Origin of the sequence: Microbacterium sp. 1S1 (assembly GCF_008271365.1) — a bacterium.
Lineage (GTDB): Bacteria > Actinomycetota > Actinomycetes > Actinomycetales > Microbacteriaceae > Microbacterium.
Map to the genome: position 1 here is coordinate 613,910 of NZ_CP043430.1, position 113,698 is coordinate 727,607.

Below are 113,698 nucleotides of genomic sequence, written 5' to 3' on the forward strand. Positions count from 1 at the left end.
GGGATCGTCACGGCGCTCGTCGGGTTCACGAGCTCGTTCGCCGTCGTCCTCACGGGTCTCGATGCTGTGGGGGCGTCGGCGGGGCAGGCGGCGAGCGGCCTCCTCGCCGTGAGCCTCGCGATGGGGCTGGCCTGCATCGTGCTGGCCTGGCGTTGCCGGATGCCGATCACGGCCGCGTGGTCCACTCCCGGCGCCGCTCTGCTCGTGGCGACCGGCAGCGTCGAGGGTGGCTGGCCCGCCGCGGTCGGGGCCTTCCTCGTGACCGCGGCCCTCATCCTCCTCACCGCGCTCTGGCCCGCACTGGGCGCCCTCATCGCCCGGATCCCGCCCTCGATCGCGCAGGCGATGCTGGCCGGGGTGTTGCTGCCCCTCTGCCTCGCTCCGATCACCGGGGCCGTCGCGAACCCGTGGGGCGTGCTGCCGGTCGTGCTGACCTGGCTGATCGTCGCCCGACTCGCACCCCGGTGGGCCGTGCCGTTGGCATTCGTCGCCGCGGCGGTGGTGGTCGCCGTCACCCTGGCCCCCGCGGGGACAGCCGTCGACCCGGCTGCCCTGCTGCCGCGATTCGAGCTGACGATGCCCGCCTTCACCGTCGGGGCACTGGTCGGCATCGCGCTGCCGCTGTTCATCGTGACCATGGCGTCGCAGAACGTGCCCGGCGTCGCGATCATGCGGAGCTTCGGTTACGAGGTCCCGTGGCGTCCCGCGATGCTGGTGACCGGTCTCGGCACCGCGCTCGGCGCTCCGGCGGGTGGTCACGCGATCAACCTCGCGGCGATCAGCGCAGCCCTCGCCGCCTCACCCGAGGCCGACCCCGACCCGGCACGGCGGTGGCTCGCCGGGGTCTCCACCGGCGTCTCCTACCTCGTGCTGGGCGGCTTCTCCGCCGCCTTCGCCACCCTCGTGCTGCTCGCTCCGCCCGCCGTCATCCCGGCGGTCGCGGGACTCGCGCTCTTCGCAGCCTTCGGCTCCGCCGTCCAGCAGGCGATCGACGATCCCGGGGAGCGCCTCCCGGCGGTCGTCACGTTCCTCGTCGCCGCCTCCGGAATCGCGGTGCTCGGGGTGAGCGCCGCGTTCTGGGCACTGGTGGCCGGCCTCCTCGTGCGTGTCGCGCTGCACGCCGGCCGTCCGTCGCGCGGCTGATCCGTCTCGATCCGCCGCGCGGGGGATGCCCCGCCCTGCCCCTCCTCCGTAGCGTGAGCATCATGCACACCACCTTCGGACGGAGCACGACGACATGACCACCGGACTGCTGGAACTCTCCGGCATCACCAAGAGCTACGGCAGCCGCCGGGTGCTGGACGACGTGTCCTTCACCGTCGCGCCCGGCCGCCTCACCGGCTTCGTCGGCGGCAACGGTGCCGGCAAGACCACCACCATGCGCATCATCCTCGGGTTGCTGTCCTCCGACGGCGGACGGGTCGACCTCGACGGCGCCCCGCTCACCACCGCCGACCGCCGCCGCTTCGGCTACATGCCCGAGGAACGCGGCCTGTACCCGAAGATGAAGGTACTCGAGCAGATCGTCTACCTCGCCCGCCTGCACGGGTTCAGCAAGCCGGAGGCGACGGAGCGGGCCAGCGCGCTGCTCACGGAGCTCGGACTGGGCGAGCGCCTGGACGACACGATCGAGTCGCTGTCTCTCGGCAACCAGCAGCGCGCGCAGGTCGCCGCGTCGCTCGTGCACGACCCGGAGGTGCTGATCCTCGACGAGCCCTTCTCCGGCCTGGACCCGCTCGCGGTGGACGTCGTCGCCGGAGTGCTGCAGGCCAGTGCGGCCCGCGGCGCCTCGATCCTCTTCTCCTCCCATCAGCTCGACGTGGTGGAGCGCCTCTGCGACGACCTCGTCATCCTCGCCGGTGGCACGATCCGCGCGGCGGGTTCTCGCGACGGGCTGCGCGCCGAGCACGCCCGCGACCGCTACGAACTCATCTCGACCGGCGATGCGGGGTGGCTGCGCACCGAGCCCGGCGTCACGGTCGTCGACTTCGAGGGAGGGTACGCGCTCTTCGACGCGGACGGTCCCGAGACGGCCCAGCGCGTGCTGCAGTCGGCGGTGGCGCGCGGCGACGTCGCGAGCTTCGCCCCCAAGCACCCCTCTCTCGCCCAGATCTTCAAGGAGGTCATCCAGTGAACGCCTCGACCCCTTCGACAGGCTCAGGGACCCAGCCGGCGGGGAATCCCGCGCGCAACGGGATCTGGCTCGTCGCCGAGCGGGAGATCGGCTCGAAGCTCCGCAGCAAGGCGTTCCTGATCTCCACCGGCATCCTGCTGGTCATCGCCCTCGCGGGCGTGCTGTTCGGCGGCTTCGCGAGCCAGAACAGCGATGCCATGCCGGTGGCCGTGACCTCGGAGACCGCGGGGGCTGTGTCCGCGCTTCCCGATGTCGAGGTGACCGAGGTGGCTTCCCGCACCGAGGCCGAGGAGCTGGTCCGCGACGGCGACGTCGACGCAGCCGTGCTTCCAGGAGACAACCCCGCGGGCTACACGATCGTCGCCCTGGAGGACGCCCCCGGTTCGCTCGTGTCCGCGCTGTCGCTCTCACCGGAGGTCGTGATCCTGGAGCCGGTCACCACCAACCCGCTGCTGCGCTACTTCATCGCGATCGCGTTCGGCCTCGTGTTCATGATGGCGGCGGCGACTTTCGGCGGCACGATCGCGCAGAGCGTGGTCGAGGAGAAGCAGACGAGGGTCGTCGAGGTGCTGCTGTCGGCGATCCCCGCGCGCACCCTGCTCGCCGGTAAGGTCATCGGCAACACGGTACTGGCGATGGGGCAGATCCTCGCCCTCGCCGCCGTCGCCACGATCGGCCTCATCGTGACCGGTCAGCGGGAAGTGCTGACGACCCTCGGCGCCCCCATCATCTGGTTCGCAGTGTTCTTCCTGTTCGGCTTCATCCTGCTCGCGGCGATGTTCGCGGCCGCAGCCTCCATGGTGTCGCGGCAGGAGGACATCGGCTCGACCACGACTCCGATCACGATGCTCATCATGGCGCCGTACGTGCTGGTGATCGTGTTCAACGACAACCCGCTCGTGCTGACGATCATGTCGTATGTGCCGTTCTCGGCCCCGGTCGGAATGCCGATGCGTCTCTTCGTCGGCGAGGCGCAGTGGTGGGAGCCGCTCCTGAGCCTCGCGATCCTGCTCGCGAGCTGCGTCGCCGCGATCGTGGTGGGCGCGAAGATCTACGAGAACTCCCTGCTCCGGATGGGTTCGCGCGTGAAGCTCGCCGAGGCTCTCCGCGGCTGACTCGCGACACCCCGCCTTCGCGTCGAGACCCCCGGCTGCACGCGCGTGCAGCAGGGGGTCTCGACGTGTACCAGGGGTCTCGCGTCAGAGGATGCCCTCGGAGAGGGTGGTGGGGTTGCCGAAGCGGTGGTTGGTGATCGACACGGCCTGCTCGTGCAAGAACGGGAGCATCTCCACCCGGCCTGCTCCGGTCACGGCGTGCGACCAGACCGCGACGTCAGGGCTGCCGTCGAGGGCCGTGTGCAGCGCGGCGGCATCGCCACCGACGAGCCGAACCCGCTGCCACGACCGGGCACCCTTCGCGTAGCGCTTGGTCCATGCGGCGTCGGACTCCGTCTTCACGGACACGCCCTGGGCCTTGAGCGCCTTCTCGATCCTCGACGGCAGCGACCCCGCCGACACGGTGAACGGGCTGCCGCTGCGCAGTGCCGCGGCGAGCACCCGGACTCCCTCAGCCAGCGGTGCGTCCTCGGCGATACGCACGTCGACCGCCACCGGACGGTACCGGAAGACGTTGCGCTCGACGCCGAGCCCCGACTTGTCGCTCACGGCCCCGAACTCGTCGATCCACGCGCGCTCGTCGGAGGCGGCGGCCCGGTGCAGCCACTCGATGCCTGCGGGGTCGAGCTCGGGAGCGGCCGCCTCCAGCAGCCCGGTCACCGCGGGGGTCACCGCCGCTCCCGGCGCCGCGGCGGGCAGCTCACCCGCACGCCACTCGCCGAGACCGAACAGGTAGTTGGGGCCTCCGGCCTTGGCCCCGGCACCCACGGCCGAGCGCTTCCAGCCACCGAACGGCTGACGCTGCACGATGGCGCCCGTGATCCCTCGGTTCACGTAGAGGTTGCCGGCCTCGACGCGGTCCAGCCAGGTCGCGACCTCGGCGGAGTCCAGCGAGTGCAGCCCCGCCGTGAGACCGTAGTCGACGGCGTTCTGCAGCCGGATGGCCTCGTCGAGGTCCTTCGCGTGCATGACACCGAGCACCGGGCCGAAGAACTCGGTCAGGTGGAAGTACGAGCCCTCGCGCACGCCGGTCTTCACCCCCGGCGTCCACTGCTTCCCCTCGTCATCGAGCTTCCGGGGCTCCACGAGCCAGCGCTCGCCCTTGTCGAGGGTGGTGAGCGCGGTGAGGAGCTTGCCGTTCGCGGGCTCGATGATCGGCCCCATCTGGGTGGCGGGGTCATCGGGGAGCCCGACACGCATCGAGGTGACCGCGTCGACGAGCTGACGCTCGAAGCGCTTCGAGTCGGCGACGGAACCGACGAGGATCGCGAGCGACGCGGCCGAGCACTTCTGACCGGCGTGGCCGAACGCGCTGCGGGCGACGTCGGCGGCCGCGAGGTCGAGGTCGGCCGACGGCGTCACGATGATCGCGTTCTTGCCGCTGGTCTCCGCCAGCAGCGGCAGGTCGGCCCGGAAGGAGCGGAAGAGCTGGGCGGTCTCGTAGGCCCCGGTGAGGATGACCCGGTCGACCTGGGGGCTGGCGACCAGGCGGGTGCCGAGGTCGCGGGAGGCGAGGTCGACGAGGGCGAGCAGCTCGCGGGGCACGCCCGCAGCCCACAGCGCCTCGACCATCACGGCACCGCAGCGCTGGGTGAGCTTCGCGGGCTTGATGATGACGGCGGACCCGGAGGCGAGGCCGGCGAGCACGCCGCCGGCGGGGATCGCCACGGGGAAGTTCCACGGCGGCGTGACCACGGTCACCTTCGACGGCACGAACTCGGCGCCGGGGATGGCCTCGAGGTCTTTGGCGCGCTCGGCGTAGTAGTGGGCGAAGTCGATCGCCTCGCTCACCTCGGGGTCGGCCTCGGCGATGGTCTTTCCGGCCTCGTGCGCCATGATCTCGAGCAGCTCGCCGCGGCGGGCGGCCAGCTCGTCACCCGCGCGATGCAGGACGGCGGCGCGCTCCGCGGCAGGGAGCGCCGCCCAGGCCTCGGCGGCGGCGGTGGCGGTGGCGAACACCGCGTCCAGCTCGGCGTCGGTCTCGATACGGGCGGCGGCGATCGCGTCGCGGCCGAGCGTGGAGGACACCGAGCGATGCAGGATCTCCCGGCCCCAGGCGCGGTTCGCGGCGAGCGCCGGATCGGTGTCGGGCTCGTTCGCGAAGCCGTCCGTGGCGCCGGCGGGACGGACGGCCGTGCGGTCCTGCGTGCGGTTCGGGGTCGGCACCGACGGGTCCGCGACGAGCGCGGCGAGAGAGCGCTCGAAGCGCTCGCGCTCGCGGGTCAGCAGCACGGGGTTCGAGGCCAGCTCGAACACGGCGGACATGAAGTTCTCGGGGCTCGCGTTCTCCTCGAGGCGCCGCACGAGATACGCGATCGCGACGTCGAACTCGGCCGGGTTCACGACCGGTGTGTACAGCAGAAGGCGGCCGACGTCCTTGCGCACGGCCTCGGCCTGACCGGTCGCCATGCCGAGCAGCATCTCGTACTCCACGGCGTCGGTCACGCCGCGGGCCTTCGCGAGCAGCCAGGTGTAGGCGATGTCGAAGAGGTTGTGGCCGGCGACGCCGATCCGCACGGCGTCCAGCCGCTCGGGAGTCATGGCCCAGTCGAGCACGCGCTTGTAGTTGGTGTCGGAGTCCTGCTTGGTGCCGTAGGTCGCGAGCGGCCAGCCGTGGATCTTGGCGTCGACCTCCTCCATCGCGAGGTTCGCGCCCTTGACGACGCGCACCTTGATCGGCGCCCCGCCCTTCGCGCGGCGCGCGGCTGCCCATTCCTGGAGCCGTTCCATGGCGCCGAGCGCGTCGGGCAGATAGGCCTGCAGCACGATGCCGGCCTCGAGGTCCTCCAGCCCCGGCTGGTCGAGGATGCTGGTGAAGGCCGCGATCGTCAGGTCGAGGTCGCGGTACTCCTCCATGTCGAGGTTGATGAACTTCTGGGTCCCCGAGCGGGCCCCCTTCGCCTCGGCCCTCGCCGCGAGCCGGTACAGCGGGGTCAGCTTCTCCACCACGTCGGCCACGGCCTCGTCGAACGACCACATCGAGAGCTGGCTGACCACGCTCGACACCTTGATCGAGACGTAGTCGACGTCCGGACGCGCGAGGAAGTCGTATGTGCCCTGCAGCCGGCGTCCGGCTTCACGCTCACCGAGCACGGCCTCGCCGAGCAGATTGAGGTTGAGCCGGTTGCCACTCTTGCGGAGCTTCGCGATGGCGGGGCCGAACTTGGAGGGCGTGGCATCCAGCACGAGGTGCCCCACCATGGCCCGCAGCACGCGGCGCGAGATCGGCACCACCACGTTCGGGAGCTTCGGCGCCCAGAATCCGCCGGCATTGATCGCGGCCCGCAGGTAGCCGGGCAGGAGGCCGGGCGTGATGTCGGAGAGCTCGGCGAGCTTGCGACCGGCGACCCGGAGGTCTTCTGGGCGCATGACCCCGTCGACGAAGCCGACCGTGAAGGCCAGACCGTTCGGATCCTTCAGCACCTCGGACAGGCGCTGGGCGGCGGGTTCCACCGGGTGCGTCTCGCTCTCGGCGAGCCAGCGCTGCACGAGCGCGGCGACTTCTTCGGTGCGGGGAGTGGTGTCGTCGATGACAGACATGGGCGGGGTACCTTCCTCGGCCTCGCACACCCGGGTATCGTGTGCGGCTGGATCATTGTCCAGCCGCTCGCTAGGCTCCGTCTATCAACCGATTTGAGTGGATTCTGTTCACTTGAACTGAACGATTGGAACCGCCGTGTTGGACGTGCACCGCCTCCGCCTGCTCGTGGAGCTGTCGCGCCGCGGAACGCTGTCCGCCGTGGCCGACGCACTGTCCTACAGCAAGGCCTCCGTGTCGCAACAGCTCGCCGCGCTGGAGCGTGATGTCGGGGTGCCGCTGCTGCGCCGGGTCGGCCGCGGCGTGCAGTTCACGCCGCAGGGGAACGTCCTGGTCGCGGAGGCCATCGGCATCCTCGACCAGCTCGAACACGCGCAGGTCGCCGTCGCCGAGTCGCTCACGGAGGTGACCGGCACCGTGCGCCTCGCGGTGTTCCAGTCCACCGCGCACTCGCTGCTCCCCCGCGCCCTCGCGGCCCTCGGCGAGCGCCATCCCGCCCTGCGCGTGGAGGTGACCGAGCGCGACCCGGAGTCGGGGCTCGTCGGAGTCTCCAGCCGCGATTACGACCTCATCCTCGCGGAGCAGTATCCGGGACATACGCGCCCCATCCACGCCGACCTCGATCGCGTCGTGCTCGCCCATGACGCCATCGCCCTCGCCCGCCGCCCCGGATCCCCGCGGATCCCTGACCCCGTCGCCGCGCTGTGGGCGACCCGCGCGGAGCCCTGGGTGCTGGAGCCCGCCGGTACCGCGTCGCGCGCCTGGGCCGAGCAACTGTGCCGCACGGCCGGCTTCGAGCCGGACGTGCGCTTCGAGATCGCCGACCTCACCGCCCACGTGCGGCTCATCCACGCGGGCCTCGCGGTGGGGCTGCTGCCGGAGCTCGTGTGGGCGGGCGACACCCCCACGGTCGACCTCGCGCCCCTCCCGCACGAACCGCGCCGGGAGATCTTCTCCTCCGCCAGGCGCGTGTCGGCGGATGCCCCGTCGATCCGCGCCGTCCGCGCCGCCCTCGCCGACGCGGCGTCCCGCAACCTCCTGGACTGACGCGGCTCCGATCGGCCGGGAGCCGGACCGGGAATATGCATGCACATGCATCGGTTCATCCCCCGTGTACCCGGACGACGGCGTCCGATCCCCCCCGTCTGAAAGGCACTTCCGTGAGCACTCCCGTCATCGACCGCACCGCCCCGACCGAGCACCCCGTCCTCGACGTTCTCGCCGGCCGTTGGAGCCCCCGCGCCTACGACGCGCAGCACCCGATCGACGAAGCCAAGCTCGCCACCGCCCTCGAGGCAGCCCGGTGGAGCCCGTCCGCCAACAACATCCAGCCGTGGCGCTTCATCGTCGCCCGGCGCGGCACGGCGCTGCACGCGCAGATCGTCGACGCGCTCATGGGCTTCAACCAGGCGTGGGCCGGCAACGCCGCCGTGCTCGTCGTCGCGATCGCCGAGACCGCGACCGCCGACGGCACGCCGATCACCCACGCCTTCTACGACCTCGGCCAGGCCGTGGCCCACTTCTCCGTGCAGGCGCACCACGACGGCCTCGTCGTGCACCAGATGAGCGGCTTCGACCCCGAGGTCGTCCGCGAGTTCGCCGACCTCGAGCCCCGCTTCACTCCCGCGACCGTCATCGCCGTCGGCGAGTTCGGCGACATCGAGGCGCTGCCGGAGGTGCTGCAGGAGCGCGAGGTCGCGCCGCGCGTGCGCCGTCCGATCGCGGAGACGGTCGTTCTCAGCGCCTGAGCATCGGCACGCGAAAGGCCCGGTATGCGTCACGCATACCGGGCCTTTCCGCTGTGCCCCGATCAGTCGTCGAGCAGCTCCGCCTCGATCACGTCGTCATCGACCTCCGGCTCAGGAGTGGTCGCGGTCAGCACGAGGCCGGAGCCGTCGGCGGCCACGTCCACACGCACGGTGTCGCCGTCGTGCACACCACCCGAGAGGAGGGCGGTCGCGAGCTTGTTCTGCACCTCGGTCTGGATGAGCCGACGCAGCGGGCGGGCACCGAACACCGGGTCGTAACCGCGCTCGGCCAGCCACGACCGCGCCCCGGGGGTGACCGCGAGCGTGAGCCGGCGATCGCGCAGCCGGTCGTGCAGCTGGTCCACCGACAGCTCCACGATCTGGGCGAGATCGTCCTCGGTGAGCGCCTGGAACATCACGATGTCGTCGAGACGGTTCAAGAACTCCGGCCGGAACGCCTGCCGCACCAGGGCCATCACCTGCTCCCGCTTCTCCTCCACGGACAGCACCGGATCGATGAGGATCGGCGAGCCCAGGTTCGAGGTCAGGATGAGGATCACGTTCGAGAAGTCGACCGTGCGGCCCTGCCCGTCGGTCAGTCGCCCGTCGTCGAGCACCTGCAGCAGCACGTCGAACACTTCGGGGTGCGCCTTCTCGACCTCGTCGAGGAGGATCACGCTGTAGGGGCGACGACGCACGGCCTCGGTGAGCTGGCCGCCCTGCTCATAACCGACGTAGCCGGGGGGAGCCCCCACGAGCCGGGAGACCGAGTGCTTCTCGCCGTACTCCGACATGTCGATGCGCACCATGGCGTGCTCGTCGTCGAAGAGGAACTGTGCGAGCGCTTTCGCCAGCTCGGTCTTGCCGACGCCCGTCGGGCCGAGGAAGAGGAAGGAGCCGGTGGGGCGGCCGGGGTCGCTGATGCCCGCGCGCGAACGACGGACCGCGTCGGACACCGCCTTGACGGCGTCTTTCTGACCGATGAGGCGCTTACCGAGCTCGTTCTCCAGGTGCAGCAGCTTCTCGCTCTCCCCCTGAAGCAGACGACCGACCGGAATGCCGGTCCAGGCGGCGATCACCGCCGCGATGTCCTCCTCCGTGACCTGCTCGTTGACCATGCGCGGCTCGCTGGATGCGGTGGCCTCGGCCTGCTCCGCCTCGGCGATGTCGCGCTCCAGGCGCTTGATCGTCTCGTACTCCAGCTTCGACGCCTTCGTGTAGTCGGCATTGCGCATCGCGAGATCACGCTGGGTGATCGCGTCGTCGAGCTGCTTCTTCAGCTCGCCGACGCGGTTGAGGCCCTGACGCTCCCGCGCCCAGCGGGCTTCGAGCCCCGCGAGCTCCTTCTCGAGTTCGACGAGGTGTTCACGGAGCGTACCGAGGCGCTCCTTGGACGCGGCGTCCTTCTCGCGCTTGAGGGCGAGCTCCTCCAGCTTGAGCCGGTCGACCTGGCGCTTGAGCTGGTCGATCTCGACCGGGGAGGAGTCGATCTCCATCTTGAGCCGCGACATCGACTCGTCGATCAGGTCGATCGCCTTGTCCGGGAGCTGCCGCGCCGGCAGGTACCGGTTCGAGAGGGATGCCGCCGCGACGAGAGCGCTGTCGGAGATGGTCACCCCATGGTGCGCCTCGTAGCGTCCCTTGAGCCCGCGGAGGATCGCGATCGTGTCCTCGACCGTGGGCTCGCCGACGTACACCTGCTGGAAGCGGCGTTCCAGCGCAGCGTCCTTCTCGATGAACTCGCGGTATTCGTTGAGCGTCGTGGCCCCGATGAGCCGGAGTTCACCACGGGCCAGCATCGGCTTGAGCATGTTCGAGGCCGCCACCGAGCCCTCGCCGCCGCCCGCGCCCATGAGCACGTGCAGCTCGTCGATGAACGTGATGACCCGGCCGTCCGACTCGGTGATCTCCTTGAGCACCTGCTTCAGGCGCTCCTCGAACTGCCCCCGGTACATCGCCCCGGCGACGAGGGCGGAGATGTCGAGAGAGACCAGCTCCTTGTCCTTGAGCGACTCGGCGACGTCGCCCGCGACGATACGCTGCGCGAGGCCTTCGACCACCGCGGTCTTGCCGACGCCCGGCTCACCGATCAGCACCGGGTTGTTCTTGGTGCGGCGGGTGAGCACCTGGCTGACACGCCGGATCTCACTGTCCCGTCCGATGACGGGATCGAGTTTGCCCTGGCGGGCGCGGTCGGTCAGGTTGATGCCGAACTGCTCGAGGGCGGACTGCTGTTCCTGGTTCGGGGATCCGGTCTGCGGGGTGGTCATGCGCTCCTCCTGGAGATACTCCTTCTGAAAGTTGAGTGGTGTTGACTCAAGTTTAGCATTGCTCGGTCCGTGCCTCCACTGCCGCTCACCTCGTGCGGGCGACCTCGTCCCACACCGCCGCCGCCACTTCACGCTTGCTCCCCGCCGCCGTCCGCGCCACGACACCGCCGGGGCCGAGGATGTGCACGGCATTCTCGCCGCGCTCGAAGCCCTGCTCCCAGCCGACCTCGTTCACCACGAGCACGTCGACCCCCTTGCGCTCCTGCTTGCCGCGTGCGCGGGCGAGCAGCTCGTCCTCGTCTTCCGGCGTCTCCGCCGCGAATGCGACGATGACCTGCCCGTCCTGCCGCCTCTCGACGAGCGCGGCGACGATGTCCTCGTTCTCGACGAGCTCGATCGTGCCGACTCCGCCGCGGTCCTTGGTGAGCTTGCGCGCCGACACATCGACCGGACGGTAGTCGGCGACCGCGGCCGCCATCAGCACGACATCGGCGGCGGGGGCTTCCTCCTTCATGGCCGCGGACAGCTCGGCCGCCGTGCCCACCCGGATCGTCCGCACGTGCGGGTGGCGGGCCTCCGCGAGCACGTCGCCGGAGACGTTCGCCGCGACGAGGACCACCTCCGCGCCACGAACAGCGGCCTCCGCGGCGAGCGCCACGCCCTGCCTCCCACTGCTCCGGTTCCCGAGGAACCGCACGGGGTCGATCGGCTCCCGCGTCCCGCCCGCCGAGACGACGACCCGCACGCCGACCAGGTCACCCGGCGTCAGGAGCGCCTGCGCCGCGGCGAAGACGTCCTCCGGCTCGACCATCCGGCCCGGCCCGCTGTCGCCGCCGGCGAGCTCGCCGTCGGCGGGGCCGACGACGTGCACCCCGCGGGATCGGAGTGTCGCGATGTTCGCCTGCGTGGCCGGGTTCCGCCACATCTCCGCGTGCATCGCGGGCGCGACGAGCACCGGCGCCTCCGTCGCGAGCAGGGTCGTGCCGAGCAGGTCGTCGGCCAGGCCCGCGGCCATCTTCGCGAGGGAGTTCGCCGTCGCGGGGGCGATCACGACGAGATCCGCTCCCTGCCCCAAGGCCACGTGCCGTACCCGGGCGACGTCCTCGTGCACGCTCGTCGTCACCGGATGCCTGCTCAACGCCTCCCACGTCGGCAGGCCCACGAAGCGCAGCGCATCCTCCGTGGGCACCACGGTCACGTCATGACCGGCCTTCGTGAGCAGGCGCACCAGGTGCACCGTCTTGTACGCGGCGATGCCGCCCGTGACTCCGACGACGATGTTCACGCCTCGATTCTGCCCCAGGGTCCCGACGTCCGGGTCGTCTCGCACGGATCCGCCCCGGGCCCCGACCGTCTCCGCCGACCTAGACTCGGAAGCGTGTGCACCGTGGTGATCGATGTCGAGACTGCGGGTTCCGCGCGGCTGCTGGCCGTCCGCGACGAGGACCCGGCGCGGGAATGGGACGCCCTGGGCGCGTGGTGGCCCGAGGAGTATCCGGGCGTGATCGGCATCCGCGACCGTCGTGCCGGTGGGGCCTGGCTGGCCGCGAACCCCGAGGAACGACGGCTGGCCGTGCTGCTCAACCGCGCCGATGTGCAGGACCTCCCCGCCAGTGCGGCCGTCTCCCGCGGAACCCTTCCGCTCGACTCGGTCATCGGTCGCTCCCCCCACGGTACCCCGCCGATGCACGGTTTCAACCTGCTCGAGGTCGGACCGGACGGCGCCCGCGTGCTCTCCTGGGACGGAGCCGAGCTGCGCGAGACGCCGGTCGAGCCCGGGACGCACATGATCGCCCACGACGACCTCGACGACGCGGACACTCCGCGCATCGCCGCGTGGCTCCCCGAGTTCCGCGCGCTGGGGCCGGCTGCCGCGAGTGCGGACTGGGCGGCCGACTGGACCGCACTCCTCGGGGCCTCCGCGACCCTGCCTCCGGAAGACGACCGCGCCATCATCCGCGACAACCGCCCGCACGGCTATCCCACGCAGTCGCTCCTCTACGCGGTCGCCACGGTCACGCCCACCGGGGTCGACGTCCACGACGTCACCCTCCGCTCCCCCGCCCACTGGCCCTGACCCTCCCCCTTTCTCCCCGCCCCACGCGATCCCGCCCCCGCGCGATCCCGCCCCACGCGGTCCCGCCCCGCGCGGTCCCGCCCCCGCGCGGTCCCGCCCCGCGCGATCCCGCCCCGGATCAATAACGCACCGCGCAGCCCCGTCCGCGGAGCGCTTCTGATCCCACCCGGGGCGTCGCGCCTCACGCGCGATCGAAAAGGCACCCGGCCGGCCCTCCCGCGGGGCGATTCTGATCCCGCGCCGTTGCGGCCCGGCCGGCCCGTTGGTTCGACGAGATCCGCGGCGGAGCGCACGACGCCTGCCCCGCGCAGCTCGGAGCAGAGTGGGCGGAACGATCGGGACGGAAAAGGCCCCGGATCCGGCCCCCTCCCGCGCGTTCTCGATCCCGAACGACGGAGACGGAAGCGGGACGGAAAAGGCTCCGAATGCGGTCCACTCCCGCGCGTTCTTGATCCCGCATCGCAGCAGCGGGCGGGCGGGCGCGTGGGAGCGGGACGGAAAAAGGCTCCTGATGCGGTCCGCTCACGGGCGTTATTGATCCCGCAACACGAGAGGAGGGAGCGGGACGGGAGGGGAAGGAGGGAGGGGTCAGGCGGCGGGGACGGCGTCGTCCGCGCAGGAGAAGCGGGCACGATAGGCCGTGGGGGTCACGCCGAGTACGCGCGCGAAGTTCTGTCGCAGCACGGCCGCAGAACCGAAGCCGCATTCCGTCGCGATGTGTTCCAGCGGCAGGTCGGTGCGCTCGAGGAGACGCTGCGCCTGGATGATCCGCTGCCGTCCGAGCCACGCCGCAGGCGTCGCCCCGTACTCGGCCTTGAAGCGGCGCGCGAAGGTCCGGGGTGACATGAGTGCGCGCGCCGCGAGCTGGTCGACGGTCAACTCGTCACGGAGGTTCTCCACCGCCCAGTCGGACACCGCCGCGAGGGAGTCTGTCGGCGCGACCGGAATCGGACGGTCGATGAACTGGGCCTGACCGCCGTCGCGCTGCGGCGGCACGACCATCCGACGTGCGATCCGGTTGGTGATCTCCGCACCGAGCTCCTGTCGGAGCAGATGCAGGCACGCATCGATCCCGGCGGCGGTGCCGGCACTGGTGATGATCCGCCCGTCCTGCACGAACAGCACATCCGGGTCGACGTCGATTCCCGGGTACATCTCGGCCATCGTGTGCGCGTACATCCAATGCGTCGTGGCCCGCCGCCCGTCCAGCACCCCTGCTGCGGCGAGGATGAACGACCCGCTGCACACGCTCATGACCCACGCCCCACGAGCGACCGCGTCCCGCGCCGCCTCGATCAGCAGCGGGTCGATGTCTCCCCACGTCTCGCGAGGGACCGGGCAGAAGACCACGAGGTCGGCTTCCGCCGCGAAAGAGAGGTCGTGCTCCACGTTGATGGAGAATCCGAGCTTGGAGCGGACGACACCAGGTCGCGGGGCGACGATGCGGAAGTCGAAGTTCGGCACGCCGTCGGCTGCGCGGTCCAGGCCGAACGCCTCGCACGCAACGCCGAACTCGAACGGCGCGAACCCGTCGTGCACCACACAGGCCACGGTCTTCATGAGCTCTCCCGATTTGGCAGTTTTCCTACGATCAGTGCTGCCTCTGCCACTCGTGGCAGCAAACCTGCTAAGCGTAGCTTTTCTGCCATGATACTCATCATCCTGCTCTTCGCCCTCGCCGCCTGGGCGGTCGTCGCCACGATCGTCGAACTCCGCCGGGACGGCTACCACCGCACCCCCACGGACTGGTCCCTCGTGAACGGTCGGGACGCCGTGCACCAGGCCGACCCCGGCCACGGCTACCGCTGACCCTCCCGCATGTCGCCGGGCAGGGCTACGCTCGGGTCATGAGCGACCCCCAGCAGCCCGGACCCCCCTCGCGCGACGATGCCGGCGGCCCAGCCGGCCCGACGCCTCCGCCGCTCCCGGCCGAGCCTCAGTACCCGGGCGCCCAGGGTCCCGCTCCGGGGGCACCGTACACGCCCGCCCCCGGCGGCGGTCACGTGTTCCCCACCGCTGCCCCGCAGGCCTTCCCCACGGCGGCCCCGCAGCCCTTCCCGGCCGCGTCCGGGCCCGCCCCGGCTGCCGGAGCCCCGCCCTACGGCGCACCGACTCCCCGGTCGCCCGGGAGCACGGTCGGCCGTGCCGCCTTCATCGTCGCCGCGGTCACCCTCGCGATCGATCTTCTGCTCATCCTCGCGCGGCCGTTCGTCTACATGTCCGACCGCACGTACAGCATGATCGGCCTGATCGAGGGGGCGTCCGGTGTGCTCACCTTCCTCGGCTACGCCGCCGCGCTCGTGCTCGGCCTCATCGCGGCACGGCGACCGGGGCCGCGGCTGCTCGCAGGGATCGCGATCGGCGTTTCGGGCGCCGGACTCCTGATGCTCGCGCTGAGCTGGCTCTCGTCGAACTTCTACGGATTCCTCTGAGCAGTCAGGACCGGGCGAGCACCCGTTCGTAGACGCGGATCATGGCGGCCGTCCGCGAGGACTGCCGGAACGCGTCCGCGACGGCGGGCACCGGGTGCGGCGCACTCCCGTCCACGATGTCTGCGGCAGCCTGTCGCAGCGTCGCCGCCAGGGCGTCGACCCGCTGCGCCTCGAGGTCACGGCCACGAGCGTGCGGGTCTGCCACCGGCACCGCCCACAGCCCACCCTGGAGCTCGGCGGCGATATCGGGATCGCACACCACGGAGGGCGTGCCGAGGGTCGCCGCTTCGAACGGCGTCATCCCCTGGGTCTCGAAGCCGATCGACGTCTGCACCAGGGCGTCGGCGGCAGCGATCCGCTCCAGCGTCTGCGCGTAGGAGAGACGTCCGGCGAAGCGCACGTCGTCCCGCCCGGCAACGATGCGCTCTGCGGCGGCACGCTGTCCGCCACCGCCGATGATCTCGAGCTCGGCGTCCACCCCGGAGGCGACCCAGGCCTGGAGGAACGGGAGGAGGCGCTTCTCCGGGCTCATCCGTCCGAGCCAGACGAAGCGAGGGCGGCCCGGCGCGCGCTGCGCGGGGACGGCAGCCATCGTCTCCGCGCGCACGTCGTCATCGATCCCGTTCCACACCACGTCGACCGTCCGGGCGACGCCGTTCTGCTCCAGACGCCGGGCGAAGTGCCCGGAGGGCGCCGTGACGGCGGCAGCTCCCACGGCGAGACCGCGGAGGTACGACCACCCGTCACCACCCCCGACCGGCACGCCGATGCCGCGGAGCGCGGAGCGGCGCCACAGGTTGAGCACCGCGAGCACGGGACGGTGCAGCGGGGTGACGGCGGCGAGTCCGACGTCGACCCGATTGTGCATGGTGTGCACGACGGGGATCCCGTGCCGGGCGGCGAAGCGGTGGCCGATGAACGCACCCCAGAAGTCTGCCTGTACGTGCACGAGGTCGACGGGCGGGCGGTGAGCCATCGCGCGGTCGAGCGCCCGGTCGGTCGCCCGACCCGGCCAGGTCATCGCGTACTCCCGATCGAGCGTGATCGGCAGCGACGGCAGGTCGACGTTCCCCGCAGCCGGTGCGGCATCGGCCCGGCGCCCGTGCATGCGGGGCGCGACGACGGTCACGGTGTGCCCGGCGCGCTCCAGGAACGTCCGCTGCAGCCGCATCGACACCTGGGCCCCGCCGAGGGAGTCGAGGTGCTGATCGGCGAAGAAGACGACGTGCATCCGCGTCACTCGGGCAGCGGCTCGTCGCGGTACAGCGCTTCGAACGTGTCGAGCGTCCGGTTGATGTCGTGGATGGCGACGCCGTCGAGCGACGCGTTCTGCATCCGCTCGTACTCTCCGGGGGAGGCGGTCAGCACGGCCGTGAGCTTCGCGGCGAGGTCGTCCACGTTGCCCGGTTCGAAGAGGTGCCCGTTCTCGCCGTCGTGCACGAGGTGCGGCAGGGCGACGGCGTCGGCGGCGACAATCGGCAGCGCCGAGGCCATGGCCTCCATCGTCGCGATGGACTGCAGCTCGGCGATCGAGGCGATCACGAAGAGACTCGCGCGGGACAGGAGCGCGCGCAGCTCCTCGTCGGTGGTCCGGCCGTGGAAGGTGACGCGATCCGCCAGGCCGAGCTGCGCCGTCAGGCTCTCGAGCTGCTTGCGCTGGTCCCCGCCGCCCACGATGTCGAACGTGGTGTTCAGCGCCGGGTCGAGCTTCGTCATCGCCTTGAGGATGACCTCGACCTGCTTCTCGGCGGTGAGCCGGCCCACGAAGACGATCCGGTTCTCCTCCCGGGGGGCGATCACCGGCGTGTACTGGGAACGGTCGATGCCGCAGCTCACCGGGATGACGCCGCGCACCTCGACCGTCTTCTCCAGGAAGTCGGCGGCACGACGCGTCGGCGTGGTGATCGCCCGCGTCAGGTCGAAGGTGCGCTTCGCGTCGGCCCAGGCGAGTCTGAGCACGATGTCGTCGATGAACTTCGGCATGGTGGTGTGGTCGAGGATGTTCTCGGCCATGACGTGGTTGGTCGCGATGACCGGGATCCCGCGCTGCTTCGCGATGCGCGCGAGCCCGCGTCCGATCACGATGTGCGACTGGATGTGGACGACGTCGGGCTGCACGGCGTCGAGCACCGCGCGGGCGTAGTGCTTGGAGCGCCACGGCCACACGAAGCGGAGCCAATCGTGCGGAGCCCAGCGCACGGAGGGCAGCCGGTGGAGCGTCATCGGCTCGCCCTCGATGACTTCGGTGCGCGGCGCGGTCCGGCGGTAGGCCTGGTTGGGGGCGACGACGTGCACCTCGTGGCCCCGCTGCACGAGGCCGGCGGCGAGACGCTCGGCGAACCGGGCGGCGCCGTTGATGTCGGGCGCGAACGTGTCGCACCCGAGGAGGATCTTCAGGGGACGGGGCTGTGTGGCGGTGGCGTCGCGCGACGCATCGATCGGATCGTCGGAGGAGGTCACAGACATGCCTTACGAGGGTGGCGGCCGAGGAGAAGCCCTGGTCGGGCGGTGGCAACTCTACCCGAGGCCCCTGCGCGCGACGCCGAGCCATACCGGCATCCTTCAGCCTCGGCCGATACCGTGAAGCCATGCGACTGCACGCCGACGCCGACCCCCAGCTGTGGATCCCCGTGACGGACTCGCTCGGGTGGAAGGGGCGCCGGCACCGCAAGGCCGCGATCCGGATGCTGCTCGGCCAGGTGAACGCCGCGGTCGGCGCGACGGAGCGCCCGGGTTCGCGGTTCGGGGCCTGGGCGATGAGCCAGGCCGCGCCGATGCTCATGAAGAAGGCCGATGGAAGGGTCCTCGCGTGGACCTGGAAAGCGGAACCGGACCTCGTCGTGGCGATGGCGACGGTGCAGGCGCTGACCCCGGACATCCGGATCGCCCGGGCGTCGATGCCGATGGAGTACGACGACACGACCTCGTTCCCCACGCGGCTCGGCGTCGGCGAGAAGCTCGTGGTCCCGACTCCTTCCTCTCCCTCGGCCCCTCCTTTCGCCACGTACACCTGGGACACGGGGACCCACCTCATCACCCTGACGGCGGTGTGCAGCGACCGCGAGCGGTTCGGCACGCTCAGCGGCGCGCTCGACGACCTGGCGCGCAGCCTCCGCATCGCCGACGACCTCACCGGCGGCGAGGCCCCCGACGTGCTCCGCCTTCCTCCTGCCTGACCCCCGGACTCCGGCGCGTTTCCCCGAGGTCGACACCGCTGCACGCCCGCCTGCGGGGTAAAATGTTACCTTGCGTCCGTTCTTCGATGGCGGTGCGCAGAGGCTTCCAGGGGGAAATCGTGATGAGACGCCGGGGACGAACGGCCGGGGTGAAGGCGGCCGTAGCGGGCGCCCTCATCGTGCTGGCGATGACGGTGACGGCGTGCACGCCCGTCGACGGCGGGCCGGCGTCGCCTCCGCCCTCCGACGGCGACTCCGCCGCCATTGCCGAAGACGGCCCCCAGGCTCCCGCTGACCGCGAGATCGCGCCCGCGGAGGTCCGCACGCAGGGCGGTGTGACGCGAGTGCGTTTTGACCTCGGGAACATCGACGTCGGCGATCCGCCCGAGCCGGAGACGTTCACGAGCCCTCTTCGTGGCACGCTCACGCTTCCGTCCCCATCAACCGATTCCGCGCGGCTGGTCGTGATCGGCCACCTGCGCGCGGAAACGTGCCCGGATTCGAGTTTCCGCTACCCGTGCCCTGCCGGCGACTCCATCCGCTATGACGCGGGGATGGACTATCTGGCCACGGAACTCGCGGCCCGGGGATACGCTGTCCTCGCGCCCGACCTCGCGCCGGTCTTCGTCGGGCAACTGGCGCGAGGCAGTTCGTACGATCAGACGCGCGCGTGGCGTCGCGTCGTCCTCGATCAGGTGGAGGCGCTGCGACGTGCCGCTGCCGACAGCGGGGCCAGAAGACGGCTCGTCGGATCCGATCCGGTGGCGGACGCCAAGGCCCGGAAGGTGGATGCGTCTTCGATCCTCTGGATCGCGCACTCCCGATCGGGCATGATGATCCGCGGGGCGGCTGCGGAAGCGGCCGAGGCCGGGATCACCACGCGAGGCGCTCTGTATCTCGCGACAGCCCACGACGTCGGGAACAATGCGGGAGAGTCGCTCGACGACCCTCCGCTGGACGTGCCGACCCTCGGGATCGTGGGCGGGCGAGACGGTGACGTCCCCAGCGACTCCGTCCAGTGGGCGGCTGCCCACTTCGACGCCGACCGCCGAAGCCCGCTGGCCATCGCGACCGTCGGCTCATTCGGCCACAACCAGCTCAACGCCGCATCGGAACTCCCCGAAGACCGTCTGGAATGCGTCGGTGAACCGGCCAGCGTCTCCTGCCCTTCGGGGGATGAGGCGCGCGCGATGATCGTCAGAACGGCGCTGGCGTGGGCGAAGGCCGTGGACGACGCCTCGTTCCCCGGCTTCATGACGGACGCGGCCACAGCACTGCCGACTGAATGGCTCGGGTACCGCGCAGACTGGTTCGTCCATACTCTCGGGCCCCGCCGGGTTCTCGTGAACGCCGCGCACGAAACGCCAGCCGGTGCGCTGAGGGCAGTAAAACGCGACCCTGCAGCGATGCCGTGTCGTGGACCTGATGGAGCCTGTGGAACAAGACGTTTCCCCGTGCCCCGATGACGGCGATACCGCGGCCCGCCCCGGGGGCCCCTATCTTCTCGTCGACTGGAAGGGCGGCGGCGCCCTGTCGATACCGGTCGGCCCGGCTTCGGAGGAGTCTCGCACGCTGGTTCTGCATCTCATGCCCTACCGGAAGAGCTCCCCTGAGGGGCTTCAGCTGGACATCGGCTTCGCCGGAACGATGACCTCGCTGGCCCCGAACACGCCAGGGCTTCGGGTACCGGGGGTCGGCGGCGAGGCGGCGAAGACGACGACGCTGCGGCTCCCGCTTCCTGCCGGAGCCGTGGGCACCACGGTCACCCTCGGTTCCCTGACGAGCAACAGGGCTGGCGGAGTACTGCTCACCGGCGTCGAACTTTCCTCCTGACGCCCTGCACGCCCGCCTGACGGGATGAGAAACGCGCCTCCCGCTATTGGGGGGGCGCGTTTCTCATCCGGCACGGAGCGCCGGGCGCCAGGAGGCCGGGGGCTCAGCGTGCGATGCGGAGGGTGCGGACCTCGAAGGGGCGGAGGTGGAGCCCGCACCCGAGACGGGGCGCCTCGATGTCGTCCTCGATCAGGCTCGCCTCGCGCACCTCACGGTGGTCGAAACCGACCGACAGCTCGCCGACCGCCCGGCGCCCGAGCGCCTCGTACACCCGCACGATGACGTCACCGGAGCCGTCGTCGGCAAGCTTCACCGCGGAGACGACGATCCCCTCGCCCGACACCTCCACCAGCGGCTCGACCTCGCGCGCCCCGCGGATCACCGTGGGGATGCTGTTGAGGCGGATACCCTCGGCGGTCGCGATCGCGGCGTCAGCGCCGATCACGAAGCCGACCTCGATCTCGTGCAGCCCGTGGTCCGTGTCCGGGTCGGGGAACCGCGGCGCCCGCAGCAGGGAGAGTCGCACGGTCGTGGTGACCCCGTCCTCGCCGACCTCGCGCGTCGTGTCGTATCCGTAGATCGAGTCGTTCACGAGGGCCGCGCCGAAGTCCTGCTCTCGCACCAGCACGAAGCGGTGCATCGACGTCTCGAACTTCGCCGCCTCCCAGCTCGTGTTCGTGTGGGTGACGCGCGCCTGGTAGCCGAACTGCGTCTCGGCTTCGGTGTGCGACGCCTGGATGTCGAGCGGGAAGGCGAGCTTGAGCAGCTTCTCGGTCTCGTGCCAGTCGACCTCGTTGCGGAGGTGCACGGTGCGCGAGCCCGGGGCGAGGAGGATCGTCTGCGTGATCGTCGATTCGGAGAACGGTCGCACGACGACGATCTGCGCGACACCGTTCACGACAGACGCCTCGATCGACGAGACCGCGGTGAGGTCGCTCACGCTGTTGCGGTAGTACCGGTCGATGTCCCACGCGTCCCACATGTTCGGGAAGTCCTGATGCAACTGGAACAGGTTCGCCGCCGCGCCCGGAGCGACGGCATCGCGGCCGGTGGCCTTGTCGACGGCGGAGACGATCAGCCCCTCGGCGGACACCAGCACCGAGACGAGATCGTTCTCCAGGCGCCACCCCGGCGAAATCGCCGAGCCTGCCGAAGAGTCCTCGGTGAGCGAGACCGGCTCTTCGACGGGCTCCGGGACCCACGAGGCACCGAGCGGCCGCCCCCGACCCACCGAGGTCGGCTCGAACCGCAGCTCTCGGTCGCCCTCACCGGCGAGCGACCGACGCGCGGCGTCGGCGATGTCGCGTGCATCCGACAGCACGTCGGACAGCACGGAGACGGCCTCGCGGTGCACCCACGCGATCGAGGTGCCGGGCAGGATGTCGTGGAACTCGTGCAGCAGCACGGCCTGCCAGAGTCGGTCGAGCTCGGCGTACGGGTAGGCGGCGCCGGTGCGCACGGCGTCGGTGGCCGCCCACAGCTCCGCCTCCACCAGCGCGTGCTCGGCCCAGCGGTGCAGCGCCTTCGTCGCGTGCTGACTGGTGAGCGTGCCGCGGTGCAGTTCGAGGTAGAGCTCGCCGACCCAGACCGCGGGGTTCGGCAGCTCGGCCTTGGCGGCGTCGAAGAACACGTCGGGGTGCTCCCACACGACCTGTGCGCTGCCCTCGAGGTCGCGCAGGCGCTCAGCCTTGCCCGTCATCTCGCGCGTCGTGCCGCCGCCGCCGTCACCCCAGCCGACCGGGGCGATGGACCGCGAGCTGAGGCGGTTCTCCTTGAACTGGCGCGAGGCCTTCGCGACCTCCATGCCGCTCAGCTGCGAGTTATAGGTGTCCATCGACGGGAAGTGCGTGAACACCTGCGAGCCGTCGATGCCCTCCCAGAGGAAGGAGTGGTGCGGGAACACGTTCTGCTGGTTCCAGGAGATCTTCTGCGTGAAGAACCACTCGAACCCGGCGCGGCGCATGAGCTGCGGGAGGGCCGGCGAGTAGCCGAAGCTGTCCGGCAGCCAGACGCCCTTCGACCGGATGCCGAACTCCCTCTCGAAGAACCGCTGCCCGTGCGAGAACTGCCGCACGAGCGACTCGCCCGTCGGCATCACGGTGTCGGACTCCACCCACATGCCGCCGAGAGGCAGGAAGCGCCCCGCGGCGACGGCGGCCTTGACCCGCTCCCACACCTCGGGGCGGTGCTCCTTGATCCAGGCGTACTGCTGCGCGCTCGACATGCCGTACTGGAAGTCGGGCTGCTCCTCGATGAGCGTGGTCATGGAGGAGGTCGTGCGCGCGACCTTGCGAATCGTCTCGCGCACCGGCCACAGCCAGGCCGAGTCGATGTGGGCGTGGCCCACCGCCGAGATCCGGTGCGCACTGGCCTCGGCCGGCGCCGCGAGGACATCCGCGAGCCGGGCCCGCGCGTCGCCGGCGGTCTCCACGATGTGCTGCAGGTCGAGCACGTCCAGCGCGTCGTCCAGGGCCTGCAGGATGCGCATGCGGCGTGGCGACGTCACGGGAAGTTCCGCCTGCAGTTCGAACAGCACCTCGAGGTCGAGGGACAGGTCGAACACCTCGGGTTCGAACACCGCGAGGTCGAGGCGCCGCAGCCGGTACAGCGGCTCCTTCGAGGAGGTGAGGATGTCGCCCTCCTGCGTCGGCAGGAAGGGGTGGTAGTCGAGGAGGACGGGATTGGACGCGCCCTCCAGGTACAGCTCGACGAGCTCGTCGCCCGCGGCGGTCTCGGCGATCGGCACCCACTGGTTGCGCGGGTTGATGCTCTTGATCGGCGTGCCGTCGGGGCGGTACGCGAGCGCCTCGCACTGGAACCCCGTCATGTTCACGTCGAAGCCCAGGTCGATCAGCGCCTCGACCCGGCGGCCAGCCCATTCCGCCGGCACCCGACCGGTGAGCTTGAACCATGTGGTCCCCCAGGCCGGGCCCCACAGCTCGCCGACCGCGGCCGGGGCGAAGGAGAGCGCCAGGCCCTCCGCCGGGGCGATGGGCTCTCCGGGGAGCTGGTGCGCCTCGACCGTGAGGGGCACCGCGGCCGAGTGGATCGCCGGGCGGATGCGCTCTTCGAGGACCCGCTTGACGCGGCCGACGGTGAGCGAGGTGTCGTCATGCATGGTGGGGTTCTCCGGGCTCGACGGTGAGGGACTGGGTTCGATGCGTGCGGTTACTAAAACGATCTAGCACGGGAGTCTACGGTACCGTCTCCGTTGCTTTCGAGAGGCTAAACCGATCAAGTAGGGTGATGCCTATGGCCCCGGGGAAACGCGTGACGATCGCGGACATCGCGCGCATGGCGGGCGTCTCCCCCGGCGCCGTCTCGTTCGCTCTCAACGGTCGCCCCGGCGTGAGCGAGGAGACGCGGCAGCGCATCCTGTCGATCATCGAGGAGAACCACTGGCAGCCGAGCTCTGCCGCCCGTGCCCTCGTCGGCGCCCGGGCCAACGCGGTGGGGTTCGCCCTCGCCCGCCCGGCGCGCTCCCTCGGGTCCGAGGCCTTCTTCACCGACCTCATCGCCGGCATCGAGTCCCGGCTCTCCGAGAGCAAGGTCGGGCTGCAGCTCCGCCTCGTCGCCGACATCGACGAGGAGATGGAGGTGCATCGGCAGTGGCGTTCGTCGAATCAGGTCGACGGCATCATCCTCATCGACCCGCGTGACGACGACCCGCGCGGCGAGCGCATCACCGCCCTGGACGCCCGCGCGGTGATGATCGGCTCCCGCCCGTCCCCGGAGGGGGCGGTTCCCAGCGTGTGGATCGGGGACGACACCGTCGCGGAGACCCTCTTCTCCTACCTCGCAGCCCTCGGTCACACGCGCATCGCCTACGTCGCGGGCCCGGCCGAACTGGAGCACACCCGACTGCGCGCCGAGGTGCTGGAGCGGATGGCGGCGGACGGCATCGACGGCGAGGTCATCACGACCGACTTCTCCCCCGCCCGGGCCTCCGCCGTGACGCGCGCTCAGCTCTCCGGCCGGCAGCGTCCCACCGCGATCGTCTACGACAACGACGTGATGGCGGTCGCCGGCCTTCGTGTGGCCCAGGAGATGGGCAGGGCGGTGCCGCGCGACGTCTCCCTGGCGTCGTTCGACGACTCCGTCATCGCGGGTCTCATCAACCCCTCGATCACCGCGATGACCCGCGACACGTTCGAGCTCGGCGAGCAGGCCGCCACGCTCCTTCTGCAGCAGATCGAGGCCGGCGCTACGCTGCCGAGCGTCGAGGGCCCGACCCCCGTGCTCACCGCTCGCGAGAGCACGGCGCCACCACCCCGCTGAGCCCCCGCCTCCCCGCCCACACCCCGGGCTATCGCCGCGCGCACCCCGGGGTCTCGACGACGACCCGGGGTCTCGGCGAAATCAGACGACGGTGTTGACGGAGGCGTAGCGCTCGACGCCCGAAGCCGAGAGATCGGGGTGGATGAGGCGGTGGATGCCGCGCGCCGCCAGCGCCGCGGGGTCCTGAGCCGTGCGGGAGGTCACCAGCGCGGGATCGTCGCCCGCCGCGCAGGCGTCGACCCACGCCTGGAAGACCGCTCCGCCGGGACTCAGCGCGGCACGGCTCACCGGCACCTCGCGCTCGTCGACGTCCACCACGATCGCCGTGGGACGGTCCGGAGCGGCGGTGCGGGCGCGCAGTTCGGGGATGAGTTCCGCGAACCGACGGCCGAGCGGCTTCGCCGCCCCGTCCTGGTCGATGAGCCCGAGGGAGTACTCCAGCTCCGGGAAATCGCCGAGTTCGCGGCTCACGTCGTGCGAACACCACCAGGTCACGCCCCAGAGGTTCTCGGTGCGCAGCGACGACCGCAGCGTCGCCTCGAGGAAGCCGGGCATCTCGGCCTCGTCGAGGCAGTTCGAGGGGGCGCCGACCTCCTGCAGCCAGATGGGGCGGCCGGGATCGGCCGCGAACGCGCGGGAGAGCTCGATGAGGTACTCCGCGTGCCGGTCGGAGGCGACCGAGCGCCCTCCGTAGCGCTGCGCCGTGCCGTTGAAGATCCAGGAGTGGATGGTCGTCATCGCCCCCAGCCGCGACGCGTGGGTCGGCGTGAACCCGTGGCCGTCCATGTACCAGACGGCGTCGTACTCGCTGTGCACGTGCGGCAGCCCCGGCGCGGCCTGCTCGGCGGCCGCGAGCAGCGCCTCGATCCAGGCTCCGGCCTCATCCGACGTGACGGGCCACGGCGACGGGTGCGTCTGCGCGGAGAACTGGTTCGTCTCGTTGCCGAGCGTGAGCCCGAGGAAGTTCGGGGCGTCCCGCAGCGCGCCGGCCAGCCGCTCCACGAGCTTCACCTGACCGTCCAGGGCGTTCGGGTCGGTGAACATGTTCCTGTCGTGCCACGTGGACAGCCAGGAGGGGACGAAGTCGAAGCTCGACAGGTGCCCCTGGATGACGTCGACGCTCGCGTCCATCCCGAACTCGGCGGCGAGGTCGACCATGGTGCGCACGTCGTCGATCGCCTTCGACCGGATGAGGGTGCGGTTGGGCTGCAGGACGGTCCACAGCGGGAAGACGCGCACGTGGTCGAGGCCGAGCGCGGCGAGCGCGGCGAAGTCGCGGCGCACGTCATCCGGTGTGAAGTCGAGCCAGGAGTGCATCCACTCCTTCGACGGCGTGTAGTTCGCCCCGAAACGGAGAGGGGCATCGAGAGCGCCGCGCTGCGTCATGTGTGTTCGCACCTTTCGGACCGTGCCCTCCCACGAGGACATGTCGCATCACTATAACGCTTGAGCGCCACCACCGACAGCGTGCGTCTTGACACCGGACGGATCCGATGGTTTCATCTGCTAAAGCGTTGTAGTCCCGTCGTCGGACCGCGCCGATTCGCCCGCCTCGAGGAAGAAGCACGATGAAAGTTCCCGCACGCATTGTCGCTCTGGCAACCTTCACGATCGGCGCCTTGGCGCTCGTGAGCTGCACGGGAGGCGCCGCCTCCGACGACGCCGGCCCCATCGACACGTCCGGCGAGCTCAGCGGAACCATCCAGTTCCAGACCTGGTCGCTGAAGAACGAGAAGTTCACGCCCTACTTCGAAGACCTCATCGCGGCGTTCGAGGAGGAGCACCCGGACGTCACCGTCGAGTGGCTCGACCAGCCCGGCGACGGCTACCAGGAGAAGATCCTGAGCCAGGCGAACGCCGACACCCTGCCCGACGTGCTCAATCTCCCGCCGGACATCGCGTACCCGCTCGTCGCCGCCGGGAAGCTCGTCGACCTCGACGCCGCCGACCCCGACCTGAAGTCCGCGTACAACGCCGGCGCGTGGGACGCCTACAGCCAGTATCCCGGCGTCGAGGGCACCTACGGTCTGCCCTGGTACCTGTCCAGCGACGCGTCCTGGTGGAACCTGGCCCAGCTCGCGCCCTATGGCGTCACGGAGGAGAACCTGCCGACCACGGTCGACGAATTGCTCACCCTGGCCAAGGATGTCGCCACCGAGTCCGGCGGCAAGGTCCAGCTCCTCTCCTCGATCCCGGCGCTCGACACCTTCACCGCGGCCGGCATGGAGGTCATCAACGATGAGGGCGAGTTCGACTTCAACACGGACGAGGCCGCCGCGATCATCGAGCAGTATGCGGACGCCTACGCCGCGGGCGCGATGCCGGCGGAGGCGCTGACCGGCGACTACGGCGGGAACGCGGAGGCGTACATCCAGGAGAAGGTCGCCTTCACCACCGGCGGCACCGGCTTCACGACCGACCTCCAGAAGGACGCCCCGGCACTGCTGGAGAACACCGTAGCCACCCCGCGCCTCGGTGTCGCCCCGCTCTACGTGCAGGGCCTCAACGTCTCCGCCGACTCCGACAACAAGGAAGCGGCCCTCGCTTTCGCCGAGTTCGCGACGAACGAGGAGAACCAGGTCGCGTTCTCCTCCCTCGCGGTCGGCACCGCGCCAGGCACGGCCGACGGCGGCGACCAGGTCGTCGAGAACATCGCCTCCTCGGTCACGGACGAGAAGCAGCTCGCCGCGATCGATACCGTGTTCGGCGCGATGAAGGACGCCAAGGCGCTGCCGTTCCAGTGGACCTCGGACATGGCGACGTACATGACCCAGCAGATCGCGCTGGCCGTGAACGGCGAGGCCGACGCCAAGACGCAGCTCGACAAGATCGTCGAGTACGCCAACGCGAACCGCGTGGACCAGTGAGCATGCGCGCGGACACCGGCACCCGGCAGCGGAGGTCGACGATGAGATCCCACAAGTGGTTCACCCCGTGGCTGCTCCTCGCCCCCGCCGTGATCTGGGTGCTGGTGTTCGCGCTCTGGCCGTTCCTGAACACCGTCGTCCTCAGCTTCACGGATGCCCGCCCGCTGCGGACCCCGGAGTTCGTCGGCGGCGCGAACTACGAGCGCATGTTCGGCGATGAGATGTTCTGGAACGCGCTCACCACCTGCCTCATCTACGTGGTCGTGTGCGTGCCGCTGCTCACGATCCTCCCCCTGCTCCTCGCCCTCCTCGTGCAGAAGAAGCTCCCGGGGATCGCGTTCTTCCGCACCACCTTCTACTTCCCCGTGATCGCCTCCGTGGTCGTGGTCGCCCTCATCTGGACGTGGCTGTTCGACAGTCGCGGCATCATCAACCAGACGCTCGAATTCCTCGGACTCATCGATCAGCCGATGGCCTTCCTCGTCGACCGCTGGCTGCTGCTCGGCTGCGCGATCCTGCTGACCGTGTGGAAAGGCCTCGGCTACTACATGGTCGTGTACCTCGCGGCTCTGGGGAACGTCGGCAAGGAGCTGCACGAGGCGGCCATGCTCGACGGCGCGAGCTCCTTCCGCCGCTTCCTGTCGGTGACGATCCCCTCGGTGCGTGGGGCGATGCTGCTCATCGCCGTGCTCATCGCGGTATCCGCCATGCGGGTGTTCGCCGAGCTCGACGTGCTGTCGAAGAGCACGGGCGGCCCCGGAGGCTACGACATGTCGCTCGTGATGCTGATCCGTCAGGTCGGGTCCGGGTTGAACGGCAACATCGGCTACGCGTCCGCGATCAGCGTGGCGCTGTTCCTCCTGACGCTCGTGCCGCTGGCGGCGATCGCGTTCATGAACCGCGAGAAGAAGGCGAAGGTCTCCGCATGACGACTCTGACGACGCCCCCGGTGGAGAGCACGCCGCCCACGGAGGAGACGCCGCGACACACCCGCGAGCGCATCTTCCGCCGCCGCGGCTCGGGCGACTTCAGCAAGCCGACGCTCGGCGGACTGATCGGGCGCTACGCCCTGTTGCTCTTCGTGCTCTTCCTCGTGATCGGGCCCTTCGTCTGGCAGCTCTCCACCTCGTTCAAGGGACCGCAGGAGAATATCTACTCGTTCCCGCCCGAACTCATCCCCCGCGACCCGACGTTGCAGAACTACGCCACCGTCGCCGACATCGTCCCCGTGTACCTCTACGCGTGGCACTCGCTGCTCGTCTCCCTGGGCACCGTGCTGAGCAACGTGATCCTCGCCACGTTCGCCGGTTACGCCCTGGGCTGCATGCGCTTCCGCGGCAAGTGGATCGTCATGGGCATCCTGCTGTCCACGCTGCTGTTCCCCGGTGAGGTCACCGTGACCAGCAACTTCCTCACCATCCGCGCTCTGGGCCTCGCCGACAGTCTGTGGGGCGTCTTCCTTCCCGGTGCGATCAGCGCGATGAACGTGCTGCTCGTCGCGACGGCCTGCCGGATGATCCCGAAGGACGTGCTCGACGCGGCGACCGTCGACGGCGCGACCACGTGGCAGCGTATCCGGCACATCGTGTGGCCGAATATCCGCGGCATGGTCTCCGTGGTGGCGATCTTCGCCTTCATCGGCGCGTGGGACGACTACCTCTGGCCGCTCATCGTGCTCTCGGACCCGGCGAAGTACACGCTGACCGTCGGCATGGCCTATCTCAACAGCAGCTTCTCCGTCGACCCCCGGCTCATCGCCGCCGGCACGATGATCGCGCTGGTGCCGATCGTCATCATGTTCTCGTTCACGCAACGCTTCTTCTTCAAGGGCGTGCAGGAGGGCGCCCTGAAGGGGTGAGCCGGCCGCTGCTCCGCCCGGCCGCCGGTCCCGCGGATCCCCCCTCGTCCCGCCCGCACGCCGGCGTGCTCCCGAGCCCCGTGTTCGCCTTCACGTTCGACCCGTCCCGCGGAGAGCAGCGGATCGACCTCCCCGGTCTCGACGACATCGCGCTCACCCCGGACACGGTCCTGCACTGGGCTTTCTACGCGGACGGGCCAGGGGCCACCCTCGCTCCGCATGCCGCTCTCGCGGTCACCGTGGACGTGCGCGGCGCGGACGGCAGCAGGCTGAGCGACATCGCCGCCGTCCGCGACCGTTACGACTTCCCCCTCGGGGCCGAAGAGCAGTTCGCCGCCCGGTGGAGCATGCCGGAGCAGTGGAACGCCGACACCGTCGCCCTCGCGCCCCTCGGCTCCGGCCCGGCCACGGTCGAGCTCGTCCTCGGGACGCCCGGGCTCGCGGCGGCCCCCGGCGCGCGCACCGTCGTCACCGGCTTCGTGCAGGCCCTCGTCGCGGAGCACACGGCCCCCGCTGACCTCCCGCCCGTCGAGCGCGTCGACACCCGACGCGGCTCACACTCCGGCCCCCGCTTCTCTCGCGGGAACACGATTCCCGCCGTCGCTGTGCCCCACGGGTTCACGTTCGTCACACCCGCGACCGATGCGACGGACGCGCGCTGGCCATACCGGCCGTTCGTGCACGACGACCCGCAGGGGCGGCGCCTCGAAGCCCTGCAGTTCTCGCACCAGCCCAGCCCGTGGATCGGCGATCGGTCGGTCCTGCAGCTCATGCCGTTCCTCGGGATGCCGGCGGCGGACCGGGAGACCCGGCGCCGCTGGATCCGCCCGGGAAGCGAGCGCGCACGCCCGCACGAGTACTCCGCCGACCTCGGCGACGGTCTGCGCGTCGAGATGACCGCGACCTCGCATGCCGCCGCATTCCGCGTGCGCGCCGATGACACGGCCTCGGTCGGATTCGTCATCGATCAGCTCGCCGGCGACGGCCTCCTCACCTTCACCGACTCCGGGTTCGAGGGCTGGATCCCGGAGGGACCTGAGGACTGGGGGAACGCGCCCCGTTGCTACTTCGCCGGAACGGTGCAGAGCGAGACGGAGATCTCCCGCGGCACGCTGGCCGACCACGAGCGGTCCCGGGTCGCCGGCTTCATCCTCGGTGCAGGCGCGATCGAGGTGCGGATCGGGGTCTCGTTCCTCTCCGTCGCACAGGCCCGGCACAGCCTCGGTCTCGAAGCGCCGCCCGCCGTCTCCTTCGACGAGCTCCGCGACCGCGCTGCGACGGCATGGAACCGGCTGCTCGGACGGGTGACGATCCCTCCGCTCCCCGAGGCTGAGCTCCCGTTCCGCGCCCTGGCCGACGACGAACAGCGCTCCCGGATCGCCGCGGCGCTCCACCGCATGCACCTGTACCCGAACACGGCCGCGGAGAATGCGGGCACTGCCGTGGCGCCGGAGTGGCGGTTCGCGGATGTCTTCGCCCCGCGGACGAGGTTCGGGGAGACCGCGACGGGGGCGCCGGCGGCGGACGGCGAGCTCGTCGTCAACAACGGCTACTGGGACACGTACCGGACCGAGTGGCCGGCCCTCGCGCTTCTCGACCCCGCCCTGACCGGACGTCTGCTGGACGGACAGCTCGCACAGTACCGCCGCGGGGGCTGGATGGCGCGGTGGAGCGCCCCCGGGTACGTCGACAGCATGGTCGGGACGTCGAGCGATCAGATCTTCGCCGACGCTGCCCGATGGGGTGTGGCGTTCGACCGGGAGGCGGCGTTCGAGAGCGGCTGGCGCCATGCGTGCGAACCGGGACCGGATCCGCGGCGGGGACGCAAGGGCATCGGCCGCGGGCGCTTCCTCGGGTTCATCCCGTCGGACGTGCCGGAGGGGATGAGCTGGAGCATCGAGAACGCGGTGAGCGACGCCGCCCTCGGCCGATTCGCCGCACAGCTCGCGACGACCGTGCCGGATGCCGCGGCGAGATATCGGGCGTTCGCGCGGTACTTCTCGAATCGGTCCCGGTCCGTACGAGCACTGTTCGACCCGGCGTCCGGGTTCTTCCGCGGTCGCTCGGCGGACGGCTCCCTCGCGTCGGACTTCGACCCCCGGGTCTGGGGCGGCGACAACGTGGAGACGAACGCGTGGGGGATGTCGGTCGGCACGGTCCATGACGGACCGGGACTCGCCGCACTCCACGGCGGCCGTGCAGGCCTCGGTCGGCACCTGGACGCCCTCTTCGGGGAACCCGAGACCGCCGACGAACGCTTCGGCGGAGCCTACGGCACGGTCATCCACGAGCAGCGCGAAGCCCGCGCCCAACGATCCGGCATGTGCGCACTGTCGAATCAGCCGGCGCACCACATCCCGTTCATGTACGCCTTCACCGACCGGCCGTGGCACGGCGCGGGCCTCGTACACGGTCTCGCACGCCGCCTGTTCGCGGGCGGCCACATCGGCCAGGGCTTTCCCGGCGACGAGGACAACGGCGAGATGAGCGCCTGGTGGCTCTGGGCGGCGCTCGGCCTGTATCCCCTCGAACTGGCCTCGGGGACGCTGCGGATCGGATCGCCCCTCTCGGACGACATCCGCATCGCGCGCGGCGACGGTTCCTCGCTGCGGATCCGCTCGCGACGGAGCAGCGCCGCAGCGCACGTCCTGCAGGAGGCACGGCTGGACAGACGCCCTCTCCCCACCGCCGATCTGCCCATCGACGCACTCCGCGGCGACGCCGTGCTCGACCTCGTGTTCGGCACCGACCCGGCGCGGGCACTGGAGACAGGGGAAGACGCGCTCGACGGGGAACCGTGGCACCGTGACCTCACGGGCGAAGCGGGGCGGGCTGTCGCCTCCCCCGATACCCACGAGGCATCGCGGCTGTTCGACGACGGCGCTCCGGACGGCGATGAGGGCGTCCGTCTGCTGCCGGGGGCCTGGGCGGGGTGGCGGTTCCCCGCGCCCCGCGCGGTCACCGACGTCACCCTCACGAGCCGCGAGGGCGCGGGGGCACGGGTGCTGCGCTGGGAGGCGGAGGGCCCTGAGGGGCGATGGCAGCCGCTGTCCACGACGCACCGTGAAGACCTGGTGCCCGACCGTACGACGCCGTTCACCCTGGAGACGCGGGTCGTGACCTCGGCCATCCGCGTGCGGGCGGAGGCCGAGGTCACGCTGCGTCAGATCGAGCTCTTCGATCTGAGCTGACTCAGTGCGACGCCGCCCGGTACAGGGTCGCCTCCCCCTTCAGCGCCTGGGTGATCTCGGAGAGATAGGCCGACTGATTCGTCGCGGTGAGGTTGTACGCGACGTAGACGCCGTACCCGTCCGCCACCGTGCGGCGGGCGAAGTCCGCGGCCGTCGTGGCGTTCGTGTTCGCGAGATCGATGGCCGCGGCGCCGAGGCGACCACGATCCTCCAGACCCGGCACCGTGGGCGCGTCGTAGGTCGGGTAGTACGGGTTCCACGCGTGATCGAGCACGCTGCCGGCGTCGAACAGACCGAAGTCCGTCGTCGTGTAGGACGGGCCGATCGCATACAGCGTGATGAGCTTGTCCGGCCCGAGACGATCGCGCAGCGCCGAGGCCAGCCAACCGAAGGACTGCGCGTTCGGCTGCGGCGTGCCGTTCGCCCCGTAGTTGCTCCACTCGTCGTCGAAGTCGATGCCGTCGAGGCCGTATGCGGTCACGGTGTCGGCGAGTTGCGCGGCGAAGGCGTCGGCGTCTGCGTAGGAGGTGAAGTTCGCGAAACCCGCGCCCTGATGGTTCCCCAGCACCGACAGGAGGACCTTGGTGCCCTGGGCCTGCAGCGGGCGGATCTGGTTCTCCGCATCCTGCAGCGTCTCGGTGACGCGCTCGTTGAGATGGAGGACCGCCTTCTCGCCGTCGTAGTTGATGTTGGCGGCGAAGATCATGGCCAGATCGACGGCGGGACGGCCGGACTCGGCGAGCGTGTAGTCCGCCACGTTCGCTAAATCGTTCGAGTTGACTTCCACGTAGACCGCCAGCTTCGGCTCGACGGCCTCGACGTCGGCGACGGCCGCGGCGGAGGCGGTGAGTGCGGCAGCTCCCGCCGCGGCGAGCACCGCGACGGCAGCGAGACCCCGTCGTAGGCGGGAGGATCGTGCGGGTGAGTTACTCATGTCAGGTCTACTCCTTCGGCGTCGTTGTCGAGATCGCGCCGCGGCGTCGCGGCTCGCGGCCGACTATATCGCTTAAGCAGAGAGGCGGGAAGAGCTGCTGGCGGCACGCACCGATAGCGACGATGCTGGACGCATGCGCGCCTTCCGACTCCTCTGGCGGTACCCCGTCATCACGCTGACGGTCGTCGCGTTCGTCGCGGTGGGTGTGCTGCACGCCGCCGGCGAGGAGGCGATCGGGCGGTGGGTCGCGACGGTGTACGTGGCCGCCGTTGTGGTGTGGACGCTCATCGGCATGGTGCGCGACGTGCTCCGGGGCCACGTCGGACTCGACATCCTCGCCGTCGTGGCCATGGTGGCGACGCTTGCGGTGGGCGAGTACATCGCGGCGCTCATCATCGTGCTGATGCTCTCGGGCGGAGAGGCGCTGGAGGACTTCGCCGGCCGCCGGGCGAAGCGCGACCTCTCGGCCCTCCTCGACCGCTCGCCGCGCACCGCGCACGTGCTCACCCATCCCGACGATGCGGACTCGGACGCGGCGACGGAGGTGCCCGTCGACGACGTGGAGGTCGGCGATGTCCTGCTCGTGCGCCCGGCGGAGATCGTCCCGGTGGACGGGACTCTCCTCACGGGCAGCGCGTCCTTCGACGAATCGTCGCTGACCGGAGAGAGCCTTCCCGTCGCACGCGGTTCCGGCGACGAGGTGCCGTCCGGGGCAATCAACGGCAGCCGGGCCGTGCGCCTCCGCGCGGTGCGCACGGGGGCCGACAGCCAGTACCAGCAGATCGTCGCCCTGGTCGCCGGAGCGGAGGCCTCGCACGCGCCCATCGTCCGCCTCGCCGACCGCTTCGCGATCCCGTTCACCGCCGTCGCGCTCGTGCTCGCCGGTACCGCATGGGCGCTCTCCGGCGACGCCACACGGTTCGCCGAGGTGCTCGTGCTGGCCACGCCGTGCCCGTTGCTGATCGCCGCCCCCGTCGCCTTTCTCGGCGGTCTCTCCCGGGCCGCGAAGTCCGGTGTCATCATGAAGAGCGGTGCGGTGATCGAGGAGATCGCCCGCGTGCGCTCCGCTGCGTTCGACAAGACAGGGACGCTCACCCAGGGGCGGCCGGAACTGGTCGACGTCCGCCCCGCCGACGGTTTCGACGCGGACGGTATCCTCCGGCTCGCCGCCTCGGCCGAGCAGTACTCCTCGCACGTGCTCGCCGAGGGCATCCGCCGGGCGGCCGCCGCCCGGGGCCTGACCCTCCACGCGGCGACGGAAGCGAGCGAGACCGCGACGAACGGCGTCTCCGCGACGATCGGCGGTCGCACGGTCGTGGTGGGCAAACCGGCGTACGTGGCCTCCCTCGCCCCCGACACCGCGCGGGCGGAACTCGCGCCGGGGCAGGCCGCCGCCTACGTGGCCGTGGACGGCCGGTTCGCGGGGGTCCTCGTCCTCGCCGATGCCGCCCGTCCCGAGGCGCCCGCCGTGATCTCCTGGCTGCGGCTGCACGAGGTCGACCGGCTCGCGATGCTGACCGGTGATGTGGAGACCACCGCGGCGTCGATCGGCCGCCAGGTCGGGATCGACGAGATCCACGCCGAGCTCCTGCCACCCGAGAAGGTGCGCCTGGCCGCCGAGATGCATCCGCGGCCCGTGCTCATGGTCGGCGACGGGGTGAACGACGCCCCGGTGCTCGCGGCGGCCGACATCGGCATCGCGATGGGCGCGAAGGGCGCGACGGCCGCCGGGGACGCCGCCGACATCGTCATCCTCGTCGACTCGCTCGCGAAGGTCGTGGACGCCGTCTCGATCGGACGCCACACCCTGCGCGTGGCCTTGACCGCGATCTGGATCGGGATCGGCCTGAGCGTCGGACTGATGGTCGTCGCGATGACCGGCGTCATCCCCGCGGTGGTCGGCGCACTGGTGCAGGAGCTCGTCGACCTCGCGACGATCCTCTACGCCCTCCGCGCGCTGAGCGGCCCGCCGAGCGACCTGCGCCCGTCCGGCTGAGGGCCGTTCCTGCACCGCGTGCGGTTCCGCTTCTCCCGTCCACAGGTCCCGTGTTCACGGTCCTGCCGCTGCGGAATACCGTGACAGCCTGAGACCCCGGACTCAGACTGGAGGCATGACCTTGGACGACCCGCAGGTATGGACTCTGATCGGCGTCTTCGCCGCCGTGATGCTCGGCGGCATGACGCTCATGACGTCGCAGCTCAGCCGCGTGATCCGTGCGGAGGTGGACCGCATCGACGGAACCCTCTCCGCACGGATCGACCGCATCGACAGCACCCTCTCCGCACGGATCGACGGCCTCGACGCCCGGCTGGGACGGATCGAGACGAAGGTCGACGATCTCGACAGGGAGCTCACGAACCTCGCGACGCGATTCTGGCGCTCGCCGTGAAGACCCCGCGGCGTCAGATCGCGACGTCGCCGACGAGGTTGACCTTGATACCCATCCCGTCGAACATCGCGGCCTTCGCGATCAGCGCCTTGTCCGCGGTCTCGGCGTCCGGCGCATAGACGAGCTGCGCGTGGTTCGCCTTGTGCCGTGCCATGAACTGGTCGCGGGTGATCCCGTGCAGCACCACGTGGGCGATCGGCCACTCGGGGTTCGTGGCATCCTTCCGTCGCTGCGTCTCCTCCGCCGGCAGCTCGACGACGGACGCGCGGAAGATGTCCGCCTGCAGGACGCCGTCGGCGATGAACACCCGGGAGAGCACGACCTCGCCGGGCTTCGAGACGCCGTTGATCGTGGCACCGCCCGCGGGGAAGAACACGTGCCCCTGGCGCCAGCCCTCCGCGTTCTGCCAACCACCGAGGTGCGAGGCCGGTACGGAGCCGGAGATCTCGTACACCCACACGAACTGTCCGTCGTAGTCCTCGCCCCAGCGCACGTCGTGCAGGGTGTTGTCGGGGACGAGGCCCATCGCGCGCCACACCCGGTCCGTCACGAGGGCGTCCACTGCGACGCCCTCGTCGGCCTCGTTGAAGTGGGGGAACGCACGTCCCTCGTGCAGCACGCGAGAGCCGTCACGCGAGGTGACGGGCGGGCGGTCGGTCGAGTTCAGGATCCCTTCGGCGAGGTCGGAGGCTGGCACGAGGTCCTTCAGGCCCTGCTGGTACTGGATGCCGACGGCGTCGAGGCCGAAGTCGTCGGCGATGCGCAGCGCGGCGATGTACATCTTGAGCTGCCACTGCACCTGCTCGCGGGTGAGCTCGGTCGCGGCATCCTCGCCGTAGCGGAACGTCATCCCCCGCTCGACCAGCCAGTCGTACGCGGCATCGGCCTCCGGCTCGGTCACGTTCAGCATCTCGGCATAGAGCGCCGACTGCGACAGGCGCTCCTTGTAGATACCGGTCTTGTTGAGGAGCTCGTCGTCGAAGATCGCGTTGTACATGCCCATGCAGCCCTCGTCGAAGACCCCGATGATGGCCTTCTCCGCGAGGATCTCCGCGGCGAGGGCCTCCCCGAGCTGCTTCTCCGGGCTGTCGGGCAGCGCGGGGAGGGGACGGACGTGGGAGTCGTCATGGGTGATGGCACCGGTCTCGGTCCACTCCCGGATGCCGTCGCGGAACCACTCGTCCGTGAAGTCGACGGACCAGATCGTGGCGTACGGCTTGTCCATCTTCGTCAGGCCGGCGTTGAGGCCGAGCAGCCCGACGAGGCCGGGCCAGTCGCCGGCGAAGTTCGCGACCGTGAGGATGGGGCCCTTGTGCGTGCGGAGCCCCGCGAGCACGTGGTGCGAGTACTGCCAGACGGCCTCGGCGACGATGAGCGGCGCATCGACGGGGATGTTCCGGAAGACCTCAAGGCCCATCCGCTGGCTCGAGATGAACCCGTGGCCCGTCTCCGGGTCGACCTCGTTGGCGCGGATGACCGTCCAGCCGAGGTCGTTCAGCACGCCGGTGACTCCGGCCTCGAGCTCGACCTGCGTCGGCCAGCCGGCCGTGTTCGCCGACTCACGCAGGTCTCCGGACGCGATCAGGTAGGCGGTCTTCGGCGCGGCGGCCGGACGGGATGCCGGGGTGGGGAGGGTGTAGGCGGTCATGGGTTCTCCGTGCTCGAGGTGGTCGGGGATCCGCCGCGCTGGGTGACGGCGAGTTCATGGACGACGTCCTTCGAACCCTCGTACAGCCGCACGTAGCGGTCGAACAGGGTGTCGGCGAAGGGGCGCAGCGCGTCGTCCGGACGGACTGTGTACGCGACGGGGTTCCAGTCGGTGATCGCGGGTGCGGCACCCGACTCGGCGGTGGCGGTCGCCGCGAGGAAGGCCGCCCCGTAGCTCGCGCCGATCGTCGTCTGCGGTACCTCCTGCACGAGGCCGGTGATGTCCGAGACGATCTGCAGCCACAGCCGTCCCTGCGTGCCTCCCCCGACCGCCACGATCCGGCGGATGTCGGCGCCGGCGGCCCGCATGGTTTCCACGTTGTGCCGCACGCCCAGCGCCGTGGCCTCGAGGGCCGCCCGGTAGAGATCGCCGCGCGTGTGCGCCAGCGTGAGTCCGGCGATGACGCCGCGAGCATCGGGATCCTGGATGGGCGTGCGCTCCCCGGCGAAGTACGGCAGCATCAGGAGGCCGTTCGCACCCGGCCCCGACTCCTCGGCCTCGGCCAGCAGCGCGGGATAGTCGGCGCCGGACAACTCCTTCAGCCACGCGGTGAGCGCTCCGGATGTGGACAGGCCGCCGGCGAGGTTGCGTGTCCCAGCGAAGGCGCCGGCCGTCGTCCACATGGACGGTGTGCGCAGCGTCTCGTCCCCGGTCGCGACGAGGAACATCGTCGTGCCGTACATCAGCATGAGGTCGCCGACCTCGTGGGCGCCGACACTCACCGCCTCGGTCCAGGCGTCGATCGTGCCCGCGATGACCGGGGTCCCCTCGGCAAGACCGGTCAGATCCGCCGCGGCGGCGGTCACCGCTCCCGCGACGTCCCCCGCCCAGCGCAACGGCGGCTGCTCGATCGTCGCGGCGAATCGCTGCCACCACGGCTCGTGCCACCGCTCGGCCTCGATGTCGTACAGCGGCGAGACCTGGCTGGCCGACTGGTGGTCGAGGACGTAGGCGCCGGTGAGCTTGCGGGCGAGCCAGGAGGCCGGCATGTAGAGTCGCCGCGCGCGCTGCCAGGCCTCCGGATCCTCTTCGGCGACCCAGGCGATCTTGGGCCCCCCGGCCTGCGAGGTCAGCGTCGATCCCCCCACGCGAGTGATCTCGGCGCCGCCGAGTTCCGCCGTCATGCGCTCGATCTGCACCGTGGCGCGGGTGTCGACGCCATAGAGGATCGCGGGTCGCACGGGCTCGTCGTCCTCGTCGGCGAGCAGGATGCAGGGGCCCATGCCGCTCACACCGACGCCGCTGACCTCCGCAGCCGGGACGGCCGCGAGGAGCTCCCTGGTCAGGTCGACGAACTCGTCCCACCAGAGGCGGCCGTCCATCTCGACCCACCCGGAGCGCGGGCGGGAGACATCGTGCGCGCGCGTCGCGGACGCGAGGATCGCGCCGTCGGGGTCCACGAGGACGCCCTTGCTGCTGGACGTGCCGACGTCCACCCCGAGAGTGCAGCGCATGGTCTCTCCTTCGATCCCGACGGGCCGTCCTGGCCTGGGATCAGGCTACGCGAAATCGATTTCAAGACGCAAGGCGACGGCCCCCACTGTGCGATTCCGTCCGCGCGCCGTGGTTCCGCACGGCTCACGCCCGCGAGGCTGCCCGCTGCACCTCACCGGTGAGGACGACCGTCCGCGCGGGTTGCACGTCGCCCTTGATCCGCTCCAACAGCATGCGCGCAGCCGTCACGCCCATGTGCCTCGCCGGGAGCCGAACGACGGTGACGGCGGACGGGGACAGCGTCGTGAAAGGCAGCGACCCGATCACCGCGACGCCGAGTTCGGGCGGGGTGAGGCCGCGCTCGGTGAGGACCTGGATCGCGCCGACGCCGATGAGGTTGTTGCCGGCGACCACCGCGTCCGGCGGGTCCGACAGCGCCAGCAGCTCCTCCATCGCGGCACGCCCGCCGTCGACGCGGAACGTGGCGAAGCGCTGCAGGGAGGAGAGGTCGCGAGCCGGGTCGGCCGCCGCAAGCGCTTCCCGCCAGCCCTCCGCCCGCTCGATGGCGGTGTCGATGTGCGCGGGCCCTCCGATGTACGCGATCCGCCGGTACCCGGCATCGAGCAGGCTCCGCGTCGCTGCGGCGCCGGCCTCCCGGTTCGCCATCACCACGCTGTCGATGTCGGAGGCGGTGTGCCGGTCCACCGCGACGACGGGCCGCCCGGCGGCCATGACGGCTCCGAGATCCGAATGCTCATGAGCGGTCGCGATGATGACGCCCGACATGTTCTCGGCGAGCGCGATCCGAAGATACGTCGCCTCCTTCTCGAGCTGTGCGTCGGAATTGCACAGCACGACGGAGAAGCCCGCCTCGGACGCGGCGTCCTCCACGCCGCGCGCCATCTCCGTGAAGTACGGGTTCTCGATGTCCGGGATCACGAGCGCGATCACCTCGGAGGTCTGCGTCCGCAGCGTGCGCGCGGTGCGGTTGGGGGTGAAGCGGAGCTCCTCCGCCGCCGCCCGCACGGCAGCCGCCTTCTCCTCCGACACGCTCGTTCCGTTGAAGACCCGGGAGACCGTGGCCGGTGAGACGCCCGCCCGCTGCGCGACGTCGTAGATCGTGGCCATGGGCACCCACTGTAACCGGTTTCAGCCGGGTCACACCTCCGCGAGGAATCGGTCGAGTGTGCCACCGAGGGCATCGAGCCGGGTGCGCGCCTCGTCCGACAACGGCCGGAACGGACGACGGCAGTCCCCCAGCGCGCCCGCACCCCCGGCGCTGCGACCGGAAAGGTACTTCGCCGCCGGGAAGACATCGATGGCGACGAGTTCGGCGACGACGTGGTTGATCCGGCTCTGCACGCGCTGGGCCGCGGCCAGGTCACCGGCGTCGAGAAAGTGGCGCGCCGCCCGGAAGAGTTCCACCTGCAGCCCCACGGTGGTCCCGATGGTGCCGCGGGCCCCCGCGGCGAGCGCGGGCACGAACACCTCGTCGAAGCCGTTGATGTAGGCCTTGTCGGGGAACGCCGTCTTCATCCGCTCGAGGGCGTACATGTTGTGCGCGGTCTGTTTGAGCCCGATCACGCGCGGGTCGCTCAGCAGCTCTCCCGCCGTCTCGAGCGTGAACTCCGTCCCGGTGAACTGAGGGATGTTGTAGACGACGAGGGGAATCTCCACGGCGTCGAGCACCGCCCGGTAGTGATCGAGGATGGCGTCGATACCGAACGAGTAGTAGATCGGCGGAATCATCGAGAGGGCGGACGCACCGGCCTGCTCCGCCCGCCGCGCGAGCGCGACGGCCTCCCTCGTGGACAGAGCCCCCACGTGCGCGACGACGGGGACCCGCCCCTCCGCGGCGCTCACCGCGGTCTCGACCACCGCGGTCCGCTCGTCCGCCGACAAAAGGAGCCCCTCCCCCGACGAGCCGCAGCAGTAGATCCCCTCGACTCCGCGGGAGACGTAGTCCCGGACGAGCGCCGAGAGCAGTCCGGTGTCGACCGCCCCTTCTGCGTCGTAGGGGGTGGCGATCGCGGCCATCAGCACCCCGAGGTCCGCCGCTGTGGTCACCATGCGGTCCACCCCCCGTCCACGACGAGGTTCGATCCGGTCATGTAGCGCGAGGCGTCGGAGAGCAGGAAGACGGCCGCGCCGTTGAAGTCGGTCGCCTCCGCCATGCGTCCGATCGGGATGCGGGCGGTGTAGTTCTGCTGGAAGGTCGCGTCCTGGGTGTCCCGGCCGACGCCGGACGGCGTGAGGGTGTTGACCCTGATGCCCTGTCGGCCCCAGTACGTCGCGCAGTACCGGGTGAGGTTGTACAGCCCCGACTTCGCGGCGGAGTAGGCGACGGGTTTCACGAACGGCACCCCGGTCTGCTCCTCCTTGTAGGCGTAGATGTCCTGCACCGGCGACACCATCCCGTAGATGGAGCCGACGTTGACGATCGAGCCCGGCTTGCCGGCGGCGCGCATCCGCGCCCCGGCGGCCTGCGTCACCACGAACGTGCCGACGAGGTTCACGTCGACCACCTCGCGGAAGACGTCGAGGGGGAAGTCCTCGAACGGGCCGGAGACCTCGGGGGGCGCGCTCGGCTGTGTGTCCAGCCCCGCGTTGTTGATCACTCCGTCCGGCGCCGCGCCCCACGCATCGACGATCGCGTCGAGGCCGGCCTCGACGCTGTCCTTCGAGACGATGTCCAGGGAGACGCCGAGCAGACGGGGGCTGTCGGCGAGGTCGGGGAACGCCTCCTTCAGGCGCGCGGCGTCGACCGTGCGCGATGCCACGGCGACCCGCCCACCACGCCCGTGCAACTCGCGGACGAAGGCCGATCCGATCTGGCCGAGGCCGCCGGTCACCAGGATGATCCGGTCGGTGAGGTCGAAGATGTCCGTCATGTCGTTCGCCTTTCTCAGCTCACCGCGTGCCGCGCGAGGTTCTCGCGGTCGTACTCCAGGCCGTTCCCCGGCGCTCCGGTCGGGACGAAGAACCCGTTCTGCGGCCGCTGCGGCACGATGACGCCGAGGTCGCTGAGCGTGCCCCCGTCCGTCATCTCGCCGAACAGGGCGTTGGGCACCGCGCAGAGCACGTTGGCCGTGAGCTCCATCACGAAGTGCGGCGTCATCGGGGCGTTGTACGCCCGGCCGAGGGCGGCGATGTCCATGTAGGGCGTGATCCCGCCCACGCGCCCGACGTCGGCCTGGATGAAGTCGCAGGCGTCGGCGAGGAGGTACTGATTGAACTGCTGGAGCGTGTAGACGTTCTCCCCGAGGCCGATCGGGATCGGCGACCGGGCCCGGAGGCGAGCATGGGAGGCGACGTCGTCCACGCGCAGCGGCTCCTCCACCCAGTAGAGGTTGAGGTCGCGGAAGCGCGTGACCGCCCGGACGGCCTCCCCGTAGGTCCATCCCTGGTTGGCGTCGACCATGAGCGGGTACTCCCCCACGGCTTCGCGGATCTTGGTGAGCCGGTAGACGTCCTCTTCGAGGTCCGGCTTGCCGACCTTGACCTTCCCGGCGGCGTACCCGTCGGCCTTCCACTCCTTGACCTGCTCGACGACCTCTTCCGCGGACAGGTTCAGGTTGATGCCGCTGCCGTACAGCGCGACCCGGTCACGTACCTGCCCGAGGAGCGTCGCGAGCGGCTGCCGGTAGTGCAGCCCCAGCAGATCCCACAGCGCCACGTCGATCGCGGCGAGCGCGAGCGTGGTGGTCCCGCCGGGGCCGTTGTCGCGCAGGTGCTGCCAGGAGTGCTGCCAGACCGCCCGCGGATTGACCTCGCGGCCGATGAGCGTGGGGATGAGCTCACGCAGCGCCGCCATCATCATCTGGCCGCCGACGCCGGACGTGTGGCTGAACCCGGTGCCGACCAGACCGGTGTCGGTGGTGATGTCGGCGAGGATGATCTCGATGTGGGTCACCCGATGGATCTGGTCTCCCCACGGCCCCTTGGGGAGGGGGATGCGGGAGAGCTGGAGGTCGATCGATTCGATTTTCATGCGGGGTCCTTCCGGGACGAAGAGGAGGGGTCGGAGGGGCGTCAGCCCTTGACGGCGCCGGCGGCGAGTCCGGCGACGAGGCGCTTCTGCACCAGGAGGAAGCCGACGACGACGGGGAGCACCGAGAGCACGCCGCCGGCGGTGAGCAGATCCCAGCGGATCTGGTACTCGCCGATGAACAGGTGCAGGCCGACCGGCAGGGTGCGGGTCGCCGTCTGCGAGGTGAACGTGAGGGCGTAGAGGAACTCGTTCCAGGTGAGGATGAACGCGTAGGTGCCGGCCGCGACCATCCCCGGCCGCAGCAGGGGCAGCAGGAGGATGCGGACGATCTGCGCCGACGAGGCCCCGTCGATCTGACCCGCCTCCTCGATCTCGCGGGGAATGGAGTCCGCGAATCCCTTGAGCAGCCACGTGGCGAAAGGGGTGGCGAACGCAGCGTGCACGAGCGCCAGACCGAGGGTGGTGTCCATCAGCCCCATGCCGCGCAGCTGCCCCTGGAGCGAGATCACGAGCAGCACGGCGGGGAACATCTGTGCGAGCAGCAGTCCGATCATGACGGCCCCGCGCCCGCGGAAGTCGAACCGCGACATCGCGATCGCGGCGCCCGTGGAGACGACGAGCGTGACCGGGACGGCGATCGCGGCGACGGTGAGGCTGTTCCGCAGATAGGTCAGGAACGGCGTGGTCGACAGCAGCTCGGCGTAGGACGCGGTCGTGAACTCGGAGGGGATGAGGTTCGCTCCGGCGCCGGCGAGCTCGTCCCGCGGCGTGAGCGACGTCAGCAGCATCACGATGTACGGCCCGAGCACCAGCGCGAGCACGCCGAGGAGCGCGATCGTGAAACCGGTCCGTCCCGCGAGACGGCCGAAGCGGACGGGGGCGGTGGTCGCACTCATCGCGTGGTGTCCTTCCGGGTGAGGCGCACATAGAGCGCGATGAAGACGGCGAGGAACAGGGCCTGGATGACCGCGTACGCCGCGCCGGCGCCGAAGTCGCTGGCCTTGTAGGTCGTCAGGTACGACTCCAGCGCCAGAGTCGTCGAGGAGGTGCCGGGCCCGCCGCCGGTGAGGATGAAGATGAGGTCGACGTAGTTCGAGGTCCAGATCAGGCGCAGGAGCGTCGTGATGAGGATCGTCGGGAGGATGGCGGGCACGACCACGTGACGGAACACCCCGACCGGGCCACACCCGTCGATCTGTGCGGATTCCTTCAGCTCGCCGGACACGCTCTGCAGCGCCGCGAGGATCATGATCGCGAACAGCGGGATGCCCTGCCAGACGTCGATCATCACCAGTGTCGGCAGCGCGGTGCTGTTCTGCGACAGGAACTCGATCGGCGCGTCGATGACGCCCGCGTTCAGGAGCCACTGGTTGAGGACGCCGTTGTTGGGGTCGAGGATCCACTTCCACATCAGCGCCACCAGGACGCTGGGCGTCGCCCACGGGATCATGATGAGTCCGCGGTAGACGCCGCGCAGGGGGAAGCGGTTGTTCAGCATGAGCGCGAGCGACAGCCCGCCGATCAACTGGAGGGAGACCGCGCCGAACGTCCAGAACGCTGTGCGGCCGAGCGTGGGCAGGAACTCCGCCGTGCCGATGACACTGGCGAAGTTCTGGAACCCGACGAACTCGAGCACACCGGTGAAGACGCTCACGTCGTTGAACGAGAACCAGATCGACCGGACGAGCGGGTACCCGGCGAAGACCGCGACCAGCACGATCGCCGGCGCGAGCAGGACGAGGGGGGCGACCGAGCCGCGGCGAGCGCGTCGCCGCGGCCGGGTCACCGGCCGGCGCGGGGCCGGCCGGCCGGTGACGACCGCTTCCGTGAGGGTGGAGCTTGCCATGTCGGTCCTCAGCGCAGCACGTCGGACATCTTCGTCAGCACGTCCTGGCTGCTGATCTCACCCTGGAACGCCTGCTGGATGAGCGGGTTCCACTCCTTGGCGGCGAGTTCGGCCACCCCCTCCAGCGCCGGCCAGGTCTTGGCGGTGGGGATCGCGTCGACCGCGACCGCGAGCTGCGGGTCGGACGAGTATGCCTCGGTGTCGATGACCGACTCGAGCACGGGCAGCTGGCCCTGCGGCGAGGCGGAGATCTTCTCCATCTGTGCCTCTTCGCTCAGCCAGGAGATCCACTCCCAGGCCGCGTCCTTCTTGTCGGAGCCCTCGAGGATGACGTTGCCGCTCATGCTGCCGAGCGTCGCGCCCGGCTTCCCGTCCTCCGTGGGAATCGGGACGACGCCGAGCTTGTCGCCGAAGACGCCCTGCAGCTCCTTCAGGGAACCCGGGTGGTGGATCATCATGCCGGTGAGGCCTTCGACGAAGTTCGTCTTGACATCGGCGAAGGCGGCCGTGATCGATCCGGGGGGCGCCGCCTGCAGGTCGGTGACGATGCGGAGGTAGTCGTCGTTCACCGCGACGCCCTTCGCGTCGTCCAGGACGACCTCACCGGAGTCGTCGACGACCGACGCGCCGCCGGCGTACATCCACGCGAGCCACTGGTCCTGTCCTCCCGCACCGCCGCGGACGTCGATGCCGTAGCGGCCATCGCCGGTGAGGGCGGCCGCCGCGTCGAGGAGGTCCTGCTGCGTGCGCGGCGCCTCGAGCCCGAGCTCCTCGAAGTAGTCGGTGCGGTAGTAGAGGTAGAGGGTCGTGTACTGGTGCGGCAGCATGTACACCGCGTCCTCGCCGGGCAACTGTCCCGTCGCCCAGAGGGAGTCGACCACATCGTCCGAGGCATCCCAACCGTCGACGTACGAGGTGAGGTCGGCGATGGCTCCCTGCGGCGCGAACTGCCCGAGCCACCAGTCCTTGCTGCGGGCGGCGTCCGGACCGGTGCCGTTCATCGCGGAGGACACGAGCTGGTTTTGGTACTGGTCGAGCGGGATCGTCTCCAGCACGACCTTCACGTCGTCCTGGGCGGCGTTGAATTCCTCCGCGAGCTCCGTCCAGGTGGGGTCGGTCGCGTCGTCCTGCCAGAGCCAGTAGGTGATCTCGACGGGATCGTCGCCCTCGCCCGACGGGGCGCTCCCGGCACAGCCGGCGGCGAGGGCGACGACGCCGAGGGCGGCCAGGGCGGGGAGGATTCGGGTGGATCTCATGATGCGTACTCCTTCGTCGATCAGATGAGGGTCGTGCGAAATCGATTTCAAGACGGGGGTGGCGACGCGCGTCGAAGCGGGCGCCCTCAGACCGACAGCGGGGCCGTGGCGCCGAAGTCGATGTCCGGGTAGCGGTTGCGGACACCGTAGAAGTGCGCGTCCAGCTCGTGGACGGCCCGGCGGGTGTCGCCGGCCTCGATCGCATCGATGATGCGACCGTGCATCGCGGCGATGGCCGGGTCCTCCTCGACGGGCTCCTCCCGTCGCGCCGCGGCGAAGACGACCCAGAACGACTGCAGGAACTGGTCGACGAACGCGTTGCCCATCGGCGCGAGCAACCCCCGGTGGAACTGCTGGTCGAGCTCGGCGAAGCTCTCGTTGCGCAGCGCGCGCTCCACCATCTCCTCCGAGAGCAGGCGGAGCCGGGCGAGGTCGCCGGGCTGCAGGCGCGGGATGACCAGCGGCAGCAGGGACGTCTCGAGCGCGTGCCGTACTTCCAGGAGCTCGCGGGTGGCGGCCTCCGGGTCGTCGACGAACCCGATCCAGCGGGTGGCGAGATCGGCGGCCCGGAATCCCCGCCAGACCCGGCGCGCCCCTTGTCGCGACGCGACGATGCCGAACGCCTCGAGCACGCTGAGAGCCTCGCGGATACGCTGCCGTCCCACCTCCAGCACGGCGCCGAGCTCGGCCTCGGTGGGCAGCGGATCGCCGATCTCCAACCCGGAGCGCTGCAGATGCTGGGCCAGACGTCGAGCGAGCGCGTCCGACAAGTCGGACCCGGTGACCTCAATCTTGTCTGACATGCTCCGTTCGCTCCTTCGCGATATCGGCGGAAAATCTTGTCACGAGCCTAGAGAGTCGCCCCGCTTGTCGTCAAGTATTCTCCTGGGCACACTCACTTGTCCGACAAGTAAGAGGAGCGCACGCAGAAATGCCGCGCCCCCCAGGTCGCGGCATCCCGCCCCTGGCCGTGCCCGGAGCCCGTCAACGGTGCGCGGCCACCACCTGCGCGACGGCCGCCCGCTCGTCGGCGGAGGGTTCGGCGATCGCCATGCGGCAGTGCGTGTCGACGACATCGAGCACGCGGTACGCCTCCTTCATGCGTGCCATGTCGCCGCCGATGAGCGCGACGACGTCGTCGACGGCCGTCTGCGCGGCGGCGATGGCCGCGGCATCTCCGGAACGCCCGGCGTCGGCGAGGGCCCGGAATGGCTTCGGCGTCACGGAGGAGACGCCGGACACCACGCCCTGCGCGCCGGCTTCGACGGCCGCGATGAGGTCGCGGTCGGCGCCGGTGTACAGCTCGAAGCCCGCGGGCACGGCCGCGCGATAGGCAGCGATGTCGTCGAGGGAGAGCTCGCTCACCTTGGCTCCGACGACGTTCGGAAGCGCCGCGATGCGCACCAGCAGCTCCGGTGACACCGGGTTCCCGCTGCGGGCCGGATAGATGTAGACATACAGCCGCCCGTCCCCCACCGCCTCCGAGACCGCGCGGTAGTAGTCGAGGATGGCGTCGTCGGTGGCCGGCAGGTAATAGGGGGTGAGGGCAGCGAACTCCGTGGCGCCCAGCTCCTTCGCGATGCCGACGAGTCGCACGGCCTCGAACGTGCTCGGCTGCCCGACGTGCACGATGACGCGCATCCGGTGCGCCAGTTCCTCCAGCGCCGCACCCACGAGCCCCCGGAACTCGTCCGTGTCCACGGCGGGGAACTCGCCCGTGGTGCCGAGAACGAAGGCGCCCTCGTTGCCCGAGTCGGCCACGAACCGGAAGATCGCGCGCGACCCCTCGAGGTCGAGGGTCCCGTCGCGGTGGAACGCGGTCGGGACGGCGGTCAGGATGTCGTAGCGGGTCACTTCTCGGTCTCCTCGGGGGTCGTGCTCTGGCGGTTCTTGCGGTCGGCGCGTCCCCGGCGCGCACCGGCGTCGACGTTGCGGACGGTGGAGGTGAGCAGGTCGGGCTGCGCCGCGAGCTCGTCGTGCGCCTTCTCGAGCTGCACGATGCTGTCGGTGTGGAGGATCGAGTCCTCCAGCGAGGCCCGCTCTGCCCGGGGCGTGCGGGCGGCGCGGATCGCGGGCATCACGATCGACAGCACCGCGAGCGCGAGCAGGACGAGGGCGATCGGGCTGACGACCTCGAAGAACGGCCGCGTCGGCAGGATCGCCAGCGTGCGGGCGAGGTTCTCCTCGGCGAGCGGACCGAGCAGGAGACCGAGCACCACGGGTCCTGCCGGGACCTGCATGCGCTTGAGCAGCACGCCGACCACACCGAAGACGAGCATCGTGACGACGGTCGACAGGCTGTTCGAGGTGGCGTACGTGCCGATGATGCAGAAGATGAGGATGCCGCTCCACAGATACGGCTGCGGCACGTCGAGCAGCTTGACCATGCCCTTCATCCGCACGAGGCTCAGCGCGAGCGACAGGAGGGTCGCGACGAGCATGATCCCGACGATCGAGACGACGAGGTCGGGGCGGTTGGTGAACAGCGTGGGCCCGGGGGTGATGCCCCAGATGATCATCGAGCCGATCATCACCGCCATCACGGAGTCCCCGGGGATGCCGAGTGCCATCGTGGTGGTCAGCGAGCCGCCGAGCGTGGCGCTGGAGGCGGTGTCGGACGCGGCGACGCCCTCGATCGATCCCTTGCCGAACATCTCCGGGTGCTTCGACGCCTTGCGCGCCCGCTCCCAGCCGATGAGCCCGGCGATGTCGCCGCCGGCCGCCGGGATGAGGCCGACGCCGAGGCCGACCGCGCCGCCGACCGCGGTGGCCCGTCCGCTCTGCTTCAGCTCGGCGCGGTTCGGCCACCACCGCCCGAGGCTCGAGATCGGCCGGACGTGCGACTTCCGGTGCGTGAGGAGCTGGTCGAACAGCTCGGCGATGCCGAAGAGGCCGATGATGACGGCGATGAAGTTCACGCCCTCGACGAGTTCCAGCACACCGAACGTGAAGCGCTGGTCGGCGGTGGCGGCGTACGTTCCGACACTGCCGAGCATGAGTCCGAAGAGGCCCGCGAGGATGCCCTTGAGCATCGACTTGGACGAGATGCCGATCATGATCGCGATGCCGAAGACGACGAGCGCGAACAGCTCGGGCGACTTGAAGTAGTCCCGGGCGAAGCTGGCGATCGGCACGGCGGCGACCGAGAAGAGCACGAGCGAGGCGAGGATGCCGACGGCCGACACGATCGCGGAGATCGTCAGCGCGAGACCGGCCCTGCCCTGTTTCGCCATCGGATAGCCGTCGAGGGTGGTGGCGATGGAGGCGGGAGTCCCCGGGGTGTTGATGAGGATGGACGGCACCCGGTCGCCGAAGTTCGCCGCGACGTAGATCGTCAGCAGCACCGCGAGGCCCTGCACGGGTTCGAGGGTCATGGTGAAGCCGGCCGCGAGCGCGACGGCCATGGTCGCGGTGATGCCGGGGAAGGCGCCGACCATGAAGCCGAGGACGAGACCGACCGCCATGTACAGCAGGATCGAGATGTCGAGGAGCGAGTTCAGCCCCTCCAGGAGCGCGTTCACAGGGGGATCCTCAGGAGCATGCCGAAGACGACGTAGACGAACGCCGTGACGGCGGCGGAGTAGATGACGAGGCTCAGCCAGCGGCGGTGGCCGTAGAGGAGCATCAGTGCGGCCATGAGCAGGGCGCAGGCGATCGGGAAGACCTCGATCCGGTAGCCGAAGAGGATGACCGAGCCGAGGGACCAGAGGGCGATGAAGGCACCGGCGATCGCGATCGTCGCGACCACCCGGAGGACGCCGCCCGGCTGGATGCGCTCGAGGTCCTCCCGCGTGGGTGCCGGTCGCGTGATCGCCACGGCGAGCAGGGCGATCGCGATCACGACGCCGGTCACGCCGATGACGAGCGGCCAGAAGCGCGCGTCGATCTGTCCGGGGGCGGCCTCGCGGCGCAGCGGGATCTGCGTGGCGAGGAAGAGATAGCCGGCGGTGATCGCGAGGGCGACGGCGGCGAACGCGATCTCGAGGGGTCGCGAGGCGGTCGCCCCCTCGTAGCCGCCCGGCGCGGCCGACTCGGCCGCGGTGTCGGGGCTGGTCATGGTGCTCCTTCGTCGGAGGACGCGGCGGGGCCGGCGCGTGCCGACCCCACCGGAGGTGTTCAGCCCAGGAGATCCTGGAACAGGGCGAACTGGTCGTCGACGAACCCGGTCCACTCCGCGGAGTCGCGGTAGACCACGAGGTTGCCGGCGTCGGCCTGGAACTTCTGGTAGCTCTCGGACTCCACAGCCTCCTTGACGGCGGCCTCGAGGGCGTCGTGCACGTCGTCGGGCAGGCCGTCCGGTGCGTAGATGCCGCCCCAGCCGCCGAAGACGACCTCTTCGCCAATGGCCTCCTCGACCGTCTCGACGTCCTCCGCGTCCGGGTGACGCTCGTCGTTCATGACCGCGAGGATGCGGACGGCCTCGCCCTGCGCGAGGGCCTCGCCGAGTCCGGAGACGGCGGCGACGGTCTCACCGGACGCGGCGGCCGCGACCGCCGTGGCGCCACCGTCGTAGGGGACGGGGGTGAAGTCGGCGTCCGTGGCCTGGCCGAGACCGAGGGTGGCGGCCTCCCAGATCGAACCGGCACCGGAGTTGGCGACCGTGACGGCGCCGGCCTTGGCCTGGGTCACGAGGTCGTCGAGCGTCTCGATGCCGCTGTTCGCGCCGACGGTGACCACACCGGGGGCCAGCATGATCTGGCCGAGCAGGTCGAAGTCCTCGGGGAGCACGTCGGCGCTCTGGGTGGTGTTGAGCATCGCGATCTCGACAGGGGCGAAGCCGATGACGTAGCCGTCCGGATCCTGCGAGCCGACGTACTCCATCGCGAGCGCTCCCGCGGCACCGGGCATGTTCTCCGGGATGACGCTGACGCCGAGGATCTTCTCCAGCTCGGTGGCGAGCGCGCGGGAGGAAAGGTCGGAGCCGCCGCCGGGGTTGGCCTGGATGATCAGCCGGATGTCGTCCTCGGGATAGGTCGAGGCGGCCCCCTCGCTCTCGTCGACCTTCGTGCAGGCCGACAGCACCAGAGCGGTGGCGGCGAGGGCGGCGAAGGCAGCGGCCGCCCGAGTGATGCGCATGCGGGGCATCTTTGCTCCTCTACGTGGGTCGACCGTGTTGTCGACACCGCGAGGCTATCAGTGTTGACTGTTAACAGTCAACACTGATAAGGGTTACCGCACCCGGCACCGCCGGCAGACGCGACGAGCGCCAGGCGGGCTCGGCCGCCTGGCGCTCTGCCCCTCCGGGGCTAGCCGGCCGTGGCGTTCTCGTACGCTCGCATCGCGGCCTCCTGCGCCTCCTTCAGTGCGTCCTCGGGCGACTTGTCCCCGAGCAGCGCCGCCGTGATGGCGTTGTTCAGCTCGTTCTGGATCTCCTGACCGGCCGGCGAAGAGCCGAACGACTGCCCGTAGTCGACCACGTCGTAATAGGTGGAGATGACCTGGTCGAAGCCGGCGTTGCCGCTGTCGGTGACGAAGGTCTCGCGGATCGACTGGTCGGCGGACGGCGAACCGGTGAACAGCCCGGTGTTGATCCCGCCGTCGGTCTTCAGTGTCTCGGCACGCGCCTCGCCCGCCGCGTTCCACGCGTCGTCGGAGGTGAGGTTCACCATCCACGCGCACGCCGCCGCGGGGTTCTCCGCCCCGGCCGGGATCACGAAGGCGGTCCCCGAGGCGACCGAGAACGGCTCCCCGTCGGCGTTCCGGAACGGCACGGCCTCCAGCTCGATCTGGTCCGCGTACGGGCTCAGCACGTTCGGATACCACTGCGCGTTCACCTGCGCCCCGACCTGCTGGGCGACGAACTGGTTCTGGTCGCCGAACGAGTCGAACGAGTCCGTGAAGCTCTTCACGGCCGCGAACCCGCCCTGCGCGTCGGTGATCTGCTTCAGCATCTCGACGCCGACCACGTTGCTCGGGTCGTCGAGGGTGGGCGCACCGTCCTCGTCGTTCAGTTGGCCACCCATGCCGAGGATCCACAACCCGGCCTGACCCGTCGCGACCGGGTCGAACCCGAGCCGCGTCGGCACGCCGCCGGACTCCTGATAGATCTTCTCGATCGCGCCGAGCAGGACGTCGGGCTGCGAGGTGTCGATCTCCTCCGCCGTCACCCCCGCCTCGTCGAGCACGGCCTTGTTCAGCAGGATCGCCGGCGGCTGGTAGAACTGCGGCACCGCCCAGACCGCGTCCTCGTAGGTGACGTCGTCGACCACGAAGGGGTACCAGTGGTCGCGCGGCGACACGTCCTGCGCGGCGAAGCACTCGTCGAGCGGCATGATGAGGTCCTGCGCGGCGTAGGTGGTCACATACCGGCGGTCCATCTGCACGACGTCGGGTACGTCGCCGCTCGCGATCCGGGTGGTGAACTTCTGCGCGTCGAAGGCCGTCGCGTCGAGGTCGACCTCGACGTCCTCCAGCTGCGCGGCTGCATAGTCCATGCGCGAGGTGCCCACGTCGTCGGCGTTCTCGAACCCCCACGCCTTCAGCGTGCCGCTCGGGTCGGCCCCGAAGTCGGCGTCGGCCGCCTGGTCGTCTCCCCCTCCCCCGCCGCACCCGGCGAGGACGAGGACGGATGCCGCGGCGACCGCGGTGATTCCCAGCATGCGTGTGCGCATGACTGCTCCTTTCGATCTGTGGTTCGTCATCCCTTGCGCCCCTGGGTCGCGACGCCCTCGATGAAGGCGCGCTGCCCGAACGCGAAGAGGATGAGCATGGGGAGGGTCACCAGGAGGGAGGCGACCATGACGTACTGGTAGTCGCCGTGACCGCCCGCGGTGGGGCTGTATTTGGTCATGGCGTACGCGATGCCGAGCGGCGCGGTGAACTCGTCCACCGACCCGGCGTTGAGGTAGATGAGGGCGGCCTGCAGGTTGTTCCAGCTCGCCTGGAACTCGAACAGGAACACGATGACGAACGACGGGATCGACAGGGGCATGGCGATCCGCCAGAAGAGTCCCCAGGCGCTGGCCCCGTCGAGCCGCGCCGCCTCGAACAGCTCCCGCGGGAGGCCGAGGAAGAACTGCCGCTGCAGGAAGATGTAGAACGCCGATCCGAAGAGGTTCATGCCCCACAGCGGCACCCACGTCCCGAGGAGACCGGTCTCCTTCCAGATGAGGTAGATCGGGATCATGGTGACCGCGCCCGGCAGCATCATCGTGGCGAGCACGAGGCCGAACAGCAGCCCCCGGCCGGGAAAACGGAAGTACGCGAAACCGAACGCCACGATCGAGCTAGAGATCGCGACGGCGCCGGCGGCGAGCAGCGCGATCGCGATGCTGTTGCCCATCCAGTTCAGCAGCGGGAGCTGGTTCCACACCTCGACGTAGTTCTCCGGCACGAACGTCTTCGGGATGAGCGCGTTGTCGAACACCTCGCCGCGCGGCTTCAGGCTGGCCGCGATGAGCCACGCGAACGGGTAGAGGAAGAGCAGCGCGAACAGCACGAGGATGAGGTTCAGCACGATCCGGGCGGCCAGGCTCTTCGGCTGCCGGAGGTGCCGCCGCCAGCGCGGGCGCGTTGGGGAGGGAGCCGCGACCGTCTCGGGAAGACCGTCGCCCTCCGCCTCGACGGGGATCTGGCGCAGGGTCTGGGACATCAGCGGTCTCCCTCGTAGTAGACGAAGCGGTTCCCGACCTTCACCTGGATGAGCGTGATGACCATGATGATGACGAAGAGCAGCCACGCCATCGCCGCCGCGAAGCCGAAGTTGAACTGCCGGAACGCCTGCTGGAACAGATAGATCGCGTAGAAGAGCGACGCCTCGGGGGACGAGTTGCTCTGATCGCGCCAGAACAGCAGATACGCCTGGTCGAAGATCTGGAACGCCGCGATCGACAGCACGATGACGTTGAAGAACATGGCACCGGAGATCATCGGCAGCGTGATGGAGAAGAACTTCCGGATCGGCCCCGCTCCGTCGAGCGATGCGACCTCGTACAGTTCGACGGGCACGTTCTTGAGGGCGGCGAGGAAGATCACCATCGTGCCCGCGACGGTCCACAGGGTCATGAGCACGATGCTCGGCTTGACCCAGGCCGGGTCCACGAGCCACTGCGGCCCCTGGATGCCGAACAGGCGGAGGAACTGATTGATCGCTCCGGAGTTGCCGTTCAGGAGGAGGAAGAACACGGCGGCGGTCGCGACCGCCGGGGTCATCTTCGGCAGGTAGTACAGGACGCGGAAGAGCCCGGCGCCGCGTCCCACCCGGTTCAGCAGCAGGGCGAGGACGAGGGCGAAGACGATCTCCAGCGGCACCGCCATCACCACGTAGAACAGCGTGTTCGCGAGGGAAACCCCGACGCGCGGGTCCTCGAAGAGGTTCGCGTAGTTGTCGATGCCGACCGGGCGGGCACTGTTCGTCGCCAGGTTGTAGCTGCTGAACGAGATGTACAGGCTGTAGACCATCGCGCCGGCCGTGAAGATGAGGAATCCGATGAGCCACGGCGAGATGAAGAGGTACCCGGCGAGGGCTTCACGTCGGTTGTACCGGTCCCGCTGGCGGGTCTTGAGCGGCATCCACCTGCCTCCTTCCTCGGGACGCGCAGATAGGCGCTCCAGTCCTGGCGCGATGCTAGATCCGGGGAAGCGTTTCTCCACGGGGCTTGCGCAGAACCGTTTCCTGTGGTTCACCTGAATGCCGAGATCGAGCTGGTGCCGGGCCTCACGAACCTCAATAGGATGTGGGGAATACACACGGAGGAGGGCCGGGGGAATGTTCGACGAGCGACGGCGACAGGCAGCGCTCGAGGAACTGGGGATCCTTGACACACCACCCGACGAGCGGGTGGACCGAGTGACACGGCTGGCGAAGGAGATGTTCGGCGTGCCCATGGTCAGCGTCTCGCTGATCGACCGCGATCGGCAGTGGCGCAAGTCGCAGATCGGCCTCGGGGGGAACGAGGCACCGCGACAGGACTCCTTCTGCGACTACACGGTCTCTCAGGACCGGACGGTGGTGGTGGAGGACGCGACCACGACGGACCTCTTCGCCGAGAATCCGTTCGTGACCGGCGACCCGCACCTGCGGTTCTACGCAGCCCACCCGCTGCATGCGCCGGGCGGTGAGCCGGTCGGCACGCTCTGCGTGCTCGACACCGAGCCGCACACCTTCACGGACGAGCAGCAGGACCTGCTGCGCGACCTCGCATTCTGGGTGCAGACGGAGTTGGCGCAGGACGCGGACATCGACCACGCCGCGGTGGTGCAGCGGGCGCTCCGCCCCCGGGTGCACCCCGAGATCGAGGGGTACACGATCGCGGCGGGAGCCGCGCCGCGCGGGATGCTCGCCGGCGACTACTACGACTTCTCCCGCCACGGTGACGCCCTGCGCGTGACCCTCGCCGACGCGATGGGAAAGGGCACGGGGCCGGCACTGGTCGCCGCCACCGTGCGCGCCTCGTTGCGGACCGCACCGGAGCGCTCGTTGGCCGACGCAGTGGTCGAAGTCGACCGCCTGCTCGAGGACGACCTCGCCGACACCTCGATGTTCGTCACGGCGGTCGTAGCGGAGCTGGAGCCGCAGACCGGAGAGCTTCAGGTCATCGACGCCGGCCACAGCCTCGCCTTCGTCGTCCGCGCGGACGGGACGTGGACGCCGCTCCGCTCGACGAACCTGCCACTGGGCATGGGCATGGGGCTCGCCGAGCCCCGGGTCCCCGTGACCACCCGGCTCGAGGTGGGCGATGCCTTCATCTGCTGCAGTGACGGGCTCCTCGACGTGCTGGATCCCGACGACCCGTTCGGGCACGTCGAGCGGGTCCTCTCCGAGATGGGTCCGGGTGGCGCTGTCGGCGAGGCGCTGCGGCTCGCGAACGACGAGCGCGCGACCGACGACATCACGGTCGTCGTCGTGCGGAGGGACGCATGACCGCGCGGTTCGCGACCATCCGCGTCCTGGCCCTCCTGTCGGTCCTGCTCGGCGTGAACTACGTCGCCTGGCGGTGGCTCGAGTCGGTGAACTGGTCCGCGTGGTGGATCGCGGTGCCGCTGGTCATCGCCGAGACGTACAGCCTCATCGACACCTTCCTGTTCTGCCTCACCATGTGGCGGGCGCGCGAGCGTCCGGCACCGGTGTCGCCGCCGCAGGGCACGGTCGACGTCTTCATCACGACCTACGACGAGCCGATCGAGCTCGTCATGACGACAGCCAGGGCGGCGAAGCGGATCGCCTACCCGCACTCGACCTGGATCCTCGACGACGGCTCGCGACCGGACCTCGAGGCCGAGGCCCGAGCGGCGGGGGTCGGTTACCTCACCCGCTCTGAGGACTGGTCAGGCAAGCCGCGTCACGCCAAGGCCGGCAACCTCAACAGCGCTCTGTTCCAAACCGACGGCGAGTTCCTCCTCATCCTCGACGCCGACCAGGTGCCCGACCCGCTGATCCTGCACCGCACGCTCGGATACTTCGCCGACGACCCCGAGGTCGCCCTCGTCCAGACACCGCAGTGGTTCGTGAACGTCGACGAGGCGGACCCGCTCGGCAGCCAGGCGCCCCTGTTCTACGGGCCGATCCAGCAGGGGAAGGACGGTTGGAACGCCGCCTTCTTCTGCGGCTCCAACGCCGTGCTGCGCCGGGAGGCGCTCATGCAGCTGGGCATCGTGGGCTACGTCCGGAGCGTGACCGACTCCGCCGCACGGGCACTCAAGACCTCCGAAGCCCTGATCGCCCGCGAGGCCGACGCCGCGACCGATCCAGCGCTCGTCACCGAGCTGGGCGCACTGCGCATCGCGATCTCCCGCGGCCGCAAGGAGCTCGCCGCGGGTGAGTCCGTGGCGGCGGTCGCCGCCCGGGTGGGCGACGCGGTCGACAACGCCTCGCGTATCCTCGTGGCGCACGACCTGGAAGGCATCCGCGCCGACCTCGCGGTGATCGAATCCCTCCCCGTGCAGCACGACGCCGAGCTGGGGCAGGTGGTCGTGGACGAGGCGGGGCTGGACGCCCTCGCGACCTCTGACCTCTCCCCCATCACGGCAGTGGAAGCGGTGCGCGGGCTGCTCGACGCCCTGCGCCTCGACCGCGCCGATGAGGCTCAGCCCATCCTGCCGCTCGCCACGATCTCCGTGACGGAGGACATGGCGACGGCGATGCAGCTCCATGCCCTGGGCTGGCGGAGCGTCTACCACCACGAGATCCTCGCCCACGGCCTCGCCCCGGAAGACCTCCGGACGATGCTCACGCAGCGACTGCGATGGGCTCAGGGCACGCTGCAGGTCATGCTGCGCGACAACCCGCTGGTCAAGCGCGGGCTCTCGGTGGGACAGCGGCTCATGTACTTCGCGACGATGTGGAGCTACCTCTCGGGGTTCGCCGCCATCGTCTACCTCGCGGCCCCGGTCATCTACCTCGTCTTCGGGGTGCTCCCCGTCACCGCCTGGTCGGTCGACTTCTTCGCACGGTTCCTGCCCTACTTCCTCGTCAACCAGGCGCTCTTCCTCGTGGTGGCGAAGGGGGTGAAGACCTGGCGCGGGCAGCAGTACTCGCTCGCCCTGTTCCCCGTGTGGATCCGCGCCTGTTGGACGGCGTTCGCCAATGTCGTCCTCGGCCGCCCGCTCTCCTTCGCCGTGACGCGGAAGGACGGCCGCGACCCCCGCGGCGTCCCCTGGCGGGAGATCTGGCCGCAGCTCACCGCCATGGTCGTGCTCGTGATCGCCCTCGTCATCGGGGTCGCCCGGGTCATCGTCGGCACCGGCGACGGCACCGGCACGCTCGTCAACACCGCCTGGGTCCTGTACGACCTGGTCGTCCTCAGCGTCATCATCCAGGCGGCGCGCTATCGCGGTCCCGCCGCTCAGGTCCTCGAGAAGGAGTCGAATGAACGTCAGCACTGACACCAGGGACGGCTACGCCGTCGTCACGATCACGGGGCGCCTGACGGCCTCGGGGGCGCCGTTGCTGCGCAACGCGGTGAGCGACCTGGTCGCCGCCGGGCAGCCGCGCATCGCGATCGACCTCAGCGGCACCGAGTTCGTCGACTCCTCGGGCCTCGGCGCGCTCGTCGGCGGCCTCAAGAGCGCCCGCGTGGCCGGAGGCGATCTCCGCATCGCCGCCGTTCCCGAGGCCGTGCGCACCGTGCTCCGTCTGACGAACCTGGATCGCGTGCTCCGTGACTTCCCGACGCCGGAAACGGCGTTCGATGCAGGCTGAGACGCGGGCCTTCCACGTCGACGGACCCGCCGGGTTCGCCCTCGTGGACCGCGCCCTCGACGAGCTCGACCGGCTCTGGTCCCAGGGCCCGGAGGTGCCGGCGCAGGACCAGGTGCTGTTCGCCCTCGCGCTGAGCGAAGTCACGACGAACATCGCTCAGCACAACGAGAGCGCGGACGTCGTGCTGAGCGTCGACGTCCGCGTGACCGCGGACGAGCTGCGTGCCTACGTCCGCGACACCGCCCCGCCGGCGCCGATCGACTGGGACGCCGTGACGATGCCGGGCGAGGAGGCGGAGAGCGGTCGCGGGCTCGCGCTGTCGCAGGCCGCACTCGACGTGTTCACCCACACCGTCACCGACCTCGGCAACACCTGGGTGCTCGTGCGACGCCTGGATCAGCAGCGCGAGGCGGACGACTAGCGCGGTCAGGCGAGCCAGCGCGGCGCGCGCCCCCGAAGAGCCGCGCCGTCGATGGAGTAACGCCCGGCCCCCGTGAGGGCGAGGGCGAGGGCCGCGGCACCGAGCACGGCTACGAATTCGTAGCCGCCGGCCGTCACCCAGAGCCCGGCGGGCAGGTGCACGAGCACGAGGGCGACCGCCATGTCGGCGGCGAGCAGGAGACCGACCGGGCGCGTCAGCAGACCGAGGATCAGCAGGACCCCGCCGACGAGTTCGAGGAAGGCCACCACGGGAGCGGCGATCTCGGCCAGCGGGACGCCCATCCCGGCGAAGCTGCCGATCGTGCCCGGGATCGTGAACTCGAAGATCTTCTGCGCGCCGTGGGCGGCGAAGACCGCGCCGACGACGATGCGGAGGACGAGGAGTCCGATCGACGAGGCGGAGGAGGCGGAGGCTGTGGTGTTCGTCATGAGGAGGTTCTTCCTTCGTGGCAGGACACCCGCGCGAGCGCGGACCAGGGCTCTTGCCCTGGCTCCCACGGTAGGAACCGCTCTTTTCCGTCCGCTGAACGCCTCGGCGATGCGGATCCCCGTCCCGCGCGACGCGGAACAATGGAGGAATGGGGCTGGATTCGGTGAACCGGGCACTCACCAGCATGAGGGTGGTGTCGGCAGAGCCCCTCACGCTCCCCGGCATCGGAGCCACTCTGACGGGCGACGGCGGCCCCGGCGCCGCTGGACGGCAGCTGCTCGTCATGGCCGGCGCCGCCGGGCTGCACCTGCTCCGGGACGGTCGCGCGATCGCGGTGAGGCCCCGTCAGGTCGCTGTCGTCTGTCTCTCCGCCGAGGAGAGCATCGGGCTTCTCGACGCGGAGGCCGCGGGGATCATCTCCTTCGAGAGTCGCGGCCACGTCTATGCGCTCCTCGAACGCGAGCTGCCGCGGCTCATCATCGTGGACGAGACGCCGGTGTTGTCCACGGTCACCGGGCTCCTGAAGGAACAGATCGGCAGCGAAGGGTCCCGTGCGGGGCTCTTCCCCAAACTCACGGAGGTCGCGGCGACCGCTGCCGTCCTCGCGTGGATAGCCGCCTCCCCTGCACCGCCGGGGTGGATCGGCGGGATCGCGCATCCACGCATCGGAGCGGTCCTCACGGCCCTGCACCGAGATCCCGCGCGGTCCTGGACCGTCGCGGAAATGGCGGCCCTGGCTCACCTCTCGCGATCCGCCTTCGCGAAGACCTTCCGGGACGTGGTCGGTACGACTCCCTCCGCCCACCTCGCACGCTGGCGCATGGCGCACGCGATGGAGATCCTCGACGAAGCGCCCGACACTCCGCTCAAGGAGATCGCCGAGCGCCTCGGCTACTCGGACGAGTTCGCCCTCAGCACCGCGTTCAAGCGGCGGTTCGGTGTGAGTCCGCGCCACTACGAAACGGCGTCGATCGGATCGCGCTCGGGGTGATCACAGCTCACGGCAGAAACCGCGGATGAGGCGGGCCACGGCCGCCGGTTCGGTGACGAGCGCGTCATGTCCCGCGGTCAGCCGCTGCACCTGCCACTCTCCCGGCCGCGCGCGTACGCGCTCCTTCGATGGCGCGACATCGGCGAACGACGGCTCCGTGCAATCGACGTAGAGCCGTGGGACCGAAGGCCCCGTGCCCTCGAGCGGCACCACGTCCGCCCAACTGCTCCACGGGTGCGCGGTGAGGCGACGCCGCAGCCACGCGACGTCGGGTTCACGGAAGACGCCGAACATCTCGGGATCCCGCGGTTTGGGGACGAAGAAGCCCTCTCCGGCCTGAGCGACCACGGTCGGCAGCGCGGCGCGACTCGACGTGGTGAGGACGTCGAGGACCCGCTCCCCGGGGTCGACGACGACGGCGTCCAGATACACGGCCCCGCGCAGGCGGCGGGCGATCCGCTCTGCGACCGCCGAGGCATACGCTCCGCCGATGCTGTGGCCGACGAGGACGACGTTCTCGAGCTCCTCCGCCTCGATGCTCGCCACGATGTCGTCGACTCCGTCCTGGAACGTGATGCCGCGCGCGAGGCGATGCGCGCGATCACCGACCCCGGGAAGGGTGGGGGTGAGGATGCGACCACGCCGGGCGTCGAGACGCTCCACCACACGCCGCCACGCCCAGCCGCCGTGGGACCCGCCGTGGATGAACACGAGATCGGTACGGGCTCGGGCCGCCGAAGCGGTGGGCACCTGTCCGACGCTCGCAGCGGCGACGGCAGCGGAGACACCGAGCGCGGCACCGAGCACCGTCCGTCGGCTGACCCCGCGGGGCACCGGACCGCCGACCTCAGCGACAGTCATCGCCGGAACTCCGCAGACCGGTCGACGACCGCCCCGAGCGACTGAGGCGGCACCCCCAGCACCTCCGACACCCCGGGAGACAGATAGGCGTCGCGGCCATCGCGGATGGCCGCGAACAGGTTCCCGAGCGCCTCGACCATCCGCGGCGGCAGGTAGTCCGCCACGGACGCCGCCCACTCCGCCGGCTCCACGTGGACATATCGCAGGGTCCGGTCGGTGCGCCGCGCGACGATCTCGATCGCCTCCGCGAACGTGAGCACCTCGGGGCCGGAGAGCTCGACGTGCGTCGGGCCCGTGCCGTCGAGCAACAGGCGCGCCGCCACGCGGGCGATGTCGGCCGCGTCGATGAACGGCTCGCCCCCGTCGCCCGTGGGAAGCCGCAGCTCTCCGGTGGCGTCGAGCTGGGCGGCGAACAGACCGTCGATGAAACCCTGCGAGAACCAGGAGGGACGGAGGAACGTGGAGGCGGCATCCGCCGCGGCGAAGGCCCGTTCGGCGCCTGCGGCAATCCCGTCCCCGCTCACCTCGGGGTTCCGCGCCGTCAGGACCACGACCTGCGAGACACCCGCACGGTCGAGAGTCTCGATGAACGGAGGGAGGTCCATCGGCTCCTCGGGAAGGACGACGTACACGCCCGCCGCGCCGGAGACGACCGGCCCCCAGCTTGCGGGGTCACCCCAGTCGAAGCGCCATTCCGAGCGTCGCGATGCCCGGCGCACCGCGCGCCCGGCGTCCTCGAGCAGTGCCGCCACGCGCGAACCGGTCGTACCGGTGGCACCGAGGACGACGATCGGATTCTCTTTCCTGTCCTGTCCCGTCATGTGCTCCATGCTCGCCCCGCCGGGGAGCGCGGCCCATGTCCGCATGCACACGGAACATGTGCCCGCGTCTTCGCGTCCCGTGCCTCAGCGCGAGCCGACTTCGTGGAGCATCCGCTCGCGGGCACCGTCGAGGTGCGCCGAGAGGACGGCGGCGGCCGCGTCGGGAGACCCCGTGCGCATGACATCCAGCAGCGTCACGTGGTCGTCCGCGGACTCGTGGAGGTCCTCATCGTGGTTGATCGTGACCTCGAGCAGCGCCGCGAAGGTCGGCAGGTACTGGTTCCAGGCGCCCTGGAGTCGTGGATGGTCGGCGAGCGCGTAGATCTGGGAGTGGAAGTCGAGGTCGGCGGTGACGAAGGCGGCGTGGTCCGCCGCGTCCGCGGCTTGGGCCATGCGCTGAACGGCGTCGTCCATCGGCCGCCAGCGTTCCTCGTCGTCGACCCGCATGGCTCGTGACAGCGCGAGCTGCTCCAGCGCGCCGCGGAGGCTGTAGAGCTGGTCGACGTCGTCGCTGGTGAGGCCCACGATGTAGACGCCTCTGGGGCGCTGCACCTCGACGAGCTTCTCGAAGCTGAGCTGGGTCAGGGCGTCGCGCACCGGACCACGGCTGACGGCGAACTCCTCGGCGAGGGCTTCCTCGGTGAGGCGAGCACCCGGAGCGAGCTCCCCGCGGACGATGCGCTGTCGCAGCACACGCGCGACCTGCGCTCCGAGCGACTCCCCGCGCGTGACGGTCTGCGTCATGTGACCTCCTGTTAACAGTTGACAGGATACACATACGCCAGCGATCAGGTCCCGGAACGCGGACTCCAGAGGACGAGCTCGGTCGAACGACGGATGCGCCGGCCGGACGGCATGGGCACGACGCCTGCGGAGCCGGCCGCGAACACCCGCACACCGGGGCGGTTCTCCCGCTCCGCGCGCAGGGCGCTCTCGAGCGTCAGGACGCGTTCCCGCAGTATGCGGTTCTCGTCCTCGAGATCGAGGAGGCGGGCGATGGCCGGGAGGCTGACGCCTTCAGAGGAGAGCTGGGCGACCTCGCGCAGCTGCTCGATGTTGCGGTGCGAGTATCGACGGGATCCGCCGGGCGTCCGCCCCGGCACCACGAGGCCGATGCGGTCGTACTGACGGAGGGTCTGCGGATGCAGGCCGGAGAGCTTGGCAGCTGCAGCGATCGCGAAAACCGGAGTGTCCGCGTCCATCACGCCTTCCTTCCTTCCTTCACGACAGGCATCCCCGCCGGATCAGACAGTTCCTTCCCGGAACAGCCTGATCCGACGAGAGAGCCTGTGCTCGTCAACGGCGGGCTTTCGCCATGAGCTCGGCCCGCGGGTTCTCCTGGGGCTCCAGCTCCTGGAACCTCTCGAGTGCCTCGCGCGCGGCGTCGTCGAGGTGCGTCGGCACCGCGACCTGGAGCTCGGCGAGCAGGTCGCCGGTCCCCTTCGCGGTCGCGACACCGCGACCCTTGACGCGGAGCACGCGGCCCGAAGGAGTCCCCGGGGCCACGCGGAGCTTCACCACCTCGCCACCGAGCGCCGGGACCTCGATGGTCGCGCCCAGGGTGGCCTCGGTGAAGGTCACCGGGACCACGACGCGGAGGTTGAGACCGTCGCGCGTGAAGACCGGGTGCGGGCGCACCGTGATCTGTACCACGATGTCTCCGCTCTCCCCGCCGTCGGGCGAAGGACGACCCCGACCGCGAAGCCGGATCTTCTGCCCATCGGCGACCCCCGCGGGGATCTTCACCTTGAACGGCTTGCCGTCCTCCCCCTGAAGGGTGATGGTCTCACCCTGCACGGCGGTGATGAAGTCCAGCGTGGTGCGAGCCGTGACGTCGGCTCCGCGCTGCGGACCCCCGAAGCCGCGGAAGCCGCCGCTCGGCTGCCCGAAACGGCCACCGCCGAACGAGCTGCCCTGGCCCTGGTTGAACATCGCGAAGATGTCCTCGAAGTCGGCGGTCTGGCCGCGCCCCTGCTGTCCGAACCGGCTGAAGACGTCTTCGAACCCGCCGGCACCCGAACCGCTCGCCGTGAAGCGAGCGCCCGAACCCATGGCGCGGATCTCGTCGTACTCCTTGCGCTGCTCGGCGTCGGAGAGCACCGAGTACGCCTCGCTGATCTCCTTGAACTTGGCCTCGGCCTTCGCATCGCCCTGGTTGGAGTCCGGGTGATACTTGCGCGCGAGCTTGCGGTACGTCTTCTTCAGGTCAGCGTCGCTGACGTCCTTCGAGACCCCGAGGGTCTTGTAGAAGTCCTTGTCGAACCAATCCTGGCTGGCCATCGATCACCTACTCCGCAGGGACGGCGACGACGACCTTCGCAGGACGCAGCTCGACCTCGCCGAGACGGTAGCCCACCTCGACGACCTCGAGCACCGTGGTCTTCTCGGTGCCGGGAGTCGGCTGCTGGAAGATCGCCTCGTGACGCTGGGGGTCGAACTCCTCGCCCTTCTCGCCGTAGGCGACCACACCGAGACGCTCCACGACGACCCGCACCTTCTCGGCGATCACGGCGAAGGGACTGCCCTCCACCAGATCACCGTGCTGCTCGGCGCGGGCCAGATCGTCGAGCACGGGGATGAGGCCCTTGGCGGCCTCCCCCTTCGCGCGCTCGATCTCGACCTGACGCTGCTCCTCGGTACGGCGGCGGTAGTTGGCGTACTCGGCCTGCAGGCGCTTGAGGTCGGTCAGCAGGGCGTTCTCGGCGTCGGCGATGGCGGCGTCGCCGGCGGCGGCATCAGCCGTCTGCGCGGCACCGAGGATGTCCTCGACCGTCAGCCCCTCCTCGGCCTCGGCAGCCCCGTCGACCGGAGTCTCGTCGGAGCCCTCCGCGGCCTTCGCCTCGCGGGAGTCCTGGTTCTGCGGCACGGGGCCGGATGCCTGAGCATCCGACCCCTCCGGAACCTCGTTCTCGTCGAAGTTCTTGTCCGTCATGATTACTTCTTCTCGTCCTCGTCGTCGACGACCTCGGCGTCGATGACGTCCTCGTCGGAGGAGGGGGCGTCACCGGTCGGGGCCTCGCCCTCGGACGAAGCGCCGGCGGCGTCCGCCTGCGAGGAAGCGTAGATCGCCTCGCCGAGCTTCGACTGGGACTGGTTCAGCTTCTCGAACGCGGTCTTGACGGCCTCGTCGTCCTCGCCGGCCAGAGCCGTCTTGAGCGCGTCGACGTCGGCCTTGACCTCGGTCTTCACGTCCGCGGGGAGCTTGTCCTCGTTCTCGGAGATGAGCTTCTCGATGGAGTAGGCGAGGGTCTCGGCCTGGTTGCGGGTCTCCGCGGCCTCACGACGCGCCTTGTCCTCGGCGGCGTGCTCCTCGGCCTCGCGCACCATGCGCTCGATGTCCTCCTTCGACAGCGACGAGCCGCCGGAGATGACGATCGACTTCTCGGTGCCCGTGCCCTTGTCCTTCGCGGACACGTGCACGATGCCGTTGGCGTCGATGTCGAACGTGACCTCGATCTGCGGGATGCCACGGGGAGCCGGGGCGATGCCGGTCAGCTCGAAGGTGCCGAGCGGCTTGTTGTCGCGCGTGAAGTCACGCTCGCCCTGGAAGACCTGGATCGCAACGGACGGCTGGTTGTCGTCGGCCGTGGTGAAGGTCTCGCTGCGCTTGGTCGGGATGGCGGTGTTGCGCTCGATGAGCTTGGTCATCATGCCACCCTTGGTCTCGATGCCGAGGGAGAGCGGGGTGACGTCAATGAGGAGGACGTCCTTACGCTCGCCCTTCAGCACACCGGCCTGCAGGGCGGCGCCGACGGCGACGACCTCGTCCGGGTTCACACCCTTGTTGGCTTCCTTGCCGGTCTCGCGCTTGACGAGCTCGGCGACGGCGGGCATACGGGTCGAACCACCCACGAGGACGATGTGGTCGATGTCGGACACCTTGATGCCGGCCTCGCGGATGACATCCTCGAACGGCTTCTTGGTGCGGTCGAGCAGGTCCTTCGTGAGGTCCTCGAACTTCGCACGGGTGACGGTCTCGGAGAGCGAGACGGGGCCCGAGTCGGTCAGCGACAGGTACGGCAGGTTGATGCTCGTGGACGTGGAGCTGGAGAGCTCCTTCTTCGCCTGCTCCGCGGCCTCCTTGAGGCGCTGCAGGGCGATCTTGTCGCCCGAGACGTCGACGCCCGTGGTCTCCTTGAACTGCTTGATCAGGTAGTCGACGAGGCGCTGGTCCCAGTCGTCACCACCGAGGCGGTTGTCACCGGCGGTGGCGCGCACCTGGATCGTGGAGAAGTCGTCGTCCTTGCCCACCTCGAGGAGGGAGACGTCGAAGGTTCCGCCACCGAGGTCGAAGACGAGGATGAGCTCGTCCTCCTTGCCCTTGTCGAGGCCGTAGGCGAGGGCCGCGGCGGTCGGCTCGTTGATGATGCGGAGCACGTTGAGACCCGCGATCTCTCCGGCCTCCTTGGTGGCCTGACGCTCGGCGTCGTTGAAGTACGCGGGGACGGTGATGACCGCGTCGGTCACGGTGTCGCCCAGGTAGGACTCGGCGTCGCGCTTGAGCTTCTGAAGGATGCGCGCGGAGATCTCCTGCGGCGTCCACTTCTTGCCGTCGACGTCGAAGCTCCAGTCGGTGCCCATGTGGCGCTTGACCGAGGCGATGGTCCGGTCGACATTGGTGACGGCCTGGCGCTTCGCGGTCTCACCGACGAGCACCTCCCCGTCCTTGGTGAAGGCGACGACCGAAGGGGTCGTGCGGAAGCCCTCGGCGTTGGCGATGACCTTGGGCTCGCCACCCTCGAGGACGCTGACGACGGAGTTGGTGGTTCCGAGGTCGATACCGACAGCACGTGCCATGTGTTCTCTCCTTTGTTGGGAAGTCTGTAGTGGTCTGGAAACCTGCGGCGATCAGGGAAACCTGAGTCGCGATGGCTCAAGTGTACGCCGAGGCCCGAGGGGTGTCAAATGAACTTGATATGAACGGGCTCAAGTTTTTCGGCCAGGCGGTCAGAACGGTGCGTCCGTTGATTCTTCGGCGAAGGTGACGGTGTTCGACGGCGGCGGGCGGTCGATGTAGAGCTTCCCCGCCGGGCTCGTCCATGCGTAGAGCCCGCCACCACGTGCCTCGACATGCCAGGCGGACTGATGTTTCAAGACGTGATGCCGACGGCACAGGTGGCCGAGATTCTCGGCAGTTGTCTCCCCGCCGAGCGCGGCGTCCCGGTGGTGGTCGATGTCGCATTCCGCGGGCGGATAGCCGCATCCGGGGAAGCGGCATCGCTGATCTCTGGCCCGCAGGTGTCGCCGCAGGTCGGCGTTCGGGCGATACCGGTCCACTGCGAGGACCGCGCCCGTCACGGGGTGGGTGAGGATGCGATCCCATCCGGAAGCAACTCCCGCCAGCTTCCGCGCCGTGGTCCGGTCGATCGGGGTGCACCCGTCGATCTCCGCCGGCGCCCGGCCATGGCCGAGAAGGGTCATGACAGGCACCGTGACGGCGATCGTGGCGACGATCGCGGCCAGGGTGCCGTCACGATCATCATGGCCGGCCGGCGCACCGGTGAGGAGGAGGTCGAGCGGAGGTCGGCCCGAGACTGCGCGACGGTGCGGAGGTCCGTCGGATCGTCGCCGGCATGCGCGGTCTTGGCCATGGTGGTCAGCCGATCGAACACGCCGTGCACCAGCGCCGCCGGCCCCAGGAGTCCGAGCTCAGCCATCCCGTCAGGGGCGTCCCGCACCCACACGCGCCGCCGCTCACGGGCGACCTCGTGACGGTCCGCGAAGGGACGCGGCTGAAACTCCTCCGCAACCCGGCGCGCCATTCGCGCAACACGATTCGGCGCCTCGTCCTCGGCGAAGGCGATCATTCGCGCGGAGAACGCGTCGCGGTCCGCCTCGTCTTCGAGGTGCTCCCCCGCCTCCGCGATGACGCGGGCATGCCGGGCGGTGACCTGCCCCGCGCCCCATGCACCCCACAGCCGGGGAAAGCGTTCGACGATCCAGACCGCATCGGCCATCCGCCGCTGCACCGTCCTGTCGCTCGCCCGCAACGCGGCAGCGAACTCCGCCGCGACCGTGCGCACGCTCAGATCCGCACCGTCCGGATGCGCGGCCTGCGCCGCGACCTCGACGGCGAGGCGCGATCCCAGAGCCAGGATCCCATCCCGCGCGGCCTGCAGACCACTGATCGTCCGCTCGACACCGACGAGCATCTCCGTGAGCGCTCGGAGCGCCTCCACCTGCTCGATCGTCGCGTCCGCCAGTCCTGTCATACCCCGAGTGAAGCAGGGGCCACCGACATTGAAAGCCCAGTTCAGAAGCGGTAAACGATATTCCGGAATCCTCTGCGCGTGAAGGAGGTCACGCCGAGCCCGCTCCGCCTCGATGATCGCGAGCCTCGGCTCGATGGAGCGGATCGCGGAGAGCTGGCACGCCATCCACACCGAGGTGGTCGCGCGCGGCCTCGTGCACGCCGGGCCTTGTCGGGAGCTCTACGTTCGCGCCGTCGGGGATGACCAGTCGGACTGGGTCACCGAACTCCAGCAGCCCGTCGCGCGGCGCTGACGCGGCGCACTCCCGGGAGGCAGGATGGGGGGATGATCCGCGCCGTGCTCTTCGACCTCGACGGGGTCATCCGTCACTTCGACCACGACCCCACCCTGGAGGCGCGGCACGGGATCGCGGACGGCGCGATCGCCCGCATCGCCTTCTCCTCCCCGTTGATCGACGAGGTCACCACGGGGCTCCTCAGTCGCGAGGAATGGATCATCCGCGTCGGAGAGGCCGCGCGGTCCGCCGCAGCGGCGCAGGAATGGGGGCGCACGCCGTTCGCCGCCGACCGGGACGTGCTGGCGCTCGTCGACGCGCTGCGGTCTCACGGGACCATCTGCGCCATCCTCACGAACGGCACCGACACCATCGCCGGGGAGCTTCGCGACAGCGGCATCGACGCGCACTTTGATCGGGTGTTCAACTCCGCCGACATCGGACACGCCAAGCCGGACGTCCGGGCTTTCCGCCACGTGGTCGCGGCCCTCGACCTCCCCCCGGAGGAGGTCTTCTTCCTCGACGATTCGCCGGGCAAGCTCAGCGGCGCACGAGCGCTGGGCATGACCACGCACCACTTCACCGGAGTCTCCGCGCTGCGGACTGCCCTCCACGCCGCCGGCGTCGCCGGCGCGACGGCACCGACGCCGATCCCTTAGGGCATCATGCCCTTCGGGGTCGGGGTCACTTGCCCCCGGGCGGGCCGACCAGCAGCAGGATCACGTACAGCGCGACGATGCCCACGACCAGCAGCACCGCGAGCACCCAGGGGCGACGGAGGAACCAGCGCATCAGGCGGTCGTACCAGCGACGGTCGCGCGGGTCGTCGGTCGCGTCGAGCCGCCAGTCACCCCGGAGTCGACCGGTGCGGTGCAGCCAGATCTCCATCGGGATGGTGGCGTACGGCACGACGGCGCTGAGGACCGCCAGCACACCGACGCCCGGGTGCCACCGCTGATTCAGCGCGACGAGGATCGCGGTCGCCGCATAGGCGAGGAACACGAACCCATGGATGCCGCCACCGACCGTCACCACGATTCCCGGAGCTCCGACGGCGCGGGCGATGATCGCGGCGATGAGGATGGTCCAGGTGATCGCCTCCGCGATCGCGAGGACACGGTACAGGCGGCCAGGGGTACGGAACACGGAACTCCTCGGGTGGGTACCCCTCCAGCGTATCCCGCTTCGCCTCGCGCGCTTGGCCTCGTTCCGCCGCGGGCCTGACGCACGGAGAGCGATGGGAAGGGGAATAGGGACGCGGTGGACGGCGTTGCCGAAGGCATGGTGACGGTGGATGTGGACGCGCTGTCCGCTGTGCTCGGCACGGTGGACCTGCGCGTGGGGATCGCCCGCCGGGTGCGGCTGGGCCGCGGAGGACTGCTGCCGCTGACTCCCGGCCGCATCACTCTCGTCTACATCGCGGACGGCGCTGTTCACGGCCATCCGCCACTCGGGACCGGCTGCCGTCTCGACGTGGACCGCGCGTCGCAGCAGCTCACGGTCGAGGAACCGGGACGCCGCGACCACCTGCTCACCGGCGATGCCTTCCTTCTGCTCCGCGGCGACACCTTCGCGTTGGAGGCCGACGCCGACACCGCCCTTCTCGTCGTCGATATCGAGCTCGCCGACACCGCGTCTCCCCTCCCCGCGCTCCTGCCGCCCTTCCTCACGGTGACCCGGTTCGACGCGCTGGAGCCGGCCGCCGCTGCCCTTGCCGAGAACATGGGCGTGGTCGACGCTGCCGCCTGCCCGGTGCGCCAGGGCGACCCCCTGATCTGCCGGATGATGGCGACCACCGTGCTGCTCTCTGTGATCCGCGCCTGGGCGGCCAACGGCTGTGCGCCCGCCGGATGGCCGTCGCTGTCGAACGATCCCTTCCTGGACCGCGTGGTCGAGGCCATCCACGAGCAGCCCGGACGAGACTGGACCGTCGAGCGCCTGGCCGCCGTCGGAGCCATGTCGCGCTCGGCTTTCGCGGAGCGGTTCCGCCGGTCGGTCGGGCGCTCCCCCGCGGACTACGTCACCGAGGTGCGCATCGACGCCGCGAAGCGGATGCTCCAGGCCGGTCAGTCGGTGTCGAGCGTCTCGCGGGAGCTCGGCTACGCCTCGGACGAGGGCTTCAGCCGCGCGTTCCGACGCCGTACGGGCATGACCCCCTCCTCCTGGCGCGCCACCCGGTCCCTCGTCCCCGCCTGACGCACGGCCCTCGGTCCCGCGTTCGGCGGTTCACAACTCAGGAGCTCTGCCGCGGATCCGGCTCTCCCGCGACGCCAACGCGCGTGTCAGTGGAGAACTCCTGAGTTGTGAACCGGCAGCCGAGACGAGGCGGGCGGGTCAGTGGCGCGAACTGCGGCGGTTCGAGAGTCCGAAGAGGACGGCACCGGCGAGGAGCGAGACCGCGCCGATCGCGTAGACGAGCTCGACGCTCAGAGTGTCGACGAGGAGTCCGCCGACGCCGGCCGCGAGCGTGATCGCGCCCTGGAACCCGACGACCACCAGGCTCCCCCCGGCCTCCAGTCGGTCCGGCATGCGGTGGCCCACCCACGTGTTCACGACGATCAGCCACGACGAGAAGAAGAAGCCCCAGAGGAGTACGACGGCGCCGATCCCGAAGATCGATCCCGAGAAGAGCACCATCGACACCACCGCCGCCGCGATCACCAGCGGCGCGAACACCGCGAAGAAGGCGAAGGAGCGGTCGATCACGAGGCCGATGGAGAGATTGCCGAGGAGGCCGCCGACGCCGAACAGCGCGAGCAGCACGACGATCGTCGAGGCGTCCACGTCCGGGATGCGCTCCAGCGCGAGGCGGACGTAGGTGTAGGCGAGGAAGTGCCCGAGCACGACGAGAACGTGCCCGACCATCCCGAGACCGATGCCCGGACGCCGCACCGTGTCGACGAGCAGGCGCAGACTCGACGCGCGCTCGGCCGGCACGGTCGGCAGCGCCCAGCGCAGGGCCACCGCGAGGACCACCATGAGCACTCCCGCGATCGCGAACACGGCGCGCCAGTCGACGACCTCACTCAGCATGACCCCGAGCGGGACGCCGGCGACCGTGGCGAGCGAAACCCCGGCAGAGGTGAACATCACCCCGCGACCGAGGTGCTCCGGTCCCGCGAGCCGCGCGGCGACCGTGATCGACATCGTCCAGTAGGCGCTGATCGCCGCTCCGAGCAGGAACCGCGCCAGCAGCACGAGGATGAGGTTCGGGGCGATCGCGACGACGAGGTTCGACACGGCCGCGGCGAGCGCCATCCACACCAGCAGGGAACGGCGGTCCAGGCGGGGGAACACGAGGCCCACGGTCGGGGCGACGAACAGTCCGACGAGAGCCGTGACGGTCACGGTCTGCCCGGCTTGACCGGGCGTCACGCCGAGCCCGTCCGCCATCTCGGTGAGCACCCCGTTCGGGAGGAACTCGGCGGTCACCAGCAGGAAACCCATCACCATGAGGGCGATGAGTCCGCCGTAACGGATGCGGTCGATGCGCGTGACCGGCAGGGTCGGGACGGGGGCGGTCGTGGTCATGCTTCCAGACTCGCAACGCGAGCGGGCCCGCGCCCGACCGGTCGTCCGCGGCATCCGACCGATCGTCCGGCCCTGGACAACCTCCGTTCAGCCCCCTAGGCTCGACGACGCACCGGGATGCGCCCGGGAAGCCCGAGCGAAGGAGGCGATGACATGAACACCGTCCTCGTCGAGCCCTTCGCCGACCACCTTCCCTTCGAGGCCACCCGCTCCTGATCGCCGCGTGGCCTCCCTTCCCGGAGCCACACCGTGACCGATCACTCCGCTTCCCCGGAAGCCGCGTCCGTCGACGCCACCTCCTTCGATTCTCTCGAGACCGCCCTCTCCTTCGCCGACGTCGAGCCCGGCGCCGACCAGCGCTGGACGACCTGGCCGTCGTCCACCCCCACCGAGCGGGGGCCGGAACCTCGCCCCGCCTGGGTCGTGACCTCCGCCGGCGCCCTGGACACCGAGCTCGGCATCCTCAAGACCGGCAAGGAAGCCGACGTGTTCCTGCTGGAGCGCGCCGTGCCCGATGACCCCGCGCAACGCACCCTCCTCGCCGCCAAGCGCTACCGCGGCGTCGAGAACCGGAGCTTCCAGCGCTCCGCCGTCTACACCGAGGGGCGCAGCACGCGGAACACCCGCGACACGCGCGCCCTCGCCAAGAAGACCGCCCACGGACGGGAGGTCGCCGCGGCGCAGTGGTCCCTCGCGGAGTTCGAGGCCCTGTGCCGGATGTGGGAGCGCGGCGCACCTGTGCCGTATCCCGTACAGGTCAGCGGCACCGAGGTGCTCATGGAGTTCCTCGGCGACGACCGGGGCATCGCGGCACCCCGACTCGCCCAGGTGCGCGGGTCGAGCGTCGAGATGCAGGAGTACTTCGCGCAGGTGGTCGAGCTCATGCGGGTCTTCGCCGCAGCCGGCTTCGCACACGGCGACCTCTCCGCCTACAACCTCCTCGTGCATGAGGGGCGGGTGCGGGTGATCGACCTGCCACAGATCGTCGACGTGATCGCGAACCCGCAGGGCCTCGACCTCCTGCATCGCGACTGCGTCAACGTGTGCGACTGGTTCGCGCGGCGGCGCGTGGAGCGCGACGCCGAGGCCCTGTTCGCCGACCTCCTCGGGACCCTGTTCTGATCCCGGTGTCAGGACCCGAGCCGGGCGGCCAGGAGGGTCACGAGCTCGTACACGACATGGCTCGCGGCGATCCCGGTCATCTGGGCGTGGTCGTACGCGGGCGACACCTCCACGACGTCGGCTCCGACGATGTCCCGGTCGCGCAGGGCGCGGAGGATGCGCAGCAGCTCACGGCTCGTGAGTCCTCCCGCTTCGGGGGTTCCCGTCCCGGGCGCGTGCGCGGGGTCGAGCACGTCGATATCGATCGACACGTACAGCGGCTTGTCGCCGATGCGGGTGAGGATGCGGTCGATCGCCGCCTCCACCCCGTGCTCCTCGATGTACTCGCTGGAGACGATCGAGAAGCCGAGGCGCTCGTCGTCCTCGAGGTCCTGCTTCGAGTACAGAGGTCCACGGGTGCCGACGTGGCAGCTCGCCGTGAGGTCGATCAGCCCCTCCTCGCTCGCGCGCCGGAAGGGGGTGCCGTGCGTGATCGGGGCCCCGAAGTAGGTGTCCCACGTGTCGAGGTGGGCGTCGAAATGGAGAACGGCGACGGGACCGTGCTTCGCGGCGACGGCCCGCAGCAGAGGGAGGGCCACGGTGTGGTCGCCGCCGATCGTGACGAGGCGCTGCACCCGCTCGCCGAGCGCGAGCGCCGCGCGCTCGACCTCGGTCACGGCCTCGGTGAGGTCGAACGGGTTCACGGGGATGTCGCCGGCGTCCACCACCTGGGCGAGCTGGAACGGCGACACGTCCTGCGCGGGGTTGTAGGGGCGCAGGAGACGCGAGGACTCCCGGACGTGCGACGGACCGAAACGGGTGCCGGGGCGGTAGCTCACACCCGAGTCGAACGGGATGCCCACCACAGCGATGTCGGCGCGCGGCACGTCTTCGATGCGGGGCAGGCGGGCGAAGGTGGCGATGCCGGAGTACCGCGGGTTCACGGAGGCGTCGACGGGGCCGATGTTGTCGGTCATTTCTCGTTCCTGTTCGTCGGGAGGTGAGGTCTCAGAGGGCGTGCTGCGGGATGTGCACGAGCTGCACGCCCCCGTCCGCGATGGCCGCACGGATGCTCGGGGCGATGTCGGCGCGCGACGACGCCCGTCGCCCCGTCGCCCCGAACGCGGTCGCGAGGGCGGCCCAGTCCGGTTGTACGAGGTCGACGCCGATCGGCGCCATCCCGCGGTCGAGTTCGTTCTGGCGGATCTCTGCGTACCCGCCGTTGTCGACGCACACCACGGTGACGTCGAGGTGCTGCTCGACCGCGGTGACGAGCTCGTTCACGCAGAACATCAGGGCACCGTCGCCGATGACGGTGACGACCGGGCGCTCGGTCTGCGCGACGGCCGCACCGATCGCGGCGGGGAGGCCATAGCCGAGCGTGGCGTAGGTCGGCGTGTAGAGGAGGGAGTGCGGTCGCGCCTGACGCAGCACGCTGCCGAGCGCCATGTAGACGATCTGCGAGGAGTCGCCGGCGACGATCGCGTCCCCGGGGAGGGCGTCGGCGATGATCTCGGCGAGGGCGACGACGTCCGGAGCCGTCTCCCGGGACTCGGCCTCGATCGCGGCCCGCTCGGCCGTCACGTCGCGGGGCGGGCGCGGATCGTCGGGAAGCAGCGGCAGCAGGGCGTCGGTCACGGCGGCCGCATCGCCTGTGAGACCGACGGTTGCGGCGAGGTTCTTGTCCCGCTGCGCCGGAGAGATGTCGACGCGGATCACGGCGCCGCGTGCCTCGAGCCGTGGGGCCCAGAGCTCCGCCTCGCCCAGCTTCGAGCCGACCACGAGCAGCACGTCGGCGTCTTCGGCCACGGCCCGTGCGGCGGCGAGGCGCAGGTTCGAGCCGAGCGACAGCGGGTGCCGGTCGTCGAGCACCGCCTTGCCGTTGAGAGTCGTGAGCACGGGTGCTCCGAGGCGTTCGGCGACCGCGGCGAGCTGGTGCGCGGCGTCCACCGCACCCCCGCCGGCCACGATCACCGGGCGGCGGGCGGCGGACAGCAGCCGGGCGGCCTCGGCGAGCGCGATCGGATCTCCGGAGACGCGGTCGGGCATCGGGCGCGGCTTCCGGTCCTCGGCGGGCACGGCGGCTGGCGCCTCCAGCACGTCGAGCGGGATCTCGATGTGCACGGGACGGGGACGGCCCGTGCGGAAGAGGTGGAAGGCGTCGTGCACGGCCTGCACCGCCTCCGCTGCGGTCGTCACCCGCCGCGACCACTCGGCGATCGCGCCCACCATGGCCGTCGCGTCCTTGGTCTCGTGGAGCGTGCCGACGTCGGCGAACTCCGCCCCGAGGGGGACGCCCGGCGAGAGCACGAGCAGCGGCCGTGACTCGCAGAACGCGGTGCCGATGGCACTCATCGCGTTCTGCAGCCCGGGCCCGGAGGTCGTGATCACCACGCCGGGGAGTCCGGTCTGCTGCGCCCAGCCGTCGGCGCCGTAGCCCGATCCCTGCTCGTGGCGGTTCGTCACCGCGCGGATGCCGAGGTCCGCCAGCGGACGGTACAGCTCCAGGTTGTGCGTGCCGGGGATCCCGAAGACGGCGGTCACCCCGTAGGCGCGGATGGTCTCCAGGACCGCGCGGCCCGCGGTGTCGGCGTACCGTTCGTCCCCGGTGGTGTCGGTGCTCATCGTGTCATCCTCACATCGCGTGCCGGCGGACGCCGTCGACCCAGGTCTCGCGCACCTCGATCGCCGCGATCTCCTCGGCCGGCACCGCCAGCGGGTCGTCCGAGAGCACCGCGAAGTCGGCGTACTTCCCCGGCTCGAGGGAGCCGAGGTCGTCTTCGCGGCCGATCGAGACCGCGCCCTCGATGGTGTGGGCGCGGAGCGCCGCGACGGCGGAGATGCGGAGGTCGTCCGGTCCGAGCTTGTGTCCGCGACGGGTGACGCGGGTGACGGCGGTCTGGATCGCCTCCAACGGGATGGGCTCGGCGACGGGGGCATCCGACGAGATCGTCATCGGCACGCCCGCGCGCTCGAACTCGCCGAGGGGGTTGAAACGCTCGCCCGGGGTCCCGATGGCCTCCTCCACACCCTCACCCCAGTTGAAGTAGTGCTGGGTCTGGTTGACGGGGCGGATGCCTGCGGCCGCCATCCGGGTAATCTGACCGGGCGTGGGCAGCCCGCAGTGCTCGATGCGGTGCCGCGCGTCGGCGTCCGGACGCTCGGCGAGCGCAGCTTCGATCGCCGACACGACCATCTCGATCGCGGTGGGCGACTGCGCATGCGTCGCCGTCTGGAGTCCGGCGGCGTGCGCCTTGCGGATGAGCTCGGCGTAATCGGCGGGCTCGTGGTACAGCTGGCCCGTGCGGCACGGGTCGCCGACGTAGCCGTCCGGGAAGTACGCGGTCCAGCCGCCGAGGGTGCCGTCGGCGTAGAACTTGATGCCGGCGAAGCTGAGGTGCGCGTTGCCGAACTGCCCGACCAGTCCCATCTCCAGCGCCTCGTCGAGGAGGTGCGACAGCAGGTACATCGAGACGCGCAGCTCGAGCCGGCCGGCCTCGGCCATCCGGAGGTACATGTCGAACTCGCGCCGTGTGACCTGGCAGTCGCCGATCGAGGTGACGCCGCCGGCGAGGAACCGCTGCGTCGCCGCGTCGAGCTGGCGCAGGTGCTCCTCCGGCTCGTCCGCGAGGTGGAAGTTCGGACCGTGATGGCCGATCTTCACCCCATGTACCCCGGTGAGGATGTTGCATGCCGCGTCGGAAAGCTCCCCGGTGAGCTCCCCGTCGGCATCGCGGAAGAACTCGCCGCCGTCCGGGTTCGGGGTGTCCCGGTCGACGCCGTTCAGGTCGAGCGTGTACGAGTTCACCACCCCGCCGTGGCCGGAGGCGTTCATGAGGTACACCTCCCGGTCGGCGGCCACCTCGTCGAGCTCGAACCGGGTGGGGTGGCGTTTCTCGGCGAGGTTGCGCTGCTCATAGCCATAGCCGCGCACCGGGCGTCCGGCGGGGAGCTCAGCGGCCGCGGCCTTCAGCAGGGCCACGATCTCCGGGATGCTCCCCGCCTTCTCCGGCCCGCAGTCCACCCACGTCATCATCTGCCCGAACATCAGCGGATGCGCGTGTGCGTCGACGAATCCGGGGACGACGATCGCCTCACCCAGGTCGACTCGTTCCGGGGCGAGTCCCGCCCGCGACGCCACGTCCTCGCACTCCGCCGCCGTGCCGAGGGCGACGATACGCCCCCGGTCGGTCAGCATCGCGGTCGCCGTGGTGTCGGAGGGGTCCGCCGTGTGGATCGCTCGCGCGGTGATGAGGGCGGGAGCGGCCTGGGCGGAGCGGTCGAAGGGGGTGAGCTTTCTCATGGTGCCTGTTCGCGGTGGTTTCGTGCGGGTGAGGGTGGCGCCGGTCAGGGCAGGCGGTTGGCCGTGGTGTCGGTCCGGGCGGTGAACGACGCGGTGACCGGGGCCTCGTCGGAATGCTGCGGCGCGAGACGCGTGCAGATCCCGGCGATGACGGCCATGCCGACGAACATCGCGATGACCGACCAGACGCTGCCGGTCCACGCGATGAGCTGCGTCGCGAACCAGGGCGAGAATCCGGCCCAGATGGCGGCGCCGACGCCGTAGGACAGCGCGATCGACGTGTACCGCGCCTGCGGACGGAACATCTGCGCGAGGATCGCGGCGATCGGGGCATAGGTCGCGCTCATCGCGATCCGCACGAGCGAGGCGAACAGGAAGATCAGCGGCTCGACCCGGCCCGGCATCAGCAGCAGGAAGGGGGCGAAGGTCAGCACCGAGGTGATGAGACCGATGTACATCACGTTCTTCCGCCCCCACTTGTCGCCCAGCCAGGCGACAGGCAGGGTCACGACGAACTCCACGAACGAGGCCAGCGTCATCGCGTCGAGGATGACCTGCTCGCTGATCGCGATGGGCTCACCCGTCGCGTACGCCGTGGCGAAGGTGGTGGCGAGGTAGTAGCCGCCGGTCGAGATCGGCAGGATGCCGATGCCGAGGAGGATCGGCTTCCAGTTGACGCGGAGGGCGAAGGCCAGCGGCATGGACTGCTTGCGGCCCTCGATCTTCTCCTCGAAGACCGGCGACTCCTCGACGCGGTACCGGACCCAGAGGCCGACACCGATCAGCACGATCGACAGCAGGAACGGGATGCGCCAGCCGCCGTCGATGATGAACGTGTCACCGCCGCGGGCCATGATCGCGAAGATGCCCGAGGCGAGGAGGGCGCCGGCCGGGTTGCCGAGCTGGGTGAATCCGCCGTAGAACGTCTTCGACTTCTCCGGGGCGTGCTCGACGCTCATCAGGACCGCACCGCCCCACTCACCGCCGACCGCGAGGCCCTGGACGGCACGGAGCAGGATGAGGAGGATCGGTGCGAGGATGCCGATGTTGTCGTACGTGGGCAGGCAGCCGACGAGGACGGTCGCGGCGCCCATCAGCAGCAGCGTGATGACGAGCGAGACCCGACGACCGAGCTTGTCGCCGATGTGGCCGAACACGATGCCGCCGAGGGGGCGGACGAGGAATGCGACCGCGAACGTCGCGAAGGCCGCGGCGGTCTCGGCCAGGGGATCGTCGCTCGGGAAGAACAGCGGACCGAAGACGAGCGCGGCGGCCGTGGCGTAGACGTAGAAGTCGTACCACTCGATGGTGGTGCCGACGAAGGCGGCGAAGCCGGCGCGGCGTGCGCGGCTGTGGACGCCGCTTCGGGGGGTGGGGGTAGTGGTCATGGACCCGCTCCTTCGCGGATGGTGTCGGATAGCGAAGGATGCTACGGACGCGGAGCATCATGAGCAAGGGCAGAACTCCAGCGATACACGTCATTCACTGGGTTTATGTCGGACGGACCGCGCACTCCGGGCCTTCCGCTCGGCCGGACGGGGCTCTACGCTGAGTTTCTGCGGGGACGAGCGTGCACTGCGGGGAAATCGACGGAATCGGACGGGACATGGACTTCGACGCGGAACTCATCCGGGCGCTGCAGGAGGACGGCCGTGCCAGCATCCTCTCCCTTTCGGAGCGCGTCGGTCAGTCCCGGGCCGTCGTCGCGGCTCGCCTTCGCACCCTGCTCAGCGACCGCACCGTGCGAGTGGTCGCGGCCGTCGACCCGGTGTTCCTCGGTCAGCACGTCCTCGCGCACGTATCCATCCGGACCGACGGCGCCGTCGAGGTCGTCGCCGAGCACCTGCGCGACATGTCCGAGACCGTGCTGGTGTCGGCCGTCGGCGGAGCCCACGACATCGTGACGGAGGTGCGGGTGGGGTCGATGTCGGAGTTGCACGACCTTCTCGCACGCATCCGCGGGAGCGCCGGGGTGCTCGACATCAACACGATCATCTACTCGACCGTCATCAAGGGATTCTTCGTCTCGGAGTATCACGGCGGCGTGACGCTGGACGCGATCGACGAGGCGCTCATCGAGCACCTGCAGTCGGACGGGCGGATGAGCTTCCGCGCGCTCGGTGAGGAGGTGCGCCTCTCCCCCAGTGCCGTCGCCACGCGGGTGCAACGGCTGATCGACGCCGGGGTCATCAAGATCAGCGCCGTCGAGGCGAGGGGCCTGGCGCACCGGCAGCTCTCGATGGGCGTGGGCATGACGCTCGGTGACGACGACGAGGCCGTGATCGACGAGCTGCGGCGGGGCCGAGGGGTCGACTTCGCCGCCCGCACCCTCGGGCGCTTCGACGCCGTCGCGACCCTCGTCGAGCCCTCCGCCGGAGCCCTGTACGCGAGCCTCGAGCGGCTGCGCGCGCTCCCCGGCGTGACCCGGATCGAGGCGTGGCTGCATCTCGCGGTGCTCAAGGAGGACTACGCCCGCACCCTCCGCCCCCTCCGCACGGACTGACTCCCCCGTCCCCGTCCCCGTCAAGTCCCGTCCCGCGTCCCGGGATCAATAGCGCGCACCTCCCTCCCCGCCTGCGGCCGGTTTTCGCATTCTCACCGGGAGGGGTCCGCCACCGCGGGAAGCTATCGCACGCGCCTTGCGAGTTCAGAAGCGCACCGCACTCCCGCACCTCCCGCCCGTTTTCGCCCTCTCACCGGAAGAGGTCCGCGGGACGGGACGGATATGACACCTCCGGGGCGAGGATGCAGAACGTTATCGAGCCAGCGCGCGGGGACGGGGCGGAAGGGGACGGGGCGGAAGGGAGCAGGGGCGGAAGGGAGCGGGGACGGCGGGGACGGGGGCGAGGAGGGGCGCGTCAAGGGGGTGGAACGTCGGAAGACCCGGCACAGGATAGAGGCATGTCGGAAGACCAGCACGCCGAGAGCGCAGACGAAGCGGGACCGGAGCGCACGCCCGATGGGCACCACATCGTTGTGAACGGACGACGATGGCGAGCCACCGATCCGTCGATTCCGGACACCCTCCGGCAAGAGCTCGTGGACGAGCTGATGGCTGCGCGGCGCGCGGTCAGAGCCGCAGATCCCGATGCCCGCCGCCGTGTGCACGACGCGAAGACCGCTCTGGGGGAACGCGGGGCGCCGTGGTGGGAGGCGCCGTCCGCGGAGCAGTCCGAGGAGCGCATCGCCGCGACGATCCGGGCGCTGACCCGGAAGCGCTCGGAATCCTCGATCTGCCCCAGCGACGTCGCCCGCGCGGTCGGCGGCGAGGCCTGGCGCGATCGGATGCCCGACGTCCGACGCGTCGCCGCCGAGCTGGCGGTCCAGGACGTCATCGTCGTCACCCAGAAGGGCAAGCCCGTCCGCATCGCCGATGCCCGGGGGCCGGTCCGCATCCGCCGCGGCCCCGCACTCTGAGCGCCCCGGTCGGCCCTGGCCGACGGCGCGCCGTCACCGGGCGTTCACCGTCCACGGCCAGACTTCGAGCATGACCTCACCCGAATCCGCCGCGGGGGTCCCCGAACCCGTGGCGACAGCGAACAGCGGCGCCGTCGCCGTCGTCGGCCTCGACCTGCGCGGAGAAACGCCCGCCCCCAAGAAGCAGGTGTATTCGTGGGCGCTGTGGGATTGGGCGACGCAGCCCTTCAACACCGTCATCCTCACCTTCGTCTTCACCGCCCTGTACCTGGTCAGCGCCTCGTTCCTCCCGCCCGACGTGGCCGCACTCGATCCGAGCGACCCGGTCCGCGTCGCCGCAGAGGCGGACCTCGCTTCCGGCCTCGGCCTGGGATCGACGATCGCGGCCTTCGGTATCCTGCTGCTCGCGCCCGTCCTGGGGCAGCGGGCCGATGCCGCGGGCCGCCAGAAGCTGTGGCTGGGCATCGGCACCGGCGCCCTCATCCTCTGCATGTTCGGGCTGTGGTTCGTCGAACCGCAGCCGGCGCTGTTCTGGCTCGGGGTGACCCTGATCTCCGCCGGCTCGGTGTTCGGCGAGATCGCCGCGGTCAACTCGAACGCCATGCTCATCGGCATCGCGAACCCGAAGAACGTCGGCCGCATCTCCGGTCTCGGCTGGGGTTTCGGCTACCTCGGCGGCATCATCGCCCTCGTCATCGTCGTCCTCCTCGACACGTTCGACTGGTTCGGGATGTCCACCGACAACGGGCTCGCGTACCGGCTCATCGCGGTCGGCTGCGCGGTGTGGGCGATCGTGTTCAGCATCCCGATCTTCCTCAACGTGCCGGAGCCCTCGCTCGGCCGACCGGAGCGGAAGGTCGGCTTCTTCCGGTCGTACGTCCTGCTGGTCCAGGACGTCGTCGGCCTCTATCACGACCCGCAGACCCGACCGACGTTCTGGTACCTGCTCGCCAGCGCCGTGTTCCGCGACGGCCTCGGCGGGGTCTTCGCGTTCGGCGCCATCATCGGCACGGCCGTGTTCCGGTTCGGCACGCAGGACATCATCGTGTTCGGCATCGCCGCGAATCTCGTCGCGGGCGTCTCGACCATCATCGCCGGACGCCTCGACGACCGCGTCGGCCCGAAGCGGATCATCCTCGGCTCGATCGGCTCCATGGTGGTGGCGGGTCTCGCGGTCTTCCTGCTGCGCGATGCCGGGGCGCTCGTGTTCTGGATCGGCGGTCTCGTCCTCTGTGCGTTCGTCGGCCCGGCGCAGGCGGCGGCGCGGTCCTTCCTCGCGCGCGTCACTCCGGCCGGCCGCGAGGGCGAGATCTTCGGCCTCTACGCGACGACGGGCCGAGCGGCGAGCTGGATGGCGTCGGCCGCCTGGACGGTGCTCATCGTCGCGACGAGTCAGACCGCCTTCGGGATCCTCGGCATCGTCATCGTCCTCATCATCGGCTTCCTCCTCCTGCTGCCCGTGAAGGCGCCCCGCTGACGGCCCGACCGCGCCGGCGACGGCAGGCGGGAGTAGCCTGACCCGGTGACCGTCGTCCTCGCCTTCCTCGCCAACATCCTCGTCGCGATCGCGAAGACGGTCGCCGCGGTCATCACGTCCTCCGCGTCGATGGTCGCGGAGGCGGCCCACTCGTGGGCCGACGCGGGTAACGAGGTCTTCCTGCTCATCGCCGACCGCCGGGGCGCCAAGACCAAGGACGCCCGGCACCCGCTCGGCTACGGGCGGAACGCGTTCGTGTGGTCGCTCATCGCCGCGTTCGGCATCTTCACCGCCGGATCGATCGTGTCGATCATGCACGGCATCCAGGAGCTGTCCGACACCGGTCCGGTGGAGAGCCCGGTCGTCGCCTACGCCGTGCTCGGCATCGCCTTCGTCCTGGAGGGGGCGTCGTTCACACAGGCGATGGTCCGCTCCCGCCGCCTCGCCAGGGAACGCGGCTCCTCCACCTGGGACTTCGTGCTGGAGACGAGCGACACCACACTGCGCGCCGTCTTCTTCGAGGACTCCGCCGCCCTGATCGGCCTCGTGCTCGCCGGCGGGTCGATCCTCCTGCATCAACTCACGGGCGTCGCTGCCTGGGACGCGGTCGGGTCGATCCTCGTCGGGATCCTGCTGGGTGTGGTCGCCGTGATCCTCATCGGACGGAACATCGCCTTCCTCGTGGGCACCTCGGTCTCGCCCGCGCTGCGGTCGAGGGTCGGGACTGCCCTGCTCGGCATGGAAGAGATCGAGCGCGTCACCTCCCTGCACATCGAGTACGTCGGGCCGAACCGGCTGTTCCTCGTCGCCGAGGTGGACCTCTCGGGCGACGCGCGCGAGCACGACGTCGCCCGTCGGCTGCGCGAGGTGGAACGCCGTATCGAGGCGCACGAGGCGGTGGAGACGGTCGTGCTGTCGCTCTCGGTGGACGACGAGCCCTCGCTCGACTTCTCCCGGGTGTGACCGTCAGGGGCGCCAGTTGTCGGCGAGCTTGGTGAGCAGCCGTGCGAGCTCCGTCCGGTCCGCCTCGGTGAACGACTCCAGCGCGCGGCCGAGCAGCTCCCGGCGCTCCCCACGCATGCCGCGGGCGAGCCGACGCCCCTCGTCCGTGAGGGCGATGCGGGTGCGGCGGGCGTCGTCCGGGTCGGCCTCCCGCCGCACGAATCCCGCCTGCACTCCCTGCTGCACGAGCCGGGAGGCGCGCGGCTGATCGACCCCGATCGCCTGTCCGAGCGCGCTGACGCTGAGGGGCTCCGGGGCGGTCGCGAGGGCCTCGAGCATGCGCAGACGAGCCGGCCCGCCGAGGCGAGAGCCCCCGTCCGCCATCCACGGGGGCATGCCCGGATGGCCTCGATGGTGGGCGGAGTGCGGGTGTGCGTCGTCGTGAGGACCGTGGCCGGTCGCGTCATGCGGGCGACCGTGCCGGCGCCCACCGGGTCCCGGTCGGCGGCCGCGCAGTCGGGACAACGCCTGGGCGATCGCTTCGGCGGCGTCGGGCGACGAGGGGTCGATCGGTTCGGTGGTCACACCGCGATTTTACATGCAGCTTGACATGCTTTCGCGATCCATGTCACACTTCATATACATGCACTATGACATGCACATGTCGGAGGACATTCGTCACTCCGACCTCTCCAACCACGAAGGATCATCATGAACACCACCACAGACCACACCCCGGACCCCGGCCGCCCCCTCGGCTTCTGGCTCACGGCCGTCGACCGACTCCTGGCCGACGCCTTCGCCACCGCTTTCGCCGACGAAGGGGCGACCCGGCGCGACTGGCGACTGCTCAACGTCGTCGACGGCTCGGCCCCCTCCCGTCGCCCCCTGAACGCGCACAAGCTGCGCGGTCTCATCGACCGCGGCTGGGTGCGAGCCGACGGCGACACGTGGACGCTCACCGACGAAGGGCGCGCAGCCAAGGAACGCCTCGGCACCGTCGTCGACGGCATCCGAGCGACGGTGTCCGACGCCGTCTCCGCCGAGGACATGGCCACGACCCTCGCCTCCCTCGAGGGGATCGCGCGCGCCCTCGGCTGGGACGAGGACACTGCCCTCCCCCGGAAGCACCGCCACGGCCGTGACCGCGGACAGGATTTCGATCCCCGCCGGGGATACGGGCACAGCCACAGCCCTGAGTACGGCTTCCGCACCGGGCATGGCTTCGGCTTCGGGCACAGCCACGAGGACGGCCACGGCCCCGAAACCCGCCACGGCTTCGGCCCCGGGCACGGCCACGGCTCCGGAACCCGGCACGGCTTCGGCCCCGGGCACAGCCACGGGACGGGCTCTGCGCACCGGGACGGCTTTACGTCCGGCTCCTGCGGTCGCGATCACAAAGGGCCCCACGCAGGTCGTCCGGGCCACGCCGGTCACCGTGCGCAGCGGATCGCACAGCGGGCCTACGAGCGCGGTTTCGAGACGGGTTTCGACCGCGGCCGCGCCGCCTGACCCGCTCTCCGGAACGCCCCACCCGCCACCCCGGGTGGGGCGTTTCGCGTAACCGCCCTCGACTCCGGATCAGAATCGTCCCTCCGACGCCTTGGAGCGGAACGTTCTTGATCCCGCATTGCCGCGGGGATCGGGGCGGGACGGGGGCGGGATCGAAAACGTGCCGCCGACGCGCGCGGGAGGAACGGAAGTGATCTCGGAGGCGAGTCGGGGGTGCGGGACGGGGGCGCGGGGGACGGGGCGCGGGCGGCGGGGACGGGGATGCGGGACGGGGGCGCGGGGCGGGGGCGCGGGACGGGGGCGCGGGTCAGAGGGTGAGGAGAGTGAGGGCGGAGGCGGGGGCGCCGGCATCTCGGAGGCGGTGGCGCATTGCGGCGGCGGCGAGCGCGTACGGCTTGTCGTCCCGCAGGAGCAGGGACCGGGAGTTCGCCTGCTCGTTCAGGGCCACGAGCTCGAACGCGAGATCCTCGACGTCGTCGTCCGACACCTCGCCCGCCGTCGCCGCGAACCGGCACTGCGCCTCGATGTAGCCGTACCAGTCGACCAGTGCCGCCCGGACGGCATCGCTCACCGGGCCAGGCTTGGAGTCGACGTCCGCCGCGGTGGCCGCGAAGAAGCAGCCACCCGTGAAGACGCGATCCCGCGAGTAGACGAGGGCGTTGTGCAGCAGTGCGGCCAGGCGATGCACCCCGCGGGGGTGACGGCGTGCCGGCTCGATGATCCGTGCGACGAAGATCTCCCTGGCGGCGGCGACCGTGGCGAGCTGCAGGCCCTCCTTGCTCTGGAACAGGGTGGCGATGCTGCTCTTGCTCGATCCGGCGGCTGCGGCGAGACGCCCGATGGTGAGCCCGTCGAGGCCCTCGACGGAAGCGAGGTCGGTCGCGCTCTCCAGCACGTGGCGGCGGGAGGCGTCGCCGCGCGCGCGGCGCCCGTCCGGGATCACGGCGTTCGACATGCCCCTAGTATACGAACGACCGTTCGTCTACTATACGAATGATCGTACGTATAGTTCGGTGAAGGAGTCCTCATGTCGTCCGCGCCCCCGTTGCTCGTCCGCATCCTGCCCGCCGTGGAGCGCGTGTCTCCGCGTGTGGCGGGTGACCTCGCGTACCGGCTGTTCTTCTCCACTCGCCCCCGGATGACCGTGGGCCCCGCCGATGCTGCAACCCACGACGCCGCCGTTCGCGGGAGCATCCGCATACGCGAGGCGGTCGTGACCACCTACGCGTGGGGCACGGGACCTCGCACCGTCCTCCTGCTGCACGGCTGGCGCGGACGGGCGTCGCAGTTCGCCCCACTCGTGCGCGAGCTCGTCGCCGAAGGGTTCCGCGTCCTCGCCTTCGACGCCCCCGCCCACGGGTCCTCCGGCGGGCGCGGCGCCGACATCCGCGACTGGGTGGCCGCCGCAGAGGAGCTGGAGCGAACGGACGGCCCTTTCGCCGCGATCGTCGGCCACTCCTTCGGAGGTCTCGCCGCGCTGACCGTCGCCCGGACCACCGGGACGGTCCCGGCCGTCGCGGTCATCGCCGGAGCAGCGGCACCCGAGGCGTTCCTCGCCCAGTTCGTCCACGACCTCCGCGTCGGCTCCGCGACCGCGAACCGCCTCCGCGCGCGCTTCCACCACCGCCTCGGCCTCACCGCCGCCGCGATCACCGCGGGCTACGACGCCGCCGCGCACCCGCTGCCCGCCTGCACCGCCCTGCTCGTCGTGCACGATCGGGGCGACCGCCGCATGCCGGACGACGACGCCCTCCGGCTGCACGCGGCCCACCGCGGTCGCTCCCGCCTCCTCCGCACCGAAGGAGCGGGACACACGAGGATCCTGGCCGCCGACTCGACGCTCGATGCCGTGGTCGCGCTGGTCACCGGAGGCCTCGACGCCGTCGACGCCCTCGGCACCACGACGGAGCGGTCCACCGGAGAGCCGGCACCGCGACGGGCTACACCCGCACCGGAAGGAGCCCCACCGCCGGCTCCCCTCCCGCGAACGGCAGCCCGACCGTCGTGATCAGCACGACGAGCGTCACCACGGCCGCCGCGAGCAGCAGGAAGAGGAACGCGAAGATCACGCCGGCGAGCACCCGGTAGCTGCCCGTCTCGGGGACCTCGGGGGAGATCGAGCGCTGCGCCCAGTCGTCGGCGGCCGCCGCGGGCTGCTCCCCCTGGAGGATCGCGGGCGTCGGCCGGGAGCGCTCGGAGCGACGGGTGGGCGGCACCACCTCGGACGCGGCGTCCGTCGGTGCCGCCAGCAGCCCCTCGGGAACGGGAGTCTCCGGGGGCGGGGGCGGGATCACGGCCTCGGCCGGCGGGATCACCGCGTCGGCGGGAACGATGTCCGGGCCGGTCGCGTCCGGCGGCGCACCCCCGTCGGGCACCGCCGCCCCACCGGGCACTGCGGACTCGTCGTGGTTCGTCCCGCCGTCGCTCATGTCAGCCTCCGACGGCCCCGCTGTCGGTCACTCCCACGTCGGTGCGGTGGAAGCTCCGGAAGGAGCGGGACGCCGTCGGACCGCGCTGCCCCTGATAGCGGTTGCCGTAGGGGCCAGAGCCGTACGGGTTCTCCGCCGGAGAGGTCAGCCGGAAGAAGCAGAGCTGACCGATCTTCATCCCGGGCCACAGCTTGATCGGCAGGGTCGCCACGTTCGCGAGCTCCAGCGTCACGTGACCGGAGAAGCCCGGGTCGATGAAGCCGGCGGTCGAGTGCGTGATGAGACCGAGGCGGCCGAGCGACGACTTGCCCTCCAGGCGCGCGGCGATGTCGTCCGGCAGAGTGACCTGCTCGAACGTCGCCCCCAAGGCGAACTCGCCGGGGTGCAGAATGAACGGCTCGTCAGGGTCGACTTCGATCAGACGCGTGAGCTCGGGCTGATCCACCGAGGGGTCGATGAACGGGTACTTGTGGTTGTCGAAAAGGCGGAAGTACCGGTCCAGGCGCACATCGATGCTGGACGGCTGGATCATCTCCGGCGCGTGCGGCTCCAGGCCGACGCGTCCGGAGGCCAGTTCTGCTCTGATGTCGCGATCGCTGAGAAGCACGGCACAAGCCTAGTCATGAGCAGCCCCCGCTTTGGCCATCCGGGCTGCGCCAGGTAGGCTTGCTCCACCTGCTCTCGGGCGGGTACGGGGCTGTAGTTCAATGGTAGAACTTCTGCTTCCCAAGCAGACAGCGCGGGTTCGATTCCCGTCAGCCCCTCCACAGAGTCAGATCGCCGGCCGGTAGCGCTGCGCGGCCGCACCCGAACGGAACTCCCGTCGCTCGGTGAGCTCGAGGCGGACGCGCTCGTGCAGCCCCTCGAGCAGCCGCGGGCCGTGCCCGGCGACGACCGGATGCACCACGAACAGGTACTCGTCGATCAGTCCGAGACCGGCGAGCGCCGCGGGCAGCGTCACACCGCCGACCGACAGCCCTGCACCCGACTGCTCCTTCAACCGTCTCACCGCCTCAGCGAGATCGCCGCGAACGAGTTCCGCGTTCCAGTCCACCGCACGAAGGGTCTGCGACACCACATGCTTCGGCATCCGGTCGATGGTCTCCGCGAAGGGCGTCTCCCACTCCTCCATCCAGTCCGGCCACTCGCCGGACTCCGGGCGACGCCACGCGGTTCGCATCAGGTCGTAGGTCACCCGTCCGTAGAGCAGGGCATCGGCGCGCTCCAGCTCGGCCGTCCAGAAACGCATGGACTCCTCGTCCGGGGGCAGCCCGGCCTCGTGATGGCAGCACCCGTCGAGCGTCACGTTGATCGCGTACCGCAGCGGCCTCATCGGAGCTCCCCCACCGGGATCGAGGTGTCGACAACGTTCCCGGCCGGCGCGAGCGGGCACGCCCACGCGGGGTCGTACGAGCACGAGGGGTTGTACGCGAAGTTGAAGTCGAGCACGATCGTGCCGCGGCGCGGGTCGGCCCCGAGGTCCGCCCCCTTGACCGTGTCGATCAGATAGCGCCCGCCGCCGTACGTCCCCCCGTCCTGTCCAGAGGAGGCGTCGCGCACCGGCACGAACAGACCCCCGCCGTAGGACGCGAGCCGCCAGACGTCGAGCATCCCGACGTCCGGGATCTCGACGACGCCGACGCGCTCGAAAGGCACGACCCCGTCCGTCCCCGTCGCGAACTCGAAGGTGGCGGGATCGGTGTCGAGGATCGGAAGCTCGAACCGCCAAGCGGAATCGTACGGCGCGATCGACAGTCCCTCGAACAGCACCCGGTCATCGGGCAGGAGCGGGGTCGCCGGGTGGCGCAGCAGCAGCTCGTCCCGCTCGATGCGCCAGAGCTCGTGCGCCTCCTCCGGGGAGTCCGCCCGCCGCACCGCCTCGTACAGGGCGAACACCCGCCGCCGCCAGTCGACGACGTCGAGGGCCGTCCGCGCATTCGTCATGCGCCCACGCTACGCCGGACAGCCGACACCCGGAATGCCCGTCAGCTCGTCGTCGCCGGGCGGGCTCGCCGTGCCGCGACCGCGCCCGCGGCGAGCGCGAGAGCTCCCGTGATGATCACCCCGAAGGCGGCACCGAGGGCGACATCGTGCACGTAGTGCACCCCCTGCACGACCCGTCCCACCGCGATCAGCGACGCGAGGGCGAGGGCGGCCCACACCATCCAGGCGCGACCGAGGGCCACCGCGATGACGACGACGGCGCCGAACGCGAGGGTCGCGTGGTTCGACGGCAACGACCAGTCCCCCGCGGGCGGGCACTCTCCCGCGCTCGGCCAGCGCGTGCAGGGGCGCGGTTCGGCGAACAGCAGCTTCGCGCCCTCGCTCGCGGCGTACGCGACGACCACCCCGACCGCGGCGACCACCACCGGCAGACGGCGCTCGGGTCGCCGGAGGAGGACGAACAGCATCGCGCCCGCCGTCGCCGCGGCGAGTGCAACCAACCCCGCCTCGGAGACGAGTTCGACGTGCGGGAGGCCGGCCCCGAGATCGGCCAGCCACCGCGTGCCGACGACGCTCAGACTCCCGGGCACGGGGAGCAGGAGCAGGACAGCGACGAGTCCGAGGGCCACGACGAACGGCAGGAGGGCACGGCGGGACAGCATGGAGGACGGCATGCTCTCGACGCTAGGGCGGGCGGCGGCACCCCGGCGTCGCCCGCGAGACGGACCGGCGTCCGCCTCGGGATGTATCCGGGCCGGCCTCAGGTCCGGTCGATCATCTCCGCGTACCCGTCCTCGTACGTCGGATAGGCGAGGTCGCCGAGGACCGTGCGGAGCAGCGTCCCGTCGTAGACGAAGCCGCTCGGCGCACCGCCGTCGTCGGGCGGCACGGGCACGCCGAGGTGCGCGGCGAGGAAGGCTACGACCTCCCCGAGCGGGGCAGGCGCCCGGTCGACCGCGTGAACGAGGGCCGGGGGCTCCGTCATCCGCAGCAGCAGGTCGAGCGTGCGCACGAGGTCGGTCTCGTGGATGCGGTTCGTGCGGCGGCGGTGGGTCACGGGGCACCCCTCGCGCACCTTCCGGAGCAGGAATTCCCGTCCGGGGCCGTAGATGCCCGCGGGGCGCACGACCACGGCATCGAAGAGTTCCACGGCCGCCTTCTCGCCGTCGCGCAGACCGCGGCCCCGGTCCGTGGTGGGCATCGGCTCGACCCGCTCGGACACGGGCTTCGCACTGCCGTCGCCGTCGAACACCCCGGTGGACGAGACGAACACCGTCCGTGCGGGCCGGGCCGGCAGCGCCGCCGCGAGGTGTGTGAGGGCCGTCCGATACGACGACACCTCCGGCCCGGGCGGCAGCGTCACCACCATCGCATCGACCTCGGGCAGCGGTGCCGGGAGTGGGACGGCCAGGTCCGCCGAGACCCCGGACACCCCCTCCGGAACGGGCCCGTCGCTGCGACGGAGGGCGACGACGGCACCGCCGTCCGCGACGAGCAGCGGAGCGAGGCGAGCGCCGAGCTTGCCGTATCCGACGAGGAGCGTGCGGCGGGGCGGGGGCGAAGTGGTCATCGCCTCCACCCTCGCACATCGTCCCCGGGCGGCGGACGTAGGCTTGATCGGTGACGGAATCGCAGGGGCGGGTGTGGACGGGGGTCCTCCGCGTCGCTCCACACCGCGGCGACCACCGGGTCGCGCTGCGTGCCGCCGTGAGCGTCGCCGTCCCGCTCGTCGTCCTGTGGGCGCTCGGCCGCCTCGATCTCAGCATCTACGCGAGCTTCGGCGCCTTCGCGGCCCTCTACGGCCGCCACGACGCCTTCCGCGACCGGATCCGCATGCAGGCGAGCGCCGGCGTCGTCCTGCTCGTCGCGATGCTGATCGGCACCGCGCTCTCGGTGCTCGCCGCTCCCGCCGTCGCGAGCGTCCTCGTCGTGGCGCTCGTCGCGGCAGTGGTGACGCTCCTCGCGTACGTGCTGCAATGGCACCCGCCCGGCCCGCTCTTCACGGTCTTCGCCACCGGAGCGTGCGCGACGATCCCCGCCACCACCGCCTCCTTCGGCGCGGTCCTCATGGTGGGCGGCGCGAGCGTGCTGTTCGGCCTCGTCCTCACGACCCTCGTCGCGGTGCTCACCCGGAGCGCCGCGGTCACGGCCTCGAAGGTCCGCCCTCGCGTGGGCCCGGTGGCTGTGGAGATGGCCGCCTCGGTCGCCCTCGCGATCGTCGGTGCCGGCATCGTGGGTCTGCTTCTCGGCGGCACGCACTGGTACTGGGCCGCGGTCGGAGCCGTCGCTGCGGTCAGCGGCGCCCAGCTCAACGCGCGGGTGATCCGTGGCATCCAGCGCCTCGTCGGCACGGTCCTCGGCGTGCTGGTCGCCGCCGGGATCCTCGCCCTCGACCTTCCGCCGCTCGCCGTGATCGCCGTCGTGGTCGTCCTGCAGGGCACGGCGGAGCTGTTCATCGGGCGCAACTACGGCATCGCCATGGTGTTCGTGACCCCGCTCGCGCTGCTCATGGTGCACCTCGCCGCCCCGACCCCGGTCGTCGACCTGCTGACCGACCGCGTGCTCGAGACGGTCATCGGCGTCCTCGTCGGGACGGTCATCGCCGTCGCCTCCGCCGCCCTGCGCCGTCGCGGCCGCCCTCGGCCCTAAGCCGGGTGGTCCATCGGGGCGGGCGCTGTCAAGCCCGTCGCCGACCGCGCCTCGCCCCCCTACCGTGCAAGGATGACCGCCCAGACCGAGCCCCGCGCCGAGACACCCACCCGGTTGCGCCGCGCCATCACCGGCCCCCTCCTGTTCGCTTTCATCCTCGGCGACGTCCTCGGGGCCGGAATCTACGCGCTCATGGGCGTGCTGTCCGAGGACGTCGGCGGGCTGCTGTGGGCGCCGCTCATTCTCGCCCTCCTGCTCGCGCTGCTCACCGCCGGCTCCTACGCCGAGCTCGTCACCAAGTACCCGCGGGCGGGCGGTGCCGCAGTCTTCGCGGAGCGCGCCTTCCACAGCCCCCTGGTCTCCTTCCTCGTCGGCTTCAGCATGCTGGCGGCGGGCGTGACGAGCGCCGCCGGCCTCGCGATCGCCTTCTCCGGCGACTACCTCAGCACCTTCATCGATCTGCCGACCATCCCGGTCGCGATCGCCTTCCTGGCGATCGTCGGTCTGCTGAACGCCCGCGGCATCCGCGAGTCGATGGGCGCCAACCTCGTGATGACGGCGATCGAGCTCAGCGGCCTCGTGATCGTGATCGTCGTCGTCGCCGTGTTCGTCGGCGGCGGGGGCGGCGATCTGTCGCGCGCGACGCAGGCACCCGAGGGCGCCAACGTCGCCCTCGCCGTGCTGGCCGGCGCCGTGATCGCGTACTACTCCTTCGTCGGGTTCGAGACCTCCGCCAACATGATCGAAGAGGTCAAGGACCCGCGGCGGACCTACCCCCGCGCGCTGTTCGGCGCTCTCCTCACCGCCGGCGTCGTCTACGTCCTGGTCGGCCTCGCCAGCGCCGTCGCCCTCCCCGCGTCCCAGCTGCAGGAGTCGAGCGGCCCGCTGCTCGCCGTCGTGGAGGCCACCGGGGTGAGCATCCCATCCTGGCTGTTCAGCCTCATCGCCCTCATCGCGGTGGCCAACGGTGCCCTGCTGACCATGATCATGGTGAGCCGTCTCACCTACGGCATGGCAGAGCAGAACCTCCTGCCGTCCGTGCTCGGCCGCGTCCTGCCGAAGCGGAAGACGCCGTGGGTCGCGATCCTCACCACGACGCTCGTGGCGATGGGCCTCACTCTCGTCGGCGACCTCGCGACGCTCGCCGAGACGGTCGTCCTGCTGCTGCTCGTCGTCTTCCTCAGCGTGAACGTCTCGGTGCTGGTGCTGCGCCGCGACAAGGTCGAGCACGACCACTTCCGCGTGTGGACGTTCGTACCGGTGCTGGGTGTCGCCTCCTGCATCCTGCTCCTCACCCAGCAGCGCCCCCAGGTGTGGCTGTTCGGCGCCATCCTGCTGGCCGTCGGCGCTGTGCTCTACGCTCTCGCCCGATGGGGCCGCAGCCGTTCGAAGACCCTCGACACGAAGGAGAACCATGAGCACGCCTGACAACACCCCCGACGAGACGTTCGAGGAGAACCGTCGCGACCAGCTGACATCCGCCCCCGATGCCACGGAGGCCGACGCCGCACCGCGCGTGGACGTCTCGGAGCACGACGGCAACACGCGCATCGACATCCGCGACGACGCCGAGGTGCGCCCCGGCCCTGGTCCCGGAATGCCGGAGGCCGACGGCGAGGACTGACCCCGCCGTCGGCGCTACAGCCAGCCCTTGCGCTTGAACGCCGCGTAGAGCCCGAGGCCCATCGCCACCATCAGCAGCACAGCCATCGGGTAGCCGAGCACCCAGTGCAGCTCGGGCATGTGGTCGAAGTTCATGCCGTAGACGGTGCCGACCAGCGTCGGGGCGAAGAGGATGGCCGCCCACCCGGAGATCTTCTTCACCTCGTCGTTCTGGCGGATGCTGAGCTCCGTCATCCGGCGCATCTCGTCGTTCTGCCGTCGCGCGACGATGGTCGACTCGACCGTGAGCGCGTTGTCGAGCACGGAGCGGAAGGTCGTCGCCTTGTCGCTGACGCGCAGCGTGTGGTCGAGGACGTCGCGCAGGTAGCGCTGGAGTTCCTCGCTCACCCGGTATTTCTCCGAGCCGCGGAGCAACGCTTCGAGCATGCCGGCCAGCGGCTGCGTCGCCCGCTGGAAGTCGATCACCTCGCGGCCGAGGTCGTAGATCCGTTGGGTCGCGTCCGCGTCCTCCTCGAACAGCTGACTCTCGATCTCGTCGATGTCGTTCTCGAGTCCGGCGAGGACCGGGGAGTACTCGTCGACCACCTCGTCCAGGATCGCGTAGAGCACCGCCTCCGGGCCGTGGGCGAGCAGAGCGGGATCGGCCTCCAGTCGGCGGCGGACCCGGCCGAGGTCAGGCGACTCCGCGTGGCGGATGGTGACCACGAAGTCCGGTCCGACGAGCACGTGCACCTCGCCGAACTCGACCTCCTCGCGCTCGTCGAGGTAGCGGGCCGGACGCAGCACCATGAACAGGACGTCGCCGTACCGCTCCAGCTTCGCGCGCTGGTGCCCGGAGAGCGCGTCCTCGACGACCAGTTCGTGGATGCCGAACTCGTCGGCGACCGCCCGGATCTCCTCCGTACTTGGTCGGTAGAGCCCGATCCAGCCCATCCCCCGGCGCTCACGGATCCGCTCGAAGGTCTCACTCAGACTCTGCGGGTTCTCCGTGCGAACGCCGTCCACGTAGATCGCGTTGTCGACGATCGCCATGTCGACCCCCTGCTCGCCGAGCCCGCTCAGCCCGCCGGCGGGACGCAGGTGAGCGCGGAGTCGGTGATGGCCTTGTGGTACTGCTCCGCAGTGTAGGGCAGCCCGAACTCGGGAGCTGTCTCACCGGAGGCTGCGGGGGCCTTCGAGGCGATTCCGGCGAGCTCCCACGAGAGCTGCTGGGCGAACCGGGCCCCGCCCGTGGAGTCGTTCAGCACGACCGCCACCGTGAAGCCGGTCGCCGGGTCCGAGTACGCCGCGGTGGCGTACCCGGGCGTCCAGCCGTGCTGGCCGATCATCGATCCGACGAGGTAGGCACCGCCCGTCGCCTGGTACCAGGAAGGCGCTTTGTCGTAGGCGGGGAGCGGCGCTCCGAAGCGGTTCGGCTCGTCCTTGGTGCGGAGCACCTGCGCGGCCTCCGCCTGCATGTAGCGGCCGAGGTCGGTGATCGTGGAGACGGCGCCCGAGTCCGTGAAGCCGGTGCTGGACGACAGGGTGGTGATGTCGACGGGCGCGGCGCAGTTGAAGCCGCCCTCGACGGCGCTCATGTAGTGGCCCTTCAGGACCGGCCCGTCCGACGGCGGAGCGGCGGCGGGGGCGGGGAGGGAGGTCTCCGCCAGCCCGAGCGGCTCGGTGACGTACTCGGCGATGAGCTCGCGAGCGCTCATCCCGGACGCCCGCTCCAGGGCGAGCCCGAGGAGCAGGTATCCCGCGTCGGAGTCGCGGAACGTGGTCTGGGGAGCGACGCGGGACCGGCCGAGGCCGTACCCGGCGAGTTCGAGCGGAGCCCAGACCCGCTCCGGGGTGTTCAGCCACGCGCCCATGACCGTCGCCTCGGAGGAGCCGGCTCCGCTGGTCCCGTTGCAGAGGTCGACGAGGGTGATGTCGGCCATGTCGGCGACGCCCGAGACGTACTCCGGCACCTTCGCGTCGAGCTCCACGGTGCCCTCGTCCGCGAGGGCATAGAGGACATCGCAGGTCATGAGACGGGTGACGTCGGCGATGCGGAACGACATGTCGGTGGAGAGCTCGCCGCCCTCCGCCTTGTCCTGCGTGCCGGTCGCCGCCACCCAGGTCCCGCTCCACGGCACCCAGACACCGACGATGGCGCCGCTTGCGCCGGAGGCGGCGAGCGCGTTGTCGACGGCCCCCTGGAGCGCGGCGACCGTGTCGTCCGGCAGGGCGGCGTCGACCTGGGCGGGAGGCGTATAGCTGAAAGTGCCCTCGGAAGAGCATCCGGTGAGGACGAGACCGAGTACGGCCGCCGTGGCCGCTGCGGCGCGCCACCGGCGCGACGAGAGAAGCTGCATGTGTGGGAACCCCCGAAGACGTGTCCCCCGAGTCTAGAGCGCGGATGCTGAAAGTCGGCCCCGCGAGCCGTCGTAGGGTGTCCCTGTGCCCCACGACTTCGATGCCGACGTGATCGCCGCCGTCCTCCGCCACATGAACGGCGACCACACCGACGACAATCTGCTCATCGCCCGCGCCTTCTCGGAGCCACCGACGGACGACATCGACGCCGCCGTCATGACCGGGTTCGACGGGGAGGCCGGGGTCTGGGAGGTCTCGCGCGGCGGAACGCCGTCGGAGCTGCGCGTCCCGTGGCCCGGTGGCCCGATCACCGCGCGTCCGGAGGTGCGCCGCGAGGTCGTCGCCCTCTACGACGCCGCGTGCGCACGTCTCGGCGTGGAGCCGCGACCCCACGACTGACGACCCCGAAGCTCGGTCTTCCATCGAAGGTTAGGCTGCCCTTACACTGAAGCCATGCCCGAGATCCTCTCCTTCTCCGCCGCCCTCCGCGAGCGTTCCTCCAGCTCGCACTCGCGCAGCGAGACGGCCGGCTTCATGTCGGATCTGCTGAAGGGCGAAGGCTCGCGCGAGGACTACATCGCGCTGGTCGCACAGCACTACTTCATCTACGACGCCCTGGAGGAAGCCGGCGAGCACATGCGCCTGGACCCGGTCGCCTCCGTGTTCCTCAGCGACAAGCTCACCCGTCTTCCGGCGCTCGAGGCCGACCTGGCCTTCCTCCTCGGCCCCGAGTGGCGCGAGCGGATCGCCCCCCTCCCCACCACCCGGCGGTACGTGGAGCGCATCCGCCAGGTCGGCGCGACCTGGGCGGGTGGCTTCGTCGCCCATCACTACACCCGCTACCTCGGCGACCTCTCCGGCGGCATCTTCATCGGCCGGGTGATGGCGCGGCGCTTCGGCTTCGAGACGAACGGCATCGGCTTCTACCTGTTCGACGACATCGCCGACCCTTCCGCCTTCAAGGACGTCTACCGGGAGCAGCTCGACGCCGCCCCGTGGGACGAGGCCGAGCGAGAGCGCGTCATCGACGAGGTCCTCCTCGCCTACCGGTTCAACACCGAGCTCTTCGAGGACCTCGACCGCGCGCGCGTCGCGGCCTGACGCGACAACGGATCACGACCTCGGCAGTTCGGGCGTCGATGCCGCGAGCCACGCGTCCCGCATGAACCGCCGCACGTCCTCGTCCACCCGGATGTCGCTCGGCCGGAGCGGACGCGACAGGTAGAGTCCGTCGAGCGACGTGAGCCGGCTCAGCGCGACGTATGTCTGTCCCGGCGCGAACGCCCCGGAACCGAGGTCGATGACAGCGCGGTCGTAGGTCTTGCCCTGCGACTTGTGGATCGTCACCGCCCACGCGAGGCGCAACGGGAACTGGGTGAACTCGGCCACGACGTCGCGGGAGAGCTTCTTCGTGTTCGGGTCGTACGCGTATCGGAACCGTTCCCAGACAGCGGGCTCGACGTCGACCTCCTCGCCGTCGATCTCCACACGAACCGTCCCGCCGAGGATGCGGGTCACCGTGCCGATGGTGCCGTTCACCCAGCGCGGCGGTTCCCCGGTCATCGCCGTGTCGTTGCGCAGGAACATCACCTGCGCGCCGACCTTGAGCCGCAGTTCCGACTCGGCGGGCAGCGAGGCCTCTCCGCGCCCGAAGTCGCCGCTGACCTCCGCCCGCGCCGTCTGCTCCTTGCCCGGCAGTGCGGCGAGGTGGCGGCTGTTGATGCCGTTGACGATGTCGTTGCGGGTGGCCAGCGTGATCATGGGCACCTCGCCCGGCTCGGGCTCCGGAGGGGTCCTGGCGCCCTGTGCGTTGAGGATCCCGGCGATCTCCGCCGTCACGCGCCCGTAGCGGACGGCGTTGAGCATCGACTTGAACCCGTCGTCCGACTGCCGGTGGATCTGCACGAGCTCCCGGACGTGCAACTGCGCACGCGTGTCGACCTCGAACAGCGCCCCCTGCCCCCCTTGGGCCCCTGAACCTGCCGAAGGGTCTGAGCCCGTCGAAGGGCCGGCCCACACCTTCGCGTCGAAGAACCAGAACGAGCGGTAGTGGTCCTTCACGTACCGCGCCTCGTCTCCGCGCGGAGGGACGGGAGCGAGCTGATAGGGATCGCCGAACATCACGATCTGCACGCCGCCGAACGGCTCGCCCCGTCGCCCTCGCGCCTGGCGCAGCGACCGGTCCATCGCATCCATCAGGTCGGCGTTGACCATCGAGATCTCGTCGATCACCAGGGTTTCGATCGCGTTGAGGATGCGCCGGGTCGCGTCGTTCTGGTCGATGTCACCATCCCCGATGAGCCCGATCGGCAGCCGGAACAGCGAATGGATGGTCTGCCCCTCCACGTTCAGCGCCGCGACACCGGTGGGAGCGCAGATCGCGATCTGCTTCTTGGTGTTCCAGGCGAAGTGCTGCAGCAGCGTGGATTTGCCGGTTCCGGCGCGACCGGTGATGAAGACGTGCTCCCTGGTGTCCTCGATGAGCCGGAACAGCTCCTGCTGCTCCTCGGACAGGGCGGGAAGGGACACGGTGCTCACAGGCTCAAGGGGCGGACTCGGGACGCTCCCCCATGCTACGTGCCCGGTCCGGCGGGGGCCGGACGACGCTCGGCGTCCCCCCAGGACGCCCTCTTAGACTGACGCCATGGAGCGGGCCGTCACGCGCGCGCCCCGGCGGTCGAGCCTGGGCGCCGATCTGGCGATCCTCGCCGTCATCGGCGTCCTCCTCCTGGCTGCGATCGGAGCCGGCGGCGCGACGCTGTACCGGCAGTTCTACGGGCCGTCGGCCTTCGTCGTCCGCTATCTCGATCTGCTCTCCGAAGGCCGCGCCGCCGACGCGCTCCGGGTGCCCGGCGTCGCGATCGACCGCGAGACGCTCGACGAGGCGGGGATCGACCCTGCCGCCTCCGAGGCCATGCTGCGGCGCGCCGCCCTCGGGCCGCTCACCGACGTCGAGGTCGAGTCGGAGGCGCCCTCCGGTGACGGCACCGCCGTCACCGTGAGCTACCGTGCCGGCGGCCACACCGGGACGAGCACGTTCCACGTCGCCCAGGACGGCTGGGCGGGCGTGACGCCGAACTGGCGCTTCACGACCAGTCCGCTCGCGATCGTCGAGCTCACGGTGCGCGGCTCCGATCGCTTCGCGGTGAACGGGTTCGAGGTGGATCGCCGGCAGGTCTCCGCCGCTGGTCCCGCCGCGCAGCCGCTCGAGCCGCTGCCACTGCTCGTGTTCACTCCCGGCATCTACTCCGTCACGGTCGACACCGCCACCGCGGAGTCCAGCGGCCACGGCGTCCTCGCCGACACGCCCCTCGCGATCACGCCGCTCGACGTGCAGACCGAGCCCACCCCGGAGTTCGTGAAGGTCGTTCAGGAGCGCGTCGAGGAATTTCTCACCCAGTGCACGACGCAGGAAGTCCTGCAGCCCACTGCGTGCCCGTTCGGCCTCCGGGTCGAGAACAGGATCGCCGCGCCGCCGAAGTGGTCGATCGCCCAGCAGCCCGACATCATGGTCGCGCCCTCCGATGACGGGCACTGGCAGATCCCGCCCGCCAACGCCGTGGCGCACGTCGAGGTGGAGATCCAGTCCCTGTTCGACGGCTCCGTGGAACCGGTCTCCGAAGACGTCCCGTTCCGCGTGAACGGCTCCATCGCGATCCTGCCCGACGGCTCGGCCTCGATCCGCGTCGGCTCCCCGGACGACCCGGTGAAGTGACGCGGCCGCAGCGTCAGCGGCGCTCGCGCTCCGCGGCACGCTGATCCCGCGCGGCGAGGTCGGCGAGACGGGCGTTGTACTCCTCCAGCTCGGCGTCGCCCGTGCGGTCGGCATGCCGGTCCCGACGGCGCTGGAGCTTGGTGTCGCTGCGACTCCACTGGATCGCCACGGTGATGGCGAGGATCAGCGTCGGGATCTCGCCGATCGACCAGGCGATGCCACCGCCCACGTACTGATCCGTCATCGGGTCGGCGCCCCAGTCGCGGCCCATCGCGCCGAACCAGTCAGCGACCATGAGGCCCTCCTGCATCATGATCGCCATGCCGAAGAACGCGTGCATGGCCATGACCGCGATGAGCGTGATGAGCCGGCCGGGGTAGGGCAGCCGGTACGGCACCGGGTCCGCGCCGATCAGGCTCATCACGAACAGGTAGCCGGAGATCAGGAAGTGGATGACCATCCACTCGTGTCCGAGGTGCTCATACATCGACCAGCGCACGAGATCGGTGAAGTAGAAGGCCCAGAGCGAGACGATGAAGATCGCCGCCGCCACGAACGGATGGGTGACGACTCGGGCGAACGGCGAGTGCACGGCCCACATGATCCACTCACGGCCACCGCGCGTGCCGTCGTCGCGCTTGTGGATCGCGCGCAGCGCGAGGGTGATCGGCGCCCCGGACACCAGGAGCAGCGGGATCGCCATCGACAGCATCATGTGCCCCAGCATGTGCACGCTGAAGAGGTACTCCTGATAGGCGTTGATCGGTCCCCCGGTCACCCACACCAGCATGAGCATGCCGAGCACCCAGAACACGGTGCGGTGGATCGGCCAGCGGTCGCCGCGCACCCGCAGCCGGCGGACGCCCGCGAGATAGAGGAACAGTCCGAAGCCCGCCGCCACGAGCCACAGCACGTCGATGTCCCACGCGGTGAACCACCGCTCCAGCGTGAGCTCCGGCGGCAGGAGCGACCCGGTGAGGATCTGCGCCGGGGTCTGCGCGAACGCCGCGACCTCCCCCGTGGGCGGAGGCGTGCGAGCGAGGGCGGCCGCGGCACCCGAGGCCAGCCCCATGAGCGCCACCTCGCCCAGGACCAGAGCCCAGAACCACCGGGACGCCCTCTCGCCGCTGAGCTTCGGGATCAGGCGGGTGCGGTACCAGGCACCGAGCAGCCCCATCCCGACGAGCAGGACCGCCTTGACGACGACGATGAGACCGTAAGGGGTGGCCCACACCGCCTCCCAGCTCCCCACGGCCACGATCGAGCGCGTGAAGCCGGAGAGCGCCACGACCGCGAAGGCCGCGATGGCGAGGGAGGAGTACCGTCCGACGAGCGCGCCGAGGTCGAGCCCCTGCTGCCCGCGCAGGAGCACCAGCAGGAGCAGCCCGCCGAGCCAGACGGCGGCACCGACCGTGTGCAGGAGGATCGAGTTGACGGCCATGTTGTGGCCGTCGAGGTCGCCCGCGTGCCCCTGCGTCGCGAGCGGCAGGAACGACGCCGCGGCGAGAAGCGCGGTGAGCAGGGTGGGAGTCCACGTCCGCCAGGCGAACGCCAGCACCGTGATGACCGCGCCGAGGACGGTCGTGATGAGCCACGACTGCCCCAGCGGAAGCTCCAGCAGGAAGCGGCCGAGCTGCGAGCCGAACTCGCGCTCGATGCTGAGCTGCGGGTTGAAGGCCGCCATGAAGGAGAAGAAGCCGGCGAGTCCCGAGGAGACCGTGAAGACCGCGGCGCCGATCGAGGCGATGTTGAGAGCGGTGTCGAAGTTCCGCTCTCCCGCCCGCAGCCCGAAGAGCGCCAGCACGAGGGAGCCGAGCATGACCGCGCCCGCGAGGTTCATCACGAGTTTCGCGATCGGAGTGCCCCACAGGACCACGGGCCCCGGGTCCTGCAGCAGCGGCGGGTTGGCCCCTCCGCCGACCAGGAGCGCCCAGGTGAGGGCGACTCCGGCAGCGGCGAGGAGGATGACAATGCCGGCGAGACGATACGCCGACGTCGGGCGCGGGGTCTCGGTACGGGAACTCACCCCTCCAGCCTAGGCGCGCGCAGCAGGGAGAACGCACGAAGGCCGCCCCCGGATCGGAGGCGGCCTTCGAAAGGGTGCGGTCTTACTTGACGGCAGCCTTGAGCTTGGAACCGGCGGTCACCTTGACGCGCTTGCCGGCCGGGATCTTGATCTCGGCGCCGGTCTGCGGGTTGCGGCCCGTGCGGGCGGCGGTGTCGACCTGCTCGAACGAGATCCAGCCCGGGATGGAGACCTTGCTGCCCTTGGCGACAGCGTCGGAGACCGTGGCGAACAGCGAGTCGAGGACACCGGAGACGGTGGCCTGGCTCTGGCCGGTGGCGGAAGCGATGCTCGCGACGAGCTCGGTCTTGGTGATGGACTTGTCAGCCATGTCATCCTCCAGCGACGAAGGACCGTCGCATCGTGTGTGGGTGCGAGGAGCGGCTGCTCCCCGTTGGTCGTGTGACCGCCTCGAATGTACCAACGGCCACCCGGATTTCCGCGTCATTTCGCGGGTTTCGACCGATTTCACGGCGTGTCGCGCCACATTGGCCACTCGCGTCACAGGTTTCGGACGCCGGCTCAGGGGCCGTGCGCGTCGATCACGGCCCTCGCGGTCCCGGGTGAAAGCCGGGGTCACGCGGTCGTCGCCGTCGAGCCCGCGGCGGCTCCCGGCCCGTGAGTCGCCCGAACTCAGGCGCTCGCGCGGGGTTAGGCACTCCCCCACGTGCGCGCCTGATCCGGCGCGACCGCCTGTCTTCCGGACACGCAGAAGGGGCGAGGATCCGAAGATCCTCGCCCCTTCCGTGTCTGGAGACTTACCAGCTCGACTTGGTCACGCCGGGCAGCTCACCACGGTGCGCCATGTCACGGAAGCGGACACGCGAGATGCCGAACTTCGTGAGGACACCACGGGGGCGGCCGTCGATGACGTCGCGCGAACGCACGCGGGCCGGCGACGCGTTGCGCGGCAGCTTCTGCAGGCCGACGCGGGCGGCCTCGCGGGCCTCGTCGGTCGCGTTCGGGTCGACCAGGGTCTTCTTCAGCTCGGCACGACGCTCGGCGTAGCGCTCGACGATGACCTTGCGCTGCTCGTTGCGCGCGATCTTGCTCTTCTTAGCCATGGATCAACGCTCCTCTCGGAATTCGACGTGCTGACGGATGACCGGGTCGTACTTCTTCAGCACGAGGCGGTCGGGGGTGTTGCGGCGGTTCTTCTTGGTCACGTACGTGTAACCCGTACCCGCCGTCGAACGCAGCTTGATGATCGGACGGACGTCCTGAGCCTTCTTGGCCATTAGAGCTTCACACCCTTCGCCTGGAGGTCCTTGACGACGTTCTCGATGCCACGCGCGTCGATCACCTTGATGCCCTTGGCGGACACGTTGAGCGTGATCTTACGACCGAGCGAGGGCACGAAATAGGTCTTCTTCTGCACGTTCGGGTCGAAGCGACGCTTCGTCCGGCGGTGCGAGTGCGAGACGTTGTGACCGAAGCCGGGAACAGCTCCGGTCACCTGGCACACTGCTGCCATGATGATGACTCCTTCATTACCGTGAGACCGGACGGTCCCACCCAAGATCCCTTGTCTGCACGCGACTCCGCCTCGCGGCCCGTCGACAAGCTCGGGGATCGGTCTGGAGAGGAAGCATGCGAACTGCGCACAGGAGCGTGCGCAGACAAACAGTCAGTCTAGCACGGCCTCATCCCGTCCTTCGAATCGTCCGGGGGCTCGGCCTCAGCCCGCGACGGCACCGTTCGCGCGACTCGAAGCGTCGGCGGCACCGCGGCCCCACCGGAACGCGGAGACCGTGGGGTCGCCGGGGATCCAGAAGCGCCAGGGGAAGGCATCCGTTCCGGCGATGCCCGCCACCCCCACCCGCGGGCCCTGAGCCACCTCGGTCAACGGTTCACGGAGCCACAGCTCGGCCCTGGCGTCGTTCTGCGGCTCGCCGGTGATGGCGTCGACGCCGTCGTGGAGGGAGTGCCGCAGCCCCGCGGCCTGCCCGAGCCGTCCGGGCCCGCGCGCGAGGTCCCGCAGCGCGGTGCGGCCGAGCGGCAGTACGGCACGCCGCCGTCGGGCCGCTGCCTCCACCCCGGACACGACCTCCCCGGCACGCAGCAGCACCCCGTCGCCCTGCCCCTCGGGACCGCAGGCCACGTTGACGCAGGAGTGGATGCCGTGGCTCAGGTACACGTAGAGATGCCCCGGCTCGCCCCACATCGTGGCGTTCCGGGCCGTGCGCCCCATGCGCGCGTGGGACCCCGGGTCCGCCACCGACCCCGTGCCCTGTCCGTGATAGGCCTCCACCTCGGTGATCCGGATGCGGACCTCCGTGCGGCGTCCGTCCTCGAGGACCATCGTCCGCAGCTCCGCGCCGAGAAGGGTGGGGGCGACCTCGACGGCGGAACGCATCACGTCGTCGCGGGTCGCGCGACGCAGTGGCACGGCTTCCGTCATGTCAGAACCGCGGCGCCGTCTGGCACCAGGACGCGTCGAATCCGGTCAACGCCACGATCTCGTCCCCCGACCTCATGTCGATGAGGTGCGTCTCCAGGGTCTCCGGAAGCGGCAGCAGCATCCCGTCATAGGCGTTGTCGGCCATGTCGGGGGCGATCACCACGGCGGCGTACTGCCCGCTGGGTGACGCACACGCCTGGAGGATCGAGTCGGCGGAGCTGACCTCGACGAGCGGCGTGGCCTTCCCCGAATCGTCGACGCGGATCACGGCCTGTCCCACCGGGAGGCCGCCCTCATCCCGGGCGACGACGTGGCGCAGGGTGCCGCCGGGGAACGGGGTGATGGACGTTGCGGTGCCGTAGTCCGGCTCGGACGCGGCGAGCGGCTGCTCCGAACCGTCCGCGAGATTCAGCTCGACGACCGAGCCGTCGAGGCGCTCCACGATCGCGGTGTAGGTGCCGCGCGAGATGCCCTGGATGGTGGTGGCGAGGCCGAGCGACTGCACTCCGGTGTCGGCGGCGCGGTCCACGAGCGACAGCGCTCCGTCGAAGTCGATGAAGAGGACGGCGGCGCTGTCGGGCACGAACTGCCACACGAAGACACTCGCCTCCTTGTCGCCGACCTCGATGATGCGGGGCTCGCTGTCTCCGCTCAGCGACTGGGTGACCAGCACGCTGGCCCGCCCCTCGGTGTCGCTGAGCTCGCGATCGGAGTAGCTGTAACCGACGAGGTTGCCGCGCTCGGACACCTGGATCGCGCCGACGTTGCCCTCGCCGGGGAGCTTGAGCTCGCGCTCCCCGGTGCCGTCCCTGTCCATGACGAGCAGCCGGGAGCCGTCGTCCTCTTCGACCGCGGCCACGAGCTGCGTGGAGGTGGCACGGAAGTCGTTGATCCGCGGATGGGAGAAAACAGGCTGCGCGTTCTCGCCGCTCAGGTCGGTGCGGAAGATGATGTCGTCGCCATCCGGATCTCGACGGAGGAGGAAGATCGACGACGCGGGCGTCGTGAAGGACGTCGTCAGGTCGGCGGCGGGACCACCCCCCGCTCCGGTCACCCCGGCGACGGTGACCGTATAGGTCGTGTCGTCGTCGAGCGGCACGGTGAAGCGCACGCCGACGCCGCGCCCGGCCGCGTCGACGGTGAACGGCACGGAGGGCTCGACCGTCACCTGCTCGGGGTCGACGGCGGACAGCGCCTGATTCGCCGTGACGATGACGCGGCTGCCGGACGACTCGATGGCCTGTTCCGCGTCGACCTGGACCTCGGTGATCCGAGGCCCCTGCAGGAGGCTCACGATCCCCAGTCCGGCGCCGACGAGCACGAGCACGCCGATGACGGCACCGATCGTGACGAGGAAGCGGCGCCGGGACCACGGCGCCGACCGCGGCGCCTCATCCTCGACGGGAACATCGGTGCTGGGCGTCCAGCCCGGCTCCGACGCGTCTTCCCGATCGCGGCCCGCCGGCGGAACGGAGGTCGGCCCCGCGGGGGTGAACACCGGCTCCGGAGACTGCGGGATCGCGGGAATGCCGGCGGCCGACTCGGCGGCCTCGCGCTCCGCCGCCTCACGTTCCGCGGCGACCTCGCGATCGACCGCGGCCTGCTCCGCGGCGACCTCCGAGGCCATCCGGTCCACGGCCGCACGCTCAGCCGCGACCTGCTCCGCCTCGGCCTGCTCGGCCGCCGCGCGCTCCGCAGCAGTCTGCTCCTCTGCCGCGCGCTCCTCGGCCTCCCGGGCGGCGCGCAGCTCGGCGCGGGTCCGCGGGACGGCGGGCGGCTCGTGCCGCTCGTCGTCAGTACTCATACGGATCCTTCGGCTCGTCGATCGCCACGACATCCGTCGGCTCGATGTGCAGCGAACCGTCCTGGTCCGCGCGGACCGTCCCGGTGACCTCGACCCACTGGCCGGTCTTGTACGCGTCGGCATCGACGCTGACCGGCAGCGCGGCGGTCTGGGCGTCGATCACGCAATGCGTGATCACGAGACGGGTGAGATTGACGCCGTCTCCCTCACCGGGTGTGACGAAGCCGGTGAGCGTGACGTCGGCCCCGTCGTAGGCGGTGGTGTTCGTCGCGGCGGCGAAGACGCTCGCCCAGTCCCCGACCCCGAACGTCGAGGTGTCCGCGACGCCGAGGGCGACGGTGTCGGCGCCGGCGAAGAGCGCGGTCTCCTCCCCCGCACGCGACATCGCGAGTTCCACCGACAGCGATGCGGGCGGCAACACGAGCGCGGCCGCGACGACCCCCGTGGCCACGACACCGCCGGCGAGGGCGCCGACTCCCACGAGGGTGCGGCGCGAGGGGGCGGACGACCGCTCGCCGTCGTCGGCGGAGGTATGCCCCGCCTCCCCTGACGGCGACGGTGCCGGCGCATGGTCATGCCCATGGTCTTCCTCGGCGCCCAACGGCAGTGTGCACGACCAGATCGCTCCGGCGAGGGTGACGACCGCGGCCGCGCAGGCGAACCACACCGACTCCGGGCTGATGTAGAGCGTCAGGCGATCCGTGACCGCGAGGCCGATGGTCACGACGGCGACGACGGAGGCGAGACCGATCCCCAGCCACCGGGTGGCGAGGGCGCGGGAGCGGGCGGAGAACTCAGGCAAGGACGTTCACCCCGATCCCGATCGCGAAGGCCGCGGCCAGCACCACACCGGTGATCCCGACGAGGGTGCGGGCCGTGAACGTCGTGCGCATGAGCGCGAGCATCTTGATGTCGACGAGGGGTCCGACCAGGAGGAAGGCCACGAGCGCGCCAGAGGAGAAGGTCGACGCGAATGAGAGGGCGAAGAAGGCGTCGACGTTGGAGCAGATCGCCACGACGATCGCGAGCAGCATCATCGCGACGATGGACAGCACGGGGTTGGCGCCGATCGCGAGCAGCACGTCCCTCGGGATGAGCACTTGCACGGCTCCGGCCAGCGCCGACCCGATGACGAGTGCGGGCATCACGGCCCGCAGCTCGACGAGGAACTGCGTGAGGCTCCGGCGGACGGGCGTACCCGGTTCGTGCGTCACGCGCTCGCACGTGTCGACGAAGCGCTGCGTGAGCAGAGAGTCGGGCGAGAGGTGCCGGCTGTAGATCCAGCCGATGAGGTTCGCGATCAGGTAGCCGCCGACGAGGCGGGCGACGAGGATCCCGCCGTCCCAGCCGAAAGCGGCGTGCGTCGTGAGGATCACGATCGGGTTGACGATCGGCGCGGCGATGAGGAAGGTCAGCGCCTCGGCAGGCGCGAGCCCTCGCATCATCAGGCCGCGGGCGAACGGCACGTTGCCGCATTCGCAGACCGGGATGAGCATGCCCAGGAGGGAGAGCACCGCACGGCGGGCCCAGGCGCGCCGCGGCAGCCAGCGATGGATGACGTCGGCGGGGAGCCACACCTGCACGACGATCGACAGGAGCACGCCCAGCACGACGAAGGGCAGCGCCTCGATCAGCACGCTGAGCGCGAGCGTCAGGCCGTCCTGCGCGCGGGTCGGCAGCGAGGCCGGGAAGAGAGTGGGGAGGAACGCATCGATGAGGAACAGCGCCACGACGATCGCTGCCCCGATGCCGACGGCGATCCACGTCGAGCGGGGCGAGGGCGCTCGACGGTGCGTGTGGCCCGGACGGGTGGCCGTTCGTGCCGGGGCGGTCACGCTGTCGCAGCCCTCTCGGCATCGCGCCTATTCGCGCAGGGGGTGCAGAGACCGAAGATGTCGACGACGTGCGCCGCCTCGGTGAAGCCGTGCAGCGCCGCCGTCCGGTGTGCCCACTGCTCCACGTCCTTGGCCTCGATCTCGACGGTGAGGCCGCAGGAGCGGCAGATGAGGTGGTGGTGGTGCCCCTGGGTCGTGCAGGCGCGGTAGAGCGCCTCCCCCTCAGGACTCTGCAGGGAGTCGGCGTCTCCGGCAGCCGCGAGCCCGGCGAGGGCGCGGTACACCGTCGCCAGCCCGATCCCGGTGTTGTCGTCGCGAAGGGTCGCGTGCAGGCTCTGGGCGCTCACGAAACCGCGCGCGTCGGCGAGCGCTTCGCGCACGCGTTCGCGCTGCCAGGTGTTCCGCTGAGCCATGCCTTCGATTCTAGGCCGCCCGGATCAGCGAGGGCTGGGAGCCCCCGCCGCCTTCGGAGCGGCGTCAGACACGGGTCACACGGGAGCGGAGCCGCTGCACGACCCAGCACACGACATAGATCGTGAAGGACAGGGTGGTGATGTACGGGCTCACCGGCAGGGTTCCGGCGAGCGCGAGCAGGATGCCGCCGACGGCCGAGACGAACCCGAACAGCGCCGCCAGCAACGGCACCGCGACGGGTCCCGCCGTGACCCGCATGGCTGCGGCGGCCGGGGTGACCAGCAGCGCCATCACGAGCAGGGCGCCGATGATGTGCACGCTCACCGCGACGATGAGTCCCAGCAGCACCATGAACAGCAGGCTCACGGTCCGGGTGGGCACCCCGCGGGCGGCCGCCGACTCCGGATCGAGCGAGTCGAACCGAAGCGGGTTCCACATCACGAGCAGGCCGAGCAGCACCACGATGCTGATGCCGACGAGCCAGCCGAGGTCGGGACTCGACACCGACACGATCTGCCCCGTCAGCAGACTGAAACGGTTGGCGCTGCGGCCGTCGTACAGGGACAGGAACAGGATGCCGAGGCCGAGGCCGAACGGCATGAGCACACCCACGATCGAGTTGCGGTCGCGGGCTTTGGCGCCGAGCACCCCGATGAGGACCGCCGCCACGAGGGCTCCCCCGAGCGAGCCCAGCACGACGCTGCCGCCGAACAGCAGCGCCGCCGCCGCACCCGCGAACGACAGCTCGCTCACCCCGTGCACCGCAAAGGCGAGGTCGCGCTGCATGACGAACACCCCGATGAGACCGCCGACGAGGCCGAGCACGGCGCCCGCGATGATCGAGTTCGAGAGCAGGGCGACGAGCTCGCCGTAGTCCTGGAAGGAGAAGATGTCGTCCCAGCCGACCGTGGGGACGAGGGCGGACGCGACGGTCATGCGGCGCCCCCGTGCTCGTGGTCGTGGTGCGGCTCCGCGTCGGGGACGCCGACCACGACGAGCCGGTCACCAGCACGGAGCACGAACACCGGGGTGCCGTAGAGATCCGTCAGCACCCGGGTCTGCAGCACCTCCTCCGGGGTCCCGAGGAGGAACCTGCCCCCGGCGATGTAGAGGATCCGGTCGACACGGTTCAGGATCGGGTTGACGTCGTGCGTGACGAAGAGCACGGCGGCACCGCGCTCGCGCCGCTGCCGGTCGATGATGTCGGTGACGGCCACCTGGTTCGCCAGGTCGAGGTTCGACAGCGGCTCGTCGCACAGCAGCAGCGAGGGGTTGTCGGCCAGGGCCTGCCCGACGCGGAGGCGCTGCTGCTCCCCACCCGAGAGCAGCCCCACCCGGCGGTCCGCGTACGAGGTCGCCCCGACCGCGGCCAGCAGCGCGTCGACCTTGACCCGGTCGCCGCGATGCGGGATGGGGAAGCCGAAGCGGCTGCCCTGCACACCGAGCGCCACGAGGTCACGGGCTCGCATGCTCGTGTCGGGAGCGAGCGACCGCTGCTGCGGGATGTACCCGATGCGGGCGTTGCCGCGGTGCACGGGCTCGCCGGCCACGCGGATGCTGCCGCGGGACAGCGGCTGGAGTCCGAGGATGCTGCGAAGGAGCGTCGTCTTCCCGGAACCCGACGGCCCGAGTACGGCGATGAACTCGCCGGGCTGGACCGTGAGGTCGAGACCCGACCAGAGCTCGCGCTCGCCGCGCTGCAGGGCGCCGTCCGCGATCTCGAGGACCGGGCCGGTCCCGCTCGTCGGTCGCTGAGCCTGTGAACGGGCTCCGCTCACGACCGGACGGCGGCGGCGAGGCTCTGGATCGCGTCACTCATCCACTCAGAGTACGACGATCCGTCCTCGAGCAGCTCCGTGAAGGCGACCACGGGCACCCCGGCGTCCTCGGCAGCCTTCTCGACGCGCTCGGTCTCGGCGCCGCCGGTCTGGGCGTTGGTGAGCACGGCGGTCACCTCGCCGGACGCGACGACCCGGAGCGCCTCGAGCAGGACGGCCGGGGCGACGTCGCTGCCCTCTTCCACCGACTCGGCGAAGCCCTCCGGCGTGACATCGGTGAGCCCGGCGGCAGTGGCGAGGTAGCCCGGCAGCGGCTCGGTCATGAGCACGGTCGCACCGGCGGCGTCCGCCTTGATCGCCTCCAGGTCGCCCTCGAAGCCCTCGAGTTCCGCGACGAGCTCGTCCGCGTTCGTGCCGAAGGTGTCGGCGCCGTCCGGGTCGATCTCGGCGAGCTCGTCGGCGATGGCCTCGACGACGTGGATCATCGTGTGCGGGTCGAACCAGACGTGCTCGTTGAAGCCCTCGATGTGGTCGTGTCCGGCATGCTCGTCCTCGCCCTCGGCGTGTCCGTGGTCGTGCGGCTCCTCCGTCGCGGCTGCGTCGTCGGCGTGATCGTGGCCTTCGTCGTCCTCATGGCCGTCGTTGCCGGGGTAATCGTGCGAGAACTCCACGGCGGTGACGACGTGCGGATCCTGCGCGTCCTGAAGGAGGCTGTCGACGAACGCGTCGTACCCACCGCCGTTTTCCACCACGAGGTCGGCCTTCTGCAGCGTGAGGCGGTCGCGGGCGCTCGCCTCGTAGGAGTGCGGATCCTGCGACGCGGAGTCGATGATCGAGGTGACCTCGACCCGGTCGCCGCCGATCCGGGCGGCGAGGTCACCGTAGACGTTGGTGCTCGCGACGACCGTCACCGTTCCGTCGTCCGCCGCGCCCGGGGCGCTCGAGCAGCCGGCCAGGGAGAGGGCGGCGACGGAGGCGAGCGTGAGGGCGAGGGCGGGCTTCTTCATGATCCCACTCTAAACGCTAATGAGAACCATTATCAAACCGGCCCTCGCCCTTCGCGGCTCAACTCCCGAGCGGCCCGGGGGCGATCCACGCCGTGGCCTCGCCGGGAAGCTCGGACCCGTCGAGCGGCACCGTCGACAGCACGGCGTCCTCTGCAGCGCGTCCCAGGTCGAACGGTGCCGTGCCGAAGTTCGTCACGACCTCCCAGCCGTTCGGACGGCGGAACCGCAGGACGTCCTCCCGACCGGTGTCGACCCACTCCAGGGTTTCGCCGGTCTGCAGCAGCCGCCGCAGGCGCAGTGCCTCGCGGTAGAGGTTGAGGGTGGAGGCCGGGTCGGCGTCCTCCACCTCAACGGCATGCTGCGCGAACCAGGCGGGCTGCGGCAGATGCGCCCCGGCGGCGCCGAAACCGTACGAACTCCCGGACGCCGTCCACGGCAGGGGCACACGGCAACCGTCGCGACCGAGGCCGTCGAAGTCCGCCCCGCGGAAGAACCCCGGGTCCTGACGCTGCTCGGGGGCGATCTCCGCGACCTCGTGCAGGCCGAGCTCCTCGCCCTGATAGAGGTAGGCGCTGCCGGGGAGCCCGAGCAGCAGGAGGGTCGCCGCGTGGGCCCGACGGAGACCACCCTCGCGGTCGATTCCCTCCTCGGGGCCACCCGCACGCACCCACTCCGTGCCCTGCTTGACCGCGCGACCGCGCAGGGGCGGCAGGCCGTAGCGGGTGGCGTGCCTGGTCACATCGTGGTTCGACAGCACCCAGGTCGTCGAGGACCCGGCCGCCTGCGCCTGAGCGAGGTTGTCGGCGATGATGCGCTGGAAGTCCGCCGCGTCGAAGTCTGCCACGAGCAGATCGAAGTTGAAGGCCTGCCCGAGCCCTTCCGCGGAAGCGTACGTCGCGCGGCGTTCCGGGGTCTCCACCCACGCCTCGGCGACGGCGGTGCGCGGCGGGTCGTATTCGTTGAAGACCGCGCGCCACTGCGCGTAGATCTCGTGCACGTCGTCGCGGTCGATCATCGGGTGTGTGCCGGAGGTGCGGTCCATCGCGTCGAGCTCGGCGCGCGACGGCAGCGGCTCAGTGAGGTCCTTCGTCAGCATGTGCGCCACATCGATGCGGAATCCGTCCACGCCGCGGTCCGACCAGAAGCGGAGCGTCGTGAGGAAGTCCTCGCGCACCTCCGGGTGGTCCCAGTTCAGGTCGGGCTGCTCGACGGCGAAGTTGTGCAGGTACCACTGGCCGTCCGCAACGCGCTCCCAGGCGCTGCCGCCGAAGACCGAGACCCAGTCGGTGGGCGGCTCGGTGCCGCCGGGACCGGTGCCCTCGCGGAAGATGTAGCGCTCCCTGGCGGCGGAGCCGCGGCCGGCCGCCAGCGCCTCCTGGAACCACGCGTGCCGGTCGGAGGTGTGGTTCGGGACGATGTCGACGACCACGCGGATGCCCCGCGCATGCAGCGCCTCGACCATGGCGTCGAAGTCGTCGAGGGTGCCGAGCCGGGGGTCGACGTTCCGGTAGTCCGCCACGTCGTAGCCGCCGTCGGCAAGTTCGGACGGGTAGAACGGGCTCAGCCAGACCGCATCGATGCCGAGCTCGGCGAGGTAGTCGGCGCGGGACACGATGCCGGGGATGTCGCCCAGTCCGTCTCCATCGGCGTCGGCGAAGCTGCGCGGATAGATCTGGTACACGGCGGCCTGACGCCACCAGGTCGCGGTCTTGTCGTCTTCGCGGGTCGGGGTGAGCAGCGAATCGGTCATGAGGAAGAGGCTCTCCTTGTCTCTTGCGGGGGTCGGGTCAGCCCTTGACGGCACCCTGCGTGACGCCCTCCATCACCCAGCGCTGAGTGAAGAGGTAGGCGACGATCGCGGGCGCCATGGCCATCAGGTACGAGGCGAAGGCGACGTTGTAGTTGTTGCTGAACTGGTTCTGGAAGAGGTTCTGCCGCACCGGGAGCGTCTGCAGCGCCGGGTCCGAGATGATGAGCGACGGCATCATGAAGTCGTTCCAGGCGTAGAGGAACGCGAAGATCCCCACGGTGGCGCTCATCGGCGCGAGCAGCGGGAAGATCAGTCGCCAGAACGTCTGCCAGGTCGTCGCCCCGTCGATCCGCGCGCTCTCCTCCAGCTCGATCGGGATCGACCGCAGGAACGCGGTGAACAGCAGGACGCTGAAGCTGAGCTGGAACATCGTCGCGAGGATGATGACGCCGAACGGGTTGTCGAGGCCGACGCGTCCGGTGAGCTGGATCTGCGGGAGTGCGACGACGGGGAACGGGATGAACATCGCCGCGAGCAGGTAGAAGAACGAGTACCGGAACAGCCGGCGGTCCCAGTTGCGCACGATCGCGTACGACGCGAAGGCCGCGAGGACGATCGTCGCGATCACGGTTCCCGCCGTGACGAGCAGCGAGATCGCGGCGCCGACCGGGAACTTCGTCAGCGTCCACGCCTGCACGAACCCGTCGATGCTGAAGGGGGCCGGCAGCGAGAACGCGTTGCCGTCGACCGCCTGCCCGGTGGTCTTGAACGCCATCGAGATCGTCACGTACAGCGGGATGAGGATCGTCGCCGTGCACAGGATGAGGATGATGGTGCCCGACCAGTTGACGCGCTCCATCTTCTGCCGCGTCCGGCGTCCGTCCGCGGGGATGGTGGTGAGGGTCTCCGTCGACATCAGAACGTGTTCCTTCCGCGGGTCAGCGAGAGCTGGAGGACGGAGATGAGCACGGCCACGATGAAGAAGATCGTGGCATTGGCCATCTGGTAGGCGTAGTCGCCGCCGTTGAAGCCCGCGATGATCGTCATCGCAACGCTGCGGGTGGCGGTGCCAGGGCCGCCGTTGGTGAGACCGACGATGATGTCGTAGGCGTTGAGGAAGCCCTTGAAGCCGAGGATCACGTTGATCACGACGTACCCGGCGACGAGGGGGATGGTGATCCGGGTGAGCTGCTGGGCACGACTGGCGCCGTCGATGCTCGCCGCCTCGTAGACCTCGCCCGGCACCGACAGGAGCCCGGCGATGTAGATGAGGAGGGTGCCGGGGACCGCCTGCCATGCGGTGACGATGACGATCGCGACCCAGGCGAGATCGGGGTTCGCGAGCAGGCTCGTCTCCAGCCACGGGATGCCCGTGGCGGCCCCCGCGGCGGGGATCGAGTTCGAGAAGAGGAAGTT

General features: G+C 70.4%; 107 protein-coding genes and 1 tRNA gene (2 of these 108 cut by a window edge). 39 read left to right on the forward strand and 69 right to left on the reverse strand.

Annotated elements, in window-relative coordinates:
- The 3 genes from FY549_RS03165 to FY549_RS03175 all read left to right on the forward strand — a co-directional run.
- Positions 1–1,143, forward strand: partial view of a benzoate/H(+) symporter BenE family transporter gene (locus FY549_RS03165; protein WP_149083798.1) — the 3' portion only. 39 nt of this gene lie to the left of the window's left edge; only the last 1,143 of its 1,182 coding nucleotides appear in the window; the start codon falls outside the window, past its left edge; it ends in the stop codon at positions 1,141–1,143.
- Between the two features lie 106 nt (positions 1,144–1,249).
- Entirely contained in the window at positions 1,250–2,134 is an 885-nt protein-coding gene (locus tag FY549_RS03170; protein WP_149085965.1) for an ABC transporter ATP-binding protein, read from the forward strand.
- Positions 2,131–3,249: an ABC transporter permease gene (locus FY549_RS03175; protein WP_374114490.1), complete on the forward strand. Its 1,119-nt coding sequence runs from the start codon at positions 2,131–2,133 to the stop codon at positions 3,247–3,249. The genes FY549_RS03170 and FY549_RS03175 overlap by 4 nt, the downstream gene beginning before the upstream one ends.
- Before the next feature lie 84 nt (positions 3,250–3,333).
- On the opposite strand, the gene FY549_RS03180 is transcribed toward FY549_RS03175, so the two are convergent.
- Positions 3,334–6,789 (reverse strand): proline dehydrogenase family protein, encoded by a 3,456-nt coding sequence (locus tag FY549_RS03180; protein WP_149083799.1) that lies wholly within the window; start codon positions 6,787–6,789, stop codon positions 3,334–3,336.
- Between the two features lie 136 nt (positions 6,790–6,925).
- On the opposite strand from FY549_RS03180, the gene FY549_RS03185 reads away from it, so the two are divergent.
- A complete protein-coding gene (locus FY549_RS03185; protein ID WP_149083800.1) occupies positions 6,926–7,834 on the forward strand; it encodes a LysR family transcriptional regulator in 909 nt (302 codons plus the stop codon).
- A 113-nt stretch (positions 7,835–7,947) separates the two neighbouring features.
- Complete coding sequence (locus FY549_RS03190; protein WP_149083801.1) at positions 7,948–8,535, forward strand: nitroreductase family protein; 588 nt, start codon at positions 7,948–7,950, stop codon at positions 8,533–8,535.
- Positions 8,536–8,597: 62 nt separating this feature from the next.
- Here the strand turns inward: FY549_RS03190 and FY549_RS03195 are convergent, their stop codons facing one another.
- Together FY549_RS03195 and coaBC are read right to left on the reverse strand one after the other, a co-directional pair.
- Positions 8,598–10,805 (reverse strand): ATP-dependent Clp protease ATP-binding subunit, encoded by a 2,208-nt coding sequence (locus FY549_RS03195; RefSeq protein WP_149083802.1) that lies wholly within the window; start codon positions 10,803–10,805, stop codon positions 8,598–8,600.
- Between the two features lie 85 nt (positions 10,806–10,890).
- Entirely contained in the window at positions 10,891–12,090 is a 1,200-nt protein-coding gene (coaBC, locus tag FY549_RS03200) for a bifunctional phosphopantothenoylcysteine decarboxylase/phosphopantothenate--cysteine ligase CoaBC (protein ID WP_149083803.1), read from the reverse strand.
- A 93-nt stretch (positions 12,091–12,183) separates the two neighbouring features.
- Here coaBC and FY549_RS03205 point away from each other — a divergent pair, with 93 nt between their 5' ends.
- Positions 12,184–12,882 (forward strand): NRDE family protein, encoded by a 699-nt coding sequence (locus tag FY549_RS03205; protein ID WP_149083804.1) that lies wholly within the window; start codon positions 12,184–12,186, stop codon positions 12,880–12,882.
- Positions 12,883–13,470: 588 nt separating this feature from the next.
- Here FY549_RS03205 and FY549_RS03210 read toward each other — a convergent pair.
- On the reverse strand, positions 13,471–14,442 hold the full coding sequence (locus FY549_RS03210) for a GlxA family transcriptional regulator (protein WP_149083805.1): 972 nt from the start codon (positions 14,440–14,442) through the stop codon (positions 13,471–13,473).
- Between the two features lie 87 nt (positions 14,443–14,529).
- Between FY549_RS03210 and FY549_RS16435 the strand changes: the two genes are divergently transcribed.
- Positions 14,530–14,691 carry a hypothetical protein gene (locus FY549_RS16435; RefSeq protein ID WP_187614913.1) on the forward strand — a complete coding sequence of 54 codons (162 nt, stop codon included), beginning with the start codon at positions 14,530–14,532 and terminating at the stop codon, positions 14,689–14,691.
- 38 nt (positions 14,692–14,729) lie between these two features.
- Positions 14,730–15,314 (forward strand): hypothetical protein, encoded by a 585-nt coding sequence (locus FY549_RS03215; protein ID WP_149083806.1) that lies wholly within the window; start codon positions 14,730–14,732, stop codon positions 15,312–15,314.
- Positions 15,315–15,318: 4 nt separating this feature from the next.
- Here FY549_RS03215 and FY549_RS03220 read toward each other — a convergent pair whose 3' ends face one another.
- Together FY549_RS03220 and FY549_RS03225 are read right to left on the reverse strand one after the other, a co-directional pair.
- The gene (locus FY549_RS03220; protein ID WP_149085967.1) at positions 15,319–16,545 is read right to left on the reverse strand and encodes a glycosyltransferase; all 1,227 of its coding nucleotides are present in this window, start codon (positions 16,543–16,545) and stop codon (positions 15,319–15,321) included.
- A gap of 5 nt (positions 16,546–16,550) precedes the next feature.
- Positions 16,551–17,780 (reverse strand): glycosyltransferase, encoded by a 1,230-nt coding sequence (locus FY549_RS03225; RefSeq protein ID WP_149083807.1) that lies wholly within the window; start codon positions 17,778–17,780, stop codon positions 16,551–16,553.
- Between the two features lie 122 nt (positions 17,781–17,902).
- Between FY549_RS03225 and FY549_RS03230 the strand changes: the two genes are divergently transcribed.
- From FY549_RS03230 to FY549_RS03240, 3 genes are all read left to right on the forward strand, one after another.
- Positions 17,903–18,490: a hypothetical protein gene (locus tag FY549_RS03230; protein ID WP_149083808.1), complete on the forward strand. Its 588-nt coding sequence runs from the start codon at positions 17,903–17,905 to the stop codon at positions 18,488–18,490.
- 119 nt (positions 18,491–18,609) lie between these two features.
- A complete protein-coding gene (locus FY549_RS03235; RefSeq protein WP_149083809.1) occupies positions 18,610–19,956 on the forward strand; it encodes a hypothetical protein in 1,347 nt (448 codons plus the stop codon).
- A 121-nt stretch (positions 19,957–20,077) separates the two neighbouring features.
- A complete protein-coding gene (locus tag FY549_RS03240; RefSeq protein WP_149083810.1) occupies positions 20,078–20,323 on the forward strand; it encodes a hypothetical protein in 246 nt (81 codons plus the stop codon).
- 103 nt (positions 20,324–20,426) lie between these two features.
- On the opposite strand, the gene FY549_RS03245 is transcribed toward FY549_RS03240, so the two are convergent.
- On the reverse strand, positions 20,427–23,441 hold the full coding sequence (locus FY549_RS03245; RefSeq protein WP_149083811.1) for an alpha-mannosidase: 3,015 nt from the start codon (positions 23,439–23,441) through the stop codon (positions 20,427–20,429).
- Between the two features lie 134 nt (positions 23,442–23,575).
- Between FY549_RS03245 and FY549_RS03250 the strand changes: the two genes are divergently transcribed.
- A complete protein-coding gene (locus FY549_RS03250; protein ID WP_149083812.1) occupies positions 23,576–24,601 on the forward strand; it encodes a LacI family DNA-binding transcriptional regulator in 1,026 nt (341 codons plus the stop codon).
- 81 nt (positions 24,602–24,682) lie between these two features.
- Here the strand turns inward: FY549_RS03250 and FY549_RS03255 are convergent, their stop codons facing one another.
- Positions 24,683–25,987, reverse strand: coding sequence for a glycoside hydrolase 5 family protein (locus FY549_RS03255; protein WP_149083813.1), 1,305 nt, complete (start codon positions 25,985–25,987; stop codon positions 24,683–24,685).
- Between the two features lie 182 nt (positions 25,988–26,169).
- Here FY549_RS03255 and FY549_RS03260 point away from each other — a divergent pair, with 182 nt between their 5' ends.
- Genes FY549_RS03260 through FY549_RS03275 form a run of 4 tightly spaced genes read left to right on the forward strand, consistent with a single transcriptional unit; the run spans position 26,170 to position 32,517 of the window.
- Positions 26,170–27,468, forward strand: coding sequence for an ABC transporter substrate-binding protein (locus tag FY549_RS03260; protein ID WP_149083814.1), 1,299 nt, complete (start codon positions 26,170–26,172; stop codon positions 27,466–27,468).
- Between the two features lie 41 nt (positions 27,469–27,509).
- The gene (locus FY549_RS03265) at positions 27,510–28,397 is read left to right on the forward strand and encodes a carbohydrate ABC transporter permease (RefSeq protein ID WP_187614914.1); all 888 of its coding nucleotides are present in this window, start codon (positions 27,510–27,512) and stop codon (positions 28,395–28,397) included.
- Positions 28,394–29,326, forward strand: a complete 933-nt coding sequence (locus FY549_RS03270; protein ID WP_149083816.1) for a carbohydrate ABC transporter permease — start codon at positions 28,394–28,396, stop codon at positions 29,324–29,326. Before FY549_RS03265 ends, FY549_RS03270 begins: the two co-directional genes overlap by 4 nt.
- The gene (locus FY549_RS03275) at positions 29,323–32,517 is read left to right on the forward strand and encodes a GH92 family glycosyl hydrolase (protein ID WP_149083817.1); all 3,195 of its coding nucleotides are present in this window, start codon (positions 29,323–29,325) and stop codon (positions 32,515–32,517) included. Before FY549_RS03270 ends, FY549_RS03275 begins: the two co-directional genes overlap by 4 nt.
- 1 nt (position 32,518) lies before the next feature.
- Here FY549_RS03275 and FY549_RS03280 read toward each other — a convergent pair whose 3' ends face one another.
- Entirely contained in the window at positions 32,519–33,451 is a 933-nt protein-coding gene (locus tag FY549_RS03280; protein WP_200838821.1) for an endo-beta-N-acetylglucosaminidase H, read from the reverse strand.
- A gap of 133 nt (positions 33,452–33,584) precedes the next feature.
- On the opposite strand from FY549_RS03280, the gene FY549_RS03285 reads away from it, so the two are divergent.
- Both FY549_RS03285 and FY549_RS03290 read left to right on the forward strand, forming a co-directional pair.
- Positions 33,585–35,447, forward strand: a complete 1,863-nt coding sequence (locus tag FY549_RS03285; RefSeq protein WP_149083818.1) for a heavy metal translocating P-type ATPase — start codon at positions 33,585–33,587, stop codon at positions 35,445–35,447.
- 115 nt (positions 35,448–35,562) lie between these two features.
- Positions 35,563–35,841 (forward strand): hypothetical protein, encoded by a 279-nt coding sequence (locus FY549_RS03290; RefSeq protein ID WP_149083819.1) that lies wholly within the window; start codon positions 35,563–35,565, stop codon positions 35,839–35,841.
- A gap of 13 nt (positions 35,842–35,854) precedes the next feature.
- Here the strand turns inward: FY549_RS03290 and FY549_RS03295 are convergent, their stop codons facing one another.
- The 17 genes from FY549_RS03295 to FY549_RS03375 form a co-directional block, all read right to left on the reverse strand.
- Positions 35,855–37,489 (reverse strand): fucose isomerase, encoded by a 1,635-nt coding sequence (locus FY549_RS03295; protein ID WP_149083820.1) that lies wholly within the window; start codon positions 37,487–37,489, stop codon positions 35,855–35,857.
- A complete protein-coding gene (locus FY549_RS03300; RefSeq protein WP_149083821.1) occupies positions 37,486–39,003 on the reverse strand; it encodes an FGGY-family carbohydrate kinase in 1,518 nt (505 codons plus the stop codon). Before FY549_RS03300 ends, FY549_RS03295 begins: the two co-directional genes overlap by 4 nt.
- Positions 39,004–39,127: 124 nt before the next feature.
- A complete protein-coding gene (locus FY549_RS03305) occupies positions 39,128–40,111 on the reverse strand; it encodes a LacI family DNA-binding transcriptional regulator (protein WP_149083822.1) in 984 nt (327 codons plus the stop codon).
- Between the two features lie 30 nt (positions 40,112–40,141).
- Positions 40,142–41,053, reverse strand: coding sequence for a dihydrodipicolinate synthase family protein (locus FY549_RS03310; protein ID WP_149083823.1), 912 nt, complete (start codon positions 41,051–41,053; stop codon positions 40,142–40,144).
- Positions 41,047–41,874, reverse strand: coding sequence for an SDR family oxidoreductase (locus FY549_RS03315; RefSeq protein ID WP_149083824.1), 828 nt, complete (start codon positions 41,872–41,874; stop codon positions 41,047–41,049). Before FY549_RS03315 ends, FY549_RS03310 begins: the two co-directional genes overlap by 7 nt.
- Positions 41,875–41,888: 14 nt before the next feature.
- Complete coding sequence (locus FY549_RS03320) at positions 41,889–42,974, reverse strand: mandelate racemase/muconate lactonizing enzyme family protein (RefSeq protein ID WP_149083825.1); 1,086 nt, start codon at positions 42,972–42,974, stop codon at positions 41,889–41,891.
- A gap of 41 nt (positions 42,975–43,015) precedes the next feature.
- Positions 43,016–43,870, reverse strand: coding sequence for a carbohydrate ABC transporter permease (locus tag FY549_RS03325; protein WP_149083826.1), 855 nt, complete (start codon positions 43,868–43,870; stop codon positions 43,016–43,018).
- Positions 43,867–44,820 (reverse strand): carbohydrate ABC transporter permease, encoded by a 954-nt coding sequence (locus FY549_RS03330; protein ID WP_149083827.1) that lies wholly within the window; start codon positions 44,818–44,820, stop codon positions 43,867–43,869. The genes FY549_RS03325 and FY549_RS03330 overlap by 4 nt, the downstream gene beginning before the upstream one ends.
- A gap of 8 nt (positions 44,821–44,828) precedes the next feature.
- Positions 44,829–46,076: an ABC transporter substrate-binding protein gene (locus tag FY549_RS03335; protein WP_149083828.1), complete on the reverse strand. Its 1,248-nt coding sequence runs from the start codon at positions 46,074–46,076 to the stop codon at positions 44,829–44,831.
- An 86-nt stretch (positions 46,077–46,162) separates the two neighbouring features.
- A complete protein-coding gene (locus FY549_RS03340; protein ID WP_149083829.1) occupies positions 46,163–46,879 on the reverse strand; it encodes a FadR/GntR family transcriptional regulator in 717 nt (238 codons plus the stop codon).
- Positions 46,880–47,060: 181 nt separating this feature from the next.
- A complete protein-coding gene (locus FY549_RS03345; protein ID WP_149083830.1) occupies positions 47,061–47,930 on the reverse strand; it encodes a dihydrodipicolinate synthase family protein in 870 nt (289 codons plus the stop codon).
- Positions 47,927–49,597, reverse strand: coding sequence for a tripartite tricarboxylate transporter permease (locus tag FY549_RS03350; RefSeq protein ID WP_149083831.1), 1,671 nt, complete (start codon positions 49,595–49,597; stop codon positions 47,927–47,929). The genes FY549_RS03345 and FY549_RS03350 overlap by 4 nt, the downstream gene beginning before the upstream one ends.
- Entirely contained in the window at positions 49,594–50,133 is a 540-nt protein-coding gene (locus tag FY549_RS03355) for a tripartite tricarboxylate transporter TctB family protein (RefSeq protein ID WP_025102656.1), read from the reverse strand. Before FY549_RS03355 ends, FY549_RS03350 begins: the two co-directional genes overlap by 4 nt.
- Before the next feature lie 59 nt (positions 50,134–50,192).
- Positions 50,193–51,152, reverse strand: coding sequence for a tripartite tricarboxylate transporter substrate binding protein (locus tag FY549_RS03360; RefSeq protein WP_200838823.1), 960 nt, complete (start codon positions 51,150–51,152; stop codon positions 50,193–50,195).
- A 170-nt stretch (positions 51,153–51,322) separates the two neighbouring features.
- Positions 51,323–52,687, reverse strand: a complete 1,365-nt coding sequence (locus FY549_RS03365; RefSeq protein WP_149083833.1) for an extracellular solute-binding protein — start codon at positions 52,685–52,687, stop codon at positions 51,323–51,325.
- Between the two features lie 26 nt (positions 52,688–52,713).
- Positions 52,714–53,667 (reverse strand): carbohydrate ABC transporter permease, encoded by a 954-nt coding sequence (locus tag FY549_RS03370; RefSeq protein ID WP_149083834.1) that lies wholly within the window; start codon positions 53,665–53,667, stop codon positions 52,714–52,716.
- Positions 53,667–54,587 carry a carbohydrate ABC transporter permease gene (locus tag FY549_RS03375; RefSeq protein WP_149083835.1) on the reverse strand — a complete coding sequence of 307 codons (921 nt, stop codon included), beginning with the start codon at positions 54,585–54,587 and terminating at the stop codon, positions 53,667–53,669. The genes FY549_RS03370 and FY549_RS03375 overlap by 1 nt, the downstream gene beginning before the upstream one ends.
- A 196-nt stretch (positions 54,588–54,783) precedes the next feature.
- Here FY549_RS03375 and FY549_RS03380 point away from each other — a divergent pair, with 196 nt between their 5' ends.
- The 4 genes from FY549_RS03380 to FY549_RS03395 are packed head-to-tail and all read left to right on the forward strand — an operon-like array spanning position 54,784 to position 58,636.
- On the forward strand, positions 54,784–55,938 hold the full coding sequence (locus tag FY549_RS03380; protein ID WP_159463261.1) for a PP2C family protein-serine/threonine phosphatase: 1,155 nt from the start codon (positions 54,784–54,786) through the stop codon (positions 55,936–55,938).
- Positions 55,935–57,899 (forward strand): glycosyltransferase family 2 protein, encoded by a 1,965-nt coding sequence (locus FY549_RS03385; RefSeq protein WP_149083837.1) that lies wholly within the window; start codon positions 55,935–55,937, stop codon positions 57,897–57,899. The genes FY549_RS03380 and FY549_RS03385 overlap by 4 nt, the downstream gene beginning before the upstream one ends.
- The gene (locus tag FY549_RS03390) at positions 57,883–58,215 is read left to right on the forward strand and encodes an STAS domain-containing protein (RefSeq protein ID WP_149083838.1); all 333 of its coding nucleotides are present in this window, start codon (positions 57,883–57,885) and stop codon (positions 58,213–58,215) included. The genes FY549_RS03385 and FY549_RS03390 overlap by 17 nt, the downstream gene beginning before the upstream one ends.
- Entirely contained in the window at positions 58,205–58,636 is a 432-nt protein-coding gene (locus FY549_RS03395; RefSeq protein ID WP_149083839.1) for an ATP-binding protein, read from the forward strand. Before FY549_RS03390 ends, FY549_RS03395 begins: the two co-directional genes overlap by 11 nt.
- A 5-nt stretch (positions 58,637–58,641) precedes the next feature.
- On the opposite strand, the gene FY549_RS03400 is transcribed toward FY549_RS03395, so the two are convergent.
- On the reverse strand, positions 58,642–59,085 hold the full coding sequence (locus FY549_RS03400) for a DoxX family protein (RefSeq protein WP_149083840.1): 444 nt from the start codon (positions 59,083–59,085) through the stop codon (positions 58,642–58,644).
- 149 nt (positions 59,086–59,234) lie between these two features.
- Between FY549_RS03400 and FY549_RS03405 the strand changes: the two genes are divergently transcribed.
- Positions 59,235–60,077 (forward strand): helix-turn-helix domain-containing protein, encoded by an 843-nt coding sequence (locus FY549_RS03405; protein WP_149083841.1) that lies wholly within the window; start codon positions 59,235–59,237, stop codon positions 60,075–60,077.
- Here FY549_RS03405 and FY549_RS03410 read toward each other — a convergent pair whose 3' ends face one another.
- From FY549_RS03410 to FY549_RS16680, 9 genes are all read right to left on the reverse strand, one after another.
- Positions 60,078–60,938 carry an alpha/beta fold hydrolase gene (locus FY549_RS03410; protein ID WP_149083842.1) on the reverse strand — a complete coding sequence of 287 codons (861 nt, stop codon included), beginning with the start codon at positions 60,936–60,938 and terminating at the stop codon, positions 60,078–60,080.
- Complete coding sequence (locus FY549_RS03415; RefSeq protein ID WP_222930624.1) at positions 60,935–61,759, reverse strand: SDR family NAD(P)-dependent oxidoreductase; 825 nt, start codon at positions 61,757–61,759, stop codon at positions 60,935–60,937. The genes FY549_RS03410 and FY549_RS03415 overlap by 4 nt, the downstream gene beginning before the upstream one ends.
- An 84-nt stretch (positions 61,760–61,843) precedes the next feature.
- A complete protein-coding gene (locus tag FY549_RS03420; RefSeq protein ID WP_149083843.1) occupies positions 61,844–62,503 on the reverse strand; it encodes a GntR family transcriptional regulator in 660 nt (219 codons plus the stop codon).
- A 44-nt stretch (positions 62,504–62,547) separates the two neighbouring features.
- On the reverse strand, positions 62,548–62,961 hold the full coding sequence (locus FY549_RS03425) for a heat shock protein transcriptional repressor HspR (protein ID WP_149083844.1): 414 nt from the start codon (positions 62,959–62,961) through the stop codon (positions 62,548–62,550).
- Between the two features lie 94 nt (positions 62,962–63,055).
- The gene (locus tag FY549_RS03430; protein WP_149083845.1) at positions 63,056–64,039 is read right to left on the reverse strand and encodes a DnaJ C-terminal domain-containing protein; all 984 of its coding nucleotides are present in this window, start codon (positions 64,037–64,039) and stop codon (positions 63,056–63,058) included.
- Between the two features lie 7 nt (positions 64,040–64,046).
- The gene (grpE, locus tag FY549_RS03435) at positions 64,047–64,691 is read right to left on the reverse strand and encodes a nucleotide exchange factor GrpE (protein WP_149083846.1); all 645 of its coding nucleotides are present in this window, start codon (positions 64,689–64,691) and stop codon (positions 64,047–64,049) included.
- Between the two features lie 2 nt (positions 64,692–64,693).
- Entirely contained in the window at positions 64,694–66,556 is a 1,863-nt protein-coding gene (gene dnaK, locus FY549_RS03440) for a molecular chaperone DnaK (RefSeq protein ID WP_149083847.1), read from the reverse strand.
- Between the two features lie 150 nt (positions 66,557–66,706).
- Positions 66,707–67,180 carry an HNH endonuclease signature motif containing protein gene (locus FY549_RS16675; RefSeq protein ID WP_259614140.1) on the reverse strand — a complete coding sequence of 158 codons (474 nt, stop codon included), beginning with the start codon at positions 67,178–67,180 and terminating at the stop codon, positions 66,707–66,709.
- Positions 67,177–68,136, reverse strand: a complete 960-nt coding sequence (locus tag FY549_RS16680; RefSeq protein ID WP_262381108.1) for a 13E12 repeat family protein — start codon at positions 68,134–68,136, stop codon at positions 67,177–67,179. The genes FY549_RS16675 and FY549_RS16680 overlap by 4 nt, the downstream gene beginning before the upstream one ends.
- A 159-nt stretch (positions 68,137–68,295) precedes the next feature.
- Here FY549_RS16680 and FY549_RS03455 point away from each other — a divergent pair, with 159 nt between their 5' ends.
- On the forward strand, positions 68,296–68,904 hold the full coding sequence (locus FY549_RS03455; protein ID WP_149083848.1) for an HAD family hydrolase: 609 nt from the start codon (positions 68,296–68,298) through the stop codon (positions 68,902–68,904).
- Between the two features lie 25 nt (positions 68,905–68,929).
- Here the strand turns inward: FY549_RS03455 and FY549_RS03460 are convergent, their stop codons facing one another.
- Positions 68,930–69,391 carry a DUF3817 domain-containing protein gene (locus FY549_RS03460; RefSeq protein ID WP_149083849.1) on the reverse strand — a complete coding sequence of 154 codons (462 nt, stop codon included), beginning with the start codon at positions 69,389–69,391 and terminating at the stop codon, positions 68,930–68,932.
- Positions 69,392–69,505: 114 nt separating this feature from the next.
- Here FY549_RS03460 and FY549_RS03465 point away from each other — a divergent pair, with 114 nt between their 5' ends.
- Complete coding sequence (locus FY549_RS03465; protein ID WP_200838827.1) at positions 69,506–70,441, forward strand: helix-turn-helix transcriptional regulator; 936 nt, start codon at positions 69,506–69,508, stop codon at positions 70,439–70,441.
- A 138-nt stretch (positions 70,442–70,579) separates the two neighbouring features.
- Here FY549_RS03465 and FY549_RS03470 read toward each other — a convergent pair whose 3' ends face one another.
- Positions 70,580–71,776, reverse strand: coding sequence for an MFS transporter (locus FY549_RS03470; RefSeq protein WP_149083850.1), 1,197 nt, complete (start codon positions 71,774–71,776; stop codon positions 70,580–70,582).
- Positions 71,777–72,025: 249 nt separating this feature from the next.
- Here FY549_RS03470 and FY549_RS03475 point away from each other — a divergent pair, with 249 nt between their 5' ends.
- Positions 72,026–72,898, forward strand: a complete 873-nt coding sequence (locus FY549_RS03475) for a serine protein kinase RIO (RefSeq protein WP_149083851.1) — start codon at positions 72,026–72,028, stop codon at positions 72,896–72,898.
- An 8-nt stretch (positions 72,899–72,906) separates the two neighbouring features.
- Here FY549_RS03475 and speB read toward each other — a convergent pair whose 3' ends face one another.
- From speB to FY549_RS03495, 4 genes are read right to left on the reverse strand one after another with little or no spacing between them, the layout of a single operon-like run.
- Entirely contained in the window at positions 72,907–73,854 is a 948-nt protein-coding gene (speB, locus tag FY549_RS03480) for an agmatinase (RefSeq protein WP_149083852.1), read from the reverse strand.
- Between the two features lie 31 nt (positions 73,855–73,885).
- Positions 73,886–75,502, reverse strand: coding sequence for a thiamine pyrophosphate-binding protein (locus FY549_RS03485; protein ID WP_149083853.1), 1,617 nt, complete (start codon positions 75,500–75,502; stop codon positions 73,886–73,888).
- Between the two features lie 10 nt (positions 75,503–75,512).
- Complete coding sequence (locus FY549_RS03490; protein ID WP_149083854.1) at positions 75,513–77,180, reverse strand: amidohydrolase; 1,668 nt, start codon at positions 77,178–77,180, stop codon at positions 75,513–75,515.
- 44 nt (positions 77,181–77,224) lie between these two features.
- On the reverse strand, positions 77,225–78,568 hold the full coding sequence (locus FY549_RS03495; protein WP_149083855.1) for an MFS transporter: 1,344 nt from the start codon (positions 78,566–78,568) through the stop codon (positions 77,225–77,227).
- 218 nt (positions 78,569–78,786) lie between these two features.
- Here FY549_RS03495 and FY549_RS03500 point away from each other — a divergent pair, with 218 nt between their 5' ends.
- The 4 genes from FY549_RS03500 to FY549_RS03515 all read left to right on the forward strand — a co-directional run bounded on the left by FY549_RS03500 (position 78,787) and on the right by FY549_RS03515 (position 83,037).
- Entirely contained in the window at positions 78,787–79,683 is an 897-nt protein-coding gene (locus FY549_RS03500; RefSeq protein ID WP_149083856.1) for an Lrp/AsnC family transcriptional regulator, read from the forward strand.
- A gap of 398 nt (positions 79,684–80,081) precedes the next feature.
- The gene (locus FY549_RS03505; protein WP_149083857.1) at positions 80,082–80,597 is read left to right on the forward strand and encodes a DUF3253 domain-containing protein; all 516 of its coding nucleotides are present in this window, start codon (positions 80,082–80,084) and stop codon (positions 80,595–80,597) included.
- Between the two features lie 70 nt (positions 80,598–80,667).
- Positions 80,668–82,074: an MFS transporter gene (locus FY549_RS03510; RefSeq protein ID WP_149083858.1), complete on the forward strand. Its 1,407-nt coding sequence runs from the start codon at positions 80,668–80,670 to the stop codon at positions 82,072–82,074.
- Positions 82,075–82,119: 45 nt separating this feature from the next.
- Positions 82,120–83,037 (forward strand): cation diffusion facilitator family transporter, encoded by a 918-nt coding sequence (locus tag FY549_RS03515; RefSeq protein ID WP_149083859.1) that lies wholly within the window; start codon positions 82,120–82,122, stop codon positions 83,035–83,037.
- 3 nt (positions 83,038–83,040) lie between these two features.
- Here FY549_RS03515 and FY549_RS16685 read toward each other — a convergent pair whose 3' ends face one another.
- The gene (locus FY549_RS16685) at positions 83,041–83,601 is read right to left on the reverse strand and encodes a MarR family winged helix-turn-helix transcriptional regulator (RefSeq protein ID WP_262381111.1); all 561 of its coding nucleotides are present in this window, start codon (positions 83,599–83,601) and stop codon (positions 83,041–83,043) included.
- A 126-nt stretch (positions 83,602–83,727) separates the two neighbouring features.
- Between FY549_RS16685 and FY549_RS03525 the strand changes: the two genes are divergently transcribed.
- Positions 83,728–84,528, forward strand: a complete 801-nt coding sequence (locus FY549_RS03525; protein WP_149083860.1) for a hypothetical protein — start codon at positions 83,728–83,730, stop codon at positions 84,526–84,528.
- Positions 84,529–84,835: 307 nt separating this feature from the next.
- On the opposite strand, the gene FY549_RS03530 is transcribed toward FY549_RS03525, so the two are convergent.
- Entirely contained in the window at positions 84,836–85,483 is a 648-nt protein-coding gene (locus tag FY549_RS03530) for a TetR family transcriptional regulator C-terminal domain-containing protein (RefSeq protein WP_149083861.1), read from the reverse strand.
- Between the two features lie 72 nt (positions 85,484–85,555).
- On the opposite strand from FY549_RS03530, the gene FY549_RS03535 reads away from it, so the two are divergent.
- The gene (locus FY549_RS03535; protein WP_149083862.1) at positions 85,556–86,536 is read left to right on the forward strand and encodes an alpha/beta hydrolase; all 981 of its coding nucleotides are present in this window, start codon (positions 85,556–85,558) and stop codon (positions 86,534–86,536) included.
- On the opposite strand, the gene FY549_RS03540 is transcribed toward FY549_RS03535, so the two are convergent.
- Together FY549_RS03540 and dcd are read right to left on the reverse strand one after the other, a co-directional pair.
- Positions 86,469–86,957, reverse strand: a complete 489-nt coding sequence (locus tag FY549_RS03540; RefSeq protein WP_149083863.1) for a hypothetical protein — start codon at positions 86,955–86,957, stop codon at positions 86,469–86,471. The genes FY549_RS03535 and FY549_RS03540 overlap by 68 nt on opposite strands.
- A gap of 1 nt (position 86,958) precedes the next feature.
- Positions 86,959–87,564: a dCTP deaminase gene (gene dcd, locus FY549_RS03545; RefSeq protein WP_149083864.1), complete on the reverse strand. Its 606-nt coding sequence runs from the start codon at positions 87,562–87,564 to the stop codon at positions 86,959–86,961.
- An 86-nt stretch (positions 87,565–87,650) separates the two neighbouring features.
- Here dcd and FY549_RS03550 point away from each other — a divergent pair.
- Positions 87,651–87,724: transfer RNA gene (locus FY549_RS03550), tRNA-Gly, on the forward strand.
- 5 nt (positions 87,725–87,729) lie between these two features.
- Here FY549_RS03550 and FY549_RS03555 read toward each other — a convergent pair.
- From FY549_RS03555 to FY549_RS03570, 4 genes are all read right to left on the reverse strand, one after another.
- Positions 87,730–88,290, reverse strand: a complete 561-nt coding sequence (locus FY549_RS03555; protein ID WP_149083865.1) for a dihydrofolate reductase family protein — start codon at positions 88,288–88,290, stop codon at positions 87,730–87,732.
- Positions 88,287–88,901 (reverse strand): DUF1684 domain-containing protein, encoded by a 615-nt coding sequence (locus FY549_RS03560; RefSeq protein WP_149083866.1) that lies wholly within the window; start codon positions 88,899–88,901, stop codon positions 88,287–88,289. The genes FY549_RS03555 and FY549_RS03560 overlap by 4 nt, the downstream gene beginning before the upstream one ends.
- Before the next feature lie 41 nt (positions 88,902–88,942).
- Positions 88,943–89,575: a phosphatase PAP2 family protein gene (locus tag FY549_RS03565; protein ID WP_149083867.1), complete on the reverse strand. Its 633-nt coding sequence runs from the start codon at positions 89,573–89,575 to the stop codon at positions 88,943–88,945.
- Between the two features lie 86 nt (positions 89,576–89,661).
- The gene (locus FY549_RS03570; RefSeq protein ID WP_149083868.1) at positions 89,662–90,471 is read right to left on the reverse strand and encodes a sugar nucleotide-binding protein; all 810 of its coding nucleotides are present in this window, start codon (positions 90,469–90,471) and stop codon (positions 89,662–89,664) included.
- Positions 90,472–90,521: 50 nt separating this feature from the next.
- Between FY549_RS03570 and FY549_RS03575 the strand changes: the two genes are divergently transcribed.
- From FY549_RS03575 to FY549_RS03585, 3 genes are all read left to right on the forward strand, one after another.
- Positions 90,522–91,550, forward strand: coding sequence for an FUSC family protein (locus FY549_RS03575; RefSeq protein ID WP_187614915.1), 1,029 nt, complete (start codon positions 90,522–90,524; stop codon positions 91,548–91,550).
- 72 nt (positions 91,551–91,622) lie between these two features.
- On the forward strand, positions 91,623–92,978 hold the full coding sequence (locus FY549_RS03580) for an APC family permease (RefSeq protein ID WP_149083869.1): 1,356 nt from the start codon (positions 91,623–91,625) through the stop codon (positions 92,976–92,978).
- A complete protein-coding gene (locus tag FY549_RS03585; RefSeq protein WP_149083870.1) occupies positions 92,965–93,174 on the forward strand; it encodes a multidrug transporter in 210 nt (69 codons plus the stop codon). The genes FY549_RS03580 and FY549_RS03585 overlap by 14 nt, the downstream gene beginning before the upstream one ends.
- A gap of 14 nt (positions 93,175–93,188) precedes the next feature.
- Here FY549_RS03585 and corA read toward each other — a convergent pair whose 3' ends face one another.
- Both corA and FY549_RS03595 read right to left on the reverse strand, forming a co-directional pair.
- On the reverse strand, positions 93,189–94,205 hold the full coding sequence (corA, locus tag FY549_RS03590) for a magnesium/cobalt transporter CorA (RefSeq protein ID WP_149083871.1): 1,017 nt from the start codon (positions 94,203–94,205) through the stop codon (positions 93,189–93,191).
- Between the two features lie 26 nt (positions 94,206–94,231).
- The gene (locus FY549_RS03595) at positions 94,232–95,512 is read right to left on the reverse strand and encodes a serine hydrolase domain-containing protein (RefSeq protein WP_149083872.1); all 1,281 of its coding nucleotides are present in this window, start codon (positions 95,510–95,512) and stop codon (positions 94,232–94,234) included.
- Positions 95,513–95,597: 85 nt separating this feature from the next.
- On the opposite strand from FY549_RS03595, the gene FY549_RS03600 reads away from it, so the two are divergent.
- Both FY549_RS03600 and FY549_RS03605 read left to right on the forward strand, forming a co-directional pair.
- On the forward strand, positions 95,598–95,912 hold the full coding sequence (locus tag FY549_RS03600; RefSeq protein ID WP_149083873.1) for a DUF2470 domain-containing protein: 315 nt from the start codon (positions 95,598–95,600) through the stop codon (positions 95,910–95,912).
- 54 nt (positions 95,913–95,966) lie between these two features.
- The gene (locus tag FY549_RS03605) at positions 95,967–96,614 is read left to right on the forward strand and encodes a heme oxygenase (biliverdin-producing) (RefSeq protein WP_149083874.1); all 648 of its coding nucleotides are present in this window, start codon (positions 95,967–95,969) and stop codon (positions 96,612–96,614) included.
- A 12-nt stretch (positions 96,615–96,626) separates the two neighbouring features.
- On the opposite strand, the gene FY549_RS03610 is transcribed toward FY549_RS03605, so the two are convergent.
- Positions 96,627–98,042, reverse strand: a complete 1,416-nt coding sequence (locus tag FY549_RS03610) for an ATP-dependent RecD-like DNA helicase (RefSeq protein WP_149085973.1) — start codon at positions 98,040–98,042, stop codon at positions 96,627–96,629.
- Between the two features lie 115 nt (positions 98,043–98,157).
- Here FY549_RS03610 and FY549_RS03615 point away from each other — a divergent pair, with 115 nt between their 5' ends.
- Positions 98,158–99,228 (forward strand): hypothetical protein, encoded by a 1,071-nt coding sequence (locus tag FY549_RS03615; RefSeq protein WP_149083875.1) that lies wholly within the window; start codon positions 98,158–98,160, stop codon positions 99,226–99,228.
- A gap of 13 nt (positions 99,229–99,241) precedes the next feature.
- Here the strand turns inward: FY549_RS03615 and FY549_RS03620 are convergent, their stop codons facing one another.
- The 16 genes from FY549_RS03620 to FY549_RS03695 all read right to left on the reverse strand — a co-directional run.
- Entirely contained in the window at positions 99,242–101,254 is a 2,013-nt protein-coding gene (locus FY549_RS03620) for a cytochrome c oxidase assembly protein (RefSeq protein ID WP_149083876.1), read from the reverse strand.
- Positions 101,255–101,336: 82 nt separating this feature from the next.
- Entirely contained in the window at positions 101,337–101,624 is a 288-nt protein-coding gene (locus tag FY549_RS03625; protein ID WP_017203554.1) for an HU family DNA-binding protein, read from the reverse strand.
- 427 nt (positions 101,625–102,051) lie between these two features.
- Positions 102,052–102,357, reverse strand: coding sequence for a 30S ribosomal protein S14 (gene rpsN, locus FY549_RS03630; RefSeq protein WP_017829734.1), 306 nt, complete (start codon positions 102,355–102,357; stop codon positions 102,052–102,054).
- Positions 102,358–102,360: 3 nt separating this feature from the next.
- Complete coding sequence (gene rpmG, locus FY549_RS03635) at positions 102,361–102,531, reverse strand: 50S ribosomal protein L33 (protein WP_017203558.1); 171 nt, start codon at positions 102,529–102,531, stop codon at positions 102,361–102,363.
- Positions 102,531–102,767 carry a 50S ribosomal protein L28 gene (gene rpmB / locus FY549_RS03640; protein ID WP_025102729.1) on the reverse strand — a complete coding sequence of 79 codons (237 nt, stop codon included), beginning with the start codon at positions 102,765–102,767 and terminating at the stop codon, positions 102,531–102,533. Before rpmB ends, rpmG begins: the two co-directional genes overlap by 1 nt.
- Before the next feature lie 204 nt (positions 102,768–102,971).
- Positions 102,972–103,694, reverse strand: coding sequence for a DNA-3-methyladenine glycosylase (locus FY549_RS03645; RefSeq protein ID WP_149083877.1), 723 nt, complete (start codon positions 103,692–103,694; stop codon positions 102,972–102,974).
- A gap of 1 nt (position 103,695) precedes the next feature.
- Positions 103,696–105,498 carry an Ig-like domain-containing protein gene (locus FY549_RS03650; RefSeq protein WP_159463293.1) on the reverse strand — a complete coding sequence of 601 codons (1,803 nt, stop codon included), beginning with the start codon at positions 105,496–105,498 and terminating at the stop codon, positions 103,696–103,698.
- A complete protein-coding gene (locus FY549_RS03655) occupies positions 105,488–106,300 on the reverse strand; it encodes a TIGR03943 family putative permease subunit (RefSeq protein ID WP_149083878.1) in 813 nt (270 codons plus the stop codon). Before FY549_RS03655 ends, FY549_RS03650 begins: the two co-directional genes overlap by 11 nt.
- Positions 106,293–107,333 carry a permease gene (locus tag FY549_RS03660; RefSeq protein WP_187614916.1) on the reverse strand — a complete coding sequence of 347 codons (1,041 nt, stop codon included), beginning with the start codon at positions 107,331–107,333 and terminating at the stop codon, positions 106,293–106,295. The genes FY549_RS03655 and FY549_RS03660 overlap by 8 nt, the downstream gene beginning before the upstream one ends.
- Positions 107,330–107,746, reverse strand: a complete 417-nt coding sequence (locus tag FY549_RS03665; RefSeq protein ID WP_101848004.1) for a Fur family transcriptional regulator — start codon at positions 107,744–107,746, stop codon at positions 107,330–107,332. Before FY549_RS03665 ends, FY549_RS03660 begins: the two co-directional genes overlap by 4 nt.
- Positions 107,747–107,810: 64 nt before the next feature.
- Positions 107,811–108,683 carry a metal ABC transporter permease gene (locus FY549_RS03670; protein WP_187614917.1) on the reverse strand — a complete coding sequence of 291 codons (873 nt, stop codon included), beginning with the start codon at positions 108,681–108,683 and terminating at the stop codon, positions 107,811–107,813.
- On the reverse strand, positions 108,680–109,525 hold the full coding sequence (locus tag FY549_RS03675) for a metal ABC transporter ATP-binding protein (RefSeq protein WP_200838857.1): 846 nt from the start codon (positions 109,523–109,525) through the stop codon (positions 108,680–108,682). Before FY549_RS03675 ends, FY549_RS03670 begins: the two co-directional genes overlap by 4 nt.
- A complete protein-coding gene (locus FY549_RS03680) occupies positions 109,522–110,532 on the reverse strand; it encodes a metal ABC transporter substrate-binding protein (protein WP_149083879.1) in 1,011 nt (336 codons plus the stop codon). Before FY549_RS03680 ends, FY549_RS03675 begins: the two co-directional genes overlap by 4 nt.
- A 58-nt stretch (positions 110,533–110,590) precedes the next feature.
- Positions 110,591–112,282 carry a glycoside hydrolase family 13 protein gene (locus tag FY549_RS03685; protein WP_149083880.1) on the reverse strand — a complete coding sequence of 564 codons (1,692 nt, stop codon included), beginning with the start codon at positions 112,280–112,282 and terminating at the stop codon, positions 110,591–110,593.
- Positions 112,283–112,319: 37 nt separating this feature from the next.
- Positions 112,320–113,198, reverse strand: coding sequence for a carbohydrate ABC transporter permease (locus FY549_RS03690; RefSeq protein ID WP_149083881.1), 879 nt, complete (start codon positions 113,196–113,198; stop codon positions 112,320–112,322).
- On the reverse strand, positions 113,198–113,698 hold the 3' portion of the coding sequence (locus tag FY549_RS03695; protein ID WP_149083882.1) for a carbohydrate ABC transporter permease. Its footprint extends 432 nt past the window's final position; only the last 501 of its 933 coding nucleotides appear in the window; its start codon lies beyond the right edge, outside the window — the gene reads right to left on this strand; the stop codon is at positions 113,198–113,200. The genes FY549_RS03690 and FY549_RS03695 overlap by 1 nt, the downstream gene beginning before the upstream one ends.

Bases quoted from the DNA above. Each gene is read 5' to 3' on its own strand.
- FY549_RS03220 (WP_149085967.1), bottom strand. From the start codon at position 16,545: ATGCACGTCGTCTTCTTCGCCGATCAGCACCTCGACTCCCTCGGCGGG.
- FY549_RS03605 (WP_149083874.1), top strand. From the start codon at position 95,967: ATGCCCGAGATCCTCTCCTTCTCCGCCGCCCTCCGCGAGCGTTCCTCC.
- FY549_RS03290 (WP_149083819.1), top strand. From the start codon at position 35,563: ATGACCTTGGACGACCCGCAGGTATGGACTCTGATCGGCGTCTTCGCC.
- FY549_RS03690 (WP_149083881.1), bottom strand. From the start codon at position 113,198: ATGTCGACGGAGACCCTCACCACCATCCCCGCGGACGGACGCCGGACG.
- FY549_RS16680 (WP_262381108.1), bottom strand. From the start codon at position 68,136: ATGGCGTGCCAGCTCTCCGCGATCCGCTCCATCGAGCCGAGGCTCGCG.
- FY549_RS03595 (WP_149083872.1), bottom strand. From the start codon at position 95,512: ATGCAGCTTCTCTCGTCGCGCCGGTGGCGCGCCGCAGCGGCCACGGCG.
- FY549_RS03355 (WP_025102656.1), bottom strand. From the start codon at position 50,133: ATGACCAGCCCCGACACCGCGGCCGAGTCGGCCGCGCCGGGCGGCTAC.
- FY549_RS03210 (WP_149083805.1), bottom strand. From the start codon at position 14,442: ATGAAGACCGTGGCCTGTGTGGTGCACGACGGGTTCGCGCCGTTCGAG.
- corA (WP_149083871.1), bottom strand. From the start codon at position 94,205: ATGGCGATCGTCGACAACGCGATCTACGTGGACGGCGTTCGCACGGAG.
- speB (WP_149083852.1), bottom strand. From the start codon at position 73,854: ATGACCGACAACATCGGCCCCGTCGACGCCTCCGTGAACCCGCGGTAC.
- FY549_RS03415 (WP_222930624.1), bottom strand. From the start codon at position 61,759: ATGACGGGACAGGACAGGAAAGAGAATCCGATCGTCGTCCTCGGTGCC.
- FY549_RS03390 (WP_149083838.1), top strand. From the start codon at position 57,883: ATGAACGTCAGCACTGACACCAGGGACGGCTACGCCGTCGTCACGATC.
- FY549_RS03580 (WP_149083869.1), top strand. From the start codon at position 91,623: ATGACCGCCCAGACCGAGCCCCGCGCCGAGACACCCACCCGGTTGCGC.
- FY549_RS03455 (WP_149083848.1), top strand. From the start codon at position 68,296: ATGATCCGCGCCGTGCTCTTCGACCTCGACGGGGTCATCCGTCACTTC.
- FY549_RS03255 (WP_149083813.1), bottom strand. From the start codon at position 25,987: ATGACGCAGCGCGGCGCTCTCGATGCCCCTCTCCGTTTCGGGGCGAAC.
- dnaK (WP_149083847.1), bottom strand. From the start codon at position 66,556: ATGGCACGTGCTGTCGGTATCGACCTCGGAACCACCAACTCCGTCGTC.
- rpmG (WP_017203558.1), bottom strand. From the start codon at position 102,531: ATGGCCAAGAAGGCTCAGGACGTCCGTCCGATCATCAAGCTGCGTTCG.
- FY549_RS03330 (WP_149083827.1), bottom strand. From the start codon at position 44,820: ATGGCAAGCTCCACCCTCACGGAAGCGGTCGTCACCGGCCGGCCGGCC.
- FY549_RS03425 (WP_149083844.1), bottom strand. From the start codon at position 62,961: ATGGACGCGGACACTCCGGTTTTCGCGATCGCTGCAGCTGCCAAGCTC.
- FY549_RS03180 (WP_149083799.1), bottom strand. From the start codon at position 6,789: ATGTCTGTCATCGACGACACCACTCCCCGCACCGAAGAAGTCGCCGCG.
- FY549_RS03420 (WP_149083843.1), bottom strand. From the start codon at position 62,503: ATGACGCAGACCGTCACGCGCGGGGAGTCGCTCGGAGCGCAGGTCGCG.
- FY549_RS03230 (WP_149083808.1), top strand. From the start codon at position 17,903: ATGCGACTGCACGCCGACGCCGACCCCCAGCTGTGGATCCCCGTGACG.
- FY549_RS03365 (WP_149083833.1), bottom strand. From the start codon at position 52,687: ATGCGCACACGCATGCTGGGAATCACCGCGGTCGCCGCGGCATCCGTC.
- FY549_RS03395 (WP_149083839.1), top strand. From the start codon at position 58,205: ATGCAGGCTGAGACGCGGGCCTTCCACGTCGACGGACCCGCCGGGTTC.
- FY549_RS03195 (WP_149083802.1), bottom strand. From the start codon at position 10,805: ATGACCACCCCGCAGACCGGATCCCCGAACCAGGAACAGCAGTCCGCC.
- FY549_RS03340 (WP_149083829.1), bottom strand. From the start codon at position 46,879: ATGTCAGACAAGATTGAGGTCACCGGGTCCGACTTGTCGGACGCGCTC.
- FY549_RS03625 (WP_017203554.1), bottom strand. From the start codon at position 101,624: ATGGCTGACAAGTCCATCACCAAGACCGAGCTCGTCGCGAGCATCGCT.
- FY549_RS03305 (WP_149083822.1), bottom strand. From the start codon at position 40,111: ATGGCCACGATCTACGACGTCGCGCAGCGGGCGGGCGTCTCACCGGCC.
- FY549_RS16675 (WP_259614140.1), bottom strand. From the start codon at position 67,180: ATGACCCTTCTCGGCCATGGCCGGGCGCCGGCGGAGATCGACGGGTGC.
- FY549_RS03300 (WP_149083821.1), bottom strand. From the start codon at position 39,003: ATGCGCTGCACTCTCGGGGTGGACGTCGGCACGTCCAGCAGCAAGGGC.
- grpE (WP_149083846.1), bottom strand. From the start codon at position 64,691: ATGACGGACAAGAACTTCGACGAGAACGAGGTTCCGGAGGGGTCGGAT.
- FY549_RS03430 (WP_149083845.1), bottom strand. From the start codon at position 64,039: ATGGCCAGCCAGGATTGGTTCGACAAGGACTTCTACAAGACCCTCGGG.
- FY549_RS03410 (WP_149083842.1), bottom strand. From the start codon at position 60,938: ATGACTGTCGCTGAGGTCGGCGGTCCGGTGCCCCGCGGGGTCAGCCGA.
- rpmB (WP_025102729.1), bottom strand. From the start codon at position 102,767: ATGGCAGCAGTGTGCCAGGTGACCGGAGCTGTTCCCGGCTTCGGTCAC.
- FY549_RS03665 (WP_101848004.1), bottom strand. From the start codon at position 107,746: ATGGCTCAGCGGAACACCTGGCAGCGCGAACGCGTGCGCGAAGCGCTC.
- FY549_RS03530 (WP_149083861.1), bottom strand. From the start codon at position 85,483: ATGTCGAACGCCGTGATCCCGGACGGGCGCCGCGCGCGCGGCGACGCC.
- FY549_RS03370 (WP_149083834.1), bottom strand. From the start codon at position 53,667: ATGTCCCAGACCCTGCGCCAGATCCCCGTCGAGGCGGAGGGCGACGGT.
- FY549_RS03540 (WP_149083863.1), bottom strand. From the start codon at position 86,957: ATGAGCGACGGCGGGACGAACCACGACGAGTCCGCAGTGCCCGGTGGG.
- rpsN (WP_017829734.1), bottom strand. From the start codon at position 102,357: ATGGCTAAGAAGAGCAAGATCGCGCGCAACGAGCAGCGCAAGGTCATC.
- FY549_RS03310 (WP_149083823.1), bottom strand. From the start codon at position 41,053: ATGGTGACCACAGCGGCGGACCTCGGGGTGCTGATGGCCGCGATCGCC.
- FY549_RS03315 (WP_149083824.1), bottom strand. From the start codon at position 41,874: ATGACGGACATCTTCGACCTCACCGACCGGATCATCCTGGTGACCGGC.
- FY549_RS03225 (WP_149083807.1), bottom strand. From the start codon at position 17,780: ATGTCTGTGACCTCCTCCGACGATCCGATCGATGCGTCGCGCGACGCC.
- FY549_RS03325 (WP_149083826.1), bottom strand. From the start codon at position 43,870: ATGAGTGCGACCACCGCCCCCGTCCGCTTCGGCCGTCTCGCGGGACGG.
- FY549_RS03260 (WP_149083814.1), top strand. From the start codon at position 26,170: ATGAAAGTTCCCGCACGCATTGTCGCTCTGGCAACCTTCACGATCGGC.
- FY549_RS03405 (WP_149083841.1), top strand. From the start codon at position 59,235: ATGGGGCTGGATTCGGTGAACCGGGCACTCACCAGCATGAGGGTGGTG.
- FY549_RS03245 (WP_149083811.1), bottom strand. From the start codon at position 23,441: ATGCATGACGACACCTCGCTCACCGTCGGCCGCGTCAAGCGGGTCCTC.
- FY549_RS03320 (WP_149083825.1), bottom strand. From the start codon at position 42,974: ATGAAAATCGAATCGATCGACCTCCAGCTCTCCCGCATCCCCCTCCCC.
- FY549_RS03295 (WP_149083820.1), bottom strand. From the start codon at position 37,489: ATGACCGCCTACACCCTCCCCACCCCGGCATCCCGTCCGGCCGCCGCG.
- FY549_RS03265 (WP_187614914.1), top strand. From the start codon at position 27,510: ATGAGATCCCACAAGTGGTTCACCCCGTGGCTGCTCCTCGCCCCCGCC.
- FY549_RS03360 (WP_200838823.1), bottom strand. From the start codon at position 51,152: ATGCGCATCACTCGGGCGGCCGCTGCCTTCGCCGCCCTCGCCGCCACC.
- FY549_RS03585 (WP_149083870.1), top strand. From the start codon at position 92,965: ATGAGCACGCCTGACAACACCCCCGACGAGACGTTCGAGGAGAACCGT.
- FY549_RS03485 (WP_149083853.1), bottom strand. From the start codon at position 75,502: ATGAGCACCGACACCACCGGGGACGAACGGTACGCCGACACCGCGGGC.
- FY549_RS03570 (WP_149083868.1), bottom strand. From the start codon at position 90,471: ATGACCACTTCGCCCCCGCCCCGCCGCACGCTCCTCGTCGGATACGGC.
- FY549_RS03680 (WP_149083879.1), bottom strand. From the start codon at position 110,532: ATGAAGAAGCCCGCCCTCGCCCTCACGCTCGCCTCCGTCGCCGCCCTC.
- FY549_RS03555 (WP_149083865.1), bottom strand. From the start codon at position 88,290: ATGAGGCCGCTGCGGTACGCGATCAACGTGACGCTCGACGGGTGCTGC.
- FY549_RS03215 (WP_149083806.1), top strand. From the start codon at position 14,730: ATGAGCGACCCCCAGCAGCCCGGACCCCCCTCGCGCGACGATGCCGGC.
- FY549_RS03495 (WP_149083855.1), bottom strand. From the start codon at position 78,568: ATGACCACTACCCCCACCCCCCGAAGCGGCGTCCACAGCCGCGCACGC.
- FY549_RS03565 (WP_149083867.1), bottom strand. From the start codon at position 89,575: ATGCCGTCCTCCATGCTGTCCCGCCGTGCCCTCCTGCCGTTCGTCGTG.
- FY549_RS03615 (WP_149083875.1), top strand. From the start codon at position 98,158: ATGGAGCGGGCCGTCACGCGCGCGCCCCGGCGGTCGAGCCTGGGCGCC.
- FY549_RS03335 (WP_149083828.1), bottom strand. From the start codon at position 46,076: ATGAGATCCACCCGAATCCTCCCCGCCCTGGCCGCCCTCGGCGTCGTC.
- FY549_RS03385 (WP_149083837.1), top strand. From the start codon at position 55,935: ATGACCGCGCGGTTCGCGACCATCCGCGTCCTGGCCCTCCTGTCGGTC.
- FY549_RS03685 (WP_149083880.1), bottom strand. From the start codon at position 112,282: ATGACCGATTCGCTGCTCACCCCGACCCGCGAAGACGACAAGACCGCG.
- FY549_RS03490 (WP_149083854.1), bottom strand. From the start codon at position 77,180: ATGAGAAAGCTCACCCCCTTCGACCGCTCCGCCCAGGCCGCTCCCGCC.
- FY549_RS03670 (WP_187614917.1), bottom strand. From the start codon at position 108,683: ATGACCGTCGCGTCCGCCCTCGTCCCCACGGTCGGCTGGGACGACATC.
- FY549_RS03400 (WP_149083840.1), bottom strand. From the start codon at position 59,085: ATGACGAACACCACAGCCTCCGCCTCCTCCGCCTCGTCGATCGGACTC.
- FY549_RS03650 (WP_159463293.1), bottom strand. From the start codon at position 105,498: ATGAGTACTGACGACGAGCGGCACGAGCCGCCCGCCGTCCCGCGGACC.
- FY549_RS03285 (WP_149083818.1), top strand. From the start codon at position 33,585: ATGCGCGCCTTCCGACTCCTCTGGCGGTACCCCGTCATCACGCTGACG.
- FY549_RS03560 (WP_149083866.1), bottom strand. From the start codon at position 88,901: ATGACGAATGCGCGGACGGCCCTCGACGTCGTCGACTGGCGGCGGCGG.
- FY549_RS03380 (WP_159463261.1), top strand. From the start codon at position 54,784: ATGTTCGACGAGCGACGGCGACAGGCAGCGCTCGAGGAACTGGGGATC.
- FY549_RS03505 (WP_149083857.1), top strand. From the start codon at position 80,082: ATGTCGGAAGACCAGCACGCCGAGAGCGCAGACGAAGCGGGACCGGAG.
- FY549_RS03280 (WP_200838821.1), bottom strand. From the start codon at position 33,451: ATGAGTAACTCACCCGCACGATCCTCCCGCCTACGACGGGGTCTCGCT.
- FY549_RS03375 (WP_149083835.1), bottom strand. From the start codon at position 54,587: ATGCCGCTCAAGACCCGCCAGCGGGACCGGTACAACCGACGTGAAGCC.
- FY549_RS03500 (WP_149083856.1), top strand. From the start codon at position 78,787: ATGGACTTCGACGCGGAACTCATCCGGGCGCTGCAGGAGGACGGCCGT.
- FY549_RS03240 (WP_149083810.1), top strand. From the start codon at position 20,078: ATGCCCTACCGGAAGAGCTCCCCTGAGGGGCTTCAGCTGGACATCGGC.
- FY549_RS03250 (WP_149083812.1), top strand. From the start codon at position 23,576: ATGGCCCCGGGGAAACGCGTGACGATCGCGGACATCGCGCGCATGGCG.
- FY549_RS03270 (WP_149083816.1), top strand. From the start codon at position 28,394: ATGACGACTCTGACGACGCCCCCGGTGGAGAGCACGCCGCCCACGGAG.
- FY549_RS03645 (WP_149083877.1), bottom strand. From the start codon at position 103,694: ATGACGGAAGCCGTGCCACTGCGTCGCGCGACCCGCGACGACGTGATG.
- FY549_RS03535 (WP_149083862.1), top strand. From the start codon at position 85,556: ATGTCGTCCGCGCCCCCGTTGCTCGTCCGCATCCTGCCCGCCGTGGAG.
- FY549_RS03470 (WP_149083850.1), bottom strand. From the start codon at position 71,776: ATGACCACGACCGCCCCCGTCCCGACCCTGCCGGTCACGCGCATCGAC.
- FY549_RS16435 (WP_187614913.1), top strand. From the start codon at position 14,530: ATGATACTCATCATCCTGCTCTTCGCCCTCGCCGCCTGGGCGGTCGTC.
- FY549_RS03510 (WP_149083858.1), top strand. From the start codon at position 80,668: ATGACCTCACCCGAATCCGCCGCGGGGGTCCCCGAACCCGTGGCGACA.
- FY549_RS03525 (WP_149083860.1), top strand. From the start codon at position 83,728: ATGAACACCACCACAGACCACACCCCGGACCCCGGCCGCCCCCTCGGC.